At 74.5% G+C, this 94552-nt stretch carries 93 protein-coding genes and 1 riboswitch (1 of these 94 cut by a window edge); of the genes, 44 read left to right on the top strand and 49 right to left on the bottom strand.

Features of this window, described 5'->3' with window-relative positions; genetic code table 11:
* Window positions 1–124 precede the first annotated feature (124 nt).
* The 5 genes from KMZ30_RS08365 to KMZ30_RS08345 all read right to left on the bottom strand — a co-directional run bounded on the left by KMZ30_RS08365 (window position 125) and on the right by KMZ30_RS08345 (window position 3589).
* Window positions 125–985 (bottom strand): aldo/keto reductase, encoded by an 861-nt coding sequence (locus tag KMZ30_RS08365; protein WP_215513551.1) that lies wholly within the window; start codon window positions 983–985, stop codon window positions 125–127.
* A 112-nt stretch (window positions 986–1097) separates the two neighbouring features.
* Window positions 1098–1916: a class II fructose-bisphosphate aldolase gene (locus KMZ30_RS08360; RefSeq protein ID WP_215513550.1), complete on the bottom strand. Its 819-nt coding sequence runs from the start codon at window positions 1914–1916 to the stop codon at window positions 1098–1100.
* Window positions 1913–2791: an SIS domain-containing protein gene (locus KMZ30_RS08355; protein WP_215513549.1), complete on the bottom strand. Its 879-nt coding sequence runs from the start codon at window positions 2789–2791 to the stop codon at window positions 1913–1915. The genes KMZ30_RS08360 and KMZ30_RS08355 overlap by 4 nt, the downstream gene beginning before the upstream one ends.
* Window positions 2792–3071: 280 nt before the next feature.
* On the bottom strand, window positions 3072–3386 hold the full coding sequence (locus KMZ30_RS08350; RefSeq protein ID WP_215513548.1) for a hypothetical protein: 315 nt from the start codon (window positions 3384–3386) through the stop codon (window positions 3072–3074).
* Window positions 3383–3589 (bottom strand): hypervirulence associated TUDOR domain-containing protein, encoded by a 207-nt coding sequence (locus KMZ30_RS08345; protein WP_030527200.1) that lies wholly within the window; start codon window positions 3587–3589, stop codon window positions 3383–3385. Before KMZ30_RS08345 ends, KMZ30_RS08350 begins: the two co-directional genes overlap by 4 nt.
* Before the next feature lie 299 nt (window positions 3590–3888).
* Between KMZ30_RS08345 and KMZ30_RS08340 the strand changes: the two genes are divergently transcribed.
* Window positions 3889–7188, top strand: coding sequence for an ExeM/NucH family extracellular endonuclease (locus KMZ30_RS08340; RefSeq protein ID WP_215513547.1), 3300 nt, complete (start codon window positions 3889–3891; stop codon window positions 7186–7188).
* 94 nt (window positions 7189–7282) lie between these two features.
* Here the strand turns inward: KMZ30_RS08340 and KMZ30_RS08335 are convergent, their stop codons facing one another.
* Both KMZ30_RS08335 and KMZ30_RS08330 read right to left on the bottom strand, forming a co-directional pair.
* A complete protein-coding gene (locus tag KMZ30_RS08335) occupies window positions 7283–8830 on the bottom strand; it encodes a DEAD/DEAH box helicase (RefSeq protein WP_215513546.1) in 1548 nt (515 codons plus the stop codon).
* 253 nt (window positions 8831–9083) lie between these two features.
* Window positions 9084–10031, bottom strand: a complete 948-nt coding sequence (locus KMZ30_RS08330) for an ROK family protein (protein WP_308279809.1) — start codon at window positions 10029–10031, stop codon at window positions 9084–9086.
* 92 nt (window positions 10032–10123) lie between these two features.
* Here KMZ30_RS08330 and KMZ30_RS08325 point away from each other — a divergent pair, with 92 nt between their 5' ends.
* From KMZ30_RS08325 to KMZ30_RS08310, 4 genes are all read left to right on the top strand, one after another.
* Window positions 10124–10930 carry a DeoR/GlpR family DNA-binding transcription regulator gene (locus KMZ30_RS08325; RefSeq protein WP_215513544.1) on the top strand — a complete coding sequence of 269 codons (807 nt, stop codon included), beginning with the start codon at window positions 10124–10126 and terminating at the stop codon, window positions 10928–10930.
* Window positions 10931–11155: 225 nt separating this feature from the next.
* Window positions 11156–12415, top strand: a complete 1260-nt coding sequence (locus KMZ30_RS08320; RefSeq protein WP_226902824.1) for an extracellular solute-binding protein — start codon at window positions 11156–11158, stop codon at window positions 12413–12415.
* Between the two features lie 5 nt (window positions 12416–12420).
* A complete protein-coding gene (locus tag KMZ30_RS08315; RefSeq protein WP_215513543.1) occupies window positions 12421–13386 on the top strand; it encodes a carbohydrate ABC transporter permease in 966 nt (321 codons plus the stop codon).
* On the top strand, window positions 13383–14207 hold the full coding sequence (locus KMZ30_RS08310) for a carbohydrate ABC transporter permease (protein WP_215513542.1): 825 nt from the start codon (window positions 13383–13385) through the stop codon (window positions 14205–14207). The genes KMZ30_RS08315 and KMZ30_RS08310 overlap by 4 nt, the downstream gene beginning before the upstream one ends.
* A gap of 135 nt (window positions 14208–14342) precedes the next feature.
* Here KMZ30_RS08310 and KMZ30_RS08305 read toward each other — a convergent pair whose 3' ends face one another.
* On the bottom strand, window positions 14343–15050 hold the full coding sequence (locus tag KMZ30_RS08305; protein ID WP_308279808.1) for a M50 family metallopeptidase: 708 nt from the start codon (window positions 15048–15050) through the stop codon (window positions 14343–14345).
* A 94-nt stretch (window positions 15051–15144) separates the two neighbouring features.
* On the opposite strand from KMZ30_RS08305, the gene KMZ30_RS08300 reads away from it, so the two are divergent.
* The 3 genes from KMZ30_RS08300 (at window position 15145) to KMZ30_RS08290 (ending at window position 17132) form a co-directional block, all read left to right on the top strand.
* Window positions 15145–16068: an N-acetylglucosamine-6-phosphate deacetylase gene (locus KMZ30_RS08300; RefSeq protein WP_215513540.1), complete on the top strand. Its 924-nt coding sequence runs from the start codon at window positions 15145–15147 to the stop codon at window positions 16066–16068.
* 87 nt (window positions 16069–16155) lie between these two features.
* Window positions 16156–16821 carry an LON peptidase substrate-binding domain-containing protein gene (locus KMZ30_RS08295; RefSeq protein ID WP_215513539.1) on the top strand — a complete coding sequence of 222 codons (666 nt, stop codon included), beginning with the start codon at window positions 16156–16158 and terminating at the stop codon, window positions 16819–16821.
* 29 nt (window positions 16822–16850) lie between these two features.
* On the top strand, window positions 16851–17132 hold the full coding sequence (locus KMZ30_RS08290) for a MazG nucleotide pyrophosphohydrolase domain-containing protein (protein ID WP_030527189.1): 282 nt from the start codon (window positions 16851–16853) through the stop codon (window positions 17130–17132).
* A 34-nt stretch (window positions 17133–17166) separates the two neighbouring features.
* On the opposite strand, the gene KMZ30_RS08285 is transcribed toward KMZ30_RS08290, so the two are convergent.
* Together KMZ30_RS08285 and KMZ30_RS08280 are read right to left on the bottom strand one after the other, a co-directional pair.
* Window positions 17167–17865 carry a dienelactone hydrolase family protein gene (locus tag KMZ30_RS08285; RefSeq protein WP_215513538.1) on the bottom strand — a complete coding sequence of 233 codons (699 nt, stop codon included), beginning with the start codon at window positions 17863–17865 and terminating at the stop codon, window positions 17167–17169.
* Window positions 17866–18085: 220 nt separating this feature from the next.
* The gene (locus KMZ30_RS08280) at window positions 18086–18910 is read right to left on the bottom strand and encodes a fructosamine kinase family protein (protein ID WP_215513537.1); all 825 of its coding nucleotides are present in this window, start codon (window positions 18908–18910) and stop codon (window positions 18086–18088) included.
* Window positions 18911–18946: 36 nt separating this feature from the next.
* Here KMZ30_RS08280 and KMZ30_RS08275 point away from each other — a divergent pair, with 36 nt between their 5' ends.
* The 4 genes from KMZ30_RS08275 to KMZ30_RS08260 are packed head-to-tail and all read left to right on the top strand — an operon-like array spanning window position 18947 to window position 22181.
* Window positions 18947–19720, top strand: coding sequence for a GAF and ANTAR domain-containing protein (locus tag KMZ30_RS08275; RefSeq protein WP_215513536.1), 774 nt, complete (start codon window positions 18947–18949; stop codon window positions 19718–19720).
* A gap of 23 nt (window positions 19721–19743) precedes the next feature.
* The gene (locus tag KMZ30_RS08270) at window positions 19744–20895 is read left to right on the top strand and encodes an App1 family protein phosphatidate phosphatase (protein ID WP_215513535.1); all 1152 of its coding nucleotides are present in this window, start codon (window positions 19744–19746) and stop codon (window positions 20893–20895) included.
* 37 nt (window positions 20896–20932) lie between these two features.
* A complete protein-coding gene (locus tag KMZ30_RS08265) occupies window positions 20933–21793 on the top strand; it encodes an Fpg/Nei family DNA glycosylase (RefSeq protein ID WP_215513534.1) in 861 nt (286 codons plus the stop codon).
* Between the two features lie 49 nt (window positions 21794–21842).
* Window positions 21843–22181, top strand: a complete 339-nt coding sequence (locus KMZ30_RS08260) for a rhodanese-like domain-containing protein (RefSeq protein ID WP_215513533.1) — start codon at window positions 21843–21845, stop codon at window positions 22179–22181.
* Between the two features lie 81 nt (window positions 22182–22262).
* Here KMZ30_RS08260 and KMZ30_RS08255 read toward each other — a convergent pair whose 3' ends face one another.
* Window positions 22263–22577: a DMT family transporter gene (locus KMZ30_RS08255; RefSeq protein ID WP_030527182.1), complete on the bottom strand. Its 315-nt coding sequence runs from the start codon at window positions 22575–22577 to the stop codon at window positions 22263–22265.
* Window positions 22578–22587: 10 nt separating this feature from the next.
* Window positions 22588–22653, bottom strand: a riboswitch (guanidine-III (ykkC-III) riboswitch).
* 258 nt (window positions 22654–22911) lie between these two features.
* Between KMZ30_RS08255 and KMZ30_RS08250 the strand changes: the two genes are divergently transcribed.
* Window positions 22912–24567: an alkaline phosphatase D family protein gene (locus KMZ30_RS08250; RefSeq protein WP_215513532.1), complete on the top strand. Its 1656-nt coding sequence runs from the start codon at window positions 22912–22914 to the stop codon at window positions 24565–24567.
* A gap of 97 nt (window positions 24568–24664) precedes the next feature.
* Here KMZ30_RS08250 and KMZ30_RS08245 read toward each other — a convergent pair whose 3' ends face one another.
* Window positions 24665–26230 carry a M20/M25/M40 family metallo-hydrolase gene (locus tag KMZ30_RS08245; protein ID WP_215513531.1) on the bottom strand — a complete coding sequence of 522 codons (1566 nt, stop codon included), beginning with the start codon at window positions 26228–26230 and terminating at the stop codon, window positions 24665–24667.
* Between the two features lie 234 nt (window positions 26231–26464).
* On the opposite strand from KMZ30_RS08245, the gene KMZ30_RS08240 reads away from it, so the two are divergent.
* Window positions 26465–27679: an ATP-binding protein gene (locus KMZ30_RS08240; protein ID WP_207023800.1), complete on the top strand. Its 1215-nt coding sequence runs from the start codon at window positions 26465–26467 to the stop codon at window positions 27677–27679.
* Between the two features lie 129 nt (window positions 27680–27808).
* Here KMZ30_RS08240 and KMZ30_RS08235 read toward each other — a convergent pair whose 3' ends face one another.
* Complete coding sequence (locus KMZ30_RS08235; RefSeq protein WP_207023803.1) at window positions 27809–28810, bottom strand: methyl-accepting chemotaxis protein; 1002 nt, start codon at window positions 28808–28810, stop codon at window positions 27809–27811.
* On the bottom strand, window positions 28807–29343 hold the full coding sequence (locus tag KMZ30_RS08230) for a PAS domain-containing protein (RefSeq protein WP_215513530.1): 537 nt from the start codon (window positions 29341–29343) through the stop codon (window positions 28807–28809). Before KMZ30_RS08230 ends, KMZ30_RS08235 begins: the two co-directional genes overlap by 4 nt.
* Window positions 29344–29467: 124 nt before the next feature.
* On the opposite strand from KMZ30_RS08230, the gene asd reads away from it, so the two are divergent.
* From asd to KMZ30_RS08215, 3 genes are all read left to right on the top strand, one after another.
* Complete coding sequence (gene asd / locus KMZ30_RS08225; RefSeq protein ID WP_215513529.1) at window positions 29468–30319, top strand: archaetidylserine decarboxylase; 852 nt, start codon at window positions 29468–29470, stop codon at window positions 30317–30319.
* A 153-nt stretch (window positions 30320–30472) separates the two neighbouring features.
* Window positions 30473–31729 (top strand): extracellular catalytic domain type 1 short-chain-length polyhydroxyalkanoate depolymerase, encoded by a 1257-nt coding sequence (locus KMZ30_RS08220; RefSeq protein ID WP_215513528.1) that lies wholly within the window; start codon window positions 30473–30475, stop codon window positions 31727–31729.
* 40 nt (window positions 31730–31769) lie between these two features.
* On the top strand, window positions 31770–32990 hold the full coding sequence (locus KMZ30_RS08215; protein WP_215513527.1) for an FAD-binding domain-containing protein: 1221 nt from the start codon (window positions 31770–31772) through the stop codon (window positions 32988–32990).
* A gap of 3 nt (window positions 32991–32993) precedes the next feature.
* Here the strand turns inward: KMZ30_RS08215 and KMZ30_RS08210 are convergent, their stop codons facing one another.
* From KMZ30_RS08210 to KMZ30_RS08200, 3 genes are all read right to left on the bottom strand, one after another.
* Entirely contained in the window at window positions 32994–34418 is a 1425-nt protein-coding gene (locus KMZ30_RS08210) for an HNH endonuclease signature motif containing protein (protein ID WP_215513526.1), read from the bottom strand.
* A 134-nt stretch (window positions 34419–34552) separates the two neighbouring features.
* Entirely contained in the window at window positions 34553–35131 is a 579-nt protein-coding gene (locus KMZ30_RS08205; protein ID WP_215513525.1) for a mycothiol transferase, read from the bottom strand.
* On the bottom strand, window positions 35128–35703 hold the full coding sequence (locus tag KMZ30_RS08200) for a dienelactone hydrolase family protein (protein WP_215513524.1): 576 nt from the start codon (window positions 35701–35703) through the stop codon (window positions 35128–35130). Before KMZ30_RS08200 ends, KMZ30_RS08205 begins: the two co-directional genes overlap by 4 nt.
* A gap of 55 nt (window positions 35704–35758) precedes the next feature.
* Between KMZ30_RS08200 and KMZ30_RS08195 the strand changes: the two genes are divergently transcribed.
* A complete protein-coding gene (locus KMZ30_RS08195; protein WP_215513523.1) occupies window positions 35759–36730 on the top strand; it encodes a helix-turn-helix transcriptional regulator in 972 nt (323 codons plus the stop codon).
* Between the two features lie 57 nt (window positions 36731–36787).
* The gene (locus KMZ30_RS08190) at window positions 36788–38194 is read left to right on the top strand and encodes an amino acid permease (RefSeq protein ID WP_308279807.1); all 1407 of its coding nucleotides are present in this window, start codon (window positions 36788–36790) and stop codon (window positions 38192–38194) included.
* Window positions 38195–38226: 32 nt separating this feature from the next.
* On the opposite strand, the gene KMZ30_RS08185 is transcribed toward KMZ30_RS08190, so the two are convergent.
* Both KMZ30_RS08185 and KMZ30_RS08180 read right to left on the bottom strand, forming a co-directional pair.
* Window positions 38227–38916: a VOC family protein gene (locus KMZ30_RS08185; protein WP_215513522.1), complete on the bottom strand. Its 690-nt coding sequence runs from the start codon at window positions 38914–38916 to the stop codon at window positions 38227–38229.
* A 61-nt stretch (window positions 38917–38977) separates the two neighbouring features.
* Window positions 38978–39508: a GNAT family N-acetyltransferase gene (locus KMZ30_RS08180; protein ID WP_215513521.1), complete on the bottom strand. Its 531-nt coding sequence runs from the start codon at window positions 39506–39508 to the stop codon at window positions 38978–38980.
* Between the two features lie 181 nt (window positions 39509–39689).
* Between KMZ30_RS08180 and KMZ30_RS08175 the strand changes: the two genes are divergently transcribed.
* Window positions 39690–40319, top strand: a complete 630-nt coding sequence (locus KMZ30_RS08175; RefSeq protein ID WP_215513520.1) for a peroxiredoxin — start codon at window positions 39690–39692, stop codon at window positions 40317–40319.
* A 116-nt stretch (window positions 40320–40435) separates the two neighbouring features.
* Here the strand turns inward: KMZ30_RS08175 and KMZ30_RS08170 are convergent, their stop codons facing one another.
* Window positions 40436–41719: an Nramp family divalent metal transporter gene (locus KMZ30_RS08170; protein ID WP_215513519.1), complete on the bottom strand. Its 1284-nt coding sequence runs from the start codon at window positions 41717–41719 to the stop codon at window positions 40436–40438.
* Window positions 41720–41856: 137 nt separating this feature from the next.
* Window positions 41857–42792 carry a dihydrodipicolinate synthase family protein gene (locus KMZ30_RS08165; protein WP_215513518.1) on the bottom strand — a complete coding sequence of 312 codons (936 nt, stop codon included), beginning with the start codon at window positions 42790–42792 and terminating at the stop codon, window positions 41857–41859.
* A gap of 93 nt (window positions 42793–42885) precedes the next feature.
* Here KMZ30_RS08165 and KMZ30_RS08160 point away from each other — a divergent pair, with 93 nt between their 5' ends.
* Window positions 42886–43950 (top strand): LacI family DNA-binding transcriptional regulator, encoded by a 1065-nt coding sequence (locus KMZ30_RS08160; RefSeq protein WP_215513517.1) that lies wholly within the window; start codon window positions 42886–42888, stop codon window positions 43948–43950.
* 7 nt (window positions 43951–43957) lie between these two features.
* On the opposite strand, the gene KMZ30_RS08155 is transcribed toward KMZ30_RS08160, so the two are convergent.
* The 8 genes from KMZ30_RS08155 to KMZ30_RS08120 all read right to left on the bottom strand — a co-directional run bounded on the left by KMZ30_RS08155 (window position 43958) and on the right by KMZ30_RS08120 (window position 53643).
* Complete coding sequence (locus KMZ30_RS08155) at window positions 43958–44482, bottom strand: metallophosphoesterase family protein (RefSeq protein WP_215513516.1); 525 nt, start codon at window positions 44480–44482, stop codon at window positions 43958–43960.
* Window positions 44479–44634 carry a DUF2256 domain-containing protein gene (locus tag KMZ30_RS08150; RefSeq protein WP_215513515.1) on the bottom strand — a complete coding sequence of 52 codons (156 nt, stop codon included), beginning with the start codon at window positions 44632–44634 and terminating at the stop codon, window positions 44479–44481. The genes KMZ30_RS08155 and KMZ30_RS08150 overlap by 4 nt, the downstream gene beginning before the upstream one ends.
* A gap of 33 nt (window positions 44635–44667) precedes the next feature.
* The gene (locus KMZ30_RS08145) at window positions 44668–46293 is read right to left on the bottom strand and encodes an ABC-F family ATP-binding cassette domain-containing protein (protein WP_215513514.1); all 1626 of its coding nucleotides are present in this window, start codon (window positions 46291–46293) and stop codon (window positions 44668–44670) included.
* A gap of 232 nt (window positions 46294–46525) precedes the next feature.
* A complete protein-coding gene (locus KMZ30_RS08140; RefSeq protein ID WP_215513513.1) occupies window positions 46526–49321 on the bottom strand; it encodes a sugar-binding protein in 2796 nt (931 codons plus the stop codon).
* Between the two features lie 41 nt (window positions 49322–49362).
* Window positions 49363–50190, bottom strand: coding sequence for a carbohydrate ABC transporter permease (locus KMZ30_RS08135; RefSeq protein WP_030527165.1), 828 nt, complete (start codon window positions 50188–50190; stop codon window positions 49363–49365).
* Window positions 50190–51131 carry a carbohydrate ABC transporter permease gene (locus KMZ30_RS08130; RefSeq protein WP_215513512.1) on the bottom strand — a complete coding sequence of 314 codons (942 nt, stop codon included), beginning with the start codon at window positions 51129–51131 and terminating at the stop codon, window positions 50190–50192. The genes KMZ30_RS08135 and KMZ30_RS08130 overlap by 1 nt, the downstream gene beginning before the upstream one ends.
* Window positions 51128–52492: an extracellular solute-binding protein gene (locus tag KMZ30_RS08125; protein WP_215513511.1), complete on the bottom strand. Its 1365-nt coding sequence runs from the start codon at window positions 52490–52492 to the stop codon at window positions 51128–51130. The genes KMZ30_RS08130 and KMZ30_RS08125 overlap by 4 nt, the downstream gene beginning before the upstream one ends.
* The gene (locus KMZ30_RS08120) at window positions 52489–53643 is read right to left on the bottom strand and encodes a PfkB family carbohydrate kinase (protein WP_308279806.1); all 1155 of its coding nucleotides are present in this window, start codon (window positions 53641–53643) and stop codon (window positions 52489–52491) included. The genes KMZ30_RS08125 and KMZ30_RS08120 overlap by 4 nt, the downstream gene beginning before the upstream one ends.
* A 135-nt stretch (window positions 53644–53778) precedes the next feature.
* Between KMZ30_RS08120 and KMZ30_RS08115 the strand changes: the two genes are divergently transcribed.
* From KMZ30_RS08115 to KMZ30_RS08105, 3 genes are read left to right on the top strand one after another with little or no spacing between them, the layout of a single operon-like run.
* Complete coding sequence (locus KMZ30_RS08115) at window positions 53779–54540, top strand: DeoR/GlpR family DNA-binding transcription regulator (protein WP_215513509.1); 762 nt, start codon at window positions 53779–53781, stop codon at window positions 54538–54540.
* Complete coding sequence (locus KMZ30_RS08110) at window positions 54537–55901, top strand: 6-phospho-beta-glucosidase (RefSeq protein ID WP_215513508.1); 1365 nt, start codon at window positions 54537–54539, stop codon at window positions 55899–55901. The genes KMZ30_RS08115 and KMZ30_RS08110 overlap by 4 nt, the downstream gene beginning before the upstream one ends.
* Window positions 55902–55953: 52 nt before the next feature.
* On the top strand, window positions 55954–56736 hold the full coding sequence (locus KMZ30_RS08105) for a lipase family alpha/beta hydrolase (protein ID WP_215513507.1): 783 nt from the start codon (window positions 55954–55956) through the stop codon (window positions 56734–56736).
* A 4-nt stretch (window positions 56737–56740) separates the two neighbouring features.
* Here the strand turns inward: KMZ30_RS08105 and KMZ30_RS08100 are convergent, their stop codons facing one another.
* The 4 genes from KMZ30_RS08100 to KMZ30_RS08085 all read right to left on the bottom strand — a co-directional run bounded on the left by KMZ30_RS08100 (window position 56741) and on the right by KMZ30_RS08085 (window position 60024).
* Entirely contained in the window at window positions 56741–57553 is an 813-nt protein-coding gene (locus tag KMZ30_RS08100) for an ABC transporter permease (protein ID WP_215513506.1), read from the bottom strand.
* Complete coding sequence (locus tag KMZ30_RS08095) at window positions 57550–58503, bottom strand: ABC transporter ATP-binding protein (protein WP_308279805.1); 954 nt, start codon at window positions 58501–58503, stop codon at window positions 57550–57552. The genes KMZ30_RS08100 and KMZ30_RS08095 overlap by 4 nt, the downstream gene beginning before the upstream one ends.
* The gene (locus KMZ30_RS08090) at window positions 58500–59642 is read right to left on the bottom strand and encodes a hypothetical protein (RefSeq protein WP_215513505.1); all 1143 of its coding nucleotides are present in this window, start codon (window positions 59640–59642) and stop codon (window positions 58500–58502) included. Before KMZ30_RS08090 ends, KMZ30_RS08095 begins: the two co-directional genes overlap by 4 nt.
* A gap of 91 nt (window positions 59643–59733) precedes the next feature.
* A complete protein-coding gene (locus KMZ30_RS08085; RefSeq protein ID WP_308279804.1) occupies window positions 59734–60024 on the bottom strand; it encodes a GNAT family N-acetyltransferase in 291 nt (96 codons plus the stop codon).
* Window positions 60025–60139: 115 nt separating this feature from the next.
* Between KMZ30_RS08085 and KMZ30_RS08080 the strand changes: the two genes are divergently transcribed.
* From KMZ30_RS08080 to KMZ30_RS08060, 5 genes are all read left to right on the top strand, one after another.
* The gene (locus KMZ30_RS08080; RefSeq protein WP_215513503.1) at window positions 60140–61369 is read left to right on the top strand and encodes a GAF domain-containing protein; all 1230 of its coding nucleotides are present in this window, start codon (window positions 60140–60142) and stop codon (window positions 61367–61369) included.
* 248 nt (window positions 61370–61617) lie between these two features.
* Window positions 61618–63141 (top strand): aldehyde dehydrogenase, encoded by a 1524-nt coding sequence (adh, locus tag KMZ30_RS08075; RefSeq protein WP_215513502.1) that lies wholly within the window; start codon window positions 61618–61620, stop codon window positions 63139–63141.
* Between the two features lie 4 nt (window positions 63142–63145).
* Window positions 63146–63535 (top strand): DUF779 domain-containing protein, encoded by a 390-nt coding sequence (locus tag KMZ30_RS08070; protein WP_030527152.1) that lies wholly within the window; start codon window positions 63146–63148, stop codon window positions 63533–63535.
* Between the two features lie 68 nt (window positions 63536–63603).
* Window positions 63604–64107, top strand: coding sequence for an OsmC family protein (locus KMZ30_RS08065; protein ID WP_215513501.1), 504 nt, complete (start codon window positions 63604–63606; stop codon window positions 64105–64107).
* Window positions 64108–64152: 45 nt separating this feature from the next.
* Window positions 64153–64863 (top strand): DUF2510 domain-containing protein, encoded by a 711-nt coding sequence (locus KMZ30_RS08060; protein WP_215513500.1) that lies wholly within the window; start codon window positions 64153–64155, stop codon window positions 64861–64863.
* 22 nt (window positions 64864–64885) lie between these two features.
* Here the strand turns inward: KMZ30_RS08060 and KMZ30_RS08055 are convergent, their stop codons facing one another.
* From KMZ30_RS08055 to KMZ30_RS08045, 3 genes are all read right to left on the bottom strand, one after another.
* The gene (locus tag KMZ30_RS08055; RefSeq protein ID WP_215513499.1) at window positions 64886–66235 is read right to left on the bottom strand and encodes a serine hydrolase domain-containing protein; all 1350 of its coding nucleotides are present in this window, start codon (window positions 66233–66235) and stop codon (window positions 64886–64888) included.
* A gap of 66 nt (window positions 66236–66301) precedes the next feature.
* Window positions 66302–67123, bottom strand: a complete 822-nt coding sequence (locus tag KMZ30_RS08050; protein ID WP_215513498.1) for a sigma-70 family RNA polymerase sigma factor — start codon at window positions 67121–67123, stop codon at window positions 66302–66304.
* Window positions 67124–67378: 255 nt separating this feature from the next.
* Entirely contained in the window at window positions 67379–68308 is a 930-nt protein-coding gene (locus KMZ30_RS08045; RefSeq protein ID WP_215513497.1) for an NADP-dependent oxidoreductase, read from the bottom strand.
* Window positions 68309–68478: 170 nt separating this feature from the next.
* Here KMZ30_RS08045 and KMZ30_RS08040 point away from each other — a divergent pair, with 170 nt between their 5' ends.
* A complete protein-coding gene (locus tag KMZ30_RS08040) occupies window positions 68479–68742 on the top strand; it encodes a hypothetical protein (protein WP_215513496.1) in 264 nt (87 codons plus the stop codon).
* A gap of 110 nt (window positions 68743–68852) precedes the next feature.
* Window positions 68853–69812, top strand: a complete 960-nt coding sequence (locus KMZ30_RS08035) for a DUF808 domain-containing protein (RefSeq protein ID WP_215513495.1) — start codon at window positions 68853–68855, stop codon at window positions 69810–69812.
* A gap of 16 nt (window positions 69813–69828) precedes the next feature.
* On the opposite strand, the gene KMZ30_RS08030 is transcribed toward KMZ30_RS08035, so the two are convergent.
* The gene (locus tag KMZ30_RS08030) at window positions 69829–70656 is read right to left on the bottom strand and encodes a methyltransferase domain-containing protein (protein WP_215513494.1); all 828 of its coding nucleotides are present in this window, start codon (window positions 70654–70656) and stop codon (window positions 69829–69831) included.
* Between the two features lie 176 nt (window positions 70657–70832).
* On the opposite strand from KMZ30_RS08030, the gene KMZ30_RS08025 reads away from it, so the two are divergent.
* Window positions 70833–71510, top strand: coding sequence for a winged helix-turn-helix transcriptional regulator (locus tag KMZ30_RS08025; RefSeq protein WP_215513493.1), 678 nt, complete (start codon window positions 70833–70835; stop codon window positions 71508–71510).
* Between the two features lie 51 nt (window positions 71511–71561).
* On the opposite strand, the gene KMZ30_RS08020 is transcribed toward KMZ30_RS08025, so the two are convergent.
* Complete coding sequence (locus KMZ30_RS08020; protein WP_215513492.1) at window positions 71562–72551, bottom strand: LLM class F420-dependent oxidoreductase; 990 nt, start codon at window positions 72549–72551, stop codon at window positions 71562–71564.
* A 204-nt stretch (window positions 72552–72755) separates the two neighbouring features.
* Here KMZ30_RS08020 and KMZ30_RS08015 point away from each other — a divergent pair, with 204 nt between their 5' ends.
* A complete protein-coding gene (locus tag KMZ30_RS08015; protein WP_215519993.1) occupies window positions 72756–73244 on the top strand; it encodes a cupin domain-containing protein in 489 nt (162 codons plus the stop codon).
* A gap of 101 nt (window positions 73245–73345) precedes the next feature.
* Here KMZ30_RS08015 and KMZ30_RS08010 read toward each other — a convergent pair whose 3' ends face one another.
* The 4 genes from KMZ30_RS08010 to KMZ30_RS07995 all read right to left on the bottom strand — a co-directional run bounded on the left by KMZ30_RS08010 (window position 73346) and on the right by KMZ30_RS07995 (window position 76178).
* Window positions 73346–73990 carry a TVP38/TMEM64 family protein gene (locus KMZ30_RS08010; protein WP_215519992.1) on the bottom strand — a complete coding sequence of 215 codons (645 nt, stop codon included), beginning with the start codon at window positions 73988–73990 and terminating at the stop codon, window positions 73346–73348.
* A gap of 66 nt (window positions 73991–74056) precedes the next feature.
* Window positions 74057–74512, bottom strand: a complete 456-nt coding sequence (locus KMZ30_RS08005) for a hypothetical protein (RefSeq protein ID WP_215513489.1) — start codon at window positions 74510–74512, stop codon at window positions 74057–74059.
* Window positions 74509–74658 carry a DUF8730 family Cys-rich protein gene (locus tag KMZ30_RS08000; RefSeq protein ID WP_215513488.1) on the bottom strand — a complete coding sequence of 50 codons (150 nt, stop codon included), beginning with the start codon at window positions 74656–74658 and terminating at the stop codon, window positions 74509–74511. The genes KMZ30_RS08005 and KMZ30_RS08000 overlap by 4 nt, the downstream gene beginning before the upstream one ends.
* Before the next feature lie 86 nt (window positions 74659–74744).
* Window positions 74745–76178: an MFS transporter gene (locus KMZ30_RS07995; RefSeq protein ID WP_242525845.1), complete on the bottom strand. Its 1434-nt coding sequence runs from the start codon at window positions 76176–76178 to the stop codon at window positions 74745–74747.
* Between the two features lie 124 nt (window positions 76179–76302).
* Here KMZ30_RS07995 and KMZ30_RS07990 point away from each other — a divergent pair, with 124 nt between their 5' ends.
* Both KMZ30_RS07990 and KMZ30_RS22300 read left to right on the top strand, forming a co-directional pair.
* Window positions 76303–76767: a tetratricopeptide repeat protein gene (locus KMZ30_RS07990; protein WP_215513486.1), complete on the top strand. Its 465-nt coding sequence runs from the start codon at window positions 76303–76305 to the stop codon at window positions 76765–76767.
* Entirely contained in the window at window positions 76764–78344 is a 1581-nt protein-coding gene (locus KMZ30_RS22300; protein WP_215513485.1) for an LLM class flavin-dependent oxidoreductase, read from the top strand. The genes KMZ30_RS07990 and KMZ30_RS22300 overlap by 4 nt, the downstream gene beginning before the upstream one ends.
* 12 nt (window positions 78345–78356) lie before the next feature.
* Here the strand turns inward: KMZ30_RS22300 and KMZ30_RS07980 are convergent, their stop codons facing one another.
* The 3 genes from KMZ30_RS07980 to KMZ30_RS07970 form a co-directional block, all read right to left on the bottom strand.
* Entirely contained in the window at window positions 78357–80300 is a 1944-nt protein-coding gene (locus tag KMZ30_RS07980; protein WP_215513484.1) for a DUF6351 family protein, read from the bottom strand.
* 215 nt (window positions 80301–80515) lie between these two features.
* Window positions 80516–81124 carry a methylated-DNA--[protein]-cysteine S-methyltransferase gene (locus tag KMZ30_RS07975; protein WP_215511846.1) on the bottom strand — a complete coding sequence of 203 codons (609 nt, stop codon included), beginning with the start codon at window positions 81122–81124 and terminating at the stop codon, window positions 80516–80518.
* Entirely contained in the window at window positions 81121–81609 is a 489-nt protein-coding gene (locus tag KMZ30_RS07970; RefSeq protein WP_215511847.1) for an RNA polymerase sigma factor, read from the bottom strand. Before KMZ30_RS07970 ends, KMZ30_RS07975 begins: the two co-directional genes overlap by 4 nt.
* Before the next feature lie 136 nt (window positions 81610–81745).
* Here KMZ30_RS07970 and KMZ30_RS07965 point away from each other — a divergent pair, with 136 nt between their 5' ends.
* From KMZ30_RS07965 to KMZ30_RS07945, 5 genes are read left to right on the top strand one after another with little or no spacing between them, the layout of a single operon-like run.
* Window positions 81746–82564, top strand: a complete 819-nt coding sequence (locus tag KMZ30_RS07965) for a glycerophosphodiester phosphodiesterase family protein (protein WP_215511848.1) — start codon at window positions 81746–81748, stop codon at window positions 82562–82564.
* A gap of 9 nt (window positions 82565–82573) precedes the next feature.
* Window positions 82574–83065, top strand: a complete 492-nt coding sequence (locus KMZ30_RS07960) for an ATP-binding protein (RefSeq protein WP_308279603.1) — start codon at window positions 82574–82576, stop codon at window positions 83063–83065.
* 23 nt (window positions 83066–83088) lie between these two features.
* A complete protein-coding gene (locus tag KMZ30_RS07955; RefSeq protein WP_215511849.1) occupies window positions 83089–83979 on the top strand; it encodes a DUF5926 family protein in 891 nt (296 codons plus the stop codon).
* Window positions 83979–84692 (top strand): glycosyltransferase, encoded by a 714-nt coding sequence (locus KMZ30_RS07950; protein ID WP_215511850.1) that lies wholly within the window; start codon window positions 83979–83981, stop codon window positions 84690–84692. The genes KMZ30_RS07955 and KMZ30_RS07950 overlap by 1 nt, the downstream gene beginning before the upstream one ends.
* Window positions 84677–86251 carry an MptA/MptB family glycosyltransferase gene (locus KMZ30_RS07945; protein WP_215511851.1) on the top strand — a complete coding sequence of 525 codons (1575 nt, stop codon included), beginning with the start codon at window positions 84677–84679 and terminating at the stop codon, window positions 86249–86251. Before KMZ30_RS07950 ends, KMZ30_RS07945 begins: the two co-directional genes overlap by 16 nt.
* Here the strand turns inward: KMZ30_RS07945 and KMZ30_RS07940 are convergent.
* Window positions 86169–88337, bottom strand: coding sequence for a hypothetical protein (locus tag KMZ30_RS07940; protein WP_215511852.1), 2169 nt, complete (start codon window positions 88335–88337; stop codon window positions 86169–86171). The two genes, KMZ30_RS07945 and KMZ30_RS07940, sit on opposite strands and share 83 nt — an antisense overlap.
* Before the next feature lie 38 nt (window positions 88338–88375).
* Between KMZ30_RS07940 and KMZ30_RS07935 the strand changes: the two genes are divergently transcribed.
* Genes KMZ30_RS07935 through pheA form a run of 3 tightly spaced genes read left to right on the top strand, consistent with a single transcriptional unit; the run spans window position 88376 to window position 91057 of the window.
* Window positions 88376–89653 carry a glycosyltransferase 87 family protein gene (locus KMZ30_RS07935; RefSeq protein WP_215511853.1) on the top strand — a complete coding sequence of 426 codons (1278 nt, stop codon included), beginning with the start codon at window positions 88376–88378 and terminating at the stop codon, window positions 89651–89653.
* 4 nt (window positions 89654–89657) lie between these two features.
* The gene (locus tag KMZ30_RS07930; RefSeq protein WP_215511854.1) at window positions 89658–90086 is read left to right on the top strand and encodes a DUF4446 family protein; all 429 of its coding nucleotides are present in this window, start codon (window positions 89658–89660) and stop codon (window positions 90084–90086) included.
* On the top strand, window positions 90083–91057 hold the full coding sequence (gene pheA, locus KMZ30_RS07925) for a prephenate dehydratase (RefSeq protein ID WP_215511855.1): 975 nt from the start codon (window positions 90083–90085) through the stop codon (window positions 91055–91057). Before KMZ30_RS07930 ends, pheA begins: the two co-directional genes overlap by 4 nt.
* Before the next feature lie 439 nt (window positions 91058–91496).
* On the opposite strand, the gene KMZ30_RS07920 is transcribed toward pheA, so the two are convergent.
* The 3 genes from KMZ30_RS07920 to KMZ30_RS07910 are packed head-to-tail and all read right to left on the bottom strand — an operon-like array spanning window position 91497 to window position 94014.
* Complete coding sequence (locus KMZ30_RS07920; protein WP_215511856.1) at window positions 91497–91967, bottom strand: META domain-containing protein; 471 nt, start codon at window positions 91965–91967, stop codon at window positions 91497–91499.
* 37 nt (window positions 91968–92004) lie between these two features.
* Window positions 92005–93129: a 1-acyl-sn-glycerol-3-phosphate acyltransferase gene (locus KMZ30_RS07915; protein ID WP_215511857.1), complete on the bottom strand. Its 1125-nt coding sequence runs from the start codon at window positions 93127–93129 to the stop codon at window positions 92005–92007.
* 57 nt (window positions 93130–93186) lie between these two features.
* Entirely contained in the window at window positions 93187–94014 is an 828-nt protein-coding gene (locus tag KMZ30_RS07910; protein ID WP_215511858.1) for a patatin-like phospholipase family protein, read from the bottom strand.
* Between the two features lie 32 nt (window positions 94015–94046).
* Between KMZ30_RS07910 and KMZ30_RS07905 the strand changes: the two genes are divergently transcribed.
* Window positions 94047–94552, top strand: the 5' portion of a protein-coding gene (locus KMZ30_RS07905) for an HAD-IB family hydrolase (protein ID WP_215511859.1). Its footprint extends 874 nt past the window's final position; only the first 506 of its 1380 coding nucleotides appear in the window; the start codon lies at window positions 94047–94049; its stop codon lies off the right edge, out of view.

The raw sequence follows: 94552 nt of genomic DNA, 5'->3' as shown, positions 1-94552 counted from the left end.
CCCCCCCCCCCCCCCCCCCCCCCGTCGGGGGGCCCCCCCCCCCCCCCCCCCCCCCCCCGCCCCCGTCCGGGGGTGCGCCGCGGCTTTGTCGGGTCACCCGATACGCATGGGACCTGCGAGGGGGTCAGGAGGCGGAGAGGCGCTCCACCGCGTCGGCGCTCAGGCGCAGGTCGGCGGCCCGGACCGAGTCGGTGATGGACTCGGGCCGCGAGGCGCCGGGGATGGGGATGACGACGTCGGCGAGCGCGAGCTCCCACGCGAGCGCGACCTGGTGCGGGGACACCCCGTGCTCGCGGGCGACCTCGGCGAACGCGCCGTGGTCGTCGCCGAGCCCGGAGGCCTTCTTGATGCCGCCGAGCGGGCTCCACGGCAGGAACGCGATGCCGAGCTCCGCGCAGTGCCGCAGCTCCTCGAGCGAGGAGCGGAACGCCGGCGAGAACTGGTTCTGCACCGACACGAGCCGCCCGCCGAGCACCTCATTGGCCTCGTCGATCTGCGCGACGGACGCGTTCGAGATGCCGGCCATCCGGATGACGCCCTCGTCGAGGAGGTCGCGGAGCGCGCCGACGGACTCGGCGTACGGCACCTCCGGGTCGGGACGGTGGAACTGGTAGAGCCCGATCGCGTCGACGCCGAGGCGCTGCGCCGAGGCCTTCGCCGCCTCCTTGAGGTACTCGGGCCGACCGTTCTGCGTCCACGAGCCGTCGCCGGGGCGCAGGTGCCCGCCCTTGGTCGCGACGAGGATGCCCGAGGCGTCGCCGCTCCACGAGCCGAGCGCCTTCGCGATGAGCGACTCGTTGTGGCCGACCTCGCCGGCGTCGCGGTGGTAGGCGTCCGCGGTGTCGACGAGGGTCACGCCGGCGTCGAGCGCCGCGTGGATGGTGCGCACCGAGCGCTCCTCCTCCGGGCGGCCCTCGATCGACATCGGCATGCCGCCGAGGCCGATCGCACCGACCTGCAGATCTCCGAGTGCACGCTGCTCCATGTCACCAGCTCCTTCGGTTCGGGGTGGGTGCGCACCGGTCCGGCGCGCACCACGTCACCTCAGGGCCAAGGAGCCGGGGCGGCCCGATGTTCCCGCTGCGGAATTGGGGCTCTCAGCCGTGGAGCAGACGCAGCAGCCGCGCGACCTCGGCGGCGAGCGCCTCGCGCCCGGGGCCGACGTACCTCCGGGGGTCGACGACCCGGGGGTCGGCGGCGAGGACGTCGCGCACGGCGGCGGTGAAGAGCGCGTTGAGGTGGGTCGAGATGTTGACCTTCGTCATCCCGGCGCCCACGACGGCGGCCAGGCCCGCGTCGTCGAGGCCCGAGGAGCCGTGGAGGACCAGCGGCACGGGGACGGCGGCGGCGATGCGCGCGACGAGGTCGGTGTCGACGGCGGCGTCGCGGGTCGTCATCGCGTGCGAGGTGCCGACGGCGACGGCCAGCGAGTCGACGCCCGTGGCCTCGACGAACGCCGCGGCCTCGTCGGGGTCGGTGCGGACACCGGGCGCGTGCACCCCGTCCTTGCCACCGACCTCGCCGAGCTCCGCCTCGACCCGCACCCCCGCGGCGTGGCAGTGCTCGACGACCGCGCGGGTCGTCGCGACGTTGTCGTCCCAGGGCAGCCGGGAGCCGTCGAACATCACGCTGTCGACGCCGAGCGCGACGGCCTCGTGGACGAGGTCGACGTCCTCGGCGTGGTCGAGGTGCACGACGACCGGCACCGCGGCGCGGCGGGCCAGCGAGAGCGACGCGAGCATCACCGGCTCGAGCGCCCCGTGGAAGGCCGCGGTGTTCTGGCTGACCTGGAGGACGACCGGCAGGCCGGCCTCCTCGGCGCCGCGGACGATGCCCTCGGCGTGCTCGAGCAGGACGACGTTGAACGCGCCGATGCCGTGGCCGCCGGCGCGGGCCTGCGCGACGGCGTCGGTCATCCGAGCACGACCGAGCGGGTCAGCGAGCGCGGGTGGTCGGGGTCGAGCCCGCGCCGCTGCGCGAGGGCCACGGCGAACCGCTGGGCCACGACGAGCGCGGCCATCGGGTCGAGGTCGTGGTGCACGAACCGCGCTCCGGTGGAGCCCACCTCGTCGGCCAGGCCGTCAGGGACCTCGCCGAACGCCCAGACGAGGCGGCCGGGCTGCGCGATGGAGACCGGGCCGTGCCGGTAGTCCATCGCGGGGTAGGCCTCGGCCCAGAACTGCGCGGCCTCGCGGGTCTTGAGGGCGGCCTCGGAGGCCAGCCCGACCGTCCAGCCGCGGCCGAGGAAGGTGCACTGGTCGACGTCGAGGAGGCCGTCGACCTCGAGCTCGAGCGCCGCGCGGCAGTCCTCGGTGGCGGCGGCGAGGTCCTCGCCGAGGTGCGCACGCAGGAGGGCCAGGGCGCTCGTCGCGAACCGGGTCTGGACGACCGACTCCTCGTCGGCGAAGGGGATCCCGACGACCTGGTCGGCGGCGTCGGCGGCCGGGGAGTCCTCGACGGCGGTCAGGAGCGTCGCAGGCGTCCCGTCGAGCGCGGTGAGGAGGTCGACGACCTCGGTCGTCGTGCCCGAGCGCGAGATGGCGACGACGCGGTCGTACCGGCGCCCGGTGGGGAACTCGCTGCCCGCGAAGGCGTCGGTCTCGCCGTGCCCGGACCGCTCGCGCAGCGCCGCGTAGGCCATCGCGACGAACCAGCTCGTGCCGCACCCGACGACCGCGACGCGCTCGCCCTCGCGGGGCAGGCGGTGGGCGACCGTGCCGGCGAGCGTGGCCGCCTCCGTCCAGCAGTCCGGCTGCGAGGCGATCTCGGTGGCGACGTGCGTGGTGGGCATGCGGTGTCCTTCAGCCGGGCGAGGCGGACGAGCGGATGTGCGCGAACGCCTCCTCATTCGATCAGAACCGCTCACCGCAGGGCAACCCGGCATCGCGATGCCACGGGCCACGGCGCGCCCACGGCGGCATCCCGGCCTCTTGGTATGCCCACTTATTGCCCATCCGCCACCTCGAAGGGGCTCGGAAGGGCTCCGGGAGGTGGCGGATGGGCAATAAGTCGGGTCGAGGGGCTCCCGGGGTGGGAGGGGTGAGTGGGGTGGGAGGAGTGCGAGGGAGAGGTCAGCCGCCGTTGCTCTTGCGATTGGCCCAGCGCTCGCCGGCGTCGCCGCCCCAGGCGTCCCACGCGACCCGACCGGGGCTGGGGTACCCCTCCGAGCCGCGCCGGAAGCCCGTCGCGTCCTTGTCGCCACCGTGCCGCGAGAAGTAGTCGCGCATCCGCTTGAGCACGTCGGCGCTCACGTCGTCACCGTCGGCGAGCTGGTGCGCCCGCTTGCGCCCGGTGTCGGTGAAGCCCTTGCCGGCCTTGCCGTCCTCGATCCACCCGACCGCGCGCTTCGCCGCCTTCCGGACGTCCTGCGGCGGGACGGGGCTCACGAGTGCTTCTTCAGGGCCGACTCCTTGTGCGCCGCGGTCGCACCGGTCTTGTCGGACTCGACGATGTAGTACGGGTCGTCGTCGGTCGGCTTGAACTTCTGCCCGTCGTGCTGGAAGTCGGAGGTCTTCTTCTCCTTGACCTTGCCGTGCGTCTCCCCCTGGGAGGTCCCCCACGAGACCTTGTCGCCCTTGCTGTACGCCATCTGTCGCTCCGTCCGCTCGTGTGTCGTCGTGCTCTCCGTCCCTCGACCGTAGCCATCGCCATGGACCCGTGGACCGGCGCTGACCTGCTGTTTCGTACCTTCGACAGGCGCGCCGCCCCGACGGCGGGGGGACGGCGACCCGGCCCTCGGTGGTCGTCACGAGGCGTTCGCCGACCGTTCACGGATCCGCACCGCGCTCCGGTGGCCGAGGTCGGACGCCGGTGTTAGGTTCGCCGCGCGACGGGAGCCGAGGGGTCGTTGACAGGCCGCCCCCCTCCCGTCCTGACCCAGGAGGATGCATGACCCGGACGCCCCTGCGGCGGCTGCTGACGGGGGTCGCCACGGGCGCCCTCGCGCTCGCCGCCCCGGTCGCCCTGACGCCCCCCACGGCGTCGGCCGCCACATCGGACCTCTTCTTCTCGGAGTACGTCGAAGGCTCGAGCAACAACAAGGCGGTGGAGGTCTTCAACGGCACCGGCGCCTCCGTCGACCTCGCCGCCGGCGAGTACACCGTCCAGGTGTTCGCCAACGGCGCCGCGAGCGCGACGAGCACCATCCAGCTGAGCGGCTCGGTCGCCGCCGGCGACGTGTTCGTCCTCGCGAACACCTCGGCCAACACCGTGCTCAAGCCGCTCGCCGACCAGGTGTCCGGCAGCGCGAACTGGAACGGCAACGACGCCGTCGTCCTGCGCAAGGGCACGACCGTCCTCGACGTCATCGGACAGGTCGGCGCCGACCCGGGCGCCGCCGGCTGGGGCTCCGGGGAGACGACGACCACCGACCACACGCTGCGCCGGATGGCCACCGTCTGCGCCGGCGACACCGACGGCAGCGACGCCTTCGACCCCACCGCGCAGTGGGACGGGTTCGTCCGCGACACCTTCGACGGCCTCGGCACCCACGCGGTGACCGGCTGCGGCGGCGGTCCGGTCGAGGACGAGGCCCCCTCCGTCCTCTCGACGACCCCGGCCGACGGCGGCACGGTGACCCCGCGCCAGCGTCTCGGCGTGACGTTCTCCGAGCCGGTCGCCCTCGCCGACGGCGCGCTCTCCCTCGCGTGCTCGACCTCCGGCGACGTCGACCTCGCCGTCTCCGGCGGACCCACCGACTGGACGATGACGCCTGCCTCGCCCCTCGCGGACGGCGAGTCCTGCACCCTGACCGTCGCGGCCGACGGGGTCACCGACCTCGACCAGGTCGACCCGCCCGACACGATGGCCGCCGACGTCACGCGCCGCTTCACGGTCGCGACCTCGTGCGACGCCGACTTCACGCCGGCCTACGCCATCCAGGGCAACGGCGCCGAGGCCGCGGTCACCGGCCCCGTCGCCACCGAGGGCGTCGTCGTCGCCGACTACCAGGGCGCCTCCCCCGCCCTGCGCGGCGTCTACGTCCAGGACCTCGAGGGTGACGGCGACCCCGCCACCTCCGACGCCGTCTTCGTGTTCACCGGCAGCGACGACAACGCCTCCGTCGGCGACGTCGTCCACGTCACCGGCACCGCGGGCGAGTTCCAGGGCCAGACCCAGGTCACCGCGAGCAACCTCGAGGTCTGCGGCACCGGCTCGGTCGCCCCGACCGAGGTCGCCCTGCCGATGACGAGCGCCGACGACTTCGAGCGCTACGAGGGCATGCTCGTCACCTTCCCGCAGGAGCTGACCGTCACCGAGCTCTTCCAGCTCGGCCGCTTCGGCCAGGTCACCGTCTCCTCGGGCGGCCGCCTGCAGCAGCCGACCAACGTCGTCGCCCCGGGCCCCGAGGCCAACGCGCTCCAGGCGCAGAACAACCTCAACCGACTGATCGTCGACGACACGACGCAGGCCCAGAACCCCGACCCGATCGTCTGGGGTCGTGGCGGCCGGCCGCTGAGCGCCGAGAACACCCTGCGCGGCGGCGACACCGTCACCGGCGCCACCGGTGTCCTCACCTACACGTGGGGCGGCAACTCGGCCAGCCCGAACGCCTACCGCCTGCGGCCCGTGACGGCCGACGGCACCGGCATCGAGTTCGCGGCCGCGAACCCGCGGCCGACCTCCGCCCCGGACGTCGGTGGCGACGTCCAGGTGGTCGGGATGAACCTGCTCAACTACTTCAACACCTTCACCGGGTGCACCGGTGGCGTCAGCGGTGCCTCGCTCGACTGCCGCGGCGCCGAGAACCAGGCCGAGCTCGACCGGCAGACGGCCAAGACCGTCGCGGCGATGACGACCCTCGACGCGGACGTCTTCGGCGTCAACGAGATCGAGAACGACGGCTACGGCCCGGACAGCTCGCTGGCCTACCTCGTCGACCGCCTCAACGCGGCGACGGCTCCCGGCACGTTCGCCTACCTCGACGTCGACGCCCGGACCGGGCAGGTCGACGCCATGGGCGACGACGCCATCAAGGTCGGCGTCGTCTACAAGCCCGGTGCGGTCACCCCCGTCGGCACGACCGCGGCGCTCAACTCCGCCGCGTTCATCACCGGCGGCGACCCGGCGCCGCGCAACCGCGCCTCGCTCGCGCAGGCGTGGAAGGTCAACGCGACCGGCGGCGTCTTCGTCACCGACGTCAACCACCTCAAGTCCAAGGGCTCGGCCTGCTCGGCCCCGGACACCGGCGACGGCCAGGGCAACTGCGCGGTCGTCCGCACCAACGCGGTGAAGACGCTCCTCGAGTGGCTCGGCACGGACCCGACCGGGACCGGCGACACCGACGTCCTCCTCGTCGGCGACTACAACTCGTACGCCAAGGAGACGCCGATCCGCACCCTCGAGGAGGGCGGCTTCACCAACCTCGTCGAGAAGTTCCAGGGCGAGGACGCCTACTCGTACGTCTTCGACGGGCAGTGGGGCTACCTCGACCAGGCGATGGGGTCGGCCTCGCTCGTCTCCCAGGTCACCGGGGTCGCGGACTACCACATCAACAGCGACGAGCCGTCGGTGCTGGACTACAACACCAACTTCAAGTCGCCGGCCCAGGTCGCGTCGCTCTACGCGCCCGACCAGTACCGCGTCTCCGACCACGACCCGGTCATCGTGGGCCTCAGCCCGCGGGGTCCGCTCGGGGCGACGGCGGCCTTCGCCGACGCGTCCGTGCAGTGCGGCCGCGACAACGCGTCGCTGACGGTGTCCGTGGCCAACGCCGACGACGCGACGACCGTGGTCGTCGACTGGGGTGACGGCTCGAGCACGACGCGCGAGAACGCCTCGGGCGACGTGACCCTCGGCCACACCTACCGGACGGCCGGGAAGCACACGGCGACGGTCACCGTCACCGACGCGGCCGGCACCGTGGTGCGCACCAGCGCCGACGTCGTCGTCGACTACCGACTCGACGTCCTGCCGCAGGGCACGCTGACCCTGCCCCGCGGGGTCACCGTCCCGGTCATCGCGGCCGTGCGCGACTGCAACGGGCTGCCGGCCCGCGGCATCGCCGCCCCGGTCGTCACGCTGACCGGCGCCGACGGCAGCACCGTGTCGAGCTCGTCGATGCGCGCCATCGGCCCGCTGTGGCTCGACACCGTGCGGACCAAGGGCCTGGCCAAGGGCACGTACACGCTGAGCGTGACCGTGCCGGAGACCGGCCAGTCCGAGTCCTCGACGCTCCGCCTGCGCTGAGCCGATCAGGGGCCTGACCGGGCCCGACACGACGGACCCCCGGGTCGCCACGCAGGTGGCGGCCCGGGGGTCCGGTCGTGAGGGGGGTTCTCGCTCAGGCGCCGCGGCGCGGGCGGGCGCTCTGCGAGAACGACGCCGCCGAGCCGCCGGGGCGGCCCCCGGCCGAGCCGGGGCCCGAGGACGCGCGGCGCGGGCCCGAGCGAGCCGGACGGCCGGACGACTGGCCGGCGGAGCGCGCCTGGCCCTGACCGCGGCCGCCGCCCTGCCCGCCACGCGCGGAGCCGGAGCCCTGCCCACCGCGGGAGGAGCCGGAGCCCTGGCCGCGTGCCGGGCGACCGGAGCGCGACCCGCCGGACCCGCCACGACCGCCGGAGGCGCCACGAGCAGCGGAGCCACCACGAGAACCGGAGCGCGAGCCGGAGCCGTTCCGGCCGCCGTCGGCCGCCGGCGCGAGGACGAGACCGCCCTCGACGAAGGTCCGCTCGCCCGGCGCGAGCCGGCTGAGCATCGGGTGCTTCGCGTCGACGCGCGTCGTCGTGGGCTTGACCCCGGCCTTGCGGGTGAGGTCGCGGACGTCGCGCACCTGGTCGTCGGTCATCAGCGTGACGACGGTGCCGGACGCGCCGGCCCGGGCGGTGCGCCCGGAGCGGTGCAGGTACGCCTTGTGCTCGACCGGCGGGTCGGCGTGGATGACGAGGGCGACCTCGTCGACGTGGATGCCGCGGGCGGCGATGTCGGTGGCGACGAGCGTCTTCGCGGTGCCGGAGTGGAAGGCCTCCATCGTCCGGGTGCGCGCACCCTGGCTGAGGTTGCCGTGCAGCTCGACCGCCGCGACCCCGGCCGCGTTGAGCTGCTTGGCCAGCTTCTTCGCGCGGTGCTTGGTGCGGGTGAACACGACGGTGCGCCCGGGGGCGGCGGTGAGGTCGACGAGCACCGGCAGGTGGTCGGCGGTGCCGACGTGCAGCACGTGGTGCTCCATCGTCGCGACCGGCGACTGCGCGGAGTCGGCCTCGTGGGTCACCGGCTCGTGCAGGTAGCGGCGGGCGATGACGCCGATGCCGGCGTCGAGCGTGGCGGAGAACAGCATCCGCTGGCCGCGCGGCGGCGTCGCGTCGAGCAGCCGCCGGACCTGCGGGAGGAACCCGAGGTCGGCCATGTGGTCGGCCTCGTCGATGACGGTGACCTCGACGGCGTCGAGGGACACGTGGCCCTGGCCGATGAGGTCCTCGAGGCGCCCGGGGCAGGCGACGACGACGTCGACGCCCTTGCGCAGCGCGGTGACCTGCGGGTTCTGGCCGACCCCGCCGAAGACGGTGCGCGAGGTGAGGCCGAGGGCGCTCGCCAGCGGCGTCATCGCGTCCTCGATCTGGGTCGCGAGCTCGCGGGTCGGCGCGAGGACCAGGGCGCGGGGGCGCTTGGGCTGGCGCCGGGTCCGGCTCTGCGAGAGGCGGGTCAGCAGCGGAAGCAGGAAGGCGACGGTCTTGCCGGAGCCGGTGCGGCCGCGGCCGAGCACGTCACGGCCGGCGATCGAGTCGGGCAGCGTCGCGGCCTGGATGGGGGTGGGCGTCGTGATGCCGCCGGAGGCGAGCACGTCGACGAGGACGGACGGCACGCCGAGCGCGCCGAAGGAGGAGGTGGTCACGAAGGGGGTCTCCCGGGAGTGGGCGTCGCCGGTCCGCGGACGGCAGCGACGGGGCTGGATGTTCTGCCGGGCGGGGCTCTGGGGCCGCGGCTCAGGGTGATGCGGACCGGGTCCGTCACACAGGCATCGACATCGGAGAGAACGTTGGGCCCGAGGCAGAACTGGGCGGGCCGCTGGTGACCAGTCTACCGGTCCCGGGGTGGCCGTCCCGACCACCGGGGTCGTCGAGGGGTCGCCGCGAGGGCGCTGCGGGTCAGGCGGTCCCGGGCAGGTGGGCCGCCCCGATGGCGCCCGCCCAGTCGCCGAGCTCGGCCCGCACGACCTCGAGCGCGTCGTCGGGGCCGCGCAGGCGCAGGGCGGTGCGGAGCGGGTCGAGGAGGAGCGCCCCCGCCTCGGCCATCCCGCCGCCGACGACCACGCGACGGGTCCCGGCGGACGCGACCACCGGCGCAAGCGCGCCCGACAGGACGTCGATCGCGTCGCTCCAGATACGTTGTGCGACAGCGTCACCCGCGGCGACGGCCTCGGCGACGGTGCGCGCGTCACCCTCGCGGCCGGCCTCCCGCCAGCGACGGCCGACGGCGCCGGCGCCGGTGAGCGCCTCGAGGCACCCGGTGCGCCCGCAGCCGCACCGCGGACCGGACGGGTCGACGACGACGTGCCCCAGCTCGCCCGACCAGGAGGAGCCGCGGACGACGCGCCCCCCGGTCATGAGGGCGACGGCGATGCCCGTGCCGAGGGGCACGAACAGCACGTCGTCGACCCCGCGGGCCGCCCCGAGCAGGTGCTCGCCGAGTAGCCCCGCCCGCACGTCGTGGCCGACCGCCACCCGGCCGGGCACCCGCCCGCGGACGGCGCCGAGGAGGTCGAGGTCGCGCCACCCGAGGTTCGCCGACCACTCCCCGACGCCGGCGCGCTCGTCCACGAGTCCGGGGACCACGACGCCGACCCCGGACGGCGTCGCGTCCGCGACCCCCTCACCCTCCGCCACGGAGATCAGCCGCTCGACGCATCCGACGACGACGTCGCCGAAGCGCGACGCGAGCCCCTCGGGCGTGGGCTGCACGTCGCGTGCGATGACCGAACCACGCTGCACGAGAACGGTCTTGATGCGCGTCCCGCCGACATCGACGCCGACGGCGAGGTCGGCCGCGCCCGGGGCGCGGGATTCCTGCGGAGGGGTCGAACCGCGGGTGCTCACCGGGGTCCTCCTCGTGCGCGAATGCGATGGGTTGGCGGGCCGATCGAGCATAGACGGGCGCGCCACCGTCGGGCGCGCCCTACGATGACCGCGTGAGCGACGAGGCCAACGGCACCCGCACGCCGACCTCGCGGTGGGCCGCCGTCCTCGACCTGCTCGCCACCCGGGGGCGGCTCTCGGTCACCGAGACCTCGCGCGAGCTCGGCGTCTCGGAGGCCACCGTACGTCGCGACTTCACCGAGCTCGCCCGCCGGCAGCTCGTGACGCGCCACCACGGCGGGGTCGTCGCGACCGCCGTGGCCTACGAGCTCCCCTACCGCTACCGCGCGAGCCAGACCGACGAGGGCATCGACCGGATCGCCGCCCGCGCGGCCGCGCTCGTCGGCCCCGGGGAGGTCGTGGCGCTCAACGGCGGGACGACGACGACGGCCACGGCCCGCGCCCTCACCTCCCGCGAGGACCTCGTCGGTGAGGACGGGCCGACCCTCACGCTCGTGACCAACGCCCTCAACATCGCTGCGGAGGCGGTCCTGCGCCCGCACGTGCAGTGCGTGTCGCTCGGCGGCGTCGCCCGGCCGGAGTCGTACGAGGTGACCGGTCCGCTCGCGGCCCAGGTCATCCAGCAGCTGTGGTTCGACGTCGCCGTCGTCGGCGTCAACGCGCTCTCGGCGGCCGAGGGGGCGACCTGCCGGTTCGAGGACGAGGCCGCGGTGGTGCGCTCGATGGTCGAGCGCTCGCGACGGGTCGTCGTCGTCGCCGGCGCGGCGAAGCTCGGCGAGCGCACCTTCGCCGCCATCTGCCCGGCCGAGCGCATCGGCACGCTCGTGACGACCGCCGACGAGGCCGCCCCGGAGGTCGCCGCGCTGCGCGAGCGGGGCGTCGAGGTGCTCTGCGTCTGACCGCGACCCCGCCCCGGTGGCCGAGCCGCGCCAGGTGCTGTTCACTGCTCGGGACAGCAGCCGCGACATCCCGCACGGATGAGCGTTCGTGATCGCTTCGTTCACCTATCGCTCACAAACGTGCGCGTGTGTACAGTGGCAGGCGCCCGAGCCGGCGGGTGGTCACGAGCCACGCGGCGGGCAGGGGCGGCACGCCGGACCTCCGGCTTCTCGACGAGGAGAGCGATGAGCAGCACGCGACGACACATCATGCTGGCCGCGACCGCGGTGACGGGGGCCCTGGTGCTCTCGGCCTGCGGGGGCGGCACGGGGGCCGGGCAGGCCGCCGGGGGCTCGGGGGACGGCGAGAAGGCCACCTCGATCACCCTCATGGCCGCCGAGTACTCCAAGGACAACACCAAGGCGTTCTGGGACGCCTTCGCGCAGGAGTACAAGAGCAAGTACGGGTACACGCTCAACGTCAACGTCGTCAGCTGGGACAACATCGACCAGCAGTCCTCGACGATGATCCAGAACAACCAGCCGCCGGACATCCTCAACCTCAACGCGTACGCCAGCTACGCCAAGGACGGCCTGCTCTACGACGCCGACGCGGTCCTGCCGTCCGAGGTGAAGTCCGACATCCTGCCGACGTTCGTCAAGTACGGCACGTACGACGGCAAGTTCTACGGCTTCCCGGACCTCTCCAGCGCCCGCGCGCTCTTCTACAACAAGACCCTCTTCGAGAAGGCCGGCATCAGCGCGCCCCCCACCACGTGGGCCGAGCTCGAGGCCGACGCGAAGAAGGTCAAGGACGCGACCGGCGACGCCGGCTACGCGATGCCCCTCGGGCCGGAGGAGGCCCAGGGCGAGTTCTCGATGTGGCTGTTCAACAACGGCGGCGACTGGAAGACCGACGGCACCTGGTCGATCAACTCCGACAAGAACGTCGAGACGCTGACCTTCCTCAAGAAGCTCGCCGACGAGAAGCTCACGCAGTCCAACCCGGCCCGCACCAACCGCGCCGACGCCTTCGACCTCTTCAAGTCCGGCAAGGCCGGGATGGTCGTCGGCTTCAGCCCGCTCGCGGCCGCGCTCGACGCCGACAAGACCGTCGACTACGGCGTCGCGCCGTTCCCGTCCAACGACGGCTCCGAGAGCAAGACCTTCGGCGTCACCGACTACCTCATGGCGTTCAAGAAGAGCGGCAACCAGGACGCGGTCAAGGCGTTCTACGAGCTCTACTACGACAAGGACCAGATCAACACGTTCATCGAGAAGGAGGGCTTCCTCCCGGTGACGACCTCGGGCCTGGAGTACTTCCAGAAGGACGACAAGCTCAAGGTCTACCTCGACACCCTGCCGAACGCGCGACTCACGCCGACCGACGACCCGACGTGGGACAAGGTCAAGCTCGCCGTCCAGCAGAACCTCGGCGCCGCGATGACCGAGGACCCGAAGTCGGTCCTCGACAAGCTCCAGCAGTCGGCCGAGGCGGAGAGCTGACCGACGTGACGACGACCGACGACGTCCAGGCGCCGTCGGCCCGCACCACCCCCGGCGGTCCGCGCGCTCGACGCCGGACCGCCGGGGTCGGTCGGGTCAGCGCGCCGGTCGCGCTGCTCTGGCTGGCGCCCGCCATCGCGCTCATCGTCGGCGTGGTGTTCTACCCGGCCGTCATGCTCTTCCGCGCCTCGCGCTCGGAGTACTCGATCACCGGGCTGTACAAGGGCTCGGCCGGCTGGGACAACTACAGCAAGGTGCTGGCCTACCCGGACCTTCCGGTCGTCCTCAGGAACACCGTCGTCTGGGTCGTGGCCGTCGTCGCCATCACGATCGTCCTGTCGCTGGCGCTCGCCCAGCTGCTCGTCAAGGACTTCCCCGGCCGGCGCTTCGTGCGCTGGGCGGTCATCGTGCCGTGGGCGGCCTCGCTCGTCATCACGAGCCAGCTGTTCGTCCTGCTGTACGACAGCAACTACGGGCTCATCAACCACGTGCTGACCGGGCTGCACCTCATCGACGAGCCGATCAGCTTCCTCGGCGACGACCGCTTCACGATGGCCTCGATGATCGTCGTCGGCGTCTTCGTCTCGCTGCCGTTCACGATCTTCGTGTTCATCGCCGGCCTGGCCGCCATCCCGACCGACGTCATGGAGGCCGCCGAGGTCGACGGGGCCTCGCCGTGGCAGCGCTGGCGGCAGATCACCTTCCCGCTGCTGCGCCCCGCGATGCTCATCGCGACGGTGCTCAACACGATCTACGTGTTCAACAGCTTCCCGATCATCTACACGCTCAACGACCGCAACCCGGGCTTCACCCACGACACCCTCATCACGTTCATGTACAAGCTCGCCTTCAAGAGCCAGGAGAAGGACGTGGGGATGTCGGCCGCGACGGGCGTGCTCAACGTGGCGATCATCCTGCTCGTCGTCCTCGTCTACCTCAAGGTCGTCAACTGGCGGGAGGAGACCCGATGACGACGACCCGCCGCCCCCGGCTCGTCACGTTCACCGCGGCCGTCGTCGCGCTCGTCTTCCTCGCGCCGTACGTCGTCATGGTGCTCGACAGCCTCCGGACGAGCACCGACGTCAAGACGACCCCGCCGTCGTTCCTGCCGCGGGTGTGGCAGTGGGACACCTACGCCACCGTCATCGGCGACGGCCGGTTCCCGCACTGGCTGCTCACGTCGCTCATCGTGTCCGTCGGGGCGACCGCCGTCGTCGTGCTCGTGGCCATCCCGGCGGCGTACATGACGGCGCGGCACCGCTTCCCGGGCCGCGGGGTCTTCCTGCTCGTCGTCCTCGTGACGCAGATGTTCGCGCCCACCTCGCTCGTCGTCGGCCTCTACCGGCAGTTCTTCGAGCTGAACATGATCAACACCTACGGCGCGCTGATCATCACGAACGCGGCGTTCAACCTGGCCTTCGCCATCTGGATCCTCCACGGGTTCTTCTCCTCGATCCCGGTCGAGGTCGAGGAGGCGGCAGCGCTCGACGGCGTCGGCCGGGTGGGGATGCTCCGGCGCATCATGCTGCCGCTGACGCTGCCCGGGCTCGTCACCGCGACGATCTTCACGTTCATCGCGGCGTGGAACGAGTACGTCGTCGCGCTGACCCTGATGATCGACGACGACAAGAAGCCGCTGACCGTCGGCTTCCGGTCCTACGTCACCGGCTACGAGCAGAACTGGGACCAGCTGTTCGCGGCGTCGGTCATCGCGGTCGTGCCGGTCGTCATCCTCTTCGCGGTCATCGAGAAGCACCTCGTCGGCGGCCTGACCGCCGGCTCCGTCAAGTAGCCCGCCCCCCCGCTTTCCCGACTTCTTGCGAGTTGAGCCGCTCGACACGCCGTCCGCACGGCGTGTCGGCGGCGGAACTCGCAAGAAGTCGGATGGACGGCGGCCGCGGCGTGGGTCGGACCGCGCGCGTGGCCGTCAGGTGCGGAGGGCGGGGACGACGGTGCCGGCGAGCACCCACGTCGACACCCCGAGGACGAGCACGAAGCTCAGCAGCCAGAGGACGCGCGGCACGCGGGTCAGCCGCGCGAGGACGGCGGGGTCGCTCGTGCCGGGGTCGCGCGCCCCGGCCACGGCCGCGAGGTGGCGCCACGCGCCGACGACGAGGACGAGCCCCACCCCGACGAGCACCTGCGCCTGCACCCGGGTCGCGCCGGACCACCACAGCCAGGCGGTGAGCGCCCCGACGACGAGCACGACGAGCAGCGTGAGCGCCGACCGCGACCGGACGAGCGCGACGAGCAGGACGACGAGGACGGCCGCGAGCACCGGTGCGGCCCAGCCGCGCACGGCCAGCCAGGCCAGCGCGGCGCCGACCACCGCGGGCGCCGGGTAGCCGGCCCACGTCGTCGCGACCCGGCCGGGGCCGCGCGCCGGCCCGACGGTCACCGCGTGCCCGGACATGTCGCCGCGCAGGACGAACCCGGTGAAGCGGCGGCCGCACAGCATCCCGACGACGGCGTGCCCGAGCTCGTGGACGAGCGTCACGCCGAGCCGCAGCACGGACCACACCGGCCCGACCCCGACGGCGACCAGGGCCGCGACGAGCACGACGAGCAGCGGCCGGCCGGAGAGGGAGACCTCCCCCACCGGCTGCACCCGCTGCCACACCTGCCCGACGTCCACGGGCACGGACCGTAGCGGCCGCACCTGTGCCCCCGGTGGGAGCCCGGAGGGGAGCCCCGGTGGGACGGCCCGGGCGGCCGGTAGCGTCGGGGAGGTGACCGGCCTCGTCGACATCCACTGCCACGGCGCCGCGGGCGCCGAGCTCGGCCTCGCGACCGACGGCTCCCGGGCCGCGGCCGCCCACCACCGCGCCGACGGGGTCGAGCACCTCGTCGCGAGCCTCGTCTCGGCACCGTTCGACGACCTCGTGGCGCGGGTCGCGACGCTCGGTCCGCTCGTCGCGGACGGCACGCTGGCGGGCATCCACCTCGAGGGGCCCTTCCTCGCGCACGGCCGTCGCGGCGCCCACGACCCCGCCGCGCTGGCCGACCCCGAGCCCGCGCTCGTCGAGCGGCTCGCGGAGGCGGCGGCGCTCACCGGGGCGCCGGACGCGCTCCGGCAGATGACGGTCGCCCCCGAGCTGCCCGGCGCCGACCGGCTGGTGCGCGCCCTCGTCGAGCACGGGGTCCGCCCGGCCGTCGGGCACACCGAGGCCGACGCCGCCCTCACCGCACGGACCCTCGCCGCCGTCGCCGACCTCCAGGGTGCCCCGGCGCTCGTCACCCACCTCTTCAACGGGATGGCGCCGATGCACCACCGCGCCGGCGGGCCGGTCGCCGCCGCCCTTGCCGCCGCGGCCCGGGGCGACGCCGTCGTCGAGCTCATCGCCGACGGCGTGCACGTGGCCCCCGAGGTCGTCCGGATGGTCTTCGAGACGGTCGGGCCGCAGAGCATCGCCCTCGTCTCCGACGCGATGGCCGCGACGGGTCTCGGCGACGGCCGGTACCGGCTCGGCGGCCTGGAGGTCGAGGTCACCGGGGGGACGGCGCGCACGAGCGACACCGGGTCCATCGCCGGCAGCACCTCGACCCTCGCCGGGTGCGTCCGCTGGTGCCTCGAGGTCGTCGGGCTGCCCGAGGACGACGTGCTCACCGCCGCGACGAGCACCCCTGCGCGCGCCCTGGGCCTCCTCGTCTGACGAGGCGCCGGCCGGCGCTTCGACCCGTGACGCGAAGGGTGCGGATGCATCGGGTGCGGCAGGTCGCCGCGTGCCTACAGTTGGGGCATGGAGTCGCTGCCGATCTTCCCCCTGGGCGGGGTCCTCCTGCCCGGCGGCCGGATGCCGCTGCAGCTCTTCGAGCCGCGCTACCTCGATCTCGCGCAGCGGCTGGCCGACGAGCCCGAGGGCGAGCGGCGCTTCGGCATCGTCCGGATCCGCCAGGGGCACGAGGTCGGCGAGGGCGCGGCCACCGACCTGCACGAGATCGGCTGCGAGGCGGTCGTCGACGCGATGGCCATCGCGCAGGGCTCGGCCGGCGCGGTCGTGCACCTCGTGGCCCGGGGCGGGCGACGCTTCCGCCTCGACGGCATCGACGACCGTGCGGGCACCTCGTTCATCACCGGTCGCGTCTCGTGGCTGCTCGAGCCGGCCGCCGCGTCCGACCCCGACCTGCGGGCGCTCGCGGCCCGGGTGCTCGCCGCGCACGCGGCCTACCTCGAGGCGCTCGGGGCCACGGCGGACCCGGTCGAGGGCCGACCGGTCGACCTCGCCTACCGGATCGTCGAGCGGATGGTCCTGGAGCCGGGTGACCGCCAACGGGTCCTCGACTCCGCCGACGCCGTGACCCGGCTGCGGCTCGTGCTGAGCCTGCTGACGCGCGAGACCGCCATCGTCCAGCGCTTCCGTGCCGTCCCGACGCCGACCGACCTCGGCGGGGCGTCCCTCAACTGAGGGTCGGGCCGCCTCGTAGGCTGCCGGGCATGGACCTCGGCCACCTGCAGCGCGTCATCGAGCAGACCTACGGTGAGCGCGACCGCGAGCGCGGGGTGCCGAGCACCGTCGCGTGGCTCGCGGAAGAGGTCGGCGAGCTCGCGCAGGCGGTGCGCAAGGGCACGGCCGCGCAGCGCGAGCACGAGTTCGCCGACGTCGTCGCGTGGGTGGCCTCGCTCGCGAACCAGACGGGGGTCGACCTCGACGCGGCGCTCGCGCGCTACGCCGACGGCTGCCCGAAGTGCCACGCGATGCCCTGCGCCTGCGCCTGACCCGCAACACCCCGGGGCCTGCCGGCCGGTCGGGTCAGCCGGTGGGCAGCGTGCGGGCGAGGAACTCCTCGGTGCGCGCCCAGGCGGCGGCGGATGCCGCGGCGTCGTGGTTGACGAAGTCGTCGTTGTCGAAGGCGTGGTCGGCGCCGGGGTAGGTGACGACCTCGGCCGGGGTGTCCCCGCCGGTCACCGACTCGGTGATGCGCTCGACGACGTCCATCGGCAGGTAGGCGTCGGACTCGCCGAAGACGTGGAGCGAGGGCGTCGACACCGACGGCACGGCGTCGACGAGCTGGGGCAGCGCCGAGCCGTAGAACGAGACGAGGGCGTCGGCCGGCTCGCCGGCGACGACCGCGTAGCCGAGCCCGCCGCCGAAGCAGAAGCCGACCACGCCGGCGCCGCCGGTCACGGCCTCGTCGTCGCGCAGGGCCTTCAGCGCCTGGGTCGAGTCGGCGACGGCGGCGTCCCAGTCGAGCCGGCCGAGCAGCCCCATCGCCTCCTCGAGCATCGACGGGCCGTTCGGCACGTCGGAGACCCCGAGCCGCCAGAAGACCTCGGGGGCCAGGACGACGTAGCCGAGGGCGGCGAGGTCCTCGGCGCGCCGGCGGATGTAGGGGCTGACGCCGAAGATCTCCTGGAGCAGGAGGATGCCGGGACCGGTGCCGCTCTCGGGGAGCCAGCGGTGGGCCGGCATCGTGCCGTCGGGGAGGGTGACGTCGACGCGCTCGCTCATCGGGCCAGTATGTCCGCGCCCGCCGTGGTGTGCAGGAATCGTCGAATGTGTCGTTTTCCGTCCGTGCGCAGGGCGTGGGTTGCGGTGTGCAGGAATCGTCGAATGTGTCGTTTTCCGTACGTCGCGTCGGCGGGACGAGGGGTGCAGGGCGTGGGTTGCGGCGTGCAGGAATCGTCGAATGTGTCGTTTTCCGTCCGCGGCACGAGCGCGCGAGGCGCGGTCAGGCGTAGCGCCGTGCCGCGTCGAGCGCCTGCCGGACGTAGCCGCCGCCGAAGAGCACCGCGTGGAGCAGCAGCGGGTGGACCTGGTGCAGCAGCACCCGCTCCCGCCAGCCGTCGGCGAGCGGGGCCGCCTCGTCGTACGCCGCGAGGAGGCGCTCGAGGCCGGGGGCGCCGAAGAGCGCGAGCATCGCGAGGTCGCCCTCGCGGTGGCCACCGTGCGCGGCCGGGTCGATGAGGACCGCGCCGTCGCGGGTCCACACGACGTTGCCCGACCAGAGGTCGCCGTGGATGCGCGCGGGCTCGTCCGGGGTGTCGAGGGCGCCGGACGCCAGGCGCTCGGCCAGCCGCTCGAGGAGTGCCACGGCGTCGTCGTCGAAGGTCCCGCGCTCGCGGCCCAACCGGGCCAGGGGCAGCACGCGGGCCTGCGCGTGGAACGCGCCCCAGGTGTCCCACCGACCGAGCGCCAGCGGCAGGGGCTCGCTGAGCGGGCCGAGCCAGCCGTCGCCCTCCCAGCCCTCCGGCGCGCAGCCCCACGCCGGGGCGCCGGCCGCGTGCAGCGTCGCAAGCCCGCGGCCCAGCTCCTCGGCGGCCGTCGGCGTCGCCGGGGCGGCGTCGAGCAGCGGCAGCTCGAGGTGGTGCGGCCCGTCGTCGAGGACCTCGGCGACGTCGGCGCCGCGCGCGGCCGCGAGCCAACGCAGCCCGGCGGCCTCCCAGGCGAAGTAGCCCGCGGGCGCCGTGGTCGAGGTCTTCCGGTACCGGCGCGGCATGCGTCCCATCGTGGCACTGGTGGCGCCCCCGACGTGCAGCCGCTCGGTATCCTGCACGTCGAGCAGACCGGGTGACCTCGGAGGATTCCCCTGATGACGAACACGTTGACCGTCCCACCGCCGGAGAACGAGGACACCGACCAGACCGCACTCCTGGCCCGGCTGACCGATGAGGTCAGCGGGGTCCTGGAGTCGATGGGCGAGCTGTCGGACTACCTCGAGCGCGTCGTCCACGCCGTGCGCCGGGCCGTCGACGGCTGCGACGAGGTCGGGGTGACCATCCTGTCCAAGGACCGGCCGCACACCGCCGCCTACACGACCGTCCAGACCCTCGAGATCGACGCGGTCCAGTACGCGCTCGACGAGGGGCCGTGCCTCGAGGCCGCCCGCACCCGCGAGGAGCAGCTCGTCGCCGACCTCTGCTCCGACGACGGGCGCTGGCCGCTCTTCGCGCAGGCCTCCCGCGAGGACGGCCTGCGCAGCCTGTACGCCGTCCCGCTGGTCAGCGGTGACCAGTGCGTCGGGGCGCTCAACCTCTACGCCTGGGCCACGGACGCCTTCGACGGGTTCGACGCCGCGCTCGTCCGGGTCGCCGCGAGCCGGTGCGCCGACGCGGTCGTCGCCGTCACCGCCCTCGACGGGATGCGCGAGCTCGCCGGCCAGCTCGAGCAGGCGATGGCCAGCCGCGCCGTCATCGAGCAGGCGAAGGGCGTCATCATGGCGATGCGGGGGGTGCCCGAGCACGACGCGTTCGAGATCCTGCGCAAGACCTCCCAGGACCGCAACGTCAAGGTGCGGGTCCTCGCCGAGGACGTCGTCGCGGGTGTCCTGCGCGGCAGCGCCGCCCCGGGTGGTGCGGGCGCCTGATCGGCGTGTCCTAGAGTCGGGTCATGGCGCGTCCCCACGCGGCAGCCCTCGTCGAGGATGCCTACACGAGCCGCAAGGCGCGGTTCCTCGAGGCGCGCGGCTGGGTGACCCGGATCGTGCCCTCGACGGGCTACGGCAGCTCATCGCAGCTGCGCGTGTTCGGGCGCGTCATCCACACGCGGGGGCGTCCCGAGGACGAGCCGACCGAGCCGACGTACGCCGCGCGCCTGCGCGCCGTCGAGCTCGAGACCCGGGGCTGGAAGGCGTTCTTCGCGACGCCGGCGGTCGAGGAGCCGGTGACGGTGCGGGTCAACGAGCGCCTGGTCAGCACGCGCACCGACCGGGGCGGGTTCATCGACCTCGTCATCCGCGGGCACGGCCTGACCCCCGGCTGGCACCAGGTGTTCCTCTCCTCGCCGCGGGCCGAGACCATCGACGTGCCGGTGCTCGTCGTGGGCTCGCAGGTGACGCACGGGATCATCTCCGACATCGACGACACGGTGCTGTCGACCTCGCTGCCGCGCCCGATGATCGCCGCCTGGAACACGTTCCTGCGCTCCGAGGGGGCCCGGCGCCCGGTGGCCGGGATGGCCACGATGTACCGCGAGCTGCTCGCCGCGCACCCCGAGGCGCCGGTCGTCTACCTCTCGACGGGCGCGTGGAACACCGCGCCGCAGCTGACCCGCTTCCTGCAGCGCAACGGCTACCCGGCGGGTCCGATGCTGCTCACCGACTGGGGTCCGACGAACACCGGCTGGTTCCGGTCCGGGCAGGAGCACAAGCGTGCGCAGCTGCACCGGCTGGCCCGTGAGCTGCCGAACGTGCGCTGGCTCCTCGTCGGTGACGACGGCCAGCACGACCCGCGCATCTACACCGACTTCGCGGCGGCGCGACCGGACCGGGTGCGCGGCATCGCGATCCGCGAGCTGACCGCCGGCCAGCAGGTGCTCTCGCACGTCATCCCGATGGCCACGGACGACATCGCCCCCGCCCCGACCGAGCGGCTCGAGGTGCCGGTGGTGCGCGGCCCCGACGGCTACGAGCTGTCCCGTCGCGTGCGCGGGCTGTGGGCGGGCGGGGTGCCGCAGCGCACGTTGCGCGAGTACGCCTCCACCGTCGTCACCTCGTCCGAGGACCCGCCGGCCTACGTCGTCGAGGACCCGGACGAGCGCTGACCTCCCCCGCGTCGGTGGTGGACGGTAGCGTCGGGCCATGCCCGAGCTGCCCGAGGTGCAGGCGCTGGCCGACTTCCTGGCCCAGCGCACCGACCGGCTCGTCGTCACCGGCGTCGAGCTCGGGAGCTTCCACGTGCTCAAGACCTTCACGCCGCCGCCCGACGCCCTCGTCGGCGCCCCGGTCGACGGGGTGTCGCGGCACGGCAAGTTCCTCGACCTGGACTGCGGTGGCACGCATCTGGTCTTCCACCTCGCCCGGGCCGGCTGGCTGCGCTGGTCCGACGCGATGCCGGCGACGGTGCTGCGGCCGGGCAAGTCGCCGATCGCGCTGCGGGTGCGGTTCGACGACGCGTCGGGCTTCGACCTCACCGAGGCCGGCACCCAGAAGCGCCTCGCCGCCTACGTCGTCAACCGCGTCGAGGACGTGCCGGGCATCGTCTCGCTCGGGCCCGACCCGCTCGCCGACGAGTTCACGCAGGAGGTCTTCGCGGGCATCCTCGCGGAGCACCGGATGCAGGTGAAGGGGCTGCTGCGCGACCAGTCGATCATCGCCGGGGTCGGCAACGCCTACTCCGACGAGGTGCTGCACGTCGCGAAGCTGTCGCCGTTCGCGATCGCGGCGAAGCTCGACGCCGAGCAGGTGACCCGCCTGTACACGGCGCTGCGCGAGACCCTCGCCCACGCGGTGGCGACCGCCTCGGGCAAGCCGGCGAAGGAGCTCAAGGACGCCAAGCGGGCGGGGATGAGGGTGCACGGCCGCACCGGCGAGACCTGCCCCGAGTGCGGCGACGTCGTCCGCGAGGTCTCGTTCGCCGACTCGTCGCTCCAGTACTGCGCCACGTGCCAGACCGGCGGCAAGCCTCTCGCCGACCGGCGCACGAGCAAGTTCCTCAAGTAGCGCGGACGCGACCGCCGGCCGGGCCCGGGGCGTGCGCGATGCTGGGGGCATGAGCGAGTTCCCCGACGTGCCGGTCTCCGCGGTCCCCGACGACGCGGCCTTCCTCGACATCCGCGAGCAGGACGAGTGGGACCGCGGCCACGCCCCCGGCGCCGTCCACATCCCGATGGCCGAGCTGCCGCAGCGCCTCGACGAGCTCGCGCCCTTCCTCGACCGCGACGAGCCGCTCGTCGTCACCTGCCGCTCCGGCGGGCGGGTCTCGCGGGTGCTGCCGTGGCTCGCGCAGCAGGGCTACGAGGTGGCCAACCTCGAGGGCGGGATGCGCGCCTGGCACGCGGAGGGCCGCCCGATGGAGGCCGCCGGCGGCGCGGAGCCCCAGGTCCCCTGACCCCGGCCCGATCGCGCGCTACACCGCAGTAAGTGTCGCCACAGCGGCAGTTACTGCGGTGTAGCCCGGCACGGAGTCGGGTCAGGAGACGAGCTTGAGGCCGACGACGCAGCCGACGATGCCGAGCACGAGCAGGACCCGCAGCAGCGAGACCGGCTCCTCGCCCGTGGCCATCGCGACGGACACCGTGAGCACGGCGCCGATGCCGACCCACACCGCGTAGGCGGTGCCGACGGGCAGCTCGCGCATCGCCCAGCCGAGGCCGCCCATGCTCGCGGCGAGCGCCACGACGAAGACGACGGCGGGGACCGGACGGCTCAGGCCCTCGGACCGGCCGAGGGCGGTGGCCCAGACGGCCTCGAGGACACCGGAGAGGACGAGGACGACCCACGACATGACGTGCTCCTGCGGGCCGTCTTGTCGCGTCACCGGGTACGGCACCCATCGTCCGGGAGCCCGTGCGGGGCTCTCTCGCCACTGTCGCACGCCCCGTCCGCCGGGGCAAACCCGTGTCGATGGTCTCGTCTGTGATTCTCTAGTACCACGGCTAGACGGGCCCAGACGCGGCGATCGACGCCCCGGCCCCGGTTCTCCACCCGCTGCTGACGCTCCCCTGACCCGCACCGGACGAACCGCAGGGACACCGGCCACCCGGGGGACACGGACCCTTCACGCACCCCTCGTGCCGTGCTCTCCCGCCGGTCGCCGACCAGCGGCGAGGGTGGCGGCCATGACCACGACAGCCTCCCGCCGGACCCTCCTGCGCGTCGGGGCGGTCGCCGCCGCCGGCGCCGCCACGTCCACGGTCGCCCTGCGCGCCGACGCCCGCCCGACCGCGGCCGCGCCGACGCCGCGCACCGACCCCTTCACGCTCGGCGTCGCCTCGGGCGACCCCTCCCCGGACGGCTTCGTCCTGTGGACGCGGCTGGCCGTCGAGCCGCTGGCCGCCGACGGCCTCGGCGGGATGCCGGACCGCACCTTCGTCGTCGGCTGGCAGGTCGCCCGGGACGAGGGTTTCCACCAGGTCGTCCGCTCCGGGGTCGTCCCGGCCCGGGCCGCCCGCGCGCACGCCGTGCACGTCGAGGTCGGCGGCCTGCTGCCCGGCCGGGAGTACTTCTACCGCTTCCGCCTCGGACGCTTCGTCACCCGCACCGGCCGCGCGACGACCGCCCCCGCGCCCTGGCAGTCCCCGACGTCGCTGACGATGGCCTTCGCCTCCTGCTCCAACCTGCCGGCGGGGTACTTCACGGCCTACGGTCACCTCGCCGACGAGCGGCCGGACCTCGTGCTCCACCTCGGGGACTACCAGTACGAGGGCGCCGGCGACGGGATCGGCCGCCACCACGCCGGCCCGGAGACGACGACGCTCGCGGGCTACCGGCAGCGGCTCGCGCAGTACAAGACCGACCCCGACCTCCAGGCGGCGCACGCCGCCGCCCCGTGGCTCGCGGTCTGGGACGACCACGAGGTCGACAACAACTACGCCGACGACGTGCCCGAGAAGGTCTCGGAGACACCGGGGTTCCTCGACCGGCGGGCGGCCGCCTACCGCGCCTACTACGAGAACATGCCGCTGCGCCGCACGTCGGTGCCGCGTGGGCCCGACCTGCAGCTGTTCCGGCGGGTGGGCTGGGGCTCGCTCGCGACGTTCCACATGCTCGACACCCGGCAGTACCGCTCCGACCAGGCGTGCGGCGACGGCTACAAGGACTGCCCGGAGGCCGCTGACCCGGCACGCTCGCTGCCGGGGCACGCGCAGGAGCGCTGGCTGCTCGACGGGTTCCGCCGCTCGCGCGCCCGCTGGGACCTCCTCGGGCAGCAGGTCTTCTTCGGCCGCCGCGACAACGACCCCGGCGCCGCGACGACGGTCTCGATGGACGCCTGGGACGGCTACCCCGCCTCGCGCGAGCGGGTGACCCGCGGCTGGGTCGACGCCGGCGTGCGCAACCCGGTCGTCCTCACGGGTGACGTGCACGCGCACTGGGCGTCCGACCTGTTCCTCGACGGGGACGAGGGCCGGGTGGTCGGGTCCGAGCTCGTCACCTCCTCGATCACCTCGGGCGGCGACGGCTACGACGAGGCCGACGGCACGCACCCGTGGGCCGCGTGGAACCCGAACCTCCGGTTCTGGACCAACCTGCGGGGCTACGTCAGCACGACGATCACCCGGGACGAGCTGACCGCGCGCTTCCGGTGCGTCCCGGTCGTCACCACCCCCGGAGCGGAGGCCTTCACCCGCGCGACCTTCGTCCTCGGCGACCGGGAGCGGGGGCTCGTCCAGGTGCAGGACGCCCCGATGGCGAGCGCCGTGGCCCGCGGCACGGCGCGCTCGGACGCGGACAAGGTCGCCGACACCGTCCGTGAGGAGACGCACGGCGGCAGCTGACCGCTGTGGTCCGTACTCGGGCACGAACGGACCCGCCCCGCACCACCTCCGGTCAGGGGGTGGTGCGGGGCGGGTCCGCGGGCGTGGTGGGCCGGCGTCAGGCGCGGAAGCCGTCGAAGACCCGGTACATGAAGTCCGTGCCGCGCTCGAGGGCCTCGACGTAGATCCGCTCGTCGTTGCCGTGCATCCCGATGAGCTGGTCGTTGTCGATGACGTACGGGTAGACGCCGTAGCCGGGGATGCCCCGCTCGCGCCACGGGCCGAGGCTCGTCCCGGCCTCGAAGAGCGCCGGCGAGAACACGGCCTTCGGGTAGGTGCGCCTCGCCGCCCGCTCGATCGCGTCGTAGAGCGGGGTGTCGAGCGACGCCGGCGCGGTGGCCCACGTCTCGTCGAGCTGGTCGAGGTAGTCGGCCTCGCTGACGCCCTCGGGTGCCCCCAGACGGACCTCGATGTCCCTGCCGCGCAGCGTCCGACGCAGCCGCGCCACGAAGTCACGCGGCTTCTCGCCACCGGGGATGCCCCGACAGTTGACGCGCACGTGCGCCTCGGACGGGATGACGTTCTCCTTGTACCCCGCGTCCTCGATGACGAAGGCGGTCGTCGTCCGCAGCAGCGCCGAGTGGAGGTAGGGGTAGTCGGAGTGCCGGACGACGAGCGCGGCGGCCCGCTCGCGGACCTTCGTGCTGCGGGTGCCGAGCATCAGCCGGATCGCGTTCGCGAACCGGCGGTCGTCGGTGGCCCGGGCGAGGGCGGAGAAGTACTCGCGGGTGACCTTCGTGAGGTGCACCGGGGCGAGGTCGTCGCCGATGTCGGCGACCGCCCGCGACAGGGACACGATCGCGTTGTCCGGGATCGGTTTCGACGAGTGCGTCGCGGTGCCGGAGGCGTAGAGGTCGAGGTTGAAGTAGACCTTGTCCTGGCGGGTCACCGTCACGAGCATCGGCGTCCTGCCGTTGGACTGTGCGAGGAACCAGCCGCCCTCGGTCAGCACCATCCCGGCGTCGAGCTTGTCCCAGTGCTTCTCGGCGAGCCAGCCCGAGCCGTAGCTGCCGGCCTCCTCGTCGCAGTCGGTGAGGACGATGATGTCTCGCTCGAACCGGTGCCCCTCCTGCACGTGCCGCAGCAGCCCGGCGATGGACGCCGCGTTGGCGCCCTTCATGTCGAGCGCGCCACGACCGTAGATCTCGCCGCCCTTCACCACGGCGGCGAAGGGGTCGACCGACCAGTTCTCGCGCTCGACGGGCACGACGTCGGAGTGGCCGAGCAGGAGCAGCGGCCGTGCCGACGTCGTCCCCTTGATCCGCGCGATGAGGTGGACGTTGTCCGGCTGGGGGGTCGGGATGATCTCGGAGCGGACGCCGGCGGCGTCCCAGACGCCGCGCAGCCACTGCGCGTGCGCCCGGGTCTTGCCGCCCTCGCCGAAGTTCTGGGTGTCGAAGGAGATCATCCGGCGCAGGAGCGCGAGCGGGGTCGGTGCGGTCGCGGTCGCGAGACCGGCGGTGGGCCGGGCCACGGCCCCGCTCCCGCTGACGAGGCCGGTGGCCGCGAGGGTCGCGGCGCCACCGGCGCCCGCGAGGAGGGCGCGTCGCCCGAGGAGGCGGCAGGCGGTGTTGCCGTCGGTGGGGGTGGTGCGGGCTGGTCCGGTCGATGGGTGGTCGGTCATCGTCGTGGTCCTCACGTCATTGTGGTGGTCCCGGGGCGCCCCGACTGTTTCCCCGGCCCGCGGGGTGACCCACGGGTAGGCCCGGCGCCGTCGACGAACGGTCCCCGTGGTGGTGCGAGCGGTCGCGCGACGCGCTCCGGGGCAGGACAAGGTCGGCGTATGTCAGCGAGCGACACGATCGGGGCGTCTGCGGATGTATCGGGTCAGGGCTAGAGATGCCCATACGGTGTGATCGTGGACCCGATCCGGAACCCCTACGCCCCCGGCGCCGGCCAGCGGCCGCCCGAGCTCGCCGGCCGCGACGAGCAGCTGGACGCCTTCGACGTCGTCCTCGAGCGGGTGGCCCGGGGCCGCCCCGAGCGCTCGGTGGTCCTCACCGGTCTGCGGGGCGTCGGCAAGACCGTCCTGCTCAACGCGCTGCGCTCGGCCGCGGTGCGGGCGGGGTGGGGCACCGGCAAGCTCGAGGCGCGTCCCGACCAGTCCCTGCGGCGGCCGCTGTCGTCGGCCCTGCACCAGGCGGTGCGCGAGCTCGGGCCGGCGGGAGGTGCCGGGGACCACGCGCTCGGGGTGATCCGGTCCTTCGCCCAGCGCGAGCCGGAGTCGGGCCGCTCGGCCCGGTCGGCCCCCAAGTTGCGCGACCGCTGGAACCCGGGCATCACCGTGCCCGCGGTCACCGGGCGCGCCGACTCGGGCGACGTCGAGATCGACCTCGTCGAGCTGCTGTCCGACCTCGGGGGGACGGCGGCCGACACCGGCCGCGGCATCGCCGTCTTCATCGACGAGATGCAGGACCTCGGGCCCGAGGACGTCTCGGCCCTCTGCGCGGCCGCGCACGAGATCAGCCAGACCGGGCTGCCGCTCATCGTCGTGGGCGCCGGGCTGCCGCACCTCCCGGCGGTCCTGTCGGCCTCGAAGTCGTACTCCGAGCGGCTGTTCCGGTACTCGCGCATCGACCGGCTCGACCGCGACGCGGCGGACGCGGCGCTCGTGCGGCCGGCGGCCGACGAAGGGGCGGAGTACGAGCCGGACGCGCTCGCGGCGATGTACCTCGCGACCGGCGGGTACCCCTACTTCATCCAGGCCTACGGGAAGGCGGTGTGGGACAGGGCACCCGGCTCGCCCATCACGCCGGCCGACGTCGAGGTCGCGGCGCCGGAGGCCGAGGCCGAGCTGGCGGTCGGGTTCTTCGGGTCGCGGTTCGAGCGGGCGACGCCCGGTGAGCGCGAGTACCTGCGGGCGATGGCGGAGGTCGCCGCCGCGGCCGGGGGCACCGACGACGCCGACGCCGTCCCCACCGCGGACGTCGCGGCGCACCTCGGACGCAAGCCGCAGTCGCTCTCGCCGGCCCGCGACGCGCTCCTCAAGAAGGGCCTCATCTACTCCGGCGAGCGGGGCCTCATCGCCTTCACCGTGCCGCACTTCGGGCGGTACCTGCGCGACCACACCTGATCCGGGCGCCTGCGGACGGGTGTGCAGGAATCGTCACATTCGTCGATTTCTGCACGGCGTACAGGACGGGCACCGGTCGCGCTCCGGAGTGCGCGCGACCGGTGCCCGTCCAGCCCGGGGGGCGCCGCCTCAGGTGCGGCGCATGACATCGAGGAAGGTCCCGACCTCGGCGCGGAGCATCTCGGCCATCTGGGCCAGGCCCTGGCCGACGCGGGGGTCGAGACCGTAGCCCCCGTCCGACATCGAGGCGTTGCCGTCGACGGCGTAGCGGAGGTCGTCGACCATCGGCGACATGTCGCGGACCATGCCGTGGACGGACTGGATCGCGTTGATGCTGCGGCCGGAGGCGGCGATCATCTCCTGGACCTGGTTGGTGATGTCCTCCGTCGACTTCGCGGTGGTCTCGGCGAGCGACTTGACCTCGGAGGCGACGACGTCGAACCCGCGGCCGGCTGTGCCGGCCCGGGCCGCCTCGATCTGCGCGTTGAGGGCGAGGAGCTTGGTCTGTGCGGCGACCGAGGAGATGAACCCGACGACGTTCTCGATCTCGCGCGAGGCGCCGTCGAGGTTGGCCATCGTCGTCGTCGCGGCGTCGGCCTGGCCGACCGCGTCCTCCGCGTAGCGGCCGAGGTTGGCGGCCGTCGCCGACAGCTCGGTGGAGGCGGCCGCGACCTGCTGGGACACCGCGAGGACGGTCTCCTCGAACCGGTCGGCGAGCTCGAGGCGCTCGGTGACCGCGCTCTTGGAGCGGCCCTCCGCCTCGATCATCGCCGCGCGGGCCGCGTTGATGGCGCCGGCGCCGCGCAGGAAGGAGCCGAACAGGCCGGCGGGCAGCACCTGGCGGTAGTAGCGGCCCTCGATGATGGCCTCGAGCGCGCCGGTCACCTCGCGGGCGAAGGCATCGGTGCGGTCGAGCGAGTCGTTGAGGGCGAGCCGCAGCCCGGTGACCTCGGGGAAGGCGTCCTCCCCGTCGATGCGGGTGAAGCGGGCCTCGGAGTCGCCGGCCCCGGCAGCGGCCGCGACCCGGCGGGCCTCGGCCAGCGCCTCGCGCAGCACCTCGACCTCGCTGCGGCGGCCGGAGGCGCCCTTGTCCTTGGTGGCGCCGCGGCGGCGTGCGGTGACGATGCTCATGCTGCGACCTCCGTGGCGAGGGACCAGACCCACTCGTCGTAGGTCATGCCGAGCTGCTCGAGGCGCTCGTGCAGGAAGGCGAGGCCGCCGGCGGAGGCCTCGGTGGCCCGGCCGAAGGAGGCCTCGTGCGAGCGGATCTCGCGGTAGAGGGGCTCGATGACGTTGAGGGCCGAGCGGCTCGGCACGCGACGGTTCGAGTGGTAGCCGATGATCGAGCCACGGGCGTCGAACGTCGGGGTCACGTGGGCGAAGACCCAGTAGTGACCGCCGTCGCCGGCCATGTTGACGACGTAGGCGAAGAGCTCCTGGCCGGCCTGCAGCCGGTCCCAGAGGAGCTTGAACACACCCGCGGGCATGCTCGGGTGGCGGATGATGTTGTGCGGCTTGCCGAGCACGTCCGCCTCGTCGAAGGCGGAGACGCGGCAGAACACCTCGTTCGCGTACGTGATCCGACCCTGCAGGTCGGTCTTGGTCACGATGATCTCGTCGCGACCGAACGTACGCTCGACGCCGCTGGGGGTCGTGCGTGTCATGGGGGGCCTTTCTCCGGAACGGCAATGTCCACCCCGCTCATCGGCGCCGCGACGGGGTGCTCGAGCAAGATCGCGTCAAGATCGGCTCAGGATCGGCGTCGGCCGCCCTTGCTAGGTTGGCCGGGTGCTCGGACGCCTCCTCATCGCCCTCGTCTCGGTCCTGCCCCGGCACGGGATGAGCCGCGGCGCCGGCTGGCTGGCGAGCCGGACCATCCCGCGCCGCCGGCGCGCCACCGTGCTGGGCGGCTTCAGCCGCGTCGTCGGCGCCGACCCCCGCGAGGCGGAGCTCCCGCTCGAGGAGTACCCGACGCTCAACGCGTACTTCACGCGCACCCTCGCGCCCGGGCTGCGGCCGGTGGCCCCGGGGGCGCTCGTCTCGCCCGTCGACGCCACGGTCGGGGCCTGGGGCGAGGTCGTGTCCGACACGCTGGTGCAGGCCAAGGGGCACGACTACTCGCTCGCGGCCCTGCTCGCGGACCGGGCGTACGCCGACCTGTTCGAGGGCGGCACCTACACGACCCTGTACCTCTCGCCCAGCGACTACCACCGCATCCACGCCCCGATCGACGGTCGGGTCACGGCGGCCACCTACGTCCCGGGCGACCTCTGGCCGGTCAACAGCGCCGCGGTGGCGAACGTCGCCGACCTCTTCGCGCGCAACGAGCGCATCGTCGTGCGGATGGAGACCGAGGGCGGCGGCCACGTGGCCGTCGTGCCGGTCGGCGCGACGATGGTCGGGATGACGCGCCTCGCCTTCGACGAGCGGCTGCACACCAACGCCCACCGGCGCGAGGTGCAGCGGTACGACTACGACGAGCCGCACCACCTCGCGGCCGGAGACCCGCTCGGGCACTTCGAGTTCGGGTCCACCGTCGTCCTCGTGTGCTCGCGGGGGGCCGGGGTCGTCGAGCCGCTGACGCTCGGGGCTCCGGTGCGGATGGGCGAGCGGATCGGGTCCCCGGCGACGTCCGGCTGAACCGGGGCGCGGCGGTGTCGTCGCGCACCATGTCGCACGGGCCCAGTGGCGACCGCTCGTCCTGGGGTCGCACGCCACCGTCGCATCGCGGTGGGGGTGGCACGGTGTCCCGGTCCGGCGTCGACGGAGCCGCCGGGAAACGGAGGCAGACCGATGACGTCCACACCGTCCACCGCCCGCGCGACCGCCCTCGGGCGCAGCCTGGTCCTCCTCGTGGCGCTCGCCGTCCTCGGGGCGGTCGGCCTCGTCGTGACGACCTCGCCACCCGCGCGGGCCGCCGGGCTCACGCAGGTGACCGGGTTCGGCAGCAACCCCGGCGCTCTGGCGATGTACAGCTACCGACCCGACGGGCTGCCCTCCGGCGCACCGCTCGTCGTCGAGCTGCACGGCTGCACCCAGAACGCGTCGACGTACTTCGCGAACTCCGGGTGGCGCGAGATGGCCGACCGTAACGGGTTCGCCCTCGTGCTCGCCCAGCAGAGCAGCGCGAACAACTCGAGCTCCTGCTTCAACTGGTTCCAGGCGTCCGACACGGCGCGTGGGCAGGGCGAGGCGCTGAGCATCAAGCAGATGACCGACTACGCGGTGTCCTCCTACGGCCTCGACTCCGCTCGGGTCTACGTCACCGGCCTCTCCGCCGGGGCGGCGATGACCGCCGTCATGCTCGCGGCCTACCCCGACACCTACGCGGGCGGGTCCATCAACGCCGGCCTCCCCTACCGCTGCGCGAGCAGCACGCTCGACGCGTTCTCGTGCATGAACCCCGGTGTCGACAAGACGCCGGCCGCGTGGGGCGACCTCGTCCGCGCCGCGTACTCCGGGTACACGGGCAAGCGGCCACTCGTCTCGATCTGGCAGGGGACGTCCGACACGACCGTGGCCCCGATGAACGCCGGCGAGCTGCGCGACCAGTTCACGAACGTCGCCGGCCTGTCGCAGACGCCGACGAGCAGCGGCACCGTCGCCTCGGGTGTCACGTACGAGGACTACGCGGGGCGGGTGCGGGTCACCCGCGTCCAGGGGATGACGCACGGCACGGCCGTCGACCCCGGGACGGGCACCGCGCAGTGCGGCACGGCCGGTGCGTACTTCATCGACACCTCGGTGTGCGCCGCCTACCAGGACGTCCGGTTCTTCGGGCTCGACGGCGGCACCGCCCCGACGCCGACCCCGACGGCCACGCCGACCGCGTCCCCGACGGCGAGCCCGACCCCCACCCCGACTCCGACCCCCACCGCGACGCCGACCTGCGTCACCGCGACGAACTACGCACACGTCACGGCGGGCCGGGCCTACCAGTCCGGCGGCTACGCCTACGCGACCGGCTCGAACCAGAACCTCGGCCTCTACAACACGTACTACACGGCGACGCTCAAGCAGACCTCGACGGGCTACTGGGAGAAGTGCTGAGCCACAGCGGGTCCGCATCGGCGGCGGGGTAGAACGGAGCATGCGCCTCCCCACCCCGCCGCCGCCCGGCGGTGACGACCCCGTCGCGTGGGTGCGCGAGCACCTCGGCCACCTCGTGCGCGAGGGCGCCGACGGCACGCGGCGGGGCGGTCACGTCGGGGGGCAGACCGCCGCCGACACCGCGCTCGCGACGCTCGACGTCAGCGGCTACGCGTCGCGCCGCAGCACGGTCCTCCCGGCCGAGCGGCGCGGGGCCAGCCGGATGTCCCCGTACATCCGCTACAACCTCGTGACGCTGCGCGAGGTCTGGGACGCGGTCGCCGACGCCCCGGCCCGCGACCGGGCGAAGTACCGCGACGAGCTGCTCTGGCAGGAGTACGCCCGTCACCTCTACGCACGGGTCGGCCGGGCCCTCGGCCGACCGCTGCGGCGCGAGCAGCCGCGGACGGCGGACCGCTGGCCGACCCCGTGGCCCGACGAGATGGCGTGCATGGCGGCGACGACGGGCGAGCTCGTCGAGGACGGCTGGCTGGTCAACCAGACGCGGATGTGGCTGGCCTCCCAGTGGGCGGTGCGGGCGGGCGCGGACTGGCGGGCCGGCGAGGACGTCTTCTTCGCGCACCTGCTCGACGGCTCGCGGGCCGCGAACCGGCTCGGGTGGCAGTGGACGGTCGGCACCGGGTCCGGGCGTCCGTACGGGTTCAGCCGCTGGCAGGTCGAGAAGCGGGCGTCGGCCCTGTGCCGCGGGTGCGCACTCGCCGACCGCTGTCCCGTCGAGGGCTGGCCCGACGAGGGCGTCGGCGCACCGGCGGACGGGCCCCCGCTCGGGCGGGCGCCCGTCCCGGCGGGCCCGGAGCGGGTGGAGGGGGGCGGGGCGGACGAGGTCTGGCTGACCGCGGAGTCCCTCGGCGACGCCGACCCCGCGCTCGCCGCCGACGAGCAGCGCCCGGCGGTGTTCGTCCTCGACGAGCCGCTGCTGGCCGGGCTCCGGCTCTCGGGGAAGCGCCTCGTGTTCCTCGCCGAGACGCTCGGCGACCTCGCGACGCGACGTCCGCTGGAGGTGCGGCTGGGCGTGGTCGCGGAGGAGCTGACGGGTCGGCGGCTCGCGGTCACCCACGCGCCCGTGCCCGGGTTCGCCCGACGCGCTGCCGCGGTGGCTCCGGTGGAGGTCCATCCCTACCCGTGGCTCGTGCGGCCACGCAGCGTGCCGGTGCAGTCGTTCACCGCGTGGCGGCGCGCGGTGGGGGCGCCGCGCTCCTGAGGGTCAGAAGGGTGGGGCGTCGGGCCAGGGGGACGAAGGCCGGCGAGGTGGGTGGTCGCCCGTGGGTGCGACCGTGAACCGTCGGCTCGGGCGGCGGACCTCGACCCGGCAGGGCGCTCGTCCCCACTGGTCGCCGCCGAGGAGCGACTCGAGCGCGTGCTCGAGGTCGCTGTGCGGACCGTCCGGGACGGTGAGCCGGGGCCGACCCGGTGGGGCGGCGAGGTCGTCGGGGACCGGGAGGTCCCGCGGGCGCCGCTCTCGGAGGTGGTCGCGAGGGTCGGTCGTGCGGACCCGCCCGGTCGGATCGAGGACGGTGTAGGTCCCGTCCGGTGCCAGCCGCGTGCGCCATCCGGGCCGCTGCTTGGTGCGGTGGTGGCGGCGGCAGAGGCAGACGAGGTTGAGGGCGCTGGTCGGGCCGGCGGGCCACGGCACGACGTGGTCGAGGTCGCACCAGCGAGCCGCGACGGAGCACCCGGGGAAGCGGCAGTGCCCGTCCCGCGCCCGGACCAAGGCCGCGAGGGCCGCACCCGGCCGGTACGCGGTGGTCGCCAGCGCGTCGATGGTGTCGAGGAGGGCGCCGGTGACCGGGTGGGCCTCGTGCTCCACGACGGTGGTGGTGACGGTGGCCTGCTGGAGCACGAGGTCGGTGAGCGCGCGGGCCCGGGCCCGGTCGATGCGCGCGCACGTCCCGTCGTCGACGTAGCGCTGCGCCAGCGCGTCGATCGCGGCCCACGCCCCGCGCGCCTCCTCGCTGGGGAAGGTCCCGAGCCACGTGTCGACCCCGGGCTCGTCGACCCAGCGGCGCAGGCCCGTCGCGGCGCGGGCACGCTCGGCGCGCTGCCGCAGGAGGTCGGGGTCGATCGTCGCGAGCAGGCGGCGGACGCGGCGGCGCAGCCGGGCGGCGTCCTCGCGCGCGAACCACTCGTCGAGGGCGGCGACGACCGTGCGGCGGACGTCCGCCGGGCACGCCTCGAGCTCGGCGGCGACGACGTGCGCGCGGTACGCGTCGAGGCGGCCCTGCCCCATCGCCGCGTGCAGGCCGCCGAGCCCCGTCTCGGTCGCCGTGCCCTCGGGGCCGTCCGCGGCCCGTCGCACTGCGTCCCGGACCCGCTGCTCGGCGGCGACCGCCGAGAGGCACAGCACTCCGGAGACGATGGCCGGGGCGTCGAGCGCCACGTGGCCGGGCGCCCTGCGGACCTCGCGGACGGTGCCGTCCTCGGCCCGCTCGGGCTCGAGCGACACGAGTCCCACGAGGACCTCGTCCTGCAGTGCCGTCGCCTCGTCGACGAGGGCCCGCAGCTCGCCGAGGGTCGCGGTCAGCTCTTCCCGAGTCCCGTCCCGGGTGCCGTGGGCACGCCCGGTGGAGAGGGTCGAGCGCGCCCGGCGCACCGCGTCGAGGAGGTCGTCGGACCTGCTGCTGGTGCCCATGTGCTCCCCCTCCCCTCGTGGTCCGATCCTATCGAACACACGACCGAACTGCAAGGGTTGGACGGCATCGAAATGCCTGAGCCACAACCTCATTCGACTCATCAACACCACGCTGACCACCTTCCGGTGAGGGCTCAGGACGGCGCGCCCCCACCCGGTGGACGCCAGTCCTCCGGCGGGTCCTCACCGACCCGTCCGTCCACCGACTCGCGGAGCAGGTCGGCGTGGCCGGTGTGCCGGCCGTACTCCTCGAGGAGGTCGAACAACAGCCGCCGGATGCTCGCGTGCCGACCCTCCTCGTCCGCCGCGTGCGCCTCCCCGTCGAGGCCACGAGTGGCGACCGCCTCACGGACGAGTGCCCGGTTGCGCTCCACCGCACCGTCGTACAGCGCGTAGAGCACCTCCGGCGGGTCGGACGCGGCGGAGGTCATCTCCCAGTCGTCCTCGTCGTCCCAGCCGTTGTCGTCCCAGGCGTCCGGCATCGCCGTGCCGGAGAGGCGTCGGGTCGAGTAGAAGTCCTCCACCGTCGCGAGGTGCTTGAGCAGCGCCCCGAGGCTCAAAGCGGACGTGGGGATGGTCGCACGCAGCCCGTCGGCGTCGAGGCCGTCCACCTTGTACCGGAACGTGGCGCGCATCCGGTCCAGGGACCCGAGCAGCTGCTCGGCCTCGGAGCCGGCGAGCGGCGGCTCCCACGGCGGCGGGGTACGGCTCACGGCAGGCGCTCGAGCATCTCCAGCGAGCGCTCGACGACGAGCGCAGTGGCGTCCGCGTCGTACGACGGCAGGGAGCTGTCGACGAACAGGTGGACGTTGCCCGGGTAGACGAAGAGCTCTGCGGCGGAACGTCCCTCGACGAACTCGCGCGCGGCGTCGACGTCCCCCTCGGCGCCGAAGAAGGGGTCGTCGGCCATGCCGTGCACCTGCACCGGGAGCCCGTCGGGCCACGTGCCGAAGTTCGACGGGTCGGCGAACGCCTCGAACAGCAGGGCGCCCGCGACCCCGGTGTGGTTCTGCGCCACCTGCTGGGCCGCCATCACCCCGAGCGAGATGCCGGCGACGACGAACCCGTCACCGAGCCCGTCGGCGGCCGCGACGCCGCGGGCCCGCAACTCCGCGAAGCCCACCGACCCGACGTACGCCGCGCCCTCGTCGATCGAGGCGAAGGTGCGGCCCTCGAACAGGTCCGGCGTGTGCACGGTGTGCCCGGCGGCGCGGAAGCGGTCGGCGAGGTCGACGACCCCGGGGGTCAGGCCCTGGATGTGGTGGAGGAGCAGCATCTCGGTCATGCGCAGCACCGTAGGGGCGGTTGCGGACGGTCGGCGTCCGGTTGAGGATGGCGGCGTGCGCCCCGACACCAGCCCGGCCGCCCGCGCCCTCATCACGATGGAGGCGATCCAGGACGAGCCGGGCATCACCGCCGAGCGGCTCGCCGAGCGACTCGGGGTGTCCGCGAGGGCGGTCCGGCGCTACGTGGGCATCCTGCGCGACGCCGAGGTGCCGGTGGAGTCGACGCGCGGGCCGGCCGGCGGCTACCGGCTCGGCCGGGGCACGCGGCTCCCGCCGCTGGTCTTCAGCAGCGCCGAGGCGCTCGGGCTCGTCATGGCCGTGCTCGACGGCCACCACGCCGCGGCCGACCCGACCGACCCCGTCGGGGTGGCGGTCGCGAAGCTCCTGCGGGCGATGCCGCAGCACGTCGCCGACCAGGCCGACGTCGTGCGGCGCACCACCGCCGCCGCCCCGGACCGCGGAGCCGCGCGGCCCGACCCGGCGACCACCGTCGCGCTCGTGCGGGCGCGCACCGAGACCCGGTGCGTCACGGTGCACTACCGCTCCGAGAACGGCCGCGAGTTCGCGACCGACGTCGAGCCGTGGGCCGTCGTCGTGCGGCACGGGCGGTGGTACCTGCTCTGCCGGTCGCTGCGGTCGGGGTCGGTGCGGACCTACCGGGTCGACCGCGTCCACCGGGTCGACCTGCTGGACAGCACCTTTCGCGTGCCGGACGACCTCGACCCCGTCGCCTCCCTCGAGGAGCACCTCGGCGCGGGATGGGAGCACGCGACCGAGGTCGTCATCGACCTGCCGCTGGAGCGGCTCGACCACGTGCCGCGCACCCTCGGTCGGCTGGAGCCCGACGGCCCCGGCCGGACCCGGCTGGTCGGCACGACGAGCAACCTGCCGGGGTACGCGAGCGACCTCGCCCAGCTGCAGGTGCCGTTCACGGTCGTCGCCGGGCCGGAGCTGCGGGCGGCCGTCGCCGCCCTCGCCGATCGGCTCGCCGCCGCCGTCGCCGGGCCGCCCCCGTCGACCACCTGAGAGAAGCCCGGACCCTCCGGCGCGCGGGCCACCCCCGGGTGCGATAGGAACGTCCGGGTGACCACGCCCGACCAGACCTCGCAGAGCGGCCAGAGCCAGCTCGGGACGAGCCTCAAGCCCCGCCACATCACGATGATCTCGATCGCGGGGGTGATCGGTGCCGGCCTGTTCGTCGGCTCCGCCAACGCCATCGAGCAGGCCGGCCCCGCCGTGCTCGTCTCGTACGCCCTCGCGGGCAGCCTCGTCGTCCTCGTCATGCGGATGCTCGGCGAGATGGCGACCGCCAATCCCGACACCGGCTCGTTCTCGGTCTACTCGCAGCGCGCGCTGGGCCGCTGGGCGGGCTTCTCGGTCGGGTGGCTGTACTGGTGGTTCTGGGTGCTCGTCATCCCCGTCGAGGCGACGGCCGCGGCCGACATCCTCAGCCGGATGGTCGGCCTCGACCAGTGGATCTGGGCGCTGCTCGTGACGATCCTGCTCACCGGGACCAACCTCGTGTCGGTCGGCAACTACGGCGAGTTCGAGTTCTGGTTCGCGCTCGTCAAGGTCGTCGCGATCATCGCGTTCATCGCGCTCGGCGTGCTGGCCATCCTCGGCCTGCTGCCGACCTCGGAGGTCAGCGGTGTCTCACGGCTCTGGGAGCCGGACGGCTTCTTCGCGGGCGGCGGGGGCGCCATCATCGCCGCGATGCTCACGACGATGTTCTCGTTCATGGGCACCGAGATCGTCACCATCGCTGCGGCCGAGTCGCCGGACCCGGCCAAGGGCATCACCAAGGCCGTCAACTCGGTCATCTGGCGGATCTTCATCTTCTACATCGGCTCGATCGCGGTCATCGTCTCGCTCGTGCCCTACAACCGGCTCGAGAACGGCTCGTACCAGACGGTGCTCGAGGCGATCGGCATCCCGGGAGCGCCGGTCATCATGGACGTCGTCGTCCTCACCGCCGTCGCGTCCTGCCTCAACTCGGCGCTCTACACCGCCTCGCGGATGGTCTTCTCGCTCGCGGCCCGTGGTGACGCGCCGAAGGCCATCGGCCGGGTCAACGCGCGCGGCGTGCCCGTCGTCGCGATCCTGCTCTCGATGGTGCTCGGCTTCCTCGCGGTCGTCGGCAACTACGTGCTGCCGGACAAGATCTTCGGCTACCTGCTCGCGACGTCGGGCGCCATCGCGCTGTTCGTCTACCTGTCGATCGCCGTCAGCCAGCTCGTCCTCGGCCGCCGGATGCGTGCGTCGCACGAGGTGCCGCCGGTGCGGATGTGGCTGTTCCCCGGCCTGACCATGGTCGTCATCGGGTTCATCGTCGTCGTCATCGGCCTCATGGCCTTCGACCCCGGCCAGCAGCAGGCCATCGCCTTCTCGGTCGTGTCGGCGGCGGTCATCGTCGCGCTCGGGGTCCACCGCCAGCGGCGCGCGGGTGACGCGCACGAGGTCGTCGAGGACGAGCCGGCCGCCCGCGCCTGAGGCCGTTGGCCGGTCGGCGCCGCGCGCCCGGCTCAGGCGCCGGGGGCGCAGACGACGCCGCGGTTGCCGTCCGGGTCGGCGAGGACGACGAGCTGCGGCGCCTGGCTGTCGTCGACGACCGTCGCGCCCGCGGCGACGGCGGCGGCGATCCGCGGGCCGGCGGCCTCGGGAGCGACGTAGACCTCGACGTGGACCCGCTGCCCGGCGCGGTCCTCGGCGGGTTCGTCGAACCAGAGGTTGGGGATGCGCTGGGCGGCGTCCCGCACCTCGTCCCCGGGCGTGCCCCGGCCGCGGCTCGCGGGGTCGCCGGTCAGCAGCGCGGCCCACACCGGGGCGACGCGCGCGGAGTCGGGGGTGTCGAGGCCGAGCTCGAGCACGCTGACGGCGGCCGGGTCGGGGGTGAGACCGTGCGCGGCGGCGACCTCGGTGATGCGACGGGCGAGGTCGACGTCCTGCTGCGTCATCCACTCGACGACGTGCTCGGTGCCGTCGTCCTCGCGGTAGATCGCGTCCTCGGTGCTCAGCTTGAGGTCGACGACGCCCGGGGCGATCGCCACGCGCGGGTGGTGACCGATCTCGTCCCCCGCCTCGGCGACGGTGGCGACGAAGCGAGCCGCCGCCCCGAAGTCGTCGACGAGGTAGCGGGCGTGCAGCCCCTGGGCCAGCCGGCGCCAGTCGGCGAGCGCGGCCGCGTCGATGTCGTCTCCCCCGAGCATGTCCATGGCGGGCGACCCTAGCCCCGATCGGCCGTGAACGACAGCCCCCGGGGACGACGGCTCCCGCTCAGGGAGCGGCGAGCTCGAAGACCTCGAGGGTGGTGTCCATGTACCTGGTGCTCGGGCCGAGGCTGCGCATCCCCAGCCGCCGGCACACGGCCGCCGAGGCAAGGTTGTCGGGGTGGACGACGGCGACGACGCAGGTCAGCCCCCGGGCGAAGGCGTCGTCGACGACGGTCCGAGCGGCCTCGGTGGCGTAGCCGTGGCCCCAGGCGTCGGGGTGCAGGTGCCAGCCGACCTCGACCTCGGGCGGCCGGTCCGCCCGTTCGCCCGTGCTCAGGGGCACGGGCTTGAGGAGGAGGTTGCCGAGCCGGCGCCCGTCGTGGTCCACGACGAGCCAGACGCCGTGGACGTGGTGCGCGCTGATGGCCCGCCGTCGGTGGATGGACGCCAGCGCCTCGTCGCGCGAGGTCATCGTCGACGGGGCCGCGCCGAGGTGCCGGACGACCTCCCAGCGGCCCTCGAGGTCGAGGAGGAAGTCGGCGTCGGCGGGCTCCCAGGGCCGCAACGTCAGCCGCTCCGAGGCGAGGGTGCGCACGGCGCCGACCCTAGCGACGCCGGGGTCGTTGCGGTGTGCGCGTGCAGCTGCCGGGGCATCCGGCAGGAACCCCGGCGTCGGGAGCCACCGGCATTGGGCGTCCGGAGTGCGGGCACCGTGAGACGTCGCACGGTCTCCATCGATAACGTGGAGGTAGCCATCTTCCAACGAGGAGTTATCGATGTCCCTCCACCTCGGCGACACCGCCCCCGACTTCACCGCCGACTCGACGGCCGGCCCGATCAGCTTCCACGAGTGGAAGGACGGCGCCTGGGCCGTGCTCTTCAGCCACCCGGCCGACTTCACGCCCGTCTGCACGACCGAGCTCGGCCGGACCGCGGCGCTGGCGGGAGAGTTCGCCGCGCGCAACGCCAAGCCGATCGCCGTCTCCGTCGACTCTGTCGAGGACCACGGCCGCTGGGTGCCGGACATCGCCGAGGTCGGTGGGGTCGCGGTCGACTTCCCGATCATCGCCGACCAGGACCGCGCCGTCGCGCAGGCCTACGACATGATCCACCCCGGCGAGGGCGACACCTCGACCGTGCGGTCGGTCTTCCTCGTCGACCCCGGCAACAAGGTGCGCCTGACCATCACCTACCCGAAGTCGGTGGGGCGCAACTTCACCGAGATCCTCCGGGCCCTCGACGCGCTCCAGCAGACGGACGCCGCCCCGGTCTCGACGCCGGCCGAGTGGCAGCCGGGCGACCGGGTCATCGTCGCCCCGACCATCTCGACCGAGGACGCCCGGGAGCGCTTCGAGAACGTCGACGAGGTCAAGCCCTACCTGCGCTTCGCCGACGCCCCGGCCTGAGCCGGCGGGCGTCCGGCCCGAGACACGGGTTCGTCCACGAGACCCCGGCTCCGAGCCGGGGTCTCGTGGACATTTCGGGGTGACCCCGAAAAGGTGAGGTCACCACAGAGGGCGGGTCAGGACAGGAGCGTCGTGGCCAGCCGCACCGACGTGGCGATGATCGCCACGAGCCCGATGGCCCCGACGACGTTCTGCCACGGTCGGTTGCGCAGGTCGCCCATGAGCGAGCGGCGGTTGCTCATGACGAGGATGAGCGCGCCGAGTACCGGGGCCACGAGGACGGTCAGCGACTGCGCGACGACGATGAGCTCGACCGGCGAGCCCTGGAAGAGCAGGGTCGTCGCGAGGCCGAAGGCGAGGATGGCGCCCGTGACGACCTTGGCCGTCGGCGACCCCGACGACGGGCCGCGGCCCAGGGCGTCCGAGAGCATCGTCCCGCCGGCCGTCGCGTTGGCGACCATCGACGAGAACGCGGCGCCCGAGAGCCCGAGGGCGAAGAGCAGCGCGCCCACCGACCCGCCGAGCGGCTCGAAGACCTTGGCGAGGCCGACGATCGTCGTCGCCTTCTCGCCGGTGGCCCCGAGGACGGCCGCCGCGACGACGATGACGAGCGCGGTCATGATGCCGGGGGCGACGATGCCGGGCACGGTGTCGGCCACGGTGACGTCGCGGTACTCGGAAGCGCGGCGACGGCGCTCGCGGGTGCAGTACGCCGTGTAGAAGGCCGCGTTGATGGAGAAGTTCGTCCCGACGAGCGCCACGACGAGCACGGTGCTGCCGGCCGGCAGCTCGGGCACGAGCCCGTAGGCGGCCTGCGCCCAGTCCGGCCGGGCGACGAACGCGCTCGTCACGAAGCCGATCGACATGAGCGCGACGACCGCGACGAGCATCCGCTCGACGACCGAGTAGACGTTGCGCGCCAGCAGCACGAGCGCGACGGCGACCGTCGCGAGGATGCTCCAGAGCACGGGCTTGCCGCCGAAGACCATCGAGAGCCCGAGACCCGACCCGACCGCGTTGCCGACCGAGAACATCAGCGTGATGCAGAAGACGCCGACGCCGGCGACCCAGCCGGCCGGGCGGCCGAGGTGCTCCTTGATCGAGGTGATGAGCGAGACGGGCGTCCGGATGCCCAGGCGCACGCTCATGTCGGTGTAGACGAGCATGAGCACCGTCGACACGGCGATGACCCAGACGAGGGTGTAGCCGTAGGCGCTGCCGGCCTGGACGGCCGTCGTGAGGTTGCCCGGCCCGAACTGCCAGGCCCCGACGACGAACGCCGGGCCGACGAGGGCGAGCTGCCGGAGGAAGGGCCGCGGGCGCCGCGGCTCGTCGGGGTCCGGCGCCGCGGGGGCGGTCGCCGGGCGCGGGGCGGTGCTGATGTCGGTGCGCTCGCTCATCGCGAGACCTCCTCTGGCGGCGCGGCCGCCGGTCGTCGTTGACCCGGGTGGTGCGCCGGCAGCAGTGTCTCAGCCACTGCGGCCGGTGGGGAGGGTGGCGGGACGGGGGTCCGTCCCGCCACCGGTGGGGTGTGCGGTCAGGCCGGCACGGAGGTGCGCGTGAGCCCGGCGCTGGAGAGGGCGGCGGCGATCTCGGCGTGCGCGCCGTCGGCCAGCGGCAGCAGCGGCGAGCGGACGGTCGCGTGCTCGAGGATGCCGCGGGCGACGAGCCCCTCCTTGAGCGCGACGGTCCCCTCCATGTGCGAGCCGCGGTGGTAGACCGTACGCGTCACGGGCAGCAGCCGGTCGTGGATGGCGCGGGCCGCCGCGTAGTCGCGTGCCTTGCCGGCCTCGATGAGCTCGACGAGGGGCTCGGGCGCGAGGCCGCCGTAGCCGACGAGCGCGCCGTCGACGTCGAACATCGTGTGGAGCAGGTACTCGTCGTGGCAGGTGAGGACCTGGAGGTCCGGGTGGGCGGCGCGCAGGGCGGGGATCTCGGTGTCCCAGCGACGCATGTTGCGCACGCCGTTCTTCGTCGCGAAGACCCCCTCCTGGCCCGCGATGTCGATCTGGGTCTCGAGGTCGTAGCTGGCCTTCGTGGCGTCCGGGTACTGGAAGAGGATGAGCGGCAGGCCGCTGGTCTCGAAGATCTCGCGGTAGCGGGCCTGCGGCGCCCCGGGCTGGAAGCCGAAGCGGAGCCAGCCGTGCGAGGGGTAGACCAGGCCGGCCGACGCGCCGGCCTCGACGGCCCGGCGGGCCTCGAGCGCGGCCACGGTGCTGCCCTCGCCGGTGATGCCGGCGATGATCGGCAGCCGGTCGCCGACGGCCTCGCGGAAGGCGCGGATGGTCTGCGCCTGCTCGTCCTGGGTGAGGAACGTGCCCTCGCCGGCGTGGCCGAGGACGACGAGGCCCTTGACCCCCTCGACGGACGCGAGCCAGCCGCCGAGCCGGTGGATGGCCGCCTCGTCGACGGCGCCGTCGCGAGTGAACGGGGTGACGGGGGCGGGGACCAGGCCCCGGAGGTCGAGAGTCATCGGTGACCCTTTCGGTCGAACGGTGCAATCGTTGCTGGGAACGTTTGCAAGAACGATTGCAACGATGCACCCGCAGCGCGGTACTGTCAAGGCATGTCCGAGGGAGATGTCGCGTCCGCAGGTCGCGGGGCCACGGCGCTCGACCCGGCGGCCGGGGCCCGCGGCCGCGTCGTCACCCTGCGCGACATCGCCGACGAGGCCGGCGTGAGCATCTCGACGGTCAGCCGTGTCCTCGACGAGCGCACCCCTCGCTCCGGCAACGCGACCGCCCAGCGGGTGCGCGAGGTCGCCGACCGGATGGGCTACCGTCGCAACACCGTCGCCTCGGCGCTGCGGCGGGGGAGCACGGGCACCATCGGCGTCGTCGTGCCCCGGCTGACCGACGCCGTCATGGCCATGGTCTACGAGGCCATCGAGCGCGCCGCCCGGGCCCGCGGCCTCTTCGCCGTCGTCACGACGAGCGGGGACGACCCCGACGACGAGCGCGAGGCCGTCGAGACCCTCCTCGACCGCACCGTCGAGGGGCTCGTCCTCGCTTCGGTCCGGCTCGACGACGACCTGCCGGAGCGGCTGCGCACCGCCGGCGTCCCGCACGTCCTCGTCATCCGGACCGACGACGTCAGCCCGAGCTCGCTCGGCGACGACGAGATGGGCGGCTGGCTCGCCACCCGCCACCTGCTGGACCTCGGCCACGAGCGCATCGGGCTCGTCACCGGGCCGGGGTTCGCCTCGAGCGCCCGTGACCGGCTCCGCGGGGCGCGGCGGGCCCTGGAGGAGGCGGGCGTCGAGGTGCCCGAGGGGTGGGTCGTCGGCGACGGCTACCGGACCGAGCACGGCATCGCCGCCGCGGAGCGGCTGTTCGCCGGCCCGGACCGACCGACGGCCGTCTTCGCCGCCAACGACAACCTCGCCCTCGGCGTGATGGCGGTCGCGCACCGGCGCCGGATGGTCGTCGGCGAGGACCTCGCCCTCGTCGGATACAACGACACCCCGGTCGTCGCCAACCTCTCGGTGCCGATCACCTCCGTGCGCGTCCCGTTCGACCAGATCGCGACGACGGCCCTCGACCTGCTGCTGTCGCCCGGGGGTCGCGGCGGGGTCCGGCGGGCGATGCCGACCCTCATCCCGCGGGCCTCGAGCGGCCGACCGCTGCGCTGACGCGCGGTCAGGCGGGGGTGCGCGGCGGGAGACGGTGGAGCTCCACGTCGTGGACGCCGCCTCCGGCCAGGCGCAGGGTCATCCACGTGAAGTCCGGCTGGCGCCGGCGGTCGGTCGGCGAGCCGGGGTTGAGCAGCCGGAGGCCGTCGTGCGCGGTGTCCCACGGGATGTGGCTGTGCCCGAACACGAGCAGGTCGACGTCGGGGTACTCGAGGCGCATCCGCTCCTCGCGGCGCTGCTTCTGGCCGGTCTCGTGGACGACGGCGACGCGGACGCCCTCGATGCTCGCGCGGGCGACCTCGGGCAGCCGCGCCCGCAGGCCGGGGCCGTCGTTGTTGCCCCAGCACGCGAGCAGCCGGGCGCTGCGGGCCTCGAGGGCGTCGAGCGTGGCCTCGTCGACCCAGTCTCCGGCGTGCACGACGAGGTCGGCCGCGTCGACGGCGTCCCAGAGCGGCGCCGGCAGGTCCTTGGCCCGCTTGGGCAGGTGGGTGTCGCTCATGAGCAGCACCCGCGTGCCGGCCCCGGCGCTCATGCGTCGTCCTTCGGGCGGCTGCGGCGGCAGGCCTCCGAGCAGTAGCGCACCTCGTCCCAGTCGCGGGCCCACTTCCTGCGCCAGGCGAACGGCCGGCCGCACGTCGCGCAGACCTTGGTGGGCAGGTCGGCCTTGCGGGTCATCCGCGCCATCGGGCGTCCTGGCGGTGGCGGCGGCTCATCGCCTCACCGTACGTCGCCGCGCGGGGGGAGCGGCAGCTCGCGTGCGGTCCATCGACGCCGCAGCCAGCGGTCGTGCGAGGCGACGAGCACGGTGGCGGGCGAGACGTCGACCGCCTCCTCGAGCTCGTCGACGAGGGTGAGCGAGAGGTGGTTCGTCGGCTCGTCGAGGAGGAGGACGTCCGGGCGGGCCAGGACGACGAGGGCGAGGGCGAGCCGTCGCTGCTGGCCGAGGCTGAGGTCGCCGACCGGGCGGGCGGCGTCGCGCGGGTGGACGAGCCCGAGCGGCAGGAGCACGGCCCGCGCGTCGTCCTCGGCGAGGCCCTGCTGGGTGGCGACGAGCTGCTGCGGGCTGCGTCGAGGGTCGTCGAAGGCGGTGTCCTGCGCGAGTCGCGCCACCCGGCCGCCGACGTCGACGCCGCGGTGCCGCGGGGCGTCGGCGAGGGCGCGCAGCAACGTGGACTTGCCGCAGCCGTTGGGCCCGGTGACGAGCAGGTGCTCGCCGGCCGCGACGTCCAGCCGCGCGAGCCGGAGGCGTCCGGGCACGTGCAGGTCGCGGACCCGCACGCCCGAGGACGGTGCGCCCCCGCGGCCGAGGTCGACGTCCAGCCGCAGCCGCGCGGGCGGCCGCGGCACGGGGTCGGCGACGATGCGCTCGAGCCTGCGCTCGGCGTCCTTGGCCCGGCGGCGGGCGGCGGTCTGCACGCGCGAGCCCTTGAACGCGTGGATGAACCTGTCGTTGTCGGTCGGGCCCCGGCCGTGGGCGACGCCGCCCTCGCGGGTCACGGCCCGCTCGCGCAGGTCCGCGACGAGCTCGCGCTCCTCGAGCCACTGCTCCTCCCAGCGCCGGCGCGCGGCCGCCTTGGCCGCGCGGTAGTCGGCGAAGGAGCCGGTCCAGGACGCCCCGCCGACACCGTCCGTGCCGCGGTGGCGCGGGTCGAGGTCGACGACGCCGGTGCAGGCCCGCTCGAGCAGCACCCGGTCGTGGCTCGCGACGAGCACGGCTCCCGGCATCGACGACAGCTCGGACTCGAGGAATTCGAGCGCGGCGTCGTCGAGGTGGTTGGTCGGCTCGTCGAGGAGGAGCGCGTCCGGACGGCGCACGAGCAGCGCCGCGAGGGCGAGGCGGGTGCGCTCGCCGCCGCTCGTCCAGGCGACGAGCCGGTCGTGGGGGATGCGCTCCAGCCCGAGCGCGTGCGCCGCCACCTCGGCCCGGCGGTCGGCGTCCCACGCGTCGCGGGCGACGGCCCGGGCCAGGGCGTCGTCGTACGCGGCCGACGTGGCGGTGTCGTCCGGCCGGGTGGCGAGGTCCGTGGCGAGCCGCTCGACGTCCGCGGCGAGGCGGTGCAGCGGTGCGAGGGCGGCGCGCAGGACGGCGCCGACGGTCGCGGACGGGTCGAGCCCGGAGTCCTGCGGCAGGAACCCGAGGTCGCGGGGGACGCTCGCGGACCCCGAGGTCGGGACGAGCCGGCCGGCGAGGCAGGCGAGGAGCGTCGACTTGCCGGAGCCGTTCTCGCCGACGAGCCCGACGCGGTGGCCGGGCGGGACGGTGAGCGTGACGCCGTCGAGGACGAGGCGGCCGTCGACGGCGTAGGACAGGTCGCGGACGACGAGGGGGGAGGATGCCGGCACGGGGACTCCACGCGGTGGTGCGGGCGTGCTCGCCGGGCGGTGCCTCGGGCGCGAGCAGGGCGTGGTGTCAGTGCTTCATGGTCCGACCACGGTACCCCGGCGCCTCCGGGTGGTCGCAACCGCCATCGTCTCCGGAGCCCCTCGCACGCAGGTGCGGGCTACACCGCAGTATGTGCTGCTCTGGCGACACTTACTGCGGTGTAGCCCGCGATGGGTGGTGCGGGGCAGGGGGTCAGCGGGGGCGGGCCACCGACGCCAGCGTGCCGCCGGCCCGGTCGAGCCAGCCGACGTAGACGCGGGTGTTGCTCCCGCCCCGCCGGTCGAGGTCGACCGTGACGCTCCGGTGCCCGGCGCCGCCGATGCTGACGGTGCGGGACCCGATCGTGCCGCGGCCGTCGACGACGTAGATGTGCGCCGTCCCGGCGGCGTTGGCGTGCAGGCGAACCCACGCGGTGTCCTTCGACGTCGTCACGCGCTCGACCCACCCGGCGCGCTGCGGCGCGCTGGCCGGGCCACCTGCGAGCGGCACGTCGTTGCGCACCGCCTGCTCCAGCGACGGCGGGCTGTCGAGCGACGACAGCGCCGTGCGCGGGATGACCGGCTCCGGCGCCTCGGTCGGACGGTCGGCCGGCGGGGTGTAGCCCGGCAGCGTCGCGACGCCCCAGCGGTACGGGTCGCCCTGCACGCCACCCCAGGTCGACCAGCCGATGCGGGTCTGGCCGGTCTTGTCCTGGGTGTCGGAGTCGTAGACGAACAGGTCGAGCCCGAGGTGCTCGGGGTCGACCGCGCCGGGGAGCTCCGACATCGGGATGGACACCTCGACGGTGTAGCCGTCGTAGGGCTCGTCCATCGTCGACGCCACCTTGATGCCGGGAGCGGTCTCGGCCGCCGGGCCCTGGTGGTTGTCGGCGTCGCGCAGGCCGCACGCCGGACCCTCCGCCGTGGCGGGGAGGACGGCCGCCTTGAACGTCGTCGAGGTGTTCTCGCTGTCGCCTCGCGGGTCGATCGCGATCTCGACCGAGTCGGTGCGCCAGTGCCGCTTGCAGTCCGCGGTGTCGAGCCGGGTGCCGAGCACGTCGTCGGTCACGTGCACGAGGACGTTGAGCGTGTCCTCGTGCCAGGCGACCTTCGCCGTGGCCGAGCAGTCGGCGGCCGAGGAGCAGGCCGTGCCCTCCCAGAGGCGGGAGATGTCGATGGCCTCGCCGGGGTACTCGCCCGGCGACTCCTTGCCGTCGACCACCGGGGCGGCGGAGGCCTCCTCGATCGTCGTCGTCGGCACGATCTCGAGGGCGCCGGCGGCCGTCGAGGTCCCCGCCCGGGTCGTCGTGACGATCCGGTAGGCGTAGTCACCGGCGGCGGCACCGGGGGTGCCGCCCTGGTTGGCGGTCGGGAGCGAGGCGTCGGTGTTGGTGACGGTGAACGTCACGCTGCCGTCCGCCCCTGCCGCCAGCGGCCCGTAGTCGGCGCTCGCCGGCTCGGCGGAGAAGCCGTCGGGCAGCTCGAGGGCCACCGTGCCGGCATCCGGGCGGGTCCCGTTGTTGTGCAGGTCGACCCGGACCTCGCGGCTCCTGCCGGACGCGATGGGCAGGACCGGCGTGACGGTGCCGCTCAGCTGCGGCTCGTCGGCCTTGCCCGGGGCCCACCGCTCGAAGTCGGCGACCTGCGGCAGCAGCTGCTGACGCGCCGAGACGGTCGGGACGACCTCGACGACGCGGTCGGAGTAACCGGACCCGACCTTCGTCGAGAGGCGGGCGGCGACGCGCGCCCGCTGTCCGGCGTCGGCGTCGCCCGCCGGGGTGACGGTGAACGTGCGGGTGACCGTGCGCCCGGGCGTCACGGTGCCGACCCAGCGGTTGCCGGTCACGGTCCAGCCGTCGGGGACGTCGAGCGCGACCGAGGCGCCCGGGAGGGCGCGGCCCGGCGCGGTGACGGACACCGTGGCCTTGAAGGACCGGCCGGGCAGGACCCCGAAGCGGTCGGTGTCGACCCGCAGGCCGGTGCCGAGCGGGACGGTGCCCGGTGCGTGCACCGTGGACCCGGCGAGCGCGGACCAGGAGCGCTGCGCCGCAGCGGTGCCCGGCTCGGCGAACGGCACGCGCGAGTCGACCTGGCGGAAGACGTCGCAGCCGATCTTCGTCGGGTCGGTCGGCACGTCGGGGAACCCGGCCCAGCCCTGGGAGGCGTACTGGCGCTGCGCGTCGCGCTCGACGGCGGCCCAGGTGCGGCCGTCCGGCGAGGTGGCGCCGGCCCACACGCCGTAGACCGTCTGGGTCGGGTCCTTCGGGGCGAGCTGCGCCATGCACTGCTCACCGGTCGGGGCGGTGGCCGACCCGCGCATCATCAGCTTGTCGGGCGAGAACGGCCGCAGGCCCTCCGTGCGGATCTGCTCCGGGTAGCGCGTCGGGTCGCCCGCGGCCGCGAAGGCCTCGGTCGCGAGGCGCGCGGCCTCCTGGTGGTTGCCGTGGTTGCCGGGAGACGGCGCGGGGTCCATCGTGAAGAGGATCTCGGGGCGGGTCTCGCGGATGACCCGGACGACCTTGCCGAGGACCTCGTCGTGGTCCCAGACCTCCTGGGTCAGCGGGTCGCTGACGGTGTAGTAGAAGTCGACCTCGTCGAGGTTGAAGATGTCGGTGATGCCCGCCCGACCGACGGCCGAGCGCTCCTCCTTCTCGCGCAGGAGGCCGAGCGGCGGGCCCTCCTCGGGGCCGACCGCGTTGCCGCCGCCCTCGCCGCGCGTGACGGTGACGACGCCGGTGCGCAGGTGGTTGTCGTGACCCCACTGCCCGTAGGCCGACAGCGAGCCGGCCTCGTCGTCGGGGTGCGCGCCGATGAACAGCGCCCCGAGGTCGACCGGCTTCCCGGCTGACGTCGTCGAGGTCGGTGGGCGCGAGGAGTGCCCTCCGCCGTGGTGGTCACCGGACGTGGTCGCCGCGGCGGCCCCCGCCCCGGTGAGCGCGAGCGCGACGGTGGTGGCGAGCGTCGCCACCCTCCGCGCGGACGCGCGTGGTCTGCTGACGTGCGTGGTCATCGTTGACCCCAATCCCTGTCGGTGGTGCGGAATCCCCTGCCCTACTCCCGGACTGCTCCTTCGAGCATCCCAGCGATGAAGTGGCGCTGCAGGAACAGGTAGAGCACGACCACCGGGGTCGCGACGATGCAGGCACCGGCCGCGAGGAGGGTGAAGCCCTGCGTGTACTGCCCCTGGAAGAACGCCAGGCCGAGCGGCGCGGTGCGCAGCGACTCGGAGACGACCATGACGAGGGGGACGAGGAACTCGTTCCACGTCCACATGAAGGTGAGCACGGTGAGCGTGACGACCGCCGGCCGGGCGAGCGGCACGAGCACCTGCCAGAGGATGCGCCACGTCGAGGCGCCGTCGAGCCGCGCGGCCTCGACGACCGACCGGTTCGCGGAGCGGAACCAGGCCCGCATCCAGAAGGTGCCGAACGCCACGGACTGCGCGACCTGCGGCAGCAGCAGCGCCCAGATGGTGTCGGTGAGCCCGAGCGCGCGCAGGTCGTAGTACAGCGGCACGAGCACGGCCTCGCTCGGCATCATGATGCCGACGAGGAAGACGTAGAAGAGCACGGTCGCCCCGCGGAAGCGCATCGTCCCGAGGGCGTAGCCGGCGAGCAGCGAGAACACGACGCTGACGACGACGACCGTGCTCGAGACGAGGAGGCTGGTGCGCAGGTAGCTGCCGAACCGGCCCTGGTTCCAGGCGGTCACGAAGTTCTCGGGGTGCAGGCCGAGGACGCCGGCGCCCACGGTGCCGCCCGCGGCGTCGTCCGGCCCGAGGGCCGCGACGACGACCCCGAGGATCGGCCACAGCGCGAAGACGGCGAAGGCCGCGAGGATGACGTAGTTGGTGGCGCGCTCGGCGCGGGAGACGCGCATCAGCGGTCCCGCTCCGCGATCCGGGTGATGCCGAACGAGATCGCGAAGATGATGACGGTCAGCACGACCGCGATGGCCGCGGCCGACCCGACGCGCCCCTGCTGGAAGGCGCGGTTGTAGACCTCGTACGACGGCACCGACGTGCTCGTGCCGGGGCCCCCGCGGGTCGTCACGTAGACGAGGTCGAAGGTGCGCAGCGCCGCGATCACGGTGAGCGTCAGGGCGACCGCGATCTCGCCGCGCAGCGCCGGCAGCGTGACGACGAAGAACTCGCGCACGGCCCCGGCGCCGTCGAGCCGGGCGGCCTCGTAGAGCTCGGTCGGGATCTTCCCCATCCCGGCGAGCAGCAGCACGGTGACGAGCCCGATCTCGAACCACGTGCCGATGAGGCCGACCGCCGGGAGCGCGGCGGTGTAGTCCCCGAGCCAGCCGCGGGTCAGGGCGTCGAGGCCGATCGCCGACAGCAGGTCGTTGATGCTGCCGTCGGGCGCGTACATCCGGCGCCAGGCCACGGCGATGACGACCATCGCGACGACCTGCGGCAGGAAGACGACGGTGCGGAAGAAGCCGAGGCCGCGGACCTTGGCGCGGCCGAGGACGGCGGCGAGGACGAGGCCGACGACGAGGGGCAGCAGCGCGTAGAAGGCGATGAGGACGAGGGCGTGCCCGAAGGACGCGCGCAGGGCCGGGTCGCCGACGACCTCGACGTAGTTGTCGAGGCCCGCCCAGGTCGCGAGCGTGTTGCCGTTCCAGTCGTAGAGCGAGATCTGGACGGCCCGCAGGAGCGGGTAGAGGAGGAAGGCCGCGTAGACGAGGAGCGCCGGCAGGACGTAGAGCCAGCCGACGGCGCGCGGCTCCCCGGGGGGCCCGCCGCGGCGTCGGCGGCGGGTCCCCTCGGGGGTGCGGGCGCGGCTGGGTGCCGCGGTCGCGGTGTCGCTCATCCGTTCTGGGCGACGAAGTCGCCGTAGTCCTTCTGCACCGTCTCGAGGAACTGCTCGGGCGTGGCCTTCTTCGCGAGGAGGTCCTGGAGGGCCGCGCCGAGGGTGTCGGACATCGTCGGCGTCGCGTAGTCGAGGTACGGGACGAGCGAGTCGTCGTCGACGGCGGTGCCGAAGGCGGTGAAGACGTCCTGCCCGATCGCGCTCGGCGCCTTCTGGTCGGCGGTGTCGGCGACCGGCAGGTTCTCGGTCTTCGCGAGGACGCCCATCGCGTCCTTGTTGGTGATGAAGTCGATGTAGGCCGCGGCCGCGTCGGGGTTCTTCGTCTTGCTCGAGACCGCCCACGGGATGCCGGTGCCGCCGGTCGCGACGGGCGCCTGCTGGGCCTTCGGCGGCAGGACGAAGGTGACGTCGTCGCCCATCGCCTTGCCGAGGTCGGCCTGCAGCCAGGTGCCGGCGATGAGGTAGGCGCCGGTGCCCTTGCTGAACTGCTGCCAGGCGGGGTCGTAGCCGAGGCCGTTGACGTCCTTGGAGAAGTAGCCCTTGTCGACCCAGTCGACGAGGGTCTGCGCGGCCTTCGTGTTCTCGGCGGTGGTCCAGCTGCCGCCGGACTGGCCGAAGCCGAGGGTGCGGATCTGGTCGGCCGGCGTGGTCTGCGCCTGGACGGTGCCGAAGACGTGGATGGCGGGCCACTTGTCGAGGTTGCCGAGGACGAGCGGCTGCTCGCCGGCGTCCTTGATCTTCTGGAGGCTCGCCTCGAAGCCGGCCCAGTCCGTCGGGACCTCGGAGACACCGGCCTTCGCGAGGACGGCCTTGTCCGCGTAGACGCCGACGACCTCGCCGACCTGCGGCAGGCCGTAGAGGTTGCCGGTGCCGAACGTCTTGCCGTCGGGCGAGTAGCTCGAGTACTTCCGGACCGACTCGGGGTAGCGGTCGGTCCAGCCGTAGGCGTCGGCGTAGCGGTCGAGCGGCAGGAGCTGCCCCGCCTGGACGAACTTGCCCATGTCCGGGCGCCCGTTGTTGGCCTGGAAGACGTCCGGGGCGTCGTTGCCGGAGAGCGCCAGGCCGAGGGTGGTCTTGAGGTCGTCGAACGAGCGCGAGACGCGCTTGAGCGTGATGTTCGGGTACTTCGCCTGGAACTCCTTGTTGAGCTCCTCGATCTGCGCGGCCTGGCCGCCGCGGACCTCCTGGTCCCAGACGGTCAGGGTGACCTGGCCGAGCGACGCGGGGTCGGTGTTGACCGTCCCGGTCGGGGCGGCGCTGGACCCCGTGCCGTCGCTGCCCGACCCGGGGGTGCAGGCGGTGAGGGCCAGGGCGCCCAGGGCGCCGACGGCGATCAGGCGGGTGGTGGGTCGTCTCCTCATGCGGGTGCTCCTCGGTGGATGACGGTGCCGCGGGGGTATCCCTCGACGTCGACGTGGCGGGCGATGGTGGCGGTGGCGCGACGTCCGGCGCCGACGGGGACGTCCTGGACGAGGTCGTCGAGGAACGCGTACCGGCGGCGGACCGAGCGGTGGTAGCTGTCGGTGGCGTCACCGTCGCGCAGGTGGTGCCACCAGTCGGCGATGTCGCCCCAGCCGGGGGCGGCGAGCGAGCCGCCGAAGTGCTGCACGGCGAGCGCCGAGCACAGCGCGGCGAACGAGATGCGCTGCTGGAGAGGCCATTCCGCGAGCGTCCCGAGCACGACGGCGGCCCCGAAGACGTCGCCGGCGCCGGTGGGGTCGAGGGCGTCGACGCGCAGCGCGGGGACGACGGCCTCCTCCCCGGTGCGCGAGTCGATGGCCAGCGCGCCCTCCTCGCCGTTGGTGACGACGGCGAGCGGCACGAGGTCGGCGAGCGCGTAGAGCGCCTCGCTCGGCGTGCGGGTGCGGGTGTAGGCCATCGCCTCCACGGCGTTGGGCAGGAACGCGTCGCACGTGCCGAGCTGGTCGAGCACGGTGCGCGGCCAGGTGCCACTGGGGTCCCAGCCGACGTCGGCGAACACGAGCGCACCCTGCGCCCGGGCCTTCTCGACCCACGTCGGCTCGTCGGCGTCGACGAGCAGCCGGTCGGGCGCGAGCTCGGCCATGACGGCGCGGCTGCGCGGCGGCTCGCCGATGAGCGCGGTGGCGTCGAGGGGCGGCGGGTGGCCGTGGCTGACCATCCCGCGGTCGCGGGCGACGGCCATCGAGACGGTGACCGGCGAGTGCCAGCCCTCGAAGCGGCGCGAGCGGGAGAGGTCGACGCCCTCCTCGTCCGCGAGGGTCTCCCAGCAGAAGTCGCCGTAGGCGTCGTCCCCGAACGCGGCGGCGAGCGAGGTGTTGAGGCCGAGCCGCCGGGCGGCGACGGCGAGGTTGGCGATGCCGCCGGGGCACGAGCCCATCCCCGTGGCCCAGACCTCCTGACCGCCGTCGGGCAGCGCCTCGAGGCCGGTCATGATGATGTCGAGGAAGACCGTGCCCCAGACGAGGACGTCGATCTGCGGGGCGTCGTCGGCACGCTGCACGGCGAGCGGGTCGAAGGCCGGGGACGGCACGGCGGGCTCCTCGGGTGGGCAGGGCGGTCGAAGGGCCAAGCATGCACCCGACGGCGGGGTCGGACAAGCAGTCGGTGCACACAAATGTTCATCCGTGATCATGACGTGACGAAATCTGATCGGTACAGTGACGGCATGCGAGCGGCCCGGCAGCGATCCATCGTCGGTCGCCTCCGCGCGCGCGGGGTCGCCTCCACCGAGGAGCTCGCCGAGCTGTGCGGGGTGTCCGTCGCCACCGTCCGGCGCGACCTCATCGAGCTCGAGCGCCTCGGCTCGCTGCGCCGCGTCCACGGCGGCGCCGTCCCGACGAACGTCGCCGACGCCGACGCGCTGCGCGGGTTCGCCGAGGTCGCGGCCACCGACGCCGCGGACAAGGCGGCGCTCGCCCGGCGGGCCGCCGCGATGGTCGCCGACGGCGACTCGGTCGTCCTCGACATCGGGACGACGACGATGCTCCTCGCCCGCGAGCTGCGCGGTCGGCACGTCACGGTCGTCACCGCGAGCCTCGCCGTCCTCGACGTCCTGCGCGACGACGACGCCGTCGAGCTCATCCTCCTCGGCGGCATCGTCCGCCGGACCTACCACTCGCTCGTCGGGTCGCTCACCGAGGACGCGCTGCGCCAGGTGCAGGGCTCGTACGTGTTCCTCGGCGCCAGCGGCGTCCGGGCGGACGGCACGGTGCTCGACACGACCGCGGTCGAGGTGCCGGTCAAGCGCGCCCTGCTGCAGGCCGGCGACACCTCGGTGCTGCTCGTCGACCGGCACAAGATGCCCGGCACCGGCTCGCTGCGCGTGTGCGAGGCCGGCGCCGTCGACCTCGTCCTGACCAACGAGGGGGCCGACCCCGCGACCCTGGCGGCCTGTCGGGCCGCCGGCACGGAGGTGGTGCTCGCATGAAGCTCGCGATGCTCGGCGGTGGGGGCTTCCGGACCCCGCTCGTCTACGGCGCCCTGCTGCGCGACCGGCACGAGCGCCGGGTCGACGAGGTGTGGCTGCACGACGTCGACGAGGAGCGGCTCGCCGCCATCGGGCGGGTGCTCGCCGAGATGGCCGACGGCGACCCCGAGGCGCCGCGCGTGCGCACGAGCACCGACCTCGACACCGCGCTCGAGGGCAGCGACTTCGTCTTCTCCGCCATCCGGGTCGGCGGTCTCGAGGGGCGCACGGCCGACGAGCGGGTCGCCCTCGACCTCGGCCTGCTCGGCCAGGAGACCACCGGCCCCGGCGGCCTCGCCTACGGGCTGCGGACCGTCCCCGTCGCGCTGCACGTCGCCGAGCGCGTCGCCGCGGTCGCCCCCGACGCCTGGGTCATCAACTTCACGAACCCGGCCGGGATGATCACCGAGGCGATGCAGTCGGTGCTGCACGACCGCGTGGTCGGCATCTGCGACAGCCCGATCGGGCTCGCACGACGCGCCGCCGCGACGCTCGGCATCGACCCGGCCCGGACCACCGTCGACTACGTCGGGCTCAACCACCTCGGCTGGCTGCGCGGCCTGCACTTCGACGGGCGCGACGTCCTGCCCGACCTCCTCGCCGACGACGCCGCGCTCGCCTCGATGGAGGAGGGGCAGCTCTTCGGGCTGGACTGGGTCCGCACGCTCGGGGTCGTGCCCAACGAGTACCTCTACTACTACTACTTCACCCGCGACGCGGTGCGCTCGATCACGGCGGCGCCGCAGACCCGCGGCGAGTACCTGCTGGAGCAGCAGCAGGGTTTCTACGCGTCGCTGCGCTCCGGAGGGCCCGGCGGCCCGGGCGGGTCCGGTGCGCTCGCCGAGTGGGACCGCGTGCGGATGGAGCGCAACGCCACCTACATGCAGGAGGCGCGCGGCGAGGACGAGGAGCGCGACGAGGCCGACGTCCAGGGCGGCGGCTACGAGGGGGTCGCGCTCGCCATCATGGCGGCGATCTCCCGCGGCGAGCCGGCCGAGCTCATCCTCAACGTGCGCAGCCGGGGCACGGTCCCGGGCCTGCCGGACGACGCGGTCGTCGAGGTCCCCTGCACCGTCGACGCCTCCGGCCCCCGCCCGCACCCGCTGCCGCCGCTCACCGGGCACCCGCTCGGGCTCGTCGAGCAGGTCAAGGCCGTCGAGCGGCTCGTCATCGGCGCGGCGCGCACCGGCTCCGAGCGCGACGCGGTGCAGGCCTTCGCCCTGCACCCGCTCGTCGACTCCGTCACCGTCGCCCGCGAGCTCCTCGCCGGCTACCGGGCGCGCATCCCCGCGGTCGACGCCGTCTTCGCACGCGGTCGCTGAGGCCGGGTCCGGGCCACCCGCCTCGTAGCATCGGCCGGGTGGGAGACCGACGATGAGCCCGCGCCGCCGGGCGTTCCTCGCGGGGGCGCTCGCCGTCGTCGTCCTCGGGGTGCTCGCGCTCGTGCTCGTCCCCCGGCTGCGGTCGGACCCGGCCGACACCGCCGCCGGCCCGGTCCTGCTCGTCCCCGGGTACGGCGGCAGCACCGCGTCGCTCGCCCCGCTCGTCACCGCCCTCCGGACGGCGGGCCGCGACCCGCGCGTCGTCGAGGTCGGGGACGGCACCGGTGACCTCGTGGCCCAGGCGGCGGCCGTCGGGCGGGCCGCCGACGCCGCGCTCGCCGAGGGTGCCGCGTCCGTCGACGTCGTCGGCTACTCGGCCGGGGGCGTCGTCGCGCGCGTGTGGGTGGCCGGCGACGGCGCCGGGGTGGCCCGGCGCGTCGTCACGCTCGGCTCGCCGCACCACGGCACGACCGTCGCCGACCTCGGCGCCCTCCTCGGAGGGGCCTGCCCCACGGCCTGCCGGCAGCTCGCCGAGGGCAGCGACCTGCTCACCGGCCTGCCCGAGACCCCGGGCAGCGCCCGCTGGACGAGCATCTGGACCCGCGACGACGAGACCGTCACCCCGCCGGACTCGGCGGTCCTCGCGGGCGCCGAGGACGTCGAGCTGCAGGCCGTCTGCGTGGACGCGCGGGTGACCCACGGCGGCCTGCCCGGCGACCCGCTGAGCGTCGGGGTCGTGCTGCGCTCGCTCGGCCGCACCGCCCCGGACGCCCCGCCCACGAGCGCGGACTGCGCGGCCCTGCGGGCGGCCGGCGCCGGGGCGCTCGGCGGCTGACGGCTCAGCTCGTGACGTCGCGGGTCGTGAAGTTCGCCCACGCCGCGCCGAGGAAGACGAGCACGTACCCGGCCTGCACGAGCGCGCCGGCCTGGAGGTCGTGCCACGGGATGGGGTCGCGGAACAGGTCCACCCACGCCAGCCAGTACCGGGTCGGGAGGTAGTCGCGGACCGAGCCCGCCGCGTCGAGCGTCACGAGGACGGTGCTGCTCACGAGGGCGGCCAGCCCGCCGAGGGCCGCGCCGAGCGAGGAGTCGGTGAGCGTCGAGAGGAACAGCGAGATGGCCGCGAGCCCGACCATCGACCAGCCGATCGAGAGCACCATGACGCCGGTGCGCCACGCGAGGTCGGTCGGGGTGAGGGCGGTGCCGGAGAGCGTGGTCGTCGTCAGCTGCCCCGAGTTCCCCAGCAGCGTGATGCCCGTGACGTACCCGACGACGGCCACGGCGACGACCGCCAGCAGCGTGTACGCGACGACCGACACGAGCTTGGCCGCGAGGAGCCGGGTGCGGCCCACCGGCCGGACGAGGAGGTAGCGCAGCGTCCCCGTCGACGCCTCGCCCGCGACCGCCTCGCCCGCCTGCACCGCGACGGCGATCGGCAGGAAGAACGGCAGGACGATGCCGAGCGCCGCCGCCGGGTAGAGCGCGCCGTTGCCGAGGACGGCCGCCAGCAGGGTCGGGCCCTGGCCCGGCCGGGGCGCGATCCCGGTGACCGACAAGAAGACCGCGACGACGACCGGCAGCAGGCAGAGCAGCCCGATGCTCACCCAGGTGCGGGGACGCGAGACGAGCTTGCGCAGCTCGACCCGGATCACGAGGTCAGCTCCAGCACCGACTCCTCGAGCGTGCGTCGTTCGGGGGCGGCCTCGAGGACGGCGACCTCGGCCCGCACGAGGCGCGACGTCGCCTCGGCGACGCTCGACCCCTCGAGGACCAGGCGGCCGCCGGGCTCCCCGGTGCGTCGCCGGTCCGGTGGGGGCACCCCGAGCGCCCGGGCGGCGGCCTCCACGTCGTCGACGTCGACGACGGTGCGGCCGGTCGGACCCCGCAGGGCGTCGAGGTCGTCCTGGGCCACGAGCCGGCCGCGGTGCAGCACACCGACCCTCGTGCAGAACAGCTCGACCTCGGCGAGCAGGTGGCTGGAGAGGAACACCGTCGTGCCGCCCTCGTTGAGGCGCAGCAGGAGGTCGCGCACCTCGGCGATGCCGCGCGGGTCGAGGCCGTTCGTCGGCTCGTCGAGCACGAGCAGCCGCGGCCCCCGCAGGAGGGCGGCCGCCAGCCCGAGGCGCTGGCGCATCCCGAGGGAGTAGGCGCGGACCGGCTTGCGGCCGACGTCGGCCAGGCCGACCTCCTCGAGGACCGACTCGATGCGCCGCCGCCGGCTGCGTCGGGAGCCGACCTCGGCGGCGAGGGGGTCGCCGACGTCACGGGGGCCGGCGGCGTCGAGGAGGCGCAGGTTGGCCCGGGCCGACAGGTGCGGGTAGGCCGCCGGACCCTCGACGAGGGCGCCGACCTGCGCGAGGGCGGCCGCGGCCTGGCGCGGCACCGGGTGGCCGAGGACCTCGGCCTCGCCGCTCGTCGCGTGGACGAGGCCGAGGAGCATCCGCACGGTCGTCGTCTTGCCCGAGCCGTTGGGCCCGAGGAAGCCGTACCGGTCGCCCGGCCGCACGAGCAGGTCGAGGCCGTCGACGGCCGTGACCCGCCCGAAGCGCTTCGTGAGGCCCCGCGTGGCGACGGCGGGGGTGTCGGGGCGGGGGTCGGTCACTGGTCCTCCCGGAACGGGGGTGGTGAGGCGAGCAGGGCGGTGGCGACCTCGTCGAGCAGCGCGGGCTCGACGAGCCCGGCCACGACGTAGGCGTGGAAGCGGTCCTCGCCGCGGACGAGCTCGACGTTGAGCAGGCTCGAGCCGATGCGGACGACGGAGCCGCCGGGCAGCTCCTCCTCGACCGAGCCGGCGCGCGTCGCGTTGCCGACGACCTCGCGCGCCACGCGGCCGGGGAGGGGCAGGACGAGGACCCGGGTCAGGCCGGTGCCGTAGGTGCTCGCGCCGTCGAGGACCTGCGTCGACGCCGGGAGGCCCGCGAGCTCGTCCGGCAGGTCCCACGGCGAGCGCTGCGCGACCCGGGCGACGAGGTCGGGGGCGGAGTCCAGGGAGCGTCGCGCGGTCGGCGGCGCCGGCGGGCTCAGGACGTCGGCGGGGGGCCGTCCGGTGCGCACCCCGCTCACCTCGCTGACGAGGGCGTCGGCCCCCCCGCGCGCGGTGACGACGACGCGCAGCGGCAGGCCGGTCTCGCGGTCGACCCAGACGTCGGCGCGGGCGAGGGTGCTGCGGGCCGAGGCGGGGACGACGCGCAGGCCGTCCGTGGTGCGTCCGTCGATGCGCTGCGCGGGCAGGGCGGACAGGCGGTCGTCGGGTCCGACGGCGGACAGCAGGCGGCGGCCCGCGTTCGGTGCGACGAGGTCGTCGGCCCGGGGCAGGCGGACCGACGGGTCGCCGGTCACGGTGGCGAGCCGGCGGCTGCCGTAGTCCCACGTCGTCGTCGAGGTGGCGAGGCCGTAGGTGTCGCGCTCACCGGTCGCGTCGACGGTGTCGACCCGCCAGCGCCGCGGACCGTCCCACCAGATGCGGGTGCGGGTCGTCCCGCCGAGGAGCGTCGCGAGGTCGCCGAAGCCGCCGACGTCCGGCAGGGCCAGCCCGCCGCGGCTCTCGCCGACGGCGGTGTAGGCGACGGACGCCGACGCCAGGGCCCGCTGGCGCACCTCTGTGGGGGTCGTCGTCGCCGCCCCGACCGCCACGGTCGACCGGAGGACCGGAACCGCGGCGAGCATCCCAACGAGCACGCCGGTCGCCGCGACGACGGCCGCCCACCGCCGCCGCGCGTCACGGCTGACGACGGTGCCCATACGGCATCCTCACCCGGGATCCCGCTCCGGACAACGTGTCCGATCGTCCGTCCACCGGCGCCGTCCAACCGTGCCGGGTGAGCCGGGTCGCTCAGGTGCGCTGCTGCACCGTGACCGGGTGGTCCGGGTGGCGGCGCAGCCACTCCGCCGCGAACGGGCAGTCCGGCCGGACCGTCCGGCCGTGGGCGGCGAGGTCGTCGACGGCGGCCCGGACGAGCGCGCTCCCCACGCCGCGGCCCTCGAACTCCGGCCCGACCTCGGTGTGCACGAGCACGACCGCCGAGCCGTCGAGGCTGTTGCGGTAGGCCAGCTGTCCCGCGGCGTGCCCGTCGACCCGGGCCATCCACGCCTTGTCGTCCTTGATCACCTCGACGTCGGACACGTCGCACCACCTCCTGCGCCCCATGCTGGCACCTCCGGGCGGGTGATGCGTCGGTGCGGGGCCACTGTCCGAACGGCCCGTTGCCCGCAGCCCGTCGTCGGGGTGTACTGCGGGGGTGTCGAGCAGCACGGCCCGGCGCGGCGCCGGTGGCCCCGACGGGGTCCGGTCGGTCGTCGCGGAGTCCTGGCTGCGCTCGTCCGCCGCGGGCGTGGACCCCGAGGGCCACCTGCCCCCGGTCGTCCTCGACGGCGGCGACCTCGCCGACTACCGCACCGCGCACGCCCTCTCGCACGTCTTCCCGCTGCTCTACGACGTCCTCGGGCGCGCGGCTGTCGACTGCGACGCGCTCATGGCGGTCGGCGACGCGAGCGGTCACCTGCTCTGGGTCGCCGGCGCCCGGCACGTGCTGCGGCGCGCGGAGGACATCAACTTCGTCGAGGGCTCGGCGTGGAACGAGCACTCCGCCGGCACCAACGCCCCGGGGATGGCCCTGCACCTCGACGGTCCCGCCGTCGTGCGCGCCGGGGAGCACTTCAACCGGCTCGTGCACCCGTGGTCGTGCGCGGCGGCGCCCATCCACGACCCGACGACGAGCGCGGTGCTCGGGGTCGTCGACATCACCGGCGGCCCCGACGTCGCCTCCCCGCAGAGCCTCGCGATGATCCGGGCCGCCGCGCGGATGGCGGAGTCCGAGCTCGGCCGGCTCGCCCTGACCGGGACGCTGCTCGGGGGCGGGGAGCATCCCGGGGCCGGGCTCGGGCCGGGGGTCGTGCGGGTGCGCGGCCTCGGGCTGCCGGAGGCGGTGGTCGAGGTCGACGGGCGCACGCACCGGCTCAGCCGCCGGCACAGCGAGATCGTCGTCGCGCTGACCGAGAACCCGCGCGGCCTGTCGGCGGAGCAGCTCGAGACCGAGGTGTACCCGGGGCGGGTCACGTCGTCGACGCTGCGCGCCGAGATGACCCGGCTGCGGACGCTGCTGGGGCCGGAGGTGATGCTCTCGCGGCCCTACCGTGTGCAGGCGGAGGCCGAGACCGACTGGTCGGGCGTGCTGGCGCACCTCGCGGCCGGGCGGGTGCGCGACGCGCTGCGGGCGTACAAGGGTCCGCTGCTGCCGGGGTCGGAGGCGCCGGCCGTCGTCGAGCTGCGCGAGGTGCTCGAGGCGCGGGTGCGCGCCGCGGTGCTCGCCTCGGGCGAGGCCGATCTCATGGTCGGGTGGACCCGCTCGCGCTGGGGCGCCGGCGACCTCGAGATGTGGGAGCGCCAGCTCGACGCGCTGCCGGCGGCCTCCCCGCTGCGCCCCGTCGCCGAGGCCGAGGTCGCGCGCCTCCTGCGCGACGACGCCTGACCCGGCCCCCGACCCCACCCGCCCCCCGCGCCTCCCCTTTTCGGGGTGACCCCGAAAAGTCCACGGGACAAGGCTTCGGAGCCGGGGTCTCGTGGACGAACCGGGGTGCAGCACCGTGCCGGGGTGACCTCGCCCTGCCGGGGTGGTCCCGCGGTGCCGGGGCGGGCTGCAGCGTTGTTGCAACGTCGCCGCGCCTACGGTCCGTCCAACCCGCACCGGGCACCCCACGATCGAAGGAGATCGAGTCAATGACGACGTACACCCCGCCGGGCCGCGACGGCAGCAGCATCGAGGTCAAGGGCCGCTACGAGAACTACATCGGGGGCCAGTGGGTGCCGCCGGTCAAGGGCAACTACTTCGAGAACATCACCCCCGTGACCGGGCAGGCGTTCACCGAGATCGCCCGCGGCACCGCCGAGGACATCGAGCTCGCCCTCGACGCCGCGCACGGCGCCTCCGCCGCCTGGGGCCGCACGAGCGCGACCGAGCGCTCCAACATCCTCCTGAAGATCGCCGACCGGATGGAGGCCCACCTCGAGGACCTCGCCGTCGCCGAGACCTGGGACAACGGCAAGCCGGTGCGCGAGACCCTCGCCGCCGACATCCCGCTCGCGATCGACCACTTCCGCTACTTCGCGGGCGCCGTTCGTGCACAGGAGGGTTCGATCGGCGAGATCGACGAGTACACCGTGGCGTACCACATCCACGAGCCGCTCGGCGTCGTCGCGCAGATCATCCCCTGGAACTTCCCGATCCTCATGGCGGTCTGGAAGCTCGCCCCCGCGCTCGCGGCCGGCAACTGCGTCGTCCTCAAGCCCGCGGAGCAGACCCCGTGGTCGATCCTCAAGCTCGTCGAGCTCGTCGGCGACCTGCTGCCCGACGGCGTCCTCAACGTCGTCAACGGTTTCGGCGTCGAGGCCGGCAAGCCGCTCGCGTCGAGCCCGCGCATCGCCAAGGTCGCCTTCACCGGCGAGACGACCACCGGCCGCCTGATCATGCAGTACGCGAGCCAGAACCTCATCCCGGTCACGCTCGAGCTCGGCGGCAAGAGCCCGAACATCTTCTTCGAGAACGTCTCCGCGCAGCGGGACTCGTTCTACGACAAGGCCCTCGAGGGCTTCGCGCTCTTCGCGCTCAACCAGGGCGAGGTCTGCACCTGCCCGAGCCGCGCGCTCATCCAGTCCTCGATCTACGACGAGTTCCTCCAGGACGCCGTCGACCGCGTCGGGAAGATCGTCCAGGGCAACCCGCTCGACACCGACACGATGATCGGCGCGCAGGCGAGCAACGACCAGCTCGAGAAGATCCTGTCCTACATCGACATCGGCAAGCAGGAGGGCGCGAAGGTCCTCATCGGCGGCGCGCGGGCCGACCTCGGCGGCGAGCTGTCCGGCGGCTACTACGTCCAGCCGACGGTCTTCGAGGGCGAGAACTCGATGCGCATCTTCCAGGAGGAGATCTTCGGGCCGGTCGTGTCCGTCACCCGCTTCGAGGACGAGGCCGACGCGCTGAAGATCGCCAACGACACCCTCTACGGCCTCGGCGCCGGCGTGTGGAGCCGTGACGGCTCGCAGGCCTACCGGGCCGGTCGTGAGATCCAGGCCGGCCGCGTGTGGACGAACAACTACCACGCGTACCCCGCGCACGCGGCGTTCGGCGGCTACAAGCAGTCGGGCATCGGGCGCGAGACCCACAAGATGATGCTCGAGCACTACCAGCAGACGAAGAACCTCCTCGTCAGCTACAGCCCCGACGCGCTCGGCTTCTTCTGAGCCGATGAGCGTCCCGGCCACCGCGAGCCGGGTCGACGTCACGGGTGGGGCGGCGGAGCTCCTCCGCCGCCTCACCGCGACGCACGGCCCGTTGATGTTCCACCAGTCCGGCGGGTGCTGCGACGGGTCGGCGCCGATGTGCTACCCGGACGGCGACCTCATCATCGGCGACGCCGACGTCCACCTCGGGACGCTCGACGTCGGCCTGGACCGGGCTGTCCCCGTGTGGATCTCGCGGGCGCAGTTCGAGTACTGGCGCTACACGCACCTGACGATCGACGTCGTGCCCGGCCGCGGCGCCGGCTTCTCCCTCGAGGCGCCCGAGGGCGTCCGCTTCGTCATCCGCTCCCGGATGCTCACCGTCGACGAGCTGCATGACCTCGACGACGACTGACCGGCAGGGCCGCGGGACCGTCCGGCCGGGCGGTCCCGTGGCCGGTCCTGGCGTGCTTGGCTGGGGCGATGGACCGCGCCACCCTCCGCCAGATGCAGGCCCCGCTCCGCGAGCGCTACGCCGCCGACCCGTCCGCCGCGCACACGCCGCTGCGGGCCACCGCCGACTTCCGCGACGAGGGAGTCACCTGCACCGTCGACGGGTTCGCGGGACCGGTGCGGGCCGGGCTGCACCGCGCGACCGGCGGTGACGGCACCGACGCGTGCAGCGGCGACATGCTCCTCGAGGCGCTCCTGGCTTGCGCAGGGGTGACGCTGCGCAGCGTCGCGACCGCGATGAACCTCGCGCTGGGCGAGGTACGGGGCGTGGCCGAGAGCTCCTTCGACGCCCGGGGCACCCTCGGCCTGGACCGGGAGGTCCCGGTCGGCATCGGGCCCGTGACCCTCACCTTCACCGTCGCGACGGACGCGGACGACGCCGCCCTCGAGCGCCTGGCGACCTCGACGGAGCGGTACTGCGTCGTCGGGGCGAGCCTCCGCGAGGCCCCCACGGTCGTGGTCCGCCGGGCATAGCCTGTCCCCAGCACGGCGACCCCGCCGCACGAGGAGGACAGCAGGATGAGCGCACCCCCCGGATGGCACCCGCAGCCCGACGGCCGCGACCGCTGGTGGGACGGCCAGCAGTGGACCGACCACTTCCGGGACCCCGTGCAGCCCAGCGCCCCCGACCCGACCGCGGCGTACGGCACGCCGCCGCCGTACACCGGCGACCCGGCCACCGGCTCGTACAGCACGCCGACCTCCTACGGCGCGCCCGGCGGCGCCGAGGGTCAGTGGCCGCCGCCGAAGCAGGGGATGAGCAGCGGCGCCAAGGGCTGCCTCATCGCCGCGGTCGTCGTGGTCGTGCTCGTGGTCGTCGCCGTCGTCGTCGGCGGGATCTTCCTCGCACGCACCGCGAACCGCGTCGCCGACGACATCCGCTCCGCGGTCCCGTCCTCCAGCCTCTTCCCCACGGACCTGCCCGGCGGTGGCGAGCCGGTCGAGGTCTCGGTCGGTGAGGGGTTCGAGCTGGGATCCGCGACCGTCGAGCCCGGCTGGACCCTCGGGAGCCTGGCCGGGGTGGGAGCGACGGTCGACGGCATGACGGTCACGTTCGGCAGCGGTGACGCCGGCCCGGTGCTGTTCTCCATGGACTTCGACAACGGAGCCTCGACGACCTGCACGGCGAGCCCCGCGGACGGGTCCGGCACCGGCGACGTCTCGTGCCTCCCGATGGTCGACGACGCGCCGGACGACGGCGCCCGGGTCACGGTCACACCGCGCTTCTGACGGCGGGGTCACCGCCGCCGGCTCACGACCCGGTGGCGGTGACGACGTCCCGGACGAGCTCGTCGGTGCGCAGGTCGGCGGGGTCGACCTCCGGTGAGAACCCCATCCGGACCACGACGAGGCGCTGCGACGGCACGACGTAGACGCGCTGGCCGTCGTGCCCGCTCATCCAGTAGGCGTCCGCCGGGAGCAGCGGCGTGACGAGGGAGCCGTCGGCCTGACGGTTGACCCACCATCCCGCCGCGTAGCCCTTCTCCTCGCTGCGGTCGACCGGCTCGGCCGTCGTCGAGCGCTCCATCCAGCCCTCCGGCAGGAGGCGCTCGTCCTCCCAGACCCCGTCCTGGAGCGCGAGCTGCCCGAGCACGGCCCAGTCCCGGGGCGTCGCCCACAGGTACGAGCTGCAGACGGGCGTGCCCGCGGCGTCGGTCTCCCAGACCGCCGACGACAGGCCGAGCGGGGCGAAGAGCTCGGTCCGGGGGAAGTCGCGGTCCGGCGTGTCGGCGAGCGAGGACAGCCACGAGCAGACGAGGTTGGTCGAGCCGCTCGAGTACTGCTGGTACGTGCCCGGACGGTGCGCCAGCGGCTGGCTCGCGACGTACTTCGCCATGTCCGGTGCGTCGTAGAGCATCTCGGTGATGGGGGTGCCCAGCGAGTAGGTCTCGTCCCACCGCAGCCCGCTCGTCATCCGCATCAGCTGGTCGACGGTGATGTCGGCGCGCCCGTCGGTCCACTCCGGGCGCAGGTGGTCCTCGTCGAGGTCGAGCTTGCGGTCCAGGACGTAGCGGCCGACGAGCAGGTTCGTCGCGCTCTTGGCCATCGACCAGCCGAGCTGCGGTGTGCCGGGCGTGAACCCGTCGGCGTACCGCTCGGCCACGAGCTCGCCGTTCTTGACGACGACGACGGCGCGCGTGCCCAGCCGCTGCTTGGCCGCCGTCGAGAGGTCGTCGCCGAAGGCCCGTGCCATCGCGCGGCTCAGCTCCTTGTCGGCGCGGGGTGTCTCCGCGCCCTCGAACGGGTTCCCCTCGGGCTCGACCTTCGTCGCGCGGCGCTGGTCGGCCGGCTGCTCGGGCGCGACCGTGCACCCGTACCCCGGCGTGTACCAGGCCTTCTGCTTCGCGAGGACCCAGGCGACGGCGGACCTCGACGACCCACCGGCCTCGTCGACGTAGCCGGTCAGGTAGGGGACGAGGGGGTTGGGCGGCAGGTCGCGCTCGGGGTCCTTGCGCCCGGCGACGAGCTCGACGGCGCAGGCGTTGTGCGCGGCGTAGCCGGTGCCGGTGCGCAGCAGCGGGCGGTACTGGCGGTACCCGAGCACGGCGCCGACGACGACGAGCACGAGCAGGACGGCGAGGATCCGGCGCACGACACGCATGGCGCGACGGTACCGCCCGGGGGGACGCGGTGCGGGGAGGTCGGCCGAGCGGACGGGGTCCGCAGGTCAGGCGGCGGGCAGGGCCTCGAGGCGCAGCCGGAGACGGTCGAGCAGCTGGGTCAGCAGACGCGAGACCTGCATCTGGCTGACGCCGATCGACTCACCGATCTCACGCTGCGTGCGCTCCTCGACGAAGCGCATGCGGATGATGGCCTGCTCGCGCGGGGTGCAGCGGCGGACCTCCTCGCGCAGTGTCGTGGACAGCGCGAGGTCGTCGGCCCAGTCGGCCGACCCGGTCAGCAGGTCGCCGACCCGGCCGCCGCCGGGGAGCGGCGCGTCGAGGGAGTCCGGGGTGAACGCGGATCCGGTGGCGCGGGCGTCGCGGACGTCGACCTCGCTCCGTCCGATGGCCTCGGCCACCTCGCCGGGGGTCGACTCGCGGCCGAGCCGGTGCCGCAGGGCCTCCTCGGCGGCGACGAGCTCGGAGCGCAGCTCCTGGAGGGCACGGGGCGGGCGGACCGCCCAGCCGGCGTCCCGGAAGTGCCGCTTGAGCTCACCACGCACGGACGGCACGGCGTAGGCGACGAAGCCCCGCCCGGCCCCGGGCCGGTAGCGCCGCACGGCGGCGACGAGCGCGGCCCGCGCCACCTGGACGAGGTCGTCCGTCTCGATGCCGCGCCCCGCGTAGCGCAGCGCGAGCGAGTCGGCGAGCGGCAGGGTCTCGGTGACCACCGCGGTCAGGAGCCGGTCGTGCTCGGGGCCGTCCGGTGAGCGGTGGAGCCCGACGAGGAGCGACTCGAGCTTCTCGTCGTGCTCGCGACGCTGCAGGTCGCGGCCGGTGACGTGGCCATGGGTGGGAACCTGCTCGACGGCGACGATCTGGGACATGCCACTACCTCCGGTCCACGACGAAGACCGGTGGCACCTTGCTCGACCACCGCAGACCCCGGTCGGGGTCTGCTCCCGACGCTAGACGGACCTTCGACGCGCGTGGACGCAAGGGTCACGGAAGTTCGACAAAGTCTCGGCAGTGCCGCTCGCGTCACGGCGCGAGTGGGCGCGGACAGCGTTCTCCCGCAACGACTTCGCCCCCTCCCGCGCCGTGGCGGCGGAAGGGGGCGAAGGTTCGACAGCGGGGTGGGCTCAGTCGTCCGACACGTGGATGACGAGCTTGCCCCGGACGTGACCCTCCTGGCTGCGGGCGAAGGCGTCACGCACCTCGTCGAGGCCGTAGCGGCCGGCCACGTCGACGGTCAGGCCGCCGCGGGCCGCGAGGTCGGCGAGCCACTGCAGCTCCTCGCCGTCGGGGCGCACCCACACCCACGAGCCGCCGTGCTCGATGACGGACGGGTCGGCGACCGAGGCGTGCCGGCCGCCCTCACGCAGCACGCCGAGCGTGTCGTCGAGGACCCCGCCGACGAAGTCGGCGACGGCGTCCACACCGTCGGGGGCCAGGGCGCGCACCCGCTGGACGAGGCCGTCGCCGTAGGTCACGGGCTCGACGCCGAGCTCGCGCAGCCGGTCGTGGTTGGACTCCGAGGCGGTCCCGATGACGCGCGCGCCGAGCTCGCGGGCGACCTGCACCGCGAGGAGCCCGACCCCGCCGGCGGCGGCGTGGACGAGCACGGTGTCGCCCTCGCCGACCTCGAGCCTCTTGAGCGTGCGGTACGCGGTCTGGCCGGCGAGTGGGAGGGCGCCCGCGCTGTCCCAGTCCAGGCCGGCCGGCTTCTTCGCCGCCGCGCGCACCGGGACGGTGACCAGCTCGGCGAAGGTGCCGCCGTGGACCCAGTCCTTGCGCGCGTAGGCCAGCACCTCGTCGCCCACGGCCAGCTCGGGGGTGTCCGGCCCGACGGCGCGGACGACGCCGGCGACGTCCCAGCCCGGGACGACGGGGAAGGTGGCCTCCATCATCCCGTCGAGGCCGCCGGACATCAGCTTCCAGTCGACGGGGTTCACCGAGGCGCTGCGCACCTCGACGAGGGCCTCGCCGGGGCCGACCTTGGGGTCGGGGAGGTCGTCGCGGACCTCGAGGACGTCGAGGTCGCCGTAGTGGTCGTAGGTCACTGCTCGCATGGGGGTGTCAGCGTCCGCGACCCCGGGCGGCATTCCCCGCGCGCCGCCGCACCTCGACGGGTCACGCCGCGCGGAAGCTCGTCGATCGGTGTTTGTGCCGGTCACGGGCGGGGTACGGTCGGGTGGCCCCGCCACCGCGGGGAGCACGAACGGACGAGGAGGTCCGGGGGATGACGACCGTTCACGTCGCCGAGGGGGCGACCGGCGCGGGGGACGACCCGCTGCTGGTGGCGCACCTCGCCGAGCTGCGCACCGCGCTCGCCGACCACCCGTTCCCGACCCACCAGGACGACCTCATCGCCTCCTGCCTCGCCCTCGGCACCCCCGCCCGGGTCTGCTGTCGGCTCTCCCTCCTGGACCGCACGCACGAGTACGCCTCGCTCGACGAGGTGCAGGCGGCCATCGTCGCGGCCTGCCCGCCGCCCGGCGCCTGACCGCGGCACGCATCCCGCCCGCGCGGGTCCGGGCCGCGACCGCGACCCACTAGCGTGGCCTCCCACGGGACCCCGGACGGCCGGGGCCACGACCGAGAGGATCCACCCCGATGGCCGGTGGGCTCGTCGCACTGCTCGACGACATCGCCGCGATCGCGAAGCTCGCGGCCGCGTCCGTCGACGACGTGGGAGCCGCCGCCGGGCGGGCCAGCGCCAAGGCCGCCGGCGTCGTCGTCGACGACACCGCCGTCACGCCGCGGTACGTCACGGGGGTCACGCCGGAGCGCGAGCTGCCGATCATCAAGAAGATCGCCATCGGCTCGATCCGCAACAAGCTGCTCATCATCCTGCCGGTCGCCCTGCTGCTCAGCCAGTTCCTCCCGTGGCTGCTCACACCGATCCTCATGCTCGGCGGCACCTACCTCGCGTACGAGGGCGCCGAGAAGATCTGGGAGAAGCTCGCCCACCACGAGGCGCACGCCGAGCCGGTCACCGAGGTCGGGCCCGAGCAGGAGCAGCAGATGGTGTCCGGCGCCATCCGCACCGACCTCATCCTCTCCGCCGAGATCATGGTCATCGCGCTCGACGACGTCGCGTCCGAGTCGTTCCTCACCCGCGCGGCGGTGCTCGTCGTCGTCGCGGTCCTCATCACGGCGCTCGTCTACGGCGTCGTCGGGCTCATCGTCAAGATGGACGACATCGGCCTGCACCTGGCCGGCCGCGAGTCGAGCGGCGCCCGGCGCGTCGGCGAGGGCCTCGTCCGGGCGATGCCCAAGGTCCTCTCGTTCCTCTCGACGCTCGGCATCGTCGCGATGCTCTGGGTCGGCGGCCACATCCTCCTCGTCGGCGCCGACGAGCTCGGGTGGCACGGGCCGTACTCGCTGGTCCACCACGCCGAGGAGGCCGTCCACGACGCCACCGGTGCGCTCGGCGGCCTCCTCGGCTGGCTGACCAACACCCTCGGCTCGGCCGTCGCCGGCGCGGCCGTCGGGGCCGTCGTCGTCGCGGTCGTGCTCGCCGTGCAGCGGGCCCGCGGTGGCGACCAGCAGGACGCCGCGGCGTCGCACTGAGCGCGCTCCCGGCCGCTCAGGCGCGGGTCGCGGTGAGCAGCAGGTACTCCCAGCGCATCCGGCCGTCGGCGTCCGTCCCCTCGCGGGCCACGTCGTCGATGGCGGCCTCGAGGGCGGCCCGCTGCTCGGGGTCGTCCGCGACCGAGCGGTGCACGGCCACCGTCGGCCCGTAGCGCTCGACGAAGAACGTCCGGAACTCCTCCGGGGTCGCGAAGCCGTCGACGACGAGCTCGCGGCGCTCGGCCCGCAGGTCGCGCACGCCGTCGCCGAGCAGGCCCTCGACGTGCTCCTGCCGACCCCACAGCGGCGGCGGCTGGGCCCCGGGCGGCGGGGGCGGCGCCCACGGCCGGATGGCGGCGAGCAGCCGGCCGATGAAGCCCTCGGGCGTCCAGGACAGCAGGGCGAGGCGCCCGCCGGGGCGGCAGACCCGCAGCAGCTCGCCGGCCGAGGCCTCGTGCACCGGGGCGAACATCACGCCGACGCAGGAGAGCACGACGTCGAAGGTCGCGTCCGGGTAGGGCAGGTCCTCGGCGTCGGCGACGTCCCAGAGGACCTCGAGCCCGGCGTCCCGCGACCGCGCGCGCCCGACCTCGACGAGCTCGGGCGTCAGGTCCGACGCGGTGACGTCGGCGCCGGCGCGTGCGGCCGGCAGCGAGGCGTTGCCGGCCCCGGCGGCGACGTCGAGGACGCGCTCGCCCGGCGTGACGGCGGCGGCCTCGACGAGCACCTCGCCGAGGTGCGGGATGACCCGGTCGGCGACGCTCGGGTAGTCCCCGAGCGCCCAGAGGGCGGCGTGGCGCGCCTTGACCTCGGGCGGGGCGGGCGGGGCGTGGTGGACGGTCATGGTGGTCTCCTCTCGTCGGGCGACCAGCGTCGCGCCGCGCGGCAGGGGCCATCCAGTGCGGGATGTGGAGCGCCACCGGTCCACGATCTGTACTGGCGCGCCGGGTCCGGCAGCGGTTCACTGGACGCACCGGCGCCGGCGGCGACCACCTGACCGCCGTCCGGGGGAGGTGTGCGATGGCCTCGACCTACGGCCAGTTCTGCCCCGTCGCCAAGGCGATGGAGGTGCTCGACGAGCGGTGGACGCTGCTCATCGTGCGCGAGCTGCTCTGTGGCAGCACCCACTTCAACGACCTGCGGCGCGGGGTGCCCCGGATGTCGCCGACGCTGCTCTCGAAGCGCCTGCGTCGGCTCGAGCGCGCCGGGGTGGTGGAGCGCCGGGTCGTCGGCGGCCGCACGTCGTACCACCTGACGCGCGGCGGGGAGGAGCTGCGCGGGGTCGTCGAGGCGCTCGGGGCCTGGGGGGTGCGCTGGGTCGGTGACCTCGGCCAGGAGGACCTCGACCCGCACCTGCTCATGTGGGACCTCAAGCGCACGTTGCCCCTCGACCGCTGGCCGCGGGAGCGCACGGTCGTCGCCTTCACCTACACCGACGTCGAGCCGCGCGCCCGGCGCTGGTGGGTCGTCGTCGACGGGGCATCGGTCGACGTGTGCGACGCCGACCCGGGGTTCGAGGTCGATGCGGCGCTCACGACGACGCTGCGCACGATGACCGAGATCTGGCGCGGTGACCGCGCGTGGGAGGAGGCGGTGCGGGGGCGGCTCGTCGCCATCGACGCGCCGGCCGATGTCGTCCGCGCCGTGCCGGGCTGGGTCGGCATCTCCACGCTCGGGGCCGTCCCGCGCCCGGCCTGACGCTGCGGTCGGGCCGGGCGGCGGGCGGCATCCGCCGGGTGGGGCGGGGTGTCAGGACGAGGGGGCGGCGGCGCGCAGCTTCTCGAGGAGCTCGGGGGCGACCTCGTCGAGGAACGGCGTCTGGTGCTCGCCGCCGACCTGGACCAGCGCGATGTCGGTGAAGCCGGCCTCCCAGTAGGGCGCGACGGCCTCGACGATCTTGTCGAGGTCGGGGCCGCACGGGATGGACTCGGCGACGTCCTCCTCGCGGACGAACTGGGTGGCGCCGCTGAAGCCCATCGGGGTCGGCAGGTCGGCGTTGACCTTCCAGCCGCCGGCGAACCAGCGGAACTGCTCGTGGGCGCGGGTGACGGCCGCGGCCTCGTCGCGGTCCCAGCAGATCGGGATCTGGCCGATGGCGCGGGCGCCGGAGCCGATCGTCGAGCCGGCGAGCTCGTTCCACTGCTCGACGAGCTCGGCCTCGGGCTGGACGGCGATGAGGTGGTCGGCGAGCGGGCCGAACTGCTCGATGCCCGCGCGGCCGCTCACCGCCACGCCGATCGGGACGCCCTGCTCGGGCAGGTCCCAGAGGCGGGCGGAGTCGACGTCGAAGTACTCGCCGCGGTAGGTCGTCAGCTCGCCGGTGAAGAGCTCGCGGATGATCTCCATCGCCTCGGCGAGCATGTCCTGGCGCTGGGCGACCGGCGGCCAGCCCTGCCCGATGATGTGCTCGTTGAGGTTCTCGCCGGAGCCGAGGCCGAGGGTGAAGCGGCCGTCGGCGAGGATCTGGAGGGTCGCGGCCTGCTGCGCGACGACCGTCGGGTGGTAGCGCATCGTCGGGCAGGTGACGTACGTCGCGAGGTCGACCGTGCTCGTCGCGTGGGCGACGGCGCCGAGCATCGTCCAGGCGTGCGGGGCGTGCCCCTGCTCGGTCAGCCAGGGCGAGTAGTGGTCGCTGGAGACCAGCAGGTCGAAGCCGGCGGCCTCGGCGCGCACGGCGGCGTCGACGAGCTCCTTGGGGCCGCTCTGCTCGGTCATCAGGGTGAAGCCGAAACGGGTCACGCGTCCTGCTCCTCGGGTCGGGCGGGGGCCGGCGGGTCCGGCCGCTCGCCCGACCTCGTACCCCGCGGCGCCCCGCGCCGAACCTCCCGTTGCCTGCCACCCCCGCGTCCCTCCCGCGAACGCGTGTGAAAACCGTCGGTATGCCGACGTTCTTCACACGCGTTCGCGGTGGTCGGGGGCGTGGATGGCGCCTACCGTCGGGGGATGGGGTACCCACCGCGCCTGTACGACGGGGACGACGGCGAGGTCTCGGCCAGGCTGCACCCGGCCGACCGTCCGCCGGACCTGACCTACCCGAACGGCAACGAGGTGCACTACCTCGCCTCGGGAGCATCGACCGGCGGCCTCTTCGGCCTCTACCGCTGGACCTTCGCGGGGCCGCCGAGCGGGCCGGGGCCGCACTTCCACCGGACGCTCAGCGAGTCCTTCCACGTCCTCGAGGGCGTCGTGCGGATCTTCGACGGGCGCGACTGGGTGCGCGCCGGCGCGGGCGACTTCGTCCACGTGCCGCCGGGCGGCGTCCACGGGTTCCGCAACGAGGACGGCCCGGCGCGGATGCTGCTGCACTTCGCGCCGGGGGCGCCGCGTGAGGGGTACTTCGAGGGCCTCGCCGCGGGCACCGACGGTTGGAGCCGCGAACACTACGACGCCTTCATGGCCGAGCACGACACCATCTGGGTCGACGGCTCCTGACCTCGACCGCCGCCCCTCCATCAGCGAACGCGTGTGAAACCGCCGGGGACCACCGGCGATCTCACACACGTTCGCGAGAGAGGGAGAGAGGGAGGGTCGGGTCAGGGGCGGCGGGGGCCGAGGCGGCGGGCCAGCACCCCGGCGGCGACGAGCAGCAGCACACCGGCGCCACCGGCGAGGAGGATGGTCGTCGCGTCCTGCCCGGCCGAGGCGCCGACGGCGACGTACGCGACCGTCCCCGGCACGACGCCGAGCGCCGTCCCGAGCAGGTAGTCGCGCCGCCCGACCCGGCTCACGCCGGCGCCGTAGTTGACGACCGTGAACGGGACGAGCGGCGTGAGCCGGGCGATGACGACGGCGAGCAGCCCACGCTCGCGCAGCACCCGCCGCACCCGCTCGACCCGGGCTCCCGTGATGCCGTCGACCGCCTCGGCGCCGAGCCGGCCGGCCAGCTCGAAGGTGACCCACGCGCTCGCGACCGCACCGGCCCACGACAGCGCGCTGCCCGCGCCGAGGCCGAAGAGGGCGCCGGCGATGCCGGCGAGGAGGTTCTTCGGGACCGGGACGAGGGTGAGCACGACGTGCAGCACGACGAAGACGAGCGGGCCCCACGCGCCGCTGCCGGCGACGGCACGGCGCACCGTCGCGAGGTCGCCGCCGAGCAGGAGCAGCGCCAGCCCGCCGGCGAGCAGCACCCCGACGACGAGCCCGACGAGGCGCAGGCGGGCGGCGGTCGTGGACGGCATCGCGGTCAGCCTAGGCGTGGGCGGGGACCATCCCGTCGCCGCGAGGACGGGCGGTGCCGGGGGCGCTCAGCGAGCAGGTGCGCAGGTGTCGGCGGTCGCCAGCCGCTGCACGAGGGCGCCGACGCCCAGCACGGCGACCGGCACGAGGGCCCACGTCGTCACGGCGACGCCCGTCATCAGCCAGGCGAGCGCGAGCAGGACGAGCGGGCTCGCGGCGCAGGGGGCGGTGGCGCGGACACGCGTCGGCGGCCACCGGCGGGGCAGGTAGGTGGCCAGCGTGGCGGCGGCCCCGGTCGCGCCGACCCCGAGCAGGGCCCACACGGTCGGCGTCCGCTCGAGGACCTGCGTGGCGGTGTCGAGGAGGAGCCGGAGGAGGGGGGCCAGGAGCAGGAGGGCGGCCAGCGCGCGACCGCGGGTCCACACCCGGGCCGCGGGCGGCGCCGGGGTGAGCGCCGTGAGCGCCTCGACCCGGGGTGGCGACCCCAGGTCGAGGTGCCCTCGGGGCGTGGGTCCGGGGGTCACCGCCGGTCGGCGGCCTGTTCGGCGGGCTCGTCGGCGCAGGTGCAGCGGGCGGGCGGCGGGACGGACGCCATGACCATGTCGGCGTGCATGCCGCAGCCGGCCCAGGTGGTCTTGCCGCAGACGTGGCAGGTGGCGGGGGAGCACATGGGGACCTCCGGGAGGGTCGGGGACGCTGTCGAGCACAGCATGGCAGATACCTAGGGGGGTATCAAGCCGGAGGCGGCGGCCGAGGTCAGGCGAGCCCTGCGGCCCGGGTGCCGGTGGACCGCGAACGGACCGCGACCACCCCGGCGGCGAGCACGACGGCGGTGATCACGCCGAACCCGAGGCGCGGTTCGAGCGGCACGAGGATGCCGATGGTCCCGCCGACGACCCAGAAGGCCTGGAGGATCGTCTCGGACCACGAGAAGACCCGCGCGCGGACGACCTCGGCGACGTCGCGCTGGATGAGGGCGTCGAGGCACAGCTTGGCCAGCTGCCCGAAGACCCCGCCCGCGAGCCCGACGAGGGCGAGCACCCACACCGAGTAGAAGAGCGCCGTGGCGAGGGCGGCGGCCGCCGCGACGACCGCGATGGCCGTGGCCATCACCTCCGGGGCCGGTGTCTCCTTGCGGTTGCCGATGAGCGACCCCACGCCGTTGCCGACGCCCGCGGCCCCGGCGACGACGGCGAGGACGAGCGGGCCGTTCCAGCCGGGGATGGGGTGCTCGCGCATGAGGAAGGTGAGGAACAGGGTGAGGAAGCCGGTGAGCAGGCGCGCGCCCGTCGTCAGCCACAGCACGTAGCGCACGGTGACCGGCAGCGCCCGCAGCCGGCGGGCCCCGCGCTCGGGCGAGCCGATGGGCTCCTCCCCGACCGGCGTGCCGTCGACGTCGAGCTCGCCGAGGCTGGAGTCGACCCTCGCCGGCAGCCGGATGGCCAGGACGGTGGCGGCGACGAAGATCACGAAGGCGACGCGCAGCGACCAGTCGGGCCCGATGCGCGACGCCGCGCCGGCGACCCCGCCGCCGAGGACCATCCCGACGATGCCGGCGATGTTGAGGCGCGAGTTGGCGCTCACGAGACCGATGCCCGCCGGCAGCAGGCGCGGGACGGCGGCGGCGCGCGCCACGGCGTAGGACCGGGACGCGACGAGGCAGCCCAGCGCGGCCGGGAAGAGCCACGGGCTGTCCTCGAGGACGGCCGTCGCCAGCACCCACGCGAGGAAGCCCCGCATCGCGAGGGTCGTGCCGAGCGCCCAGCGGCGGCCGTGGCGGAAGCGGTCGAGCAGCGGCCCGATGAGCGGCGCGAGGAGGAGGAAGGGCGCCATCGTCAGGAGGAGGAAGAGGGCGACCCGGCCGCGGGCCTCGTCCGTCGGCATCGCGAAGACCGTGCCGGCGAGCGAGACGGTGACGGCCGCGTCGCCCGCGACGTTGACGGCGTGCAGCTCGGTGAGCCGCGCGAGGCCGGTGTCGGCGGCGCCGTCGGCCCCCGCGAAGCGCCGGAAGCGCTGCCCGGCGGCGCGGCCCCCGCGACCGACGACCCGTGCGGACGCGGCGCCGCCGCGACCGACCGCCCGCAGGCCCCGGCCACCCCCGCGGCCGACGGCGCGGGCACCGTCGGTGAACCGGCGCGGGCGCGCGGCGCGCGGCTCCTGCTCCGGTGGGGTGGAGGGCGGGACGGTCACGCACCGATCCTGCCTCGTGCCGGGCGGGTCGTGGGGGACCGGGCCGCCGTCGTGTCCGTCCCGTGGGCACCCGCCGGCGCCGCCGCGCCGGAACAGCCGCCGTCGACGTGGCGTTGAGCGACGCATGACCACCTCCGAGACCGGCATGGCCGAGCGCTACCAGAGGGCCCGGGGGCTCTTCGAGCACGGCGAGTACCAGGCCGCCGCGGAGGAGCTCTCGCAGCTCGTCGACACGAGCGCCTACGAGCCGCCGCTGCACGGGACGACCGAGCTGCGGCTGCTCCTCGCGCGCTCCTACTTCCACTCCGCGCAGCTGGGCCGCGCCGAGACCGTGACCCGCGCGATCCTCGTCGACGACCCCGACGAGGCCTACGCGAATCTCCTGCTCGGGCGCACCCTCCAGCGCCAGGGTCGGGCGGCCGAGGCCAAGCCGCACCTCGTGATGGCCGAGCTGCTCGGCGGCTACGGCGACGAGGGCCGGCTGCCCCCGGTCGTCAACGACGAAGGGGTCGGCGGCGTCGTCGACGTCGAGCCCCCGACCGACCGTGCCGACCGCGGCACCGACGAGCCCCGCCCGGACACCCCGTGACCGACTACGGGCACGCGCTCGAGCTCGGGATCTTCCCGACGCCGGATGTCTCCTCGGCCGAGCGCGTGCTCGAGCTCGCGCAGCTCGCCGACGTGCTCGGCCTGGACCTCGTGACCGTCCAGGACCACCCGTACCAGGCGCGCCACCTCGACGCGTGGACCCTCCTGTCGGTCATCGGCGCCCGGACGACCGCGGTGCGGGTCGCGCCGAACGTCGTCAACCTGCCGCTGCGCCCGCCGGCGGTCCTCGCGAAGTCGGTGGCGACGCTCGACGTGCTGACCGGCGGCCGGGTCGAGCTCGGGCTCGGTGCGGGCGCCTTCTGGGACGCCATCGAGGCCGCGGGCGGCACCCGGCTCTCGCCCCGCGAGGCGGTCGACGCGCTCGAGGAGGCGGTCGCGGTGCTGCGCGCGATGTGGTCCGGCGAGGGGACGGTCCGCGTCGACGGCCGGCACCACCGGGTCCACGGCCTCCACGCCGGACCCGCGCCGGCGCACCCGGTCGGCCTCTGGCTCGGCGCGTACAAGCCGCGGATGCTGCGCCTCACCGGACGCGTCGCCGACGGCTGGCTGCCGAGCATGGGCTACGCCGACCCGGACGCACTGGCGGCGATGAACGCGGTCGTCGACGAGGCGGCGCTCGAGGCCGGCCGGGCGCCCGAGGACGTGCGGCGGCTCTACAACGTCTTCCCGGCGCGCTCCGGCGGGAGCAGCGGGCTGCGCGGCCGGCCGTCCGACTGGCCCGAGCAGCTCGCCGCCCTGACGCTCGAGCACGGGATGTCCACCTTCGTCCTCGGCACCGACGACCCCGGGCTGGTGCAGGCGTGGGCGCGGGAGGTCGCGCCGGCGACGCGCGAGCTCGTCGAGGTCGAGCGGGCGCGACGGGCCTCGGGGTCGGTACCGGGGCCGGCCGACTGGCCGGTCGAGGTCCACGACGAGCCGGCTCCCGGCATCGAGACCTCGCGCGGGCAGGCCTCCGCCGCACCGCCGTTCGTGCCGACCCCGGACGACGGCCACCGGCTGACCGGTGAGCTGCCCTGGGACGAGTCGTCGCGCCCGAGGTACCCGGACACCTCCGACTCCTCGGGCTACACCGAGGCGCAGCTGGCCGTGCCGCGCCACCTCGTCGACGTCCACGACCACCTGCGCTCCGAGCTCGCCCAGGTCCGCGACGTCGTCGACCAGGTCGCGCGCGGGATGTTGTCGGTCGGCTCGGCCCGCTCCGCGGTCAACGCGATGACGATGCGTCAGAACCAGTGGACGCTCGGCGCGTACTGCGAGTCGTACTGCCGGGTCGTCACCGGGCACCACACGCTCGAGGACGCCTCGATCTTCCCGCACCTGCGCTGGACCGACCCCGCCGCGGCACCGGTCGTCGCGCGGCTCGAGGAGGAGCACGAGGTCATCCACGACGTCCTCGACGACGTCGACCGCGCACTCGTGGCGCTCGTCGCCGACGAGGACGGGGCGATTGACCGGCTGCGGCACGTCGTCGACGTGCTGACCGACACCCTCCTGTCGCACCTGGCCTACGAGGAGCGCGAGCTGATGCACCCCCTCGCGCGCCACGGCTTCCACTGAGCCCGGAGGGGGTCAGCGGGGGTGGCCGGGGCCGGACGGGTGGCCGACGACCCACCGGCCGGGGGCGGTGAACCGCAGCCACGTGCCGTCCGGGGGCCGCTGGTCGACGCCGCGGCGGTGGTAGTCGCAGACGCCGCCGGCGAAGACCGTCCGCAGCCGCGACCACTGCGCGTCCGACATCTCTGGGTAGGTGGAGCGGACCGGCCGGGTCCGTCGGCAGGTGACGACGTCGCTCGACACCGGCCCCCCGGCGACGATCCGGGGAGAGGCGTACGGCGGGTAGAGCCGGTTGCACCGGGTGTCGCCGCGGTAGACCTGCCGCTCGGCGATCTTCTCGCCGGACGCCGTGAAGCACGCGTCGGTCAGGTCCCTCGGCTTGGAGCGCACGACGCGGGCGTGCTGCGAGCCGGGACGCCGGTCGGCGCGGACGGCGGCGATCCACCGGTCCATCCGGTCGAGCGCCGTCACGAGCACCGGGCTCGAGGGGTCGAACAGGCCGCGGGAGTCGTCCTCGACGAGCATCACCTGGTTGTCGGCGTCGCCGTTGGCCGCGACGAGCCGCGCGCGGGTCGAGAACGACTGGTAGCGCATGTGGATGTCGCCGGTGCCGGCCTCGTCGGTGTAGGCCCGGTAGTCGATGAGCGGCACGTCGCCGAGCCCGTTGCCGCCGTTGAGGAGCCGGCCCGTCCGGTAGGCGTTGGAGCGCGCCACGGGGTCCGCGGACGTGCGCGCCGCCGTGGGGTTCGCGTCGACGTCGAGCCCGCCGACCTCCGCGTTGAGGTCGAGGAACTGGCGGGCGGTGATCGTGCCGTCGCGCCAGGCCCCGAGCCCGTACTGGACGCCGACGTTGTCGCTCGGGACGCGGGCGAAGCCGGTGCGGGGGTCCACGCCGTAGGCGTTGCGGCCGTGGTCCCAGACGGTGCCGCGGGCGCCGCGGGGGTTCGAGACCGCGTCGTAGCGCGCGGCGACGGGGACGCTCGGGTCGAACTCGGCGTCGGGGTCGAGGCGCTTGGCCCCGTCGCTCTGGGCGGCCAGTGCCGCGCGGTCGCCGAACCCGGCCACCGCCTGCTGCTGGGCCGGTGTGAGCGCCTCCGGGTGCGCGGTGACGTAGTTCTGGATGACGCGGGCGTCGAAGAGCATCTGCGAGGTGCCGAAGCCGACGTCGGGGAAGCTGCAGCCCGCGATGACGCCGTCGAGGAGGCCGGGGTAGCTGTCGGCGATCTGGTGGCCCTGGTAGCTGCCGCCGGAGCAGCCCCACCCGATGGTCCACCGCGGGGTGCCGTAGGCGCGGGAGAAGGCACGCTTGGTCTGGGCCATCACCTCGGCCGAGAGCAGGTCGTCGCAGTTCTGGCCGAAGACGTTGAGCGAGGACGAGGCCACCGCGAACCCGCGCGCGAGCATCGGGTCCACGAGGACGCCACCGGTCGAGGTGCCCTGCCGGTACCAGCCACCGCGACAGCCGCCCCCGAAGGTGTAGACGAGGCGGCCGTTCCACCCCGGTGAGCGGTGGCGGGCCGACGGCGTGACCCGGTCGGCGGGGTCGTCGAGCATCGCGAACTCGTGGATGCCCCGGTCGGTCGTGCCGGTCTCGACGCGGACGATGTACGGGACGCGCCGGCCGTCCACGCGGGTCCAGGTGAGGTCGTCGGGGCGGCTGTCGTCGGCGGGAAGGGGGGCGAAGGTGCCGGCCGTCGTCCGGTAGACGTGGTCGACCTCCGACGGCACGGCGCAGTCAGGCGCGACGGACGCCGGGAGGAACGAGCCGTCGGCGGTGCGGAACTCGCTGGTCTCGCAGGCGAAGGGGGTCTCGCGGGGGCCGGCGAACCGGAGCGGGTCGGACCCACCGGGATGCGCCGCGCTCGGGCCTCCGGTGGCCAGCGGGATGACGAGGAGGAGCGGCAGGACGGCGGCGGCCGTCCGGGCGGCCCGGCGGCGAGCGGTGGTGTGGACGGCCATGTGACTATCTCCCCATCGAGGCAACATCGGCGTTAATCCTTGCCACTTCCTACCCCGCTCGGGCCCTCGCGACAACCGGAGCGACCCGGCTCGGGCGACCGCGACCCGGACCCAGAGCCCGACTTCTTGCGAGTTGAGCCGCTCGACACGCCGCTGGGCGGCGTGTCGAGCGGCTCAACTCGCAAGAAGTGCGGAAGGCGTCGCGGGATGGGCGGTCAGGGGGTGGGGTGGGCGGCCTCGAGGGCGAGGAGGTGCTCCTTGGCCGCCGGCCCGCCGGCGTACCCGCCGACCCCGCCGGCCGCCGGCAGCACGCGGTGGCAGGGCAGCGTGACGCACAGCGGGTTGCCGCCGAGGGCGGTGCCGACCGCCCGCGCGGCGCCCGGGTGGTCGACCGCGGCGGCGAGGGCCGCGTACGTCGTCCGCTCGCCGTAGCCGACCCGCGCCGCGAGGCCGGTCAGCACCTCGCGCTGGAAGGGTGACGCGAGGGCGAGGTCGGCCTCGACCTCGACCCGGCGCGTGCGTCCGGCGAGGAAGTCGGCCAGGGCACGGCGCGCGGCGTCCGTCGGGGCGGGAAGGCGCAACACCCGCGGGCTGACGGACGCGGCGAGGCGGGCGAGCCAGCGCTCCTCGGCCGCGTCGTCCGGGGCGAAGGCCGTTGCGAGCACCCGGCCGTCGTCGCGGACGGCGACGAGCATCCGGCCGACCGCGGTGTCGTCGAGGACGTACGAGACGTCGGTCGGGCCCAGGCGGGGCGGTCCGGAGAGCGGCGGGTCGAAGGAGGTGAGGGCGGAGAGGGGAGCAGGAGCGGTGGTGGGGTCGGTCATCGGAGGTCCTCCGGGTCGGTGAGGTCGAGGCGCAGGGCGGCGAGGGCGTCGCTGACGAGCCGCCGGCTCATCCCGGGCGTCGTGTCGAGGGCGGCCGCGACCGCGCGGTGGTCGAGGTCGCCGACGTAGCGCAGGACGACGGCCTCGCGCTGCCGGGGCGGCAGGGCGGCCACCCGGGCCCAGAGCGTGTCGTCGGGGGTGGCCGGCGGGTCGAGGACGGGGGCGTCGGCGAGGACGGCCGGGTCCTCGTGCGGCGTCGTGCGCCGGGCGGCGCGGTGGTGGTCCATCGCGCAGCGGTGCGTGACGGTGAGCAGCCACGAGCGCAGGTTGCGCGCGTGGGTGAGCCGTGGGTAGGCGGCGAGTGCCTGGGTCCAGGCCTGCTGCGCGACGTCGTCGGCGTGCACCGGGCCGACGAGGCCGTGGGCGAGGCGGGCGACGTCGCGCCAGTGCTCGTCGACGAGGTGCTGGAAGGGCGGGAGGCTCACGATGGTCCAACGGTAGGGCGGCCGCGAGTGTGAGTGGCACGACCGCAGGCCGCTCGGAGCACCCGCGGGTCGGCCGAACGGCGCGTCCTCGGCCCCGAGATGCCTCGCACCGCCCTGACCGGCCATGATGGTTCCCGTGACCGTCGAGCAGCAGACGACCACCCGCCCCCTCGTCGTGGCCCACCGCGGCGCCAGCGAGGAGGAGGCCGAGCACACGCTCCGGGCCTACCGCAAGGCGTTCGCGCACGGCGCCGACGGCGTGGAGTGCGACGTCCGCCTCACCGCCGACCACCACCTCGTCTGCGTCCACGACCGACGCGTCGAGCGGACGTCGAACGGCTCCGGGGTCGTCTCCACCCTCGAGCTCGCCCGGCTCGAGCAGCTCGACTGGGCGTCGTGGAAGAGCGGGCCGGGTGAGTCCGAGCGCCCCGAGTCCGACCCCGAGCGTGGGCACCTGCTGACCCTCCGGCGCCTCCTCGACACCCTCGTCGACACCGGGGACGAGGTCCTCACGCTCATCGAGACCAAGCACCCGACGCGGCACGGGGACGACGTCGAGAAGACGCTCGTCCAGGTCCTGCGGTTCTTCGAGCTCGACCGTGGCGACCGGCCCGGCCGCCCGCACGTCCGGGTCATGTCGTTCTCGGCGCGCGCCCTCCAGCGGGTGCACCGCCTCTCGCCCGAGATCCCGCTCGTCCACCTCATCTCGGCGCGGGGGCGCTCGCTGCCGCTCGACGGCGAGCTGCCCAAGGGGGTGGGCATCGTGGGGCTCGACATCGCCTTCCTGCGCAAGAAGCCGTCCGTCGTCGAGAAGTACCGACGCCACGGCCACCAGGTGTTCGTGTGGACGGTCGACGCCGAGGTCGACATGGACCTGTGCCGCGAGCTCGGCGTCGACGTCGTCATCACCAACCGCCCCGGGACGGCCGTCGACCGGTTCGGGAGCAGGTTGTAGCGTGACGCCGTGACCTCGGAGAACACACCCCTGACTCCCGACGTCGAGGAGGAGGCGCTCGGCGTCGTCGAGTCCTCCGGGCCCGGTGCCGACAGCATCATCTGCACCGTGCGCGTCCCGTCGGACGCCTCGTCGGTCGGCCGCGTCCGCCGCGCCATCGTCACCGACCTCACCGAGCGCGACCTCGACGAGGACCTCGTCGGCGAGGCCGAGATCGTGACCTCGGAGCTGCTGACCAACGCCGTGCGCCACGCCCGCCCGCTCTCGGACGGCACGATCCGGGTGCGCTGGAAGATCCGCGGCGACGTCGTCGAGGTCGAGGTGACCGACGGCGGCGGTGCCACCGTCCCCAAGCCGGCGCCGCGCACGGTCTGGCTCTCGTCGGGCCGCGGGCTGCGCATCGTGCGCTCGATGGCGCACGAGTGGGGGGTCACCGAGGACCGCACGGGCAACGTCGTGTGGGCCACGCTCGGCGGGCCCAGCCGCCGCCGCGCCACCTGACCGACGTCCCTTAGGGTGCTCGCATGGGCAAGGCATCCCGACGTCAGCGCGGTTCGGACCGCACCCCGAAGGCCGCGCGTCCGGCGCCGGCCCCGTTCGAGGCGCGGCCCTTCGCGGGCCTGCCCGGCGAGACCGACTGGGTCGCGATGCGCGAGATCCTGCCGGCGGCCACCGCGGTCGTCCGGGTGCGCCCCGAGCACGTGCCCGACGGCGCGCCGTCGGAGGTGACCGTCGCCACGGTCCTGCCGATGGCGTGGCCGGCGCTGCACCGGACCGACGGCACGGTGCTCATCGGCACGCAGTCGGGCAACGCGAGCGGCGACGCCTCCCGCGACCTCGCCGCGCAGCTGCTCGCCGGTCTCGCCGCCGAACGGGGCACCCCGGTCACGAGCACCCCGCAGGTCACCGCCGACAGCCCCCGCCTCCAGGACGTCCTCACCGAGGACACGACCTTCGAGGTCACCGTCCACGAGGGCTTCGACTTCTGGGTCGAGGGCCAGGAGCTCGAGGGCGAGGCGCAGGAGTCGCTCGAGCGGGCCAACTCCTCCGTCGTCCCGACCGTCGCGATGACGTCGCTGCCCTCGGCCTACTGGGTCCGCATCGGCGACCGCGCGCACGTGCGGCTCGTCCTGCCCGAGGACGAGGACGTCGCCACCGACGCGCTGGCCCGGCTCCACGCCGCCGGTGACGACGGGCTCGGCGAGGGGACCCGCCTCCTCGGCGCCTTCCGGACCGGCGGCCTGCTCGTCCCCGTCTGGGACCTCGACCCCGAGCTCGAGGCCGGTGACCACGAGTCCGAGCTCGCCGCGTTCGGCGAGCGCTACCGGGCCGCGCTGGCCGCGGACGCGCCCCTGACGCCCGAGGAGCGGCGCGCCCGCTCGGGGCTGCTCAGCCGCCAGGTCACGCTCCGCTGATGGCCGGGGTCGCGGCGGTCGTCCCCTGCAAGGACGAGGCCGACCGCATCGGCGCCACCGTCGCGGCGGTGGCGGCGCTCGACGTCGTGACCCGGGTCGTCGTCGTCGACGACGGCAGCTCCGACGGTACGACCGCCGCGGCCGAGGCCGCCGGCGCCGACGTCGTGCGCCACCCGGTGAACCGCGGCAAGGCCGCGGCGCTGCGGACCGGTGTGGCCCGGGTCCGCGAGCTGGAGGCCGCGGCCGGCGAGGAGCCGGCCGCGCTGCTCTTCGTCGACGGCGACCTGCAGGAGACCGCGTCCGCCCTCGGCGTCCTCACCGACGCGGTGCTCGACGGCAGCGCGGACATGACCATCGCGACGCTCCCCGCGCAGATCACCGCCGGTGGTGGCCGCGGGCTCGTCGTCGGCCTCGCCCGGCGAGGCATCCAGCACCTCACGGGTTTCCGTGCGGTGCAGCCGCTCTCGGGGATGCGCTGCCTGTCCCCGAGGGCCTACGAGGCCGCGTCGCCGCTCGCGCGCGGCTGGGGGGTCGAGACGGCGCTGACCGTGGACGTGCTCCGTGCGGGGCTGCGCGTCCTCGAGGTGCCCTGCGAGCTCCAGCACCGGGTGAGCGGCAGCGACTGGCGCGGCCAGCTGCACCGGGCCGGCCAGTACCGCGACGTGTGGCTGGCCCTGGTCCGGCGCGGTTGGCGACCGTGGCAGCGGGGCTGAGCGCCGCCCGGCACGACCCCCCGACCGTCGCGTCGGACGGGCCGGTGCGCACCGACGCGGTGCGCCGGCTGCTGCTCGGCGCCTCTGTGGCGCTGCTCCTCGTCGTCGGCCTCGCCCGGCCGAACGCCGCCCAGCCCGACCTGTCGCCGCGCGGCTGGGCGCCGGGCACCCTGCTGCCGCTCGAACTCTCGCCCGCCCTCGTCACCGTCTTGCTGTGGGCCGCGTACCTCGTCGGTGCCGCCGCCGTCGTGCTCGGGCTGCGGTCGGGCACAAAGGCCCTGCGGGGATGGAGGGTGCCGGGAGCCCTGGCCGTCGCCGCGCTGCTCACCGCGCCCTTCGGCTCCGCCGACCACGTCAGCTACGTTGCGTACGGGCGCATCCTCGCCACCGGGGGCAACCCGTGGGTCGAGTCGCCGACCGACTGGATGAACGGCGCCGACCCCGTGACGAGCCGGGTCGAGGCGCCGTGGACCGAGGAGCCGAGCGTCTACGGGCCCTTCGCCACGCTGCTGCACGGCCTGTCGGCCCTCGTCGGCGGACCCCAGCTGCGGCAGGAGGTCTGGGTCTGGCAGCTGCTCGTCGTCCTCTCCTGGCTCGGTGCGCGCTGGGCGCTGCGGTCGGCCCTCCCCGCGCGGCTGCACGGCCGGGTGGACGCGGCGTGGACGCTCAACCCGCTCGTCCTCGGGGCCGGGGTGCTCGGGGCGCACGTCGACGTCGTCGCCGCGGCGCTCCTCGTCGCGGCCGTCGCGCTGCTGGTCCGCCTGCCCGGCCCGGTCGGGCTCGCCTGCGCCGGTGGGGTGCTCGGGCTCGCGGCCTCGACGAAGGTGACGTACGGGGTCGGCCTGCTCGCCGTCGTGGCGGCCCTGTGGCTCGTGCGCGACCGGTCCGCGCCGGTCGCTCCGGTGCTGGGCCGCGTCGCGGTGCTCGTCGGCGGCTTCGTCGTCGTGGCCGGGCTGCTCCAGCTCTGGGGCGGGTCGCACGTCTACGACCAGCTGCTGCGCTCGCGGCAGGCGGTCTCGCTCGCGACGCCGTGGCGCCCGCTGCTCGAGGCGATGCGCCCGTCGATCGGCAACGCCGACGCCCGGACGCTCGTCAGCGCCGGGGCCGCGGTGCTCGCGGTGCTGCTCGCGGTCCTCCTGGGGCGCGCGACGCGTGGAGCCGTCCGCAGCAGCGACCCCGCGCCGCAGCGCCTCGCGGCGACGGCCCTGCGCTGGACCGCCGTCCTCTCGCTGGCCTACTCGCTCGCCGCGCCCTACTCGCTGCCCTGGTACGACGTCCTCGTCTGGGCCGCGCTGCCGGCGCTCGCCGCCGGCTGGGTCGACCGGCTCGCCCTCGCCCGGCTGCTGCTCATGTGCCTCGCCTACGTCCCGGGCCGGGTCCTCGGGATGACGCCCGGCGTCGAGTCGGTGACGCTCGGGTTCCGGCGCGAGGTCGCGCCGTGGCTCGCCCTGCTCGTGTGGCTCGCGGCGGTCGGGGTCAGCGTCGCCGTCGGCCGGCGCGGGTCGGGGCCGTCGTCCGCGCCTCCTCGAGCAGGTACCCCACCGACACCGACACGATGAGCGGAACGGCGAGCGTCGCCCCGACCGCGGGGATGGCCACGCCGGAGTCGTTGACCGCGAACCCGATCGCCAGGACGAGGAACAGCGCGACGAGGCCGGGGCGGAAGGTCGGCGCCGCGTCGAACGAGCGCTGCAGGGAGCGCGAGCCCCACGACGTCGGGCGCGCGAGGACGTAGGCGACGAAGAGCAGGGCCGCCGGCACGAGGAGCGTCAGGGGCGCGTTCTCGCGGAGGATTTCGAGGTTCTGCTCGGCCTTGCGCACGACGATGTCGTCGGCCGTGCCGTCGATGATCGCCTGGACGAAGCGGCCGAGGTGCGTGCGGCTGCCCGGCGGCCGCAGCCAGTCGGCGCCCGCCGCCGCGAAGAACACGACGACGACGGAGATGACGACCAACCCCCAGCGCTTCCAGGTGAGGCGGATGCCGAGGATCGTCAGGACGAGGTAGACGACCGCGGGCAGGAGCGCCGGCGGGCCGCCGAGATCGGCCCCCCAGAACGGCGCGGCGTCGACGAGGAGCGCGACGAACCCGATGACCCCGACGGTGACGGCGGCCGCGACGCGCGCCCCGCGCAGGACGAGGACCGACGAGACCGCCGTGGCGAGGAGGACCGCCGCCGTCGCGAAGAGGGCGAAGGTCGGGTTGCCCATCCCGTAGAAGCGCCCGGCGACCACCGGCTGCAGGCCCATGAGCGACGACAGCTGGAGGCGGGAGCCGGTCATGACGTCGACGGCGAGGACGACCGCGGTGACCGCCGAGACGAAGGCCATCGGCCCGAGGGGGCGCCGGCCCCACGGCCCGCGGAGCGCGACGCCCGCGATGATGGCGACGAAGGCCAGCACCGTCGCGACGACCGCGAGCATCTCGACGGGGAAGCGCCACCACGGGACGAGGTTGGCGAGGAAGGTCGAGACGGGGACGGCGGCCGCGGCCACCGACAGCACGCGCACGCGGGTCAGCACGGTCGTCCGGGTGGCCTCCGAGCCGATCCGGCCCTTCCAGACGAGGAGCACGAGGAGGTAGACGACGAGCTGGCCGTACGCGAAGACCTGGAAGAACGGCTCGACGAGGCCGTGGACGTCGTGGCTCGCCTCGTCGAGGTCGCGCAGGTGGGTGAGGCGTTCGGCGGCCCGGCGCTCGGAGCCGTCCGGTGCCGGGTCGGTCGTCAGCGGCGAGCCGGCGACGGAGTCGGGGACGGGCAGGCCGACCCCGGCGAGCACCGTCGCCGTCAGGTCGGGGGCCTGGGCGAGGCCGTCCTGCCGGGTCGAGCCGGAGACGAGCGTGCCGGGCCCGAAGTCCGGGCCTCGGGCGAGGACCATCCGCAGCCGTTCGGAGAGACCGGCGTCCGACAGGCTGGCGACGACGAAGTCGGCGCCGTTCGGGCCGGCGTCGAGGACCTGCCCGATGCGCTGGTCGACCGCGCGCACCTGCTCGACGCGCGAGCCGGTGGCCTGCTCACCGGGTGCGAGGTCGTCGGGGTCGCGGACCGTGCCGACGTCGACGAGCGTGACGGGGCAGGTGTTGAGGTCGACGAGCAGGTCGTCCGGGACGAAGTCCATCTGCTGGGTCACGCGGCCGTCGGGCAGGGCGCCGCCCAGCGCGGCGTACGGGCCGACCGTCGCGACGCACATCCTCTCCGCGTCGACCTGCTGGGCGAGCAGCCCCAGCCGGGTGTCGAACTTCTGCTCCGCCGCGGCTGCCTCGTACTGCGGCCACTCGGTGACGCGTCCGTCCTGCACGGTCGGCGGGCCGGGGCACGGGCGGTCGGCGGGGTTGGCGGCGTCGCCGGTGCGCGGCGCGGCGGCCCGCGAGCCGGCGGACAGCCCGAGCCACCCGTCGGCGGGGCAGGTGTTGGACCACACCGAGCGCACCGACAGCGTCGCGCCGGAGCCGCTGCGCAGCATCGACCAGAGGGTCGGGGTGTCGCGGGCGTTGACGTCGGACCACGACAGGCCGCCGGTGCCGACGAGGACGACGGCGCCCGTGGGCTCGCGCGCGGCGGTGGCCGAGGACCCCGGGACCGCGAGCAGGAGCCCGCCGACGACGGCCGCCAGGGCCACGGCGACGGCGAGGGCTCTGCGGGTCACGCGGCCCAAGGGTAACGACCCGTGGTGAGAATGGTGTCGTGACCTCCCCGCCCGCCCGACGCCCCGCCGTGCCCCGGCACCGCTGGATCCTCGCGGTGGTCCTCGTCGCGCTCGCCGCCTCACCGGTGGCCCTGCGCTACCTCGTCTTCTGGCCGCTCGACCAGTGGCAGGTCGACGTCGACGTGTACCGGCAGGCGGGGGTCTCGATCCTCACCGGGCGGCCCGTCTACTCGGCGATGACCGAGGCGCCGCAGCTGCTGCCGTTCACGTACCCGCCCTTCGCGGCGTTCCTCGGGATCCCGTTGGCGCTCATCCCGTTCGGTGTCGTCGGCTGGCTGTGGACGGCGATGCAGGTCGTCGCGACGACGGCCATCGTCTGGTACGCCGGCCGGGCGCTGCTGGCCCGCTCCGGGTCGTGGCTGCCGCTGGCGCTCGCGGCCCTCACGGCGCCGATGCTCTGGCTGCACCCCGTCGGCGACGGCATCCGGTTCGGGCAGGTCAACGCCTTCATCGTCCTCGCGTGCGTCATGGACCTCGTCGAGCCCCGGCCGCGCCTCGCGCGCTGGCTGCCCAAGGGCGCGCTCATCGGGCTGGCCATGGCGGTCAAGCTGACGCCGGGGGTCTTCGTCGTCCACTTCCTCCTCACCCGGCGCTGGAAGGAGGCGGCGACCGCGGTCGCGTCCGCCGCCGTCGCGACACTGCTCGCCGCCGCCGTCCTGCCCGGCACCTCGTGGACGTACTGGACCTTCGCGCTGCGGGACCCCACGCGCCTCGGGCCGAACGCGGGGACGGCCAACCAGTCGGTGCGCGGCTTCCTGCTGCGCCTCGGACCGGAGGGGCTGCCCGGCACGGTGATCTGGCTGGTCGTCGTGGCCGCCATCGCGTGGGTGGGGTTCCGGCTGGCCGCCCGGATGTACCGGGCCGGCGACCCCGTCGGCGAGCTCGCGGTGGTCGGCATCGTCGCGTGCCTCGTGTCGCCGGTGTCGTGGGTGCACCACTACCACTGGGTCGTCGTCGTCGTGCTGGCGCTGCTCGGGGCCCGGCCGTGGGAGGAGCGGCACCGGCTGTGGGCCGCGGCGGCCGTCACGGTCTTCTTCACGCTGCGCCTGCCGTGGTGGGGCATCGACTGGCTCGCGCAGCGGGACTGGCCGCAGTGGCCGGGGCGGGTGCTGCAGAACGCCGACGTCGCCGGGGGGTTGGCCTGCCTGGCGCTGCTGTGGTGGACCGCGCGTCGGCGGGACCGGGACGCAGGAGCGCCCGGCGCCGGTGCGGACCCGGACGTCGAGGCGCGGCCCTCGTCCGCGGCCCTAGCCTGAGGGCATGCTCGACATCGGACCGGCGGAGGCGCTGCTGCTCGCGGTCCCCGCGCTGCTGCTGCTCGCCGCGGCCGGGCTCGTCGTGCTCCTCCTCGTGCGGACGGCCGGGCTGCGCCGGCGGGTGGACGCCCTCGAGGCGCACCGGCCGGCCGGTGACACCGACGTCAGCGCGCTGCGGGCCGAGGTCGCCCAGGCGCTGCGGCACGTGGCGGTCGTCCGCTACGACGCGTTCGGCGACATGGGGGGCCGGTTGAGCTTCAGCGCGGCCGTCGTCGACGACCGGGGCGACGGCCTCGTCATCAGCTCGATCCACGCGCGCGGCGAGTCGCGCACCTACGCGAAGGGGGTCGTCGGCGGCGCGTCCGAGGCGACGCTCTCGCCCGAGGAGCAGCAGGCCCTCGCCGCCGCCCGTACCGGCAAGGAGCAGCCATGACCACCCGCTTCGGCTACCTCGGACCCGAGGGCACCTTCACGTCGATGGCGCTGGACGCCTGGCCGGCCGCGGGTGACGGGGTGGAGCGCGTCGCGTTCGGGTCGGTCGGTGCGGCGCTGTCGGCGTTGCGGGCCGGTGACGTCGACGGGGCGATGGTGCCCATCGAGAACTCCGTCGAGGGAGGAGTGTCGGCGACGCTCGACGCCCTGGCCAGCGGCGACCCCCTCGTCGTGACGGGCGAGGTGCTCGTGCCGGTGCGGTTCGTCCTCGCGGCGCGCGGCGGGGTGTCGCTCGCCGACGTCCGCGCCGTCGGGACGCACTCGCACGCGTGGGCCCAGGTGCGCGGCTGGATGGCGACGCACCTGCCCGAGGCCGTGTACGTGCCGACGCTGTCGACGGCGTCGGCTGCCGAGACGCTCGGGGCGGTGCACGAGGGGCGCGCCGGTGCGGTGGACCAGGCGGGCGCGGGCTCGCCGCAGTTCGACGCGGCGGTGTGTGCGCCGGCCGCGGCGTCGCTGCACGGGCTGTCGGTGCTCGCCGAGGGCATCGGCGACATGCAGTCGGCGGTTACCCGCTTCGTGCTCGTCGCGCGACCGGGTGCGATGCCGGCGCCGACGGGGGCCGACAAGACGACGGTCGTGCTCTACCAGCGCGAGGACCACGCCGGTGGGCTGCTGGAGCTGCTCGAGCAGTTCGCGGCGCGGGGCATCAACATGACGCGGCTGGAGTCGCGGCCGACCAAGGAGTCGATGGGGGCGTACTGCTTCTCCGTCGACGTCGAGGGGCACGTGCTCGACGAGCGGCTCGGTGAGGCCCTCATGGGGCTCAAGCGGATCTGTGCCGAGGTGCGCTTCCTCGGGTCCTACCCCCGGGCGGACCGGCAGCCCGCGACCGTCGGGCCGCGCGCGAGCGACGCCGACTTCGCCGCGGCCCGGGAGTGGATCCGGGGGCTGCGCGCCGGGGGCGCCTGACCCTGCGAGGGACGCACCCCCGACCTCCCGACCCCGCCTCGGTCGTGCCCACCGCCGCCGATCCTGAGAGCGGGCCCCGGTATGGACTACTCCCAGCCTCCATGCTCACCGGAAGGTTTACCTTCCACCCGCAACCACCTGGTTGCCACGGCAAGGTTTCCCTTCCGCGCGGCAGGCACATGATTCCACGGCAAGGTTTCCCTTCCGCGCGGCAGGCGTGTGGTTGCGCCGGCAAGGTTTCCCTTACGCCCGGCAAGGATGTGGTTGCGTGGGGAAGGTTGACCTTGCGGCGGGAAGCAGATGGTTGCGAGGTGGAAGGTAACCCTTCCGGGGAGACAGGAGGCTGGGAGGGCACACCTCGACCGGCCGCTCTCAGGATCGCGGTCGCCGCGCCCCCGGTGCTCGGGTCGGGGCGCGAGGGACGCCAGGGGGCCCGGGCTCACGCGCCGGCGGGCTGTCGCTCCGTGCCGAGCCACCAGCGTTCGCCATCGCCCCAGTGGAGGTAGAGGTACGGGCCCGAGATCTCGAGTCGCGGCCGGGACGACAGCATCTCGAGGACCCACGCCTCCTGCGCCATCCGATCGGCGTCCAGGCACGCCATCTCGGTCACGGCGAGGCCGTCCGGCACGACCAGCCGCGAGTCCTCCACCGCCACGCGCCCCCCGCCGGAGTTGCACCCCGGCTGCACCGAGAGCCGGTCGCCGTCGACGGAGAACGACAGGGTCCGCGGGACGACGGGGGCCGGCGCCCCGGTGGTGTTCACCGCCACCCACCGCCCCGCGAGGTCCTCCACCGACGCCACCGTGCGCGACCCGTTCGTCGAGTCGTCGCCCCCACCGCCCACCACCTGCAGGCGCAGCGCCGCCGCCCCCGCGACGACGAGCAGGACGACGGCGAGGGCGGCGGTCACGCGACCGGACAGGCGGTGCATGCCCGTGCGACGCCCGTCAGGGCGAGACGGTTCCGCCGTCGCTGCCGCCGGACGCAGCGCTCGGGACGTCCCGCGACGCGTCCGGGGACGCGTCCGGCGACGCCGCGGACCCCGCCGCGGGCCGCCGCTCGGGGATGCCCCCGGCGTCCGTGTGGGCCGTCACCCACGCGTCCACCTCGTCCCACCGGGCGTCCAGCCACGCCGCGAACGCGATCGGGTCGGACGGCACGTCCTCGCTGCGCCAGGTCCAGGTCCGCACGAGGAACGGGCGGTCGCGGAACGGCATCGCGTCCCAGATGAGCCGCGGGCTCGAGAGCTGCCCGTACCCCGCGTGCGCGACAACCATGACGTCGGCCTCGGGACGGGCCTCGCGCGCCGCCCACGCCCCCCGCGTCTTCGGCGGGAGCACGTTGACCAGCGCCTCGGCCCTGGCGGCCCGGCGGTGCTCGCCACGCCGCCGCAGCCGCTCGATGAGGTGCGCCCGGCGTGACGGGGTCCAGTTCTGGCCCTCCGGGAAGATGAGCAGGACGTCGTCGTCGTCGAGGCTGCCCGCCATCCCACGCACCCCGGCGAGCCGGTCCTCGCCGGCCGACGGCACGAAGAACGAGTCGAGCCGGGTGAGGATCGTGTCGACCCCGGGGTCCCACCGCAGCGCCTCGGCGAGGACGATCCGCGGCAGCCGGCCGGCGGTCCGGGCCAGCAGCCAGGCGACGGCGAGCGAGTCGAACGGGCCCGCGTGCCGCGCGAGGGCGAGGAGCGGGCGCCCCTGCGTGCCGAAGTGCATCCGGTCGGTCAGCCGGACCTCTAGCCCCAGCCAGCGCCGCGTGTAGAACATCAGGGAGTCGAGCGCGTCGGCCAGCAGCCGCTCGTGCGCCTCGCGCCACTCCGGGGCCCGGTCGTCGTGGGGCTCGGCCCCGAGCACCCAGCAGCGCACGAGCATCCGGATGTCGACCCACATGAGCAGGACGGCCAGGCAGGCGCAGCGGAACAGCCGCGCGCGCCGGTCGACGAGCGAGTGCAGGGCCCCGACCACGACGACCGGCACCATCAGCCCGGTGACGACGAGGCCGACGAACGGCCAGAGCGGCGCCAGCACGCGGCGGACCGCCCGTGGCGGCGGGGGGATGCCTCGAGCGCCCATGCCCGCGAGCCTAGGGCCAGGTCCGGCTGCGGCACAGGGCCCCCGGCGGGTGCGCCGTCAGAGCGCGACCAGGTAGGCCGCCGACGCCTCGTAGGCCTGCCGTTCCCGCTCGCGCATCCGGGAGGACCGGGCCGCGCGCAGCGACACGCTCGGGGTCGACTCGGCCCCGCTCGGCAGCACGTGGGTCTCGACCTCGGCCGGGACCGACGCCATCTCGTGGACGTACCGGTGGCGCCGGGCGATCTCGAACGCCACCGTCCCGACCTCCCACGGCCGACGTGGCGGCGCCAGCGGCTGCTCGACGCGTCCGACCTGGAGGACGAACACCCGGGTCGCCCCGAGCGCCAGCGCCCGACCCACCGGGATCGAGTGCACGAGACCGCCGTCGAGGTGCGACCACCCGTCGATGACGACCGGCGGGAAGAGCCCCGGCACCGAGCACGACGCGACGACCGGCCAGGTCAGCGGCCCGGCGTCGAACCACGCCGCACTCGCGTCCTCGATGCGGGCCGCGACGCACTGGAACGGCACCGCGAGCTCCTCGAACGTCGACACCGGCAGGTAGGTGTCGATGACGTGGCGCAGCGGGGCGTTCGACAGCAGGTGGGTGCGCGACCGGGCGGCGCGCGCCGCCTGGCGCACCGGGTTCTCGACGAACACCCCCTCGCGGACGACCGCCTCCCAGACCTCGGCCAGCCGGCCCGCCCCGGCGGGTGTCGGGTCGGCGGCGACGAACGCCCCGTTGAGCGCCCCGATGCTCGTGCCGAGGACGAGGTCGGGGACGACACCGGCCTCGGCCAGCGCGCGCACCATCCCGACCTGCGTGGCGCCCAGGACGCCGCCCCCGCCGAGGACGAACGCCGTGAGCCCCTCGCCGTCCGCCATCCCCCCATGATGCCGCCCGGTAGCCTGCGACCATGGCTGGCGCGGCGATCTTCGACCTCGACCGCACCCTCCTGCAGGGCGGCACCGGGCCGCTGCTCTCGCGGGCGATGTACGACCTGGGCGTCGTCAGCCGGCGCCTGCCCGGTGAGGGCCTGCTGTACAAGGCGTTCGACCTCATCGGCGAGACGCTGCCGAGCATCGCCCTCGCCCGCCAGGCCACGCTCGTCGCGCGCGGCCGGGCCGGGGACGCGTTCGACGCGGCGGCCACCGCCGCCGCGGAGACGATCTCGGCGGTCATCCACCCCTTCGCGCTCGCGCTCATCGAGCAGCACCGGGCCGCGGGCCGCCCCGTCGTCCTCGCCACGACGACGCCGGAGCACCTCGTCCGCCCGCTCGCCGACCGCCTCGGCGTCGACCACGTCGTCGCGACCCGGTACGCCCTGACCGAGGACGGGCGCTTCAGCGGCGACCTCGAGGGGCCGTTCGTCTGGTCGCGCGGCAAGCTCGACGCGGTGCGCGCGTGGGCCGCGCGCGAGGG

Source organism: Phycicoccus mangrovi, assembly GCF_018729305.1.
In the GTDB taxonomy this organism is placed as follows: Bacteria; Actinomycetota; Actinomycetes; order Actinomycetales; family Dermatophilaceae; genus Phycicoccus; species Phycicoccus jejuensis.
The sequence above is the reverse complement of the archived record's forward strand: the minus strand, read 5'-3'. Positions and strand labels throughout refer to the sequence as shown.

Excerpts from the sequence above, each read along its gene's own strand:
- KMZ30_RS08105 (WP_215513507.1), top strand. The coding sequence starts at position 55,954 with ATGAGCCCGCGCCGCCGGGCGTTCCTCGCGGGGGCGCTCGCCGTCGTC.
- KMZ30_RS08275 (WP_215513536.1), top strand. The coding sequence starts at position 18,947 with ATGACGAACACGTTGACCGTCCCACCGCCGGAGAACGAGGACACCGAC.
- KMZ30_RS08285 (WP_215513538.1), bottom strand. The coding sequence starts at position 17,865 with ATGAGCGAGCGCGTCGACGTCACCCTCCCCGACGGCACGATGCCGGCC.
- KMZ30_RS07910 (WP_215511858.1), bottom strand. The coding sequence starts at position 94,014 with ATGGCGGACGGCGAGGGGCTCACGGCGTTCGTCCTCGGCGGGGGCGGC.
- KMZ30_RS08220 (WP_215513528.1), top strand. The coding sequence starts at position 30,473 with ATGACGTCCACACCGTCCACCGCCCGCGCGACCGCCCTCGGGCGCAGC.
- KMZ30_RS08045 (WP_215513497.1), bottom strand. The coding sequence starts at position 68,308 with ATGCGAGCAGTGACCTACGACCACTACGGCGACCTCGACGTCCTCGAG.
- KMZ30_RS08155 (WP_215513516.1), bottom strand. The coding sequence starts at position 44,482 with ATGAGCGCCGGGGCCGGCACGCGGGTGCTGCTCATGAGCGACACCCAC.
- KMZ30_RS07955 (WP_215511849.1), top strand. The coding sequence starts at position 83,089 with ATGGGCAAGGCATCCCGACGTCAGCGCGGTTCGGACCGCACCCCGAAG.
- KMZ30_RS08160 (WP_215513517.1), top strand. The coding sequence starts at position 42,886 with ATGTCCGAGGGAGATGTCGCGTCCGCAGGTCGCGGGGCCACGGCGCTC.
- KMZ30_RS08070 (WP_030527152.1), top strand. The coding sequence starts at position 63,146 with ATGAGCGTCCCGGCCACCGCGAGCCGGGTCGACGTCACGGGTGGGGCG.
- KMZ30_RS08000 (WP_215513488.1), bottom strand. The coding sequence starts at position 74,658 with ATGTGCTCCCCCGCCACCTGCCACGTCTGCGGCAAGACCACCTGGGCC.
- KMZ30_RS08140 (WP_215513513.1), bottom strand. The coding sequence starts at position 49,321 with ATGACCACGCACGTCAGCAGACCACGCGCGTCCGCGCGGAGGGTGGCG.
- KMZ30_RS08310 (WP_215513542.1), top strand. The coding sequence starts at position 13,383 with ATGACGACGACCCGCCGCCCCCGGCTCGTCACGTTCACCGCGGCCGTC.
- KMZ30_RS08050 (WP_215513498.1), bottom strand. The coding sequence starts at position 67,123 with ATGTCCCAGATCGTCGCCGTCGAGCAGGTTCCCACCCATGGCCACGTC.
- KMZ30_RS08320 (WP_226902824.1), top strand. The coding sequence starts at position 11,156 with ATGAGCAGCACGCGACGACACATCATGCTGGCCGCGACCGCGGTGACG.
- KMZ30_RS07980 (WP_215513484.1), bottom strand. The coding sequence starts at position 80,300 with ATGGCCGTCCACACCACCGCTCGCCGCCGGGCCGCCCGGACGGCCGCC.
- KMZ30_RS08185 (WP_215513522.1), bottom strand. The coding sequence starts at position 38,916 with ATGGACATGCTCGGGGGAGACGACATCGACGCGGCCGCGCTCGCCGAC.
- KMZ30_RS08125 (WP_215513511.1), bottom strand. The coding sequence starts at position 52,492 with ATGAGGAGACGACCCACCACCCGCCTGATCGCCGTCGGCGCCCTGGGC.
- KMZ30_RS08035 (WP_215513495.1), top strand. The coding sequence starts at position 68,853 with ATGGCCGGTGGGCTCGTCGCACTGCTCGACGACATCGCCGCGATCGCG.
- KMZ30_RS08055 (WP_215513499.1), bottom strand. The coding sequence starts at position 66,235 with ATGCGTGTCGTGCGCCGGATCCTCGCCGTCCTGCTCGTGCTCGTCGTC.
- KMZ30_RS08030 (WP_215513494.1), bottom strand. The coding sequence starts at position 70,656 with ATGACCGTCCACCACGCCCCGCCCGCCCCGCCCGAGGTCAAGGCGCGC.
- KMZ30_RS08260 (WP_215513533.1), top strand. The coding sequence starts at position 21,843 with ATGAGCGAGTTCCCCGACGTGCCGGTCTCCGCGGTCCCCGACGACGCG.
- KMZ30_RS08230 (WP_215513530.1), bottom strand. The coding sequence starts at position 29,343 with ATGACACGCACGACCCCCAGCGGCGTCGAGCGTACGTTCGGTCGCGAC.
- KMZ30_RS08295 (WP_215513539.1), top strand. The coding sequence starts at position 16,156 with ATGGAGTCGCTGCCGATCTTCCCCCTGGGCGGGGTCCTCCTGCCCGGC.
- KMZ30_RS08025 (WP_215513493.1), top strand. The coding sequence starts at position 70,833 with ATGGCCTCGACCTACGGCCAGTTCTGCCCCGTCGCCAAGGCGATGGAG.
- KMZ30_RS07975 (WP_215511846.1), bottom strand. The coding sequence starts at position 81,124 with ATGACCGACCCCACCACCGCTCCTGCTCCCCTCTCCGCCCTCACCTCC.
- KMZ30_RS08345 (WP_030527200.1), bottom strand. The coding sequence starts at position 3,589 with ATGGCGTACAGCAAGGGCGACAAGGTCTCGTGGGGGACCTCCCAGGGG.
- KMZ30_RS08215 (WP_215513527.1), top strand. The coding sequence starts at position 31,770 with ATGCGCCTCCCCACCCCGCCGCCGCCCGGCGGTGACGACCCCGTCGCG.
- KMZ30_RS08245 (WP_215513531.1), bottom strand. The coding sequence starts at position 26,230 with ATGACCGACCACCCATCGACCGGACCAGCCCGCACCACCCCCACCGAC.
- pheA (WP_215511855.1), top strand. The coding sequence starts at position 90,083 with ATGACCACCCGCTTCGGCTACCTCGGACCCGAGGGCACCTTCACGTCG.
- KMZ30_RS08340 (WP_215513547.1), top strand. The coding sequence starts at position 3,889 with ATGACCCGGACGCCCCTGCGGCGGCTGCTGACGGGGGTCGCCACGGGC.
- KMZ30_RS08165 (WP_215513518.1), bottom strand. The coding sequence starts at position 42,792 with ATGACTCTCGACCTCCGGGGCCTGGTCCCCGCCCCCGTCACCCCGTTC.
- KMZ30_RS08210 (WP_215513526.1), bottom strand. The coding sequence starts at position 34,418 with ATGGGCACCAGCAGCAGGTCCGACGACCTCCTCGACGCGGTGCGCCGG.
- KMZ30_RS08130 (WP_215513512.1), bottom strand. The coding sequence starts at position 51,131 with ATGAGCGACACCGCGACCGCGGCACCCAGCCGCGCCCGCACCCCCGAG.
- KMZ30_RS08110 (WP_215513508.1), top strand. The coding sequence starts at position 54,537 with ATGAAGCTCGCGATGCTCGGCGGTGGGGGCTTCCGGACCCCGCTCGTC.
- KMZ30_RS08065 (WP_215513501.1), top strand. The coding sequence starts at position 63,604 with ATGGACCGCGCCACCCTCCGCCAGATGCAGGCCCCGCTCCGCGAGCGC.
- KMZ30_RS08250 (WP_215513532.1), top strand. The coding sequence starts at position 22,912 with ATGACCACGACAGCCTCCCGCCGGACCCTCCTGCGCGTCGGGGCGGTC.
- KMZ30_RS08040 (WP_215513496.1), top strand. The coding sequence starts at position 68,479 with ATGACGACCGTTCACGTCGCCGAGGGGGCGACCGGCGCGGGGGACGAC.
- KMZ30_RS08290 (WP_030527189.1), top strand. The coding sequence starts at position 16,851 with ATGGACCTCGGCCACCTGCAGCGCGTCATCGAGCAGACCTACGGTGAG.
- KMZ30_RS08060 (WP_215513500.1), top strand. The coding sequence starts at position 64,153 with ATGAGCGCACCCCCCGGATGGCACCCGCAGCCCGACGGCCGCGACCGC.
- KMZ30_RS08360 (WP_215513550.1), bottom strand. The coding sequence starts at position 1,916 with ATGACCGACGCCGTCGCGCAGGCCCGCGCCGGCGGCCACGGCATCGGC.
- KMZ30_RS08135 (WP_030527165.1), bottom strand. The coding sequence starts at position 50,190 with ATGCGCGTCTCCCGCGCCGAGCGCGCCACCAACTACGTCATCCTCGCG.
- KMZ30_RS08270 (WP_215513535.1), top strand. The coding sequence starts at position 19,744 with ATGGCGCGTCCCCACGCGGCAGCCCTCGTCGAGGATGCCTACACGAGC.
- KMZ30_RS07950 (WP_215511850.1), top strand. The coding sequence starts at position 83,979 with ATGGCCGGGGTCGCGGCGGTCGTCCCCTGCAAGGACGAGGCCGACCGC.
- KMZ30_RS08265 (WP_215513534.1), top strand. The coding sequence starts at position 20,933 with ATGCCCGAGCTGCCCGAGGTGCAGGCGCTGGCCGACTTCCTGGCCCAG.
- KMZ30_RS08150 (WP_215513515.1), bottom strand. The coding sequence starts at position 44,634 with ATGGCGCGGATGACCCGCAAGGCCGACCTGCCCACCAAGGTCTGCGCG.
- KMZ30_RS08010 (WP_215519992.1), bottom strand. The coding sequence starts at position 73,990 with ATGCCGTCCACGACCGCCGCCCGCCTGCGCCTCGTCGGGCTCGTCGTC.
- KMZ30_RS08235 (WP_207023803.1), bottom strand. The coding sequence starts at position 28,810 with ATGAGCATCGTCACCGCACGCCGCCGCGGCGCCACCAAGGACAAGGGC.
- KMZ30_RS08365 (WP_215513551.1), bottom strand. The coding sequence starts at position 985 with ATGGAGCAGCGTGCACTCGGAGATCTGCAGGTCGGTGCGATCGGCCTC.
- KMZ30_RS07990 (WP_215513486.1), top strand. The coding sequence starts at position 76,303 with ATGACCACCTCCGAGACCGGCATGGCCGAGCGCTACCAGAGGGCCCGG.
- KMZ30_RS08090 (WP_215513505.1), bottom strand. The coding sequence starts at position 59,642 with ATGGGCACCGTCGTCAGCCGTGACGCGCGGCGGCGGTGGGCGGCCGTC.
- KMZ30_RS08200 (WP_215513524.1), bottom strand. The coding sequence starts at position 35,703 with ATGACCGAGATGCTGCTCCTCCACCACATCCAGGGCCTGACCCCCGGG.
- KMZ30_RS07930 (WP_215511854.1), top strand. The coding sequence starts at position 89,658 with ATGCTCGACATCGGACCGGCGGAGGCGCTGCTGCTCGCGGTCCCCGCG.
- adh (WP_215513502.1), top strand. The coding sequence starts at position 61,618 with ATGACGACGTACACCCCGCCGGGCCGCGACGGCAGCAGCATCGAGGTC.
- KMZ30_RS08170 (WP_215513519.1), bottom strand. The coding sequence starts at position 41,719 with ATGAGCGAGCGCACCGACATCAGCACCGCCCCGCGCCCGGCGACCGCC.
- KMZ30_RS07915 (WP_215511857.1), bottom strand. The coding sequence starts at position 93,129 with ATGGGCGCTCGAGGCATCCCCCCGCCGCCACGGGCGGTCCGCCGCGTG.
- KMZ30_RS08355 (WP_215513549.1), bottom strand. The coding sequence starts at position 2,791 with ATGCCCACCACGCACGTCGCCACCGAGATCGCCTCGCAGCCGGACTGC.
- KMZ30_RS08175 (WP_215513520.1), top strand. The coding sequence starts at position 39,690 with ATGTCCCTCCACCTCGGCGACACCGCCCCCGACTTCACCGCCGACTCG.
- KMZ30_RS08115 (WP_215513509.1), top strand. The coding sequence starts at position 53,779 with ATGCGAGCGGCCCGGCAGCGATCCATCGTCGGTCGCCTCCGCGCGCGC.
- KMZ30_RS08255 (WP_030527182.1), bottom strand. The coding sequence starts at position 22,577 with ATGTCGTGGGTCGTCCTCGTCCTCTCCGGTGTCCTCGAGGCCGTCTGG.
- KMZ30_RS08015 (WP_215519993.1), top strand. The coding sequence starts at position 72,756 with ATGGGGTACCCACCGCGCCTGTACGACGGGGACGACGGCGAGGTCTCG.